Origin of the sequence: Martinezella miluonensis (assembly GCF_900094545.1) — a bacterium.
In the GTDB taxonomy this organism is placed as follows: Bacteria; Pseudomonadota; Alphaproteobacteria; order Rhizobiales; family Rhizobiaceae; genus Rhizobium; species Rhizobium miluonense.
The window spans coordinates 168,126-279,376 of record NZ_FMAH01000001.1; the positions used below are offsets into that span (position 1 = coordinate 168,126).

The 111,251-nt window shown below is 61.0% G+C and carries 112 protein-coding genes and 1 pseudogene (1 of these 113 only partly in view); 56 read left to right on the forward strand and 57 right to left on the reverse strand.

Annotation, left to right across the window (positions count from 1 at the left end):
• Nucleotides 1-596 carry the 3' portion of a ribokinase gene (locus GA0061102_RS00840; RefSeq protein WP_092843130.1) on the forward strand. 304 nt of this gene lie to the left of the window's left edge, so 596 of the gene's 900 nt are visible here — the last part of the coding sequence; its start codon lies off the left edge, out of view; it ends in the stop codon at nt 594-596.
• Nucleotides 597-789: 193 nt separating this feature from the next.
• A complete protein-coding gene (locus GA0061102_RS00845; RefSeq protein ID WP_092843660.1) occupies nt 790-3,135 on the forward strand; it encodes a methyl-accepting chemotaxis protein in 2,346 nt (781 codons plus the stop codon).
• A 69-nt stretch (nt 3,136-3,204) separates the two neighbouring features.
• Here GA0061102_RS00845 and GA0061102_RS00850 read toward each other — a convergent pair whose 3' ends face one another.
• Entirely contained in the window at nt 3,205-4,149 is a 945-nt protein-coding gene (locus GA0061102_RS00850) for a nucleoside hydrolase (protein ID WP_092843132.1), read from the reverse strand.
• A gap of 230 nt (nt 4,150-4,379) precedes the next feature.
• Here GA0061102_RS00850 and GA0061102_RS00855 point away from each other — a divergent pair, with 230 nt between their 5' ends.
• Together GA0061102_RS00855 and GA0061102_RS00860 are read left to right on the forward strand one after the other, a co-directional pair.
• Nucleotides 4,380-4,811 (forward strand): Hsp20 family protein, encoded by a 432-nt coding sequence (locus tag GA0061102_RS00855; RefSeq protein ID WP_092843134.1) that lies wholly within the window; start codon nt 4,380-4,382, stop codon nt 4,809-4,811.
• Between the two features lie 157 nt (nt 4,812-4,968).
• Nucleotides 4,969-5,226 carry a BQ00720 family protein gene (locus GA0061102_RS00860; RefSeq protein WP_092843136.1) on the forward strand — a complete coding sequence of 86 codons (258 nt, stop codon included), beginning with the start codon at nt 4,969-4,971 and terminating at the stop codon, nt 5,224-5,226.
• 159 nt (nt 5,227-5,385) lie between these two features.
• Here the strand turns inward: GA0061102_RS00860 and trmB are convergent, their stop codons facing one another.
• The 20 genes from trmB to mutS all read right to left on the reverse strand — a co-directional run bounded on the left by trmB (nt 5,386) and on the right by mutS (nt 27,380).
• The gene (gene trmB / locus GA0061102_RS00865; protein ID WP_092843138.1) at nt 5,386-6,087 is read right to left on the reverse strand and encodes a tRNA (guanine(46)-N(7))-methyltransferase TrmB; all 702 of its coding nucleotides are present in this window, start codon (nt 6,085-6,087) and stop codon (nt 5,386-5,388) included.
• Nucleotides 6,084-7,337 carry a methionine adenosyltransferase gene (gene metK, locus GA0061102_RS00870; protein WP_092843140.1) on the reverse strand — a complete coding sequence of 418 codons (1,254 nt, stop codon included), beginning with the start codon at nt 7,335-7,337 and terminating at the stop codon, nt 6,084-6,086. The genes trmB and metK overlap by 4 nt, the downstream gene beginning before the upstream one ends.
• Before the next feature lie 187 nt (nt 7,338-7,524).
• On the reverse strand, nt 7,525-7,944 hold the full coding sequence (locus GA0061102_RS00875; protein WP_004120823.1) for a helix-turn-helix domain-containing protein: 420 nt from the start codon (nt 7,942-7,944) through the stop codon (nt 7,525-7,527).
• 151 nt (nt 7,945-8,095) lie between these two features.
• Nucleotides 8,096-9,697, reverse strand: coding sequence for an apolipoprotein N-acyltransferase (gene lnt / locus GA0061102_RS00880; RefSeq protein ID WP_092843142.1), 1,602 nt, complete (start codon nt 9,695-9,697; stop codon nt 8,096-8,098).
• A gap of 78 nt (nt 9,698-9,775) precedes the next feature.
• Complete coding sequence (locus GA0061102_RS00885) at nt 9,776-10,945, reverse strand: hemolysin family protein (RefSeq protein ID WP_092843143.1); 1,170 nt, start codon at nt 10,943-10,945, stop codon at nt 9,776-9,778.
• Between the two features lie 25 nt (nt 10,946-10,970).
• Nucleotides 10,971-11,477, reverse strand: coding sequence for an rRNA maturation RNase YbeY (ybeY, locus tag GA0061102_RS00890; RefSeq protein WP_092843145.1), 507 nt, complete (start codon nt 11,475-11,477; stop codon nt 10,971-10,973).
• 18 nt (nt 11,478-11,495) lie between these two features.
• Entirely contained in the window at nt 11,496-12,548 is a 1,053-nt protein-coding gene (locus tag GA0061102_RS00895) for a PhoH family protein (RefSeq protein WP_092843147.1), read from the reverse strand.
• A gap of 30 nt (nt 12,549-12,578) precedes the next feature.
• Nucleotides 12,579-13,991, reverse strand: coding sequence for a tRNA (N6-isopentenyl adenosine(37)-C2)-methylthiotransferase MiaB (miaB, locus tag GA0061102_RS00900; protein WP_092843148.1), 1,413 nt, complete (start codon nt 13,989-13,991; stop codon nt 12,579-12,581).
• Between the two features lie 61 nt (nt 13,992-14,052).
• On the reverse strand, nt 14,053-14,850 hold the full coding sequence (gene olsA / locus GA0061102_RS00905) for a lyso-ornithine lipid O-acyltransferase (RefSeq protein ID WP_092843150.1): 798 nt from the start codon (nt 14,848-14,850) through the stop codon (nt 14,053-14,055).
• Between the two features lie 30 nt (nt 14,851-14,880).
• A complete protein-coding gene (locus GA0061102_RS00910; RefSeq protein ID WP_034488903.1) occupies nt 14,881-15,309 on the reverse strand; it encodes a Fur family transcriptional regulator in 429 nt (142 codons plus the stop codon).
• A gap of 39 nt (nt 15,310-15,348) precedes the next feature.
• Nucleotides 15,349-15,843 carry a GNAT family N-acetyltransferase gene (locus GA0061102_RS00915; protein WP_092843152.1) on the reverse strand — a complete coding sequence of 165 codons (495 nt, stop codon included), beginning with the start codon at nt 15,841-15,843 and terminating at the stop codon, nt 15,349-15,351.
• Between the two features lie 2 nt (nt 15,844-15,845).
• Nucleotides 15,846-16,502 carry a tRNA (adenosine(37)-N6)-threonylcarbamoyltransferase complex dimerization subunit type 1 TsaB gene (tsaB, locus tag GA0061102_RS00920; RefSeq protein WP_092843153.1) on the reverse strand — a complete coding sequence of 219 codons (657 nt, stop codon included), beginning with the start codon at nt 16,500-16,502 and terminating at the stop codon, nt 15,846-15,848.
• 123 nt (nt 16,503-16,625) lie between these two features.
• Nucleotides 16,626-17,192, reverse strand: a complete 567-nt coding sequence (locus tag GA0061102_RS00925; protein ID WP_092843155.1) for a NifU family protein — start codon at nt 17,190-17,192, stop codon at nt 16,626-16,628.
• Between the two features lie 116 nt (nt 17,193-17,308).
• A complete protein-coding gene (locus GA0061102_RS00930; protein WP_092843157.1) occupies nt 17,309-17,800 on the reverse strand; it encodes a universal stress protein in 492 nt (163 codons plus the stop codon).
• A 75-nt stretch (nt 17,801-17,875) separates the two neighbouring features.
• Nucleotides 17,876-18,940 (reverse strand): tryptophan--tRNA ligase, encoded by a 1,065-nt coding sequence (gene trpS, locus GA0061102_RS00935; protein WP_092843159.1) that lies wholly within the window; start codon nt 18,938-18,940, stop codon nt 17,876-17,878.
• Between the two features lie 163 nt (nt 18,941-19,103).
• Nucleotides 19,104-19,496 carry a VOC family protein gene (locus GA0061102_RS00940; protein WP_092843161.1) on the reverse strand — a complete coding sequence of 131 codons (393 nt, stop codon included), beginning with the start codon at nt 19,494-19,496 and terminating at the stop codon, nt 19,104-19,106.
• Nucleotides 19,497-19,741: 245 nt separating this feature from the next.
• Nucleotides 19,742-21,346 (reverse strand): murein biosynthesis integral membrane protein MurJ, encoded by a 1,605-nt coding sequence (murJ, locus tag GA0061102_RS00945; RefSeq protein WP_092843163.1) that lies wholly within the window; start codon nt 21,344-21,346, stop codon nt 19,742-19,744.
• Complete coding sequence (locus GA0061102_RS00950) at nt 21,343-24,258, reverse strand: [protein-PII] uridylyltransferase (RefSeq protein ID WP_092843165.1); 2,916 nt, start codon at nt 24,256-24,258, stop codon at nt 21,343-21,345. The genes murJ and GA0061102_RS00950 overlap by 4 nt, the downstream gene beginning before the upstream one ends.
• Before the next feature lie 59 nt (nt 24,259-24,317).
• On the reverse strand, nt 24,318-24,611 hold the full coding sequence (locus GA0061102_RS00955; protein ID WP_092843167.1) for a hypothetical protein: 294 nt from the start codon (nt 24,609-24,611) through the stop codon (nt 24,318-24,320).
• Nucleotides 24,612-24,638: 27 nt separating this feature from the next.
• Nucleotides 24,639-27,380: a DNA mismatch repair protein MutS gene (gene mutS / locus GA0061102_RS00960; RefSeq protein WP_092843169.1), complete on the reverse strand. Its 2,742-nt coding sequence runs from the start codon at nt 27,378-27,380 to the stop codon at nt 24,639-24,641.
• A 112-nt stretch (nt 27,381-27,492) separates the two neighbouring features.
• On the opposite strand from mutS, the gene GA0061102_RS00965 reads away from it, so the two are divergent.
• Together GA0061102_RS00965 and GA0061102_RS00970 are read left to right on the forward strand one after the other, a co-directional pair.
• Nucleotides 27,493-29,781 (forward strand): NADP-dependent malic enzyme, encoded by a 2,289-nt coding sequence (locus GA0061102_RS00965; RefSeq protein ID WP_092843171.1) that lies wholly within the window; start codon nt 27,493-27,495, stop codon nt 29,779-29,781.
• A 70-nt stretch (nt 29,782-29,851) separates the two neighbouring features.
• Nucleotides 29,852-31,261: an adenylate/guanylate cyclase domain-containing protein gene (locus GA0061102_RS00970; protein WP_092843172.1), complete on the forward strand. Its 1,410-nt coding sequence runs from the start codon at nt 29,852-29,854 to the stop codon at nt 31,259-31,261.
• Between the two features lie 6 nt (nt 31,262-31,267).
• On the opposite strand, the gene olsB is transcribed toward GA0061102_RS00970, so the two are convergent.
• The 5 genes from olsB to GA0061102_RS00995 form a co-directional block, all read right to left on the reverse strand.
• Nucleotides 31,268-32,146: a l-ornithine N(alpha)-acyltransferase gene (olsB, locus tag GA0061102_RS00975; RefSeq protein WP_092843174.1), complete on the reverse strand. Its 879-nt coding sequence runs from the start codon at nt 32,144-32,146 to the stop codon at nt 31,268-31,270.
• A gap of 232 nt (nt 32,147-32,378) precedes the next feature.
• Complete coding sequence (locus tag GA0061102_RS00980) at nt 32,379-34,664, reverse strand: hybrid sensor histidine kinase/response regulator (protein ID WP_092843176.1); 2,286 nt, start codon at nt 34,662-34,664, stop codon at nt 32,379-32,381.
• 55 nt (nt 34,665-34,719) lie between these two features.
• Nucleotides 34,720-35,238 (reverse strand): signal peptidase II, encoded by a 519-nt coding sequence (gene lspA, locus GA0061102_RS00985; RefSeq protein WP_092843178.1) that lies wholly within the window; start codon nt 35,236-35,238, stop codon nt 34,720-34,722.
• Nucleotides 35,235-36,095: a TrmH family RNA methyltransferase gene (locus GA0061102_RS00990; RefSeq protein ID WP_092843180.1), complete on the reverse strand. Its 861-nt coding sequence runs from the start codon at nt 36,093-36,095 to the stop codon at nt 35,235-35,237. Before GA0061102_RS00990 ends, lspA begins: the two co-directional genes overlap by 4 nt.
• Entirely contained in the window at nt 36,092-37,219 is a 1,128-nt protein-coding gene (locus tag GA0061102_RS00995; RefSeq protein ID WP_167667864.1) for a class I SAM-dependent methyltransferase, read from the reverse strand. The genes GA0061102_RS00990 and GA0061102_RS00995 overlap by 4 nt, the downstream gene beginning before the upstream one ends.
• 115 nt (nt 37,220-37,334) lie before the next feature.
• On the opposite strand from GA0061102_RS00995, the gene GA0061102_RS01000 reads away from it, so the two are divergent.
• Together GA0061102_RS01000 and GA0061102_RS01005 are read left to right on the forward strand one after the other, a co-directional pair.
• Nucleotides 37,335-37,787, forward strand: a complete 453-nt coding sequence (locus GA0061102_RS01000; RefSeq protein WP_092843184.1) for an SRPBCC family protein — start codon at nt 37,335-37,337, stop codon at nt 37,785-37,787.
• A gap of 35 nt (nt 37,788-37,822) precedes the next feature.
• Complete coding sequence (locus GA0061102_RS01005) at nt 37,823-38,293, forward strand: GNAT family N-acetyltransferase (protein WP_092843662.1); 471 nt, start codon at nt 37,823-37,825, stop codon at nt 38,291-38,293.
• On the opposite strand, the gene GA0061102_RS01010 is transcribed toward GA0061102_RS01005, so the two are convergent.
• The 3 genes from GA0061102_RS01010 to sppA all read right to left on the reverse strand — a co-directional run bounded on the left by GA0061102_RS01010 (nt 38,285) and on the right by sppA (nt 40,052).
• Complete coding sequence (locus GA0061102_RS01010) at nt 38,285-38,617, reverse strand: LapA family protein (RefSeq protein ID WP_092843186.1); 333 nt, start codon at nt 38,615-38,617, stop codon at nt 38,285-38,287. The two genes, GA0061102_RS01005 and GA0061102_RS01010, sit on opposite strands and share 9 nt — an antisense overlap.
• Nucleotides 38,618-38,759: 142 nt before the next feature.
• The gene (locus GA0061102_RS01015) at nt 38,760-39,068 is read right to left on the reverse strand and encodes an integration host factor subunit beta (protein ID WP_092843188.1); all 309 of its coding nucleotides are present in this window, start codon (nt 39,066-39,068) and stop codon (nt 38,760-38,762) included.
• Between the two features lie 24 nt (nt 39,069-39,092).
• A complete protein-coding gene (sppA, locus tag GA0061102_RS01020; RefSeq protein WP_092843190.1) occupies nt 39,093-40,052 on the reverse strand; it encodes a signal peptide peptidase SppA in 960 nt (319 codons plus the stop codon).
• A 315-nt stretch (nt 40,053-40,367) separates the two neighbouring features.
• On the opposite strand from sppA, the gene lptC reads away from it, so the two are divergent.
• The 6 genes from lptC (at nt 40,368) to ptsN (ending at nt 45,656) form a co-directional block, all read left to right on the forward strand.
• Nucleotides 40,368-41,054 carry an LPS export ABC transporter periplasmic protein LptC gene (lptC, locus tag GA0061102_RS01025; RefSeq protein ID WP_092843192.1) on the forward strand — a complete coding sequence of 229 codons (687 nt, stop codon included), beginning with the start codon at nt 40,368-40,370 and terminating at the stop codon, nt 41,052-41,054.
• Nucleotides 41,051-41,704, forward strand: coding sequence for an LptA/OstA family protein (locus GA0061102_RS01030; RefSeq protein WP_092843193.1), 654 nt, complete (start codon nt 41,051-41,053; stop codon nt 41,702-41,704). Before lptC ends, GA0061102_RS01030 begins: the two co-directional genes overlap by 4 nt.
• Nucleotides 41,705-41,735: 31 nt before the next feature.
• The gene (gene lptB / locus GA0061102_RS01035) at nt 41,736-42,527 is read left to right on the forward strand and encodes an LPS export ABC transporter ATP-binding protein (protein ID WP_092843664.1); all 792 of its coding nucleotides are present in this window, start codon (nt 41,736-41,738) and stop codon (nt 42,525-42,527) included.
• 195 nt (nt 42,528-42,722) lie between these two features.
• On the forward strand, nt 42,723-44,279 hold the full coding sequence (gene rpoN, locus GA0061102_RS01040) for an RNA polymerase factor sigma-54 (protein WP_092843195.1): 1,557 nt from the start codon (nt 42,723-42,725) through the stop codon (nt 44,277-44,279).
• A 250-nt stretch (nt 44,280-44,529) separates the two neighbouring features.
• Nucleotides 44,530-45,105 (forward strand): ribosome hibernation-promoting factor, HPF/YfiA family, encoded by a 576-nt coding sequence (hpf, locus tag GA0061102_RS01045; RefSeq protein ID WP_004120733.1) that lies wholly within the window; start codon nt 44,530-44,532, stop codon nt 45,103-45,105.
• Between the two features lie 86 nt (nt 45,106-45,191).
• Nucleotides 45,192-45,656, forward strand: a complete 465-nt coding sequence (ptsN, locus tag GA0061102_RS01050; RefSeq protein ID WP_004120731.1) for a PTS IIA-like nitrogen regulatory protein PtsN — start codon at nt 45,192-45,194, stop codon at nt 45,654-45,656.
• Between the two features lie 258 nt (nt 45,657-45,914).
• Here ptsN and grpE read toward each other — a convergent pair whose 3' ends face one another.
• Nucleotides 45,915-46,556 carry a nucleotide exchange factor GrpE gene (grpE, locus tag GA0061102_RS01055; protein WP_092843197.1) on the reverse strand — a complete coding sequence of 214 codons (642 nt, stop codon included), beginning with the start codon at nt 46,554-46,556 and terminating at the stop codon, nt 45,915-45,917.
• Between the two features lie 214 nt (nt 46,557-46,770).
• Between grpE and GA0061102_RS01060 the strand changes: the two genes are divergently transcribed.
• On the forward strand, nt 46,771-47,205 hold the full coding sequence (locus tag GA0061102_RS01060) for a GFA family protein (RefSeq protein ID WP_092843199.1): 435 nt from the start codon (nt 46,771-46,773) through the stop codon (nt 47,203-47,205).
• Between the two features lie 24 nt (nt 47,206-47,229).
• Here GA0061102_RS01060 and hrcA read toward each other — a convergent pair whose 3' ends face one another.
• Nucleotides 47,230-48,318 carry a heat-inducible transcriptional repressor HrcA gene (hrcA, locus tag GA0061102_RS01065; RefSeq protein WP_092843201.1) on the reverse strand — a complete coding sequence of 363 codons (1,089 nt, stop codon included), beginning with the start codon at nt 48,316-48,318 and terminating at the stop codon, nt 47,230-47,232.
• 172 nt (nt 48,319-48,490) lie between these two features.
• Between hrcA and rph the strand changes: the two genes are divergently transcribed.
• From rph to hemW, 4 genes are all read left to right on the forward strand, one after another.
• Nucleotides 48,491-49,207: a ribonuclease PH gene (gene rph / locus GA0061102_RS01070; protein ID WP_092843203.1), complete on the forward strand. Its 717-nt coding sequence runs from the start codon at nt 48,491-48,493 to the stop codon at nt 49,205-49,207.
• Nucleotides 49,208-49,403: 196 nt separating this feature from the next.
• Nucleotides 49,404-49,820 carry a VOC family protein gene (locus GA0061102_RS01075; RefSeq protein ID WP_092843205.1) on the forward strand — a complete coding sequence of 139 codons (417 nt, stop codon included), beginning with the start codon at nt 49,404-49,406 and terminating at the stop codon, nt 49,818-49,820.
• A gap of 11 nt (nt 49,821-49,831) precedes the next feature.
• The gene (rdgB, locus tag GA0061102_RS01080; RefSeq protein WP_092843666.1) at nt 49,832-50,476 is read left to right on the forward strand and encodes an RdgB/HAM1 family non-canonical purine NTP pyrophosphatase; all 645 of its coding nucleotides are present in this window, start codon (nt 49,832-49,834) and stop codon (nt 50,474-50,476) included.
• Between the two features lie 36 nt (nt 50,477-50,512).
• Nucleotides 50,513-51,688, forward strand: a complete 1,176-nt coding sequence (hemW, locus tag GA0061102_RS01085; RefSeq protein ID WP_092843668.1) for a radical SAM family heme chaperone HemW — start codon at nt 50,513-50,515, stop codon at nt 51,686-51,688.
• A 14-nt stretch (nt 51,689-51,702) separates the two neighbouring features.
• Here hemW and GA0061102_RS01090 read toward each other — a convergent pair whose 3' ends face one another.
• Entirely contained in the window at nt 51,703-52,626 is a 924-nt protein-coding gene (locus GA0061102_RS01090) for a DMT family transporter (RefSeq protein ID WP_092843207.1), read from the reverse strand.
• A gap of 156 nt (nt 52,627-52,782) precedes the next feature.
• On the opposite strand from GA0061102_RS01090, the gene gcvA reads away from it, so the two are divergent.
• Complete coding sequence (gene gcvA, locus GA0061102_RS01095; RefSeq protein WP_208858594.1) at nt 52,783-53,679, forward strand: transcriptional regulator GcvA; 897 nt, start codon at nt 52,783-52,785, stop codon at nt 53,677-53,679.
• A gap of 140 nt (nt 53,680-53,819) precedes the next feature.
• Here the strand turns inward: gcvA and dnaA are convergent, their stop codons facing one another.
• The 4 genes from dnaA to mutM form a co-directional block, all read right to left on the reverse strand.
• Nucleotides 53,820-55,370, reverse strand: coding sequence for a chromosomal replication initiator protein DnaA (gene dnaA, locus GA0061102_RS01100; RefSeq protein WP_092843212.1), 1,551 nt, complete (start codon nt 55,368-55,370; stop codon nt 53,820-53,822).
• An 874-nt stretch (nt 55,371-56,244) separates the two neighbouring features.
• On the reverse strand, nt 56,245-56,520 hold the full coding sequence (gene rpsT / locus GA0061102_RS01105) for a 30S ribosomal protein S20 (protein WP_004108374.1): 276 nt from the start codon (nt 56,518-56,520) through the stop codon (nt 56,245-56,247).
• A gap of 192 nt (nt 56,521-56,712) precedes the next feature.
• Nucleotides 56,713-57,486, reverse strand: coding sequence for an enoyl-CoA hydratase (locus GA0061102_RS01110; protein WP_092843214.1), 774 nt, complete (start codon nt 57,484-57,486; stop codon nt 56,713-56,715).
• 34 nt (nt 57,487-57,520) lie between these two features.
• Entirely contained in the window at nt 57,521-58,411 is an 891-nt protein-coding gene (mutM, locus tag GA0061102_RS01115) for a bifunctional DNA-formamidopyrimidine glycosylase/DNA-(apurinic or apyrimidinic site) lyase (protein ID WP_092843215.1), read from the reverse strand.
• A 246-nt stretch (nt 58,412-58,657) separates the two neighbouring features.
• Here mutM and ubiE point away from each other — a divergent pair, with 246 nt between their 5' ends.
• The 9 genes from ubiE to GA0061102_RS01160 all read left to right on the forward strand — a co-directional run bounded on the left by ubiE (nt 58,658) and on the right by GA0061102_RS01160 (nt 69,647).
• Nucleotides 58,658-59,434: a bifunctional demethylmenaquinone methyltransferase/2-methoxy-6-polyprenyl-1,4-benzoquinol methylase UbiE gene (gene ubiE, locus GA0061102_RS01120; RefSeq protein ID WP_092843217.1), complete on the forward strand. Its 777-nt coding sequence runs from the start codon at nt 58,658-58,660 to the stop codon at nt 59,432-59,434.
• 62 nt (nt 59,435-59,496) lie between these two features.
• Nucleotides 59,497-61,071 (forward strand): 2-polyprenylphenol 6-hydroxylase, encoded by a 1,575-nt coding sequence (gene ubiB / locus GA0061102_RS01125; RefSeq protein WP_092843218.1) that lies wholly within the window; start codon nt 59,497-59,499, stop codon nt 61,069-61,071.
• 197 nt (nt 61,072-61,268) lie between these two features.
• On the forward strand, nt 61,269-62,852 hold the full coding sequence (locus GA0061102_RS01130) for an aromatic amino acid lyase (protein WP_092843220.1): 1,584 nt from the start codon (nt 61,269-61,271) through the stop codon (nt 62,850-62,852).
• Between the two features lie 27 nt (nt 62,853-62,879).
• The gene (locus tag GA0061102_RS01135) at nt 62,880-64,262 is read left to right on the forward strand and encodes a dihydroorotase (RefSeq protein WP_092843221.1); all 1,383 of its coding nucleotides are present in this window, start codon (nt 62,880-62,882) and stop codon (nt 64,260-64,262) included.
• Nucleotides 64,262-65,536, forward strand: coding sequence for a Zn-dependent hydrolase (locus GA0061102_RS01140; protein WP_092843223.1), 1,275 nt, complete (start codon nt 64,262-64,264; stop codon nt 65,534-65,536). The genes GA0061102_RS01135 and GA0061102_RS01140 overlap by 1 nt, the downstream gene beginning before the upstream one ends.
• A 3-nt stretch (nt 65,537-65,539) precedes the next feature.
• Nucleotides 65,540-66,640, forward strand: a complete 1,101-nt coding sequence (locus GA0061102_RS01145) for a thiohydantoin desulfurase (protein WP_092843225.1) — start codon at nt 65,540-65,542, stop codon at nt 66,638-66,640.
• Nucleotides 66,641-66,658: 18 nt separating this feature from the next.
• Nucleotides 66,659-66,988 (forward strand): TfoX/Sxy family protein, encoded by a 330-nt coding sequence (locus GA0061102_RS01150; RefSeq protein ID WP_092843226.1) that lies wholly within the window; start codon nt 66,659-66,661, stop codon nt 66,986-66,988.
• A gap of 202 nt (nt 66,989-67,190) precedes the next feature.
• Complete coding sequence (locus tag GA0061102_RS01155; protein ID WP_092843228.1) at nt 67,191-68,852, forward strand: thiourocanate hydratase; 1,662 nt, start codon at nt 67,191-67,193, stop codon at nt 68,850-68,852.
• Nucleotides 68,853-68,978: 126 nt separating this feature from the next.
• On the forward strand, nt 68,979-69,647 hold the full coding sequence (locus GA0061102_RS01160; RefSeq protein ID WP_092843230.1) for a spermidine synthase: 669 nt from the start codon (nt 68,979-68,981) through the stop codon (nt 69,645-69,647).
• A 113-nt stretch (nt 69,648-69,760) separates the two neighbouring features.
• On the opposite strand, the gene GA0061102_RS01165 is transcribed toward GA0061102_RS01160, so the two are convergent.
• Nucleotides 69,761-70,147, reverse strand: coding sequence for a VOC family protein (locus GA0061102_RS01165; protein ID WP_092843232.1), 387 nt, complete (start codon nt 70,145-70,147; stop codon nt 69,761-69,763).
• 14 nt (nt 70,148-70,161) lie between these two features.
• The gene (locus GA0061102_RS01170; protein ID WP_092843234.1) at nt 70,162-71,445 is read right to left on the reverse strand and encodes an MFS transporter; all 1,284 of its coding nucleotides are present in this window, start codon (nt 71,443-71,445) and stop codon (nt 70,162-70,164) included.
• Nucleotides 71,446-71,542: 97 nt separating this feature from the next.
• Between GA0061102_RS01170 and GA0061102_RS01175 the strand changes: the two genes are divergently transcribed.
• Complete coding sequence (locus GA0061102_RS01175; protein ID WP_092843236.1) at nt 71,543-72,418, forward strand: LysR family transcriptional regulator; 876 nt, start codon at nt 71,543-71,545, stop codon at nt 72,416-72,418.
• A 105-nt stretch (nt 72,419-72,523) separates the two neighbouring features.
• Here the strand turns inward: GA0061102_RS01175 and GA0061102_RS01180 are convergent, their stop codons facing one another.
• Nucleotides 72,524-73,426, reverse strand: coding sequence for a LysR family transcriptional regulator (locus tag GA0061102_RS01180; protein WP_092843238.1), 903 nt, complete (start codon nt 73,424-73,426; stop codon nt 72,524-72,526).
• A gap of 119 nt (nt 73,427-73,545) precedes the next feature.
• Between GA0061102_RS01180 and GA0061102_RS01185 the strand changes: the two genes are divergently transcribed.
• The gene (locus GA0061102_RS01185) at nt 73,546-74,310 is read left to right on the forward strand and encodes an SDR family oxidoreductase (RefSeq protein WP_092843240.1); all 765 of its coding nucleotides are present in this window, start codon (nt 73,546-73,548) and stop codon (nt 74,308-74,310) included.
• A gap of 159 nt (nt 74,311-74,469) precedes the next feature.
• Here the strand turns inward: GA0061102_RS01185 and GA0061102_RS01190 are convergent, their stop codons facing one another.
• On the reverse strand, nt 74,470-74,916 hold the full coding sequence (locus GA0061102_RS01190) for a nuclear transport factor 2 family protein (protein WP_208858598.1): 447 nt from the start codon (nt 74,914-74,916) through the stop codon (nt 74,470-74,472).
• Between the two features lie 192 nt (nt 74,917-75,108).
• Here GA0061102_RS01190 and coaBC point away from each other — a divergent pair, with 192 nt between their 5' ends.
• Complete coding sequence (coaBC, locus tag GA0061102_RS01195) at nt 75,109-76,320, forward strand: bifunctional phosphopantothenoylcysteine decarboxylase/phosphopantothenate--cysteine ligase CoaBC (protein WP_092843244.1); 1,212 nt, start codon at nt 75,109-75,111, stop codon at nt 76,318-76,320.
• Here the strand turns inward: coaBC and GA0061102_RS01200 are convergent.
• A complete protein-coding gene (locus GA0061102_RS01200) occupies nt 76,307-77,122 on the reverse strand; it encodes a class II glutamine amidotransferase (RefSeq protein WP_092843246.1) in 816 nt (271 codons plus the stop codon). The two genes, coaBC and GA0061102_RS01200, sit on opposite strands and share 14 nt — an antisense overlap.
• A 550-nt stretch (nt 77,123-77,672) precedes the next feature.
• Between GA0061102_RS01200 and otsB the strand changes: the two genes are divergently transcribed.
• Together otsB and otsA are read left to right on the forward strand one after the other, a co-directional pair.
• Complete coding sequence (gene otsB / locus GA0061102_RS01205; protein WP_092843248.1) at nt 77,673-78,467, forward strand: trehalose-phosphatase; 795 nt, start codon at nt 77,673-77,675, stop codon at nt 78,465-78,467.
• 113 nt (nt 78,468-78,580) lie between these two features.
• On the forward strand, nt 78,581-79,957 hold the full coding sequence (gene otsA, locus GA0061102_RS01210; RefSeq protein ID WP_092843250.1) for an alpha,alpha-trehalose-phosphate synthase (UDP-forming): 1,377 nt from the start codon (nt 78,581-78,583) through the stop codon (nt 79,955-79,957).
• On the opposite strand, the gene GA0061102_RS01215 is transcribed toward otsA, so the two are convergent.
• Nucleotides 79,944-80,870: a choline sulfate utilization transcriptional regulator gene (locus tag GA0061102_RS01215; RefSeq protein WP_092843252.1), complete on the reverse strand. Its 927-nt coding sequence runs from the start codon at nt 80,868-80,870 to the stop codon at nt 79,944-79,946. The two genes, otsA and GA0061102_RS01215, sit on opposite strands and share 14 nt — an antisense overlap.
• 99 nt (nt 80,871-80,969) lie before the next feature.
• On the opposite strand from GA0061102_RS01215, the gene GA0061102_RS01220 reads away from it, so the two are divergent.
• The 3 genes from GA0061102_RS01220 to GA0061102_RS01230 all read left to right on the forward strand — a co-directional run bounded on the left by GA0061102_RS01220 (nt 80,970) and on the right by GA0061102_RS01230 (nt 83,725).
• The gene (locus tag GA0061102_RS01220) at nt 80,970-81,917 is read left to right on the forward strand and encodes a choline ABC transporter substrate-binding protein (protein ID WP_167667861.1); all 948 of its coding nucleotides are present in this window, start codon (nt 80,970-80,972) and stop codon (nt 81,915-81,917) included.
• Between the two features lie 20 nt (nt 81,918-81,937).
• On the forward strand, nt 81,938-83,452 hold the full coding sequence (gene betC, locus GA0061102_RS01225; RefSeq protein WP_092843254.1) for a choline-sulfatase: 1,515 nt from the start codon (nt 81,938-81,940) through the stop codon (nt 83,450-83,452).
• A 63-nt stretch (nt 83,453-83,515) separates the two neighbouring features.
• On the forward strand, nt 83,516-83,725 hold the full coding sequence (locus tag GA0061102_RS01230) for a TOBE domain-containing protein (protein WP_092843256.1): 210 nt from the start codon (nt 83,516-83,518) through the stop codon (nt 83,723-83,725).
• 57 nt (nt 83,726-83,782) lie between these two features.
• On the opposite strand, the gene tsaA is transcribed toward GA0061102_RS01230, so the two are convergent.
• Entirely contained in the window at nt 83,783-84,307 is a 525-nt protein-coding gene (tsaA, locus tag GA0061102_RS01235; protein ID WP_092843258.1) for a tRNA (N6-threonylcarbamoyladenosine(37)-N6)-methyltransferase TrmO, read from the reverse strand.
• Between the two features lie 22 nt (nt 84,308-84,329).
• Nucleotides 84,330-85,355, reverse strand: coding sequence for an iron ABC transporter substrate-binding protein (locus GA0061102_RS01240; RefSeq protein ID WP_092843260.1), 1,026 nt, complete (start codon nt 85,353-85,355; stop codon nt 84,330-84,332).
• 308 nt (nt 85,356-85,663) lie between these two features.
• On the opposite strand from GA0061102_RS01240, the gene GA0061102_RS01245 reads away from it, so the two are divergent.
• Nucleotides 85,664-86,056 (forward strand): nuclear transport factor 2 family protein, encoded by a 393-nt coding sequence (locus GA0061102_RS01245; protein WP_092843263.1) that lies wholly within the window; start codon nt 85,664-85,666, stop codon nt 86,054-86,056.
• A gap of 71 nt (nt 86,057-86,127) precedes the next feature.
• On the forward strand, nt 86,128-86,949 hold the full coding sequence (locus tag GA0061102_RS01250) for a helix-turn-helix domain-containing protein (protein WP_092843264.1): 822 nt from the start codon (nt 86,128-86,130) through the stop codon (nt 86,947-86,949).
• A gap of 85 nt (nt 86,950-87,034) precedes the next feature.
• Here the strand turns inward: GA0061102_RS01250 and GA0061102_RS01255 are convergent, their stop codons facing one another.
• Entirely contained in the window at nt 87,035-88,618 is a 1,584-nt protein-coding gene (locus GA0061102_RS01255; RefSeq protein ID WP_092843266.1) for a peptide chain release factor 3, read from the reverse strand.
• 91 nt (nt 88,619-88,709) lie between these two features.
• Here GA0061102_RS01255 and dut point away from each other — a divergent pair, with 91 nt between their 5' ends.
• On the forward strand, nt 88,710-89,180 hold the full coding sequence (dut, locus tag GA0061102_RS01260) for a dUTP diphosphatase (RefSeq protein ID WP_092843267.1): 471 nt from the start codon (nt 88,710-88,712) through the stop codon (nt 89,178-89,180).
• Between the two features lie 52 nt (nt 89,181-89,232).
• On the opposite strand, the pseudogene GA0061102_RS01265 reads toward dut, so the two are convergent.
• Nucleotides 89,233-89,421, reverse strand: a pseudogene (locus GA0061102_RS01265) (IS481 family transposase); the annotation flags it as partial.
• Nucleotides 89,422-89,483: 62 nt separating this feature from the next.
• The gene (locus GA0061102_RS01270) at nt 89,484-89,948 is read right to left on the reverse strand and encodes an Lrp/AsnC family transcriptional regulator (protein ID WP_092843271.1); all 465 of its coding nucleotides are present in this window, start codon (nt 89,946-89,948) and stop codon (nt 89,484-89,486) included.
• 108 nt (nt 89,949-90,056) lie between these two features.
• Here GA0061102_RS01270 and GA0061102_RS01275 point away from each other — a divergent pair, with 108 nt between their 5' ends.
• A complete protein-coding gene (locus GA0061102_RS01275; protein ID WP_092843672.1) occupies nt 90,057-90,971 on the forward strand; it encodes a DMT family transporter in 915 nt (304 codons plus the stop codon).
• Entirely contained in the window at nt 90,968-91,270 is a 303-nt protein-coding gene (locus GA0061102_RS01280) for an NIPSNAP family protein (RefSeq protein WP_092843273.1), read from the forward strand. The genes GA0061102_RS01275 and GA0061102_RS01280 overlap by 4 nt, the downstream gene beginning before the upstream one ends.
• A gap of 3 nt (nt 91,271-91,273) precedes the next feature.
• On the opposite strand, the gene GA0061102_RS01285 is transcribed toward GA0061102_RS01280, so the two are convergent.
• From GA0061102_RS01285 to GA0061102_RS01295, 3 genes are read right to left on the reverse strand one after another with little or no spacing between them, the layout of a single operon-like run.
• On the reverse strand, nt 91,274-91,909 hold the full coding sequence (locus tag GA0061102_RS01285; RefSeq protein WP_092843275.1) for a hypothetical protein: 636 nt from the start codon (nt 91,907-91,909) through the stop codon (nt 91,274-91,276).
• Complete coding sequence (locus GA0061102_RS01290) at nt 91,909-92,541, reverse strand: LysE family translocator (protein ID WP_092843277.1); 633 nt, start codon at nt 92,539-92,541, stop codon at nt 91,909-91,911. Before GA0061102_RS01290 ends, GA0061102_RS01285 begins: the two co-directional genes overlap by 1 nt.
• Nucleotides 92,542-92,567: 26 nt before the next feature.
• Nucleotides 92,568-93,125, reverse strand: coding sequence for a cysteine hydrolase family protein (locus GA0061102_RS01295; RefSeq protein WP_092843674.1), 558 nt, complete (start codon nt 93,123-93,125; stop codon nt 92,568-92,570).
• Nucleotides 93,126-93,253: 128 nt separating this feature from the next.
• Between GA0061102_RS01295 and GA0061102_RS01300 the strand changes: the two genes are divergently transcribed.
• A complete protein-coding gene (locus GA0061102_RS01300; RefSeq protein WP_092843279.1) occupies nt 93,254-93,871 on the forward strand; it encodes a LysE family translocator in 618 nt (205 codons plus the stop codon).
• 134 nt (nt 93,872-94,005) lie between these two features.
• Nucleotides 94,006-94,974 carry a cysteine synthase A gene (cysK, locus tag GA0061102_RS01305; protein WP_092843281.1) on the forward strand — a complete coding sequence of 323 codons (969 nt, stop codon included), beginning with the start codon at nt 94,006-94,008 and terminating at the stop codon, nt 94,972-94,974.
• Between the two features lie 72 nt (nt 94,975-95,046).
• On the opposite strand, the gene GA0061102_RS01310 is transcribed toward cysK, so the two are convergent.
• The gene (locus GA0061102_RS01310) at nt 95,047-96,579 is read right to left on the reverse strand and encodes a YifB family Mg chelatase-like AAA ATPase (protein WP_092843283.1); all 1,533 of its coding nucleotides are present in this window, start codon (nt 96,577-96,579) and stop codon (nt 95,047-95,049) included.
• 136 nt (nt 96,580-96,715) lie between these two features.
• Between GA0061102_RS01310 and GA0061102_RS01315 the strand changes: the two genes are divergently transcribed.
• A complete protein-coding gene (locus GA0061102_RS01315) occupies nt 96,716-97,117 on the forward strand; it encodes a hypothetical protein (protein ID WP_139115011.1) in 402 nt (133 codons plus the stop codon).
• Between the two features lie 21 nt (nt 97,118-97,138).
• On the opposite strand, the gene gshB is transcribed toward GA0061102_RS01315, so the two are convergent.
• The 5 genes from gshB to rsmI form a co-directional block, all read right to left on the reverse strand.
• Nucleotides 97,139-98,086, reverse strand: a complete 948-nt coding sequence (gshB, locus tag GA0061102_RS01320) for a glutathione synthase (RefSeq protein WP_092843286.1) — start codon at nt 98,084-98,086, stop codon at nt 97,139-97,141.
• Nucleotides 98,087-98,179: 93 nt separating this feature from the next.
• A complete protein-coding gene (locus GA0061102_RS01325; RefSeq protein ID WP_092843288.1) occupies nt 98,180-98,683 on the reverse strand; it encodes a cupin domain-containing protein in 504 nt (167 codons plus the stop codon).
• A 97-nt stretch (nt 98,684-98,780) separates the two neighbouring features.
• On the reverse strand, nt 98,781-99,776 hold the full coding sequence (locus tag GA0061102_RS01330; protein WP_092843290.1) for an exonuclease/endonuclease/phosphatase family protein: 996 nt from the start codon (nt 99,774-99,776) through the stop codon (nt 98,781-98,783).
• Nucleotides 99,777-99,878: 102 nt separating this feature from the next.
• Nucleotides 99,879-100,259 carry a YraN family protein gene (locus GA0061102_RS01335; RefSeq protein WP_092843291.1) on the reverse strand — a complete coding sequence of 127 codons (381 nt, stop codon included), beginning with the start codon at nt 100,257-100,259 and terminating at the stop codon, nt 99,879-99,881.
• Nucleotides 100,252-101,160, reverse strand: a complete 909-nt coding sequence (gene rsmI / locus GA0061102_RS01340) for a 16S rRNA (cytidine(1402)-2'-O)-methyltransferase (protein WP_092843293.1) — start codon at nt 101,158-101,160, stop codon at nt 100,252-100,254. Before rsmI ends, GA0061102_RS01335 begins: the two co-directional genes overlap by 8 nt.
• 252 nt (nt 101,161-101,412) lie before the next feature.
• Here rsmI and dnaN point away from each other — a divergent pair, with 252 nt between their 5' ends.
• From dnaN to GA0061102_RS33090, 7 genes are all read left to right on the forward strand, one after another.
• Nucleotides 101,413-102,531 carry a DNA polymerase III subunit beta gene (gene dnaN / locus GA0061102_RS01345; protein WP_092843676.1) on the forward strand — a complete coding sequence of 373 codons (1,119 nt, stop codon included), beginning with the start codon at nt 101,413-101,415 and terminating at the stop codon, nt 102,529-102,531.
• 270 nt (nt 102,532-102,801) lie between these two features.
• Nucleotides 102,802-103,395, forward strand: a complete 594-nt coding sequence (gene pmtA / locus GA0061102_RS01350; RefSeq protein ID WP_092843295.1) for a phospholipid N-methyltransferase PmtA — start codon at nt 102,802-102,804, stop codon at nt 103,393-103,395.
• A 9-nt stretch (nt 103,396-103,404) separates the two neighbouring features.
• Nucleotides 103,405-103,992, forward strand: coding sequence for a histidine phosphatase family protein (locus GA0061102_RS01355; RefSeq protein WP_092843297.1), 588 nt, complete (start codon nt 103,405-103,407; stop codon nt 103,990-103,992).
• 1 nt (nt 103,993) lies between these two features.
• Entirely contained in the window at nt 103,994-104,686 is a 693-nt protein-coding gene (pyrF, locus tag GA0061102_RS01360) for an orotidine-5'-phosphate decarboxylase (protein ID WP_092843299.1), read from the forward strand.
• Nucleotides 104,687-104,713: 27 nt separating this feature from the next.
• Complete coding sequence (locus GA0061102_RS01365) at nt 104,714-105,001, forward strand: DUF1330 domain-containing protein (RefSeq protein WP_092843301.1); 288 nt, start codon at nt 104,714-104,716, stop codon at nt 104,999-105,001.
• Between the two features lie 112 nt (nt 105,002-105,113).
• A complete protein-coding gene (locus GA0061102_RS01370) occupies nt 105,114-106,094 on the forward strand; it encodes a complex I NDUFA9 subunit family protein (protein WP_092843303.1) in 981 nt (326 codons plus the stop codon).
• A gap of 285 nt (nt 106,095-106,379) precedes the next feature.
• A complete protein-coding gene (locus GA0061102_RS33090) occupies nt 106,380-106,544 on the forward strand; it encodes a hypothetical protein (protein ID WP_092843305.1) in 165 nt (54 codons plus the stop codon).
• A 69-nt stretch (nt 106,545-106,613) separates the two neighbouring features.
• Here GA0061102_RS33090 and GA0061102_RS01380 read toward each other — a convergent pair whose 3' ends face one another.
• Complete coding sequence (locus GA0061102_RS01380; protein ID WP_004108247.1) at nt 106,614-107,411, reverse strand: undecaprenyl-diphosphate phosphatase; 798 nt, start codon at nt 107,409-107,411, stop codon at nt 106,614-106,616.
• 150 nt (nt 107,412-107,561) lie between these two features.
• Here GA0061102_RS01380 and GA0061102_RS01385 point away from each other — a divergent pair, with 150 nt between their 5' ends.
• The 4 genes from GA0061102_RS01385 to GA0061102_RS01400 all read left to right on the forward strand — a co-directional run bounded on the left by GA0061102_RS01385 (nt 107,562) and on the right by GA0061102_RS01400 (nt 111,061).
• Nucleotides 107,562-108,254, forward strand: a complete 693-nt coding sequence (locus GA0061102_RS01385) for a glutathione S-transferase family protein (RefSeq protein WP_092843307.1) — start codon at nt 107,562-107,564, stop codon at nt 108,252-108,254.
• Between the two features lie 12 nt (nt 108,255-108,266).
• Nucleotides 108,267-109,424, forward strand: a complete 1,158-nt coding sequence (gene queG / locus GA0061102_RS01390; protein ID WP_092843309.1) for a tRNA epoxyqueuosine(34) reductase QueG — start codon at nt 108,267-108,269, stop codon at nt 109,422-109,424.
• Nucleotides 109,424-110,296 carry an SDR family oxidoreductase gene (locus GA0061102_RS01395; RefSeq protein ID WP_092843311.1) on the forward strand — a complete coding sequence of 291 codons (873 nt, stop codon included), beginning with the start codon at nt 109,424-109,426 and terminating at the stop codon, nt 110,294-110,296. Before queG ends, GA0061102_RS01395 begins: the two co-directional genes overlap by 1 nt.
• A gap of 396 nt (nt 110,297-110,692) precedes the next feature.
• The gene (locus GA0061102_RS01400) at nt 110,693-111,061 is read left to right on the forward strand and encodes a septal ring lytic transglycosylase RlpA family protein (RefSeq protein WP_092843313.1); all 369 of its coding nucleotides are present in this window, start codon (nt 110,693-110,695) and stop codon (nt 111,059-111,061) included.
• Nucleotides 111,062-111,251 lie beyond the last annotated feature (190 nt).

The following is a 111,251-nucleotide window of genomic DNA, read 5'->3' on the forward strand; positions in this document are numbered from 1 at the left end:
ACATGATCGCCGTCGTTCCCGGCGCCAACGGCACGAATACGGCCGAGCACGCAACGGCCGCCGTCGCGGCGCTGAACCCCGGCGACACGCTGATGCTTCAGCTCGAAATTCCGGTTGCCGCCGTCGAGACGGCCCTGAGTGCCGCCAAGGCCAAGGGTGTGCGGACCGTGCTCAATCTCGCTCCCCTGATCCCCGAAGCCGCGCGCCTTGGGAGGCTCGCTGATATCGTCATTGCCAACGAGACGGAATTTGAGAGGCTGGCCGGCCAGGACAACATGTCGGCGGCCGAGCGTGAGGCAGCCCTCGTGCGCCTTCACGGCGAAACCGGCCAGACGCTGATCGTGACGCTTGGCGGTGATGGCGTGATCGCGATCCGCGACGGCGAGGTTTCCCGCGCCAAGGGTCTGGTCATCGAGCCGGTTGATACCGTCGGCGCGGGTGATACGTTCTGTGGCTATTTCGCAGCCAGCCTCGACCAGGGCCTTGATTTCCACGCCAGCCTGCGCCGCGCCGCCGTCGCCGGTTCGCTCGCCTGCCTCAAGCCTGGCGCTCAGCCATCCATTCCGGTTGCCAGCGAAGTTGCCGAGAATCTTTAAGTATAAAATTTCATGAATACAGCGAAGCGCAATTAATTAAATTTTTGCGCTTCCGTATCATATTCCTCTGGCCTGGCGCGTATACCTTCCGGCCGCGGCGGCAATTCTCACGGCGGCTCCATGACAGGGCCATCCTGCGCCGACTTTGCATCCGGATAATGTGTATCCGACGCATCGCTTTTTTGAGGAAATGATGTTCATCTTTCGTATGAAGTCGCTTGCGGCCAAGCTGATCTTGGTCACCGGGCTGGCGATTGCGCTTGTCCTGCTGGTCTCCAACTTTTTGCTGATTTCGCAGACGCGCGACCGCGTCGAGACACTGACGATGGATCAGGCCAACACCGAGGCCAAATCCATTTCCAACGAGATCGCCGCCAATGTCGGCGAAATGGCCAGTGCCGCCCGCTCCATGGCCGCCGTCATCGGCCGCGCCCACGAGGGCCACAATCTCGATCGCAAGGGTATCATCAACATCCTCAAGGCCAATGTCGAGCAGAACGCCTTTGCCTTCGGCAGCTGGTTCTGCGAGCAGCTCGGCGCCATAGACGGCAAGACGACCGAACTCGCCAACAACAAGGATCAGGGCGTCAATGAGAAGGGCGCCTTCGCACCTTACTGGTCGAAGACGAAGGATGGCGGCATCCAGTTCTCCACCTTCGACAACGATTATACCGCCGCCTGGTGGAAGCTCGCAGCTGACAGCGGCAAGGGCGCGATCACGCCGCCCTACCTTGCACAGGGCACCGACGTTCCGACGACCATGAGCTCCATCGCCTATCCGGTCATGTCCGGCGGCAAGATGATCGGCGTCGCGGGCGTCGACCTCTCTCTCTCCTCGCTCTACACGAAGCTGCAGAAGCTGCATCCGTTCGGGTCTGGCCGCGTCCTGCTGCTTTCGCAGGATAACAAGTGGCTGGTAGCACCGACCGCTGACCTGCTGATGAAGGACTATAATGGTTCAGGCGTCGACGTCGTTAAGGCGGCACTGACCTCGTCTTCCGCAAGCATCCTCAAGAATCTTTCCGAAAACGGCGGCGAAGAATTCGACCGCGTCGTCTATCCTTTCGCGGTTCCGGGCCTCAACGCCACGTGGGTCGTTCTCATCGACGTGCCGCACAGCGCGATCGCAGCACCGGTGCGCGATCAGACCTACACGATGGTCATCTCCGGCATCCTCGTGCTTGCCGCCGTCATGTTCGCTCTCTACGCGGCTGTGCGCAGCTTCGTGCAGAAGCCGCTTGCCGGCCTCGTTGCCAGCGTCAATGGTCTCAGCGCCGGCAACTATGCCAAGCCGATCGACGGTCAGGAACGGGCAGACGAAGTGGGCTCGGTCGCAAAGGCGTTGGAAGGCTTCCGCTTTGCGCTTGCCGATACCAAGCGCCTGGAAGGCGAAGCCAACGATCAGCGTCAGGCCGCCGAAGGCGAGCGTCGCCGCTCGGAAACGGAGCGCAATGAGAGCGTCGCCCTGCAGCGCCATATCGTCGGCATTCTCGGCCATAACCTGGCCGAGCTGTCGAAGGGCAATCTCAGCCACCGCATCACCGACGACTTCCCCGGCGAATATGCTCAGCTGAAGCAGGATTTCAACGCCGCTCTCGCCAGCATCGAAGAGACGGTACACACCGTCAATGTCAGCGTCGGCAACATCGGCAGCGGCACGGGCGAAATCAGCAACAGCGCCTCCGACCTTGCCCGCCGCACCGAGCAGCAGGCAGCAAGTCTCGAGGAAACGGCAGCAGCCCTCAACGAGCTTACCGCGCAGGTCAACTCCAGCGCCGAAAACGCCCGCACAGCCGCAAGCAGCGTCAATGCGGCCTCCCAGGATGCCGAGCATTCCGGCGAGATCGTGCAGAAGGCTATCGCTTCCATGCACGGCATCGAGCAATCGTCTCTGGAAGTCTCGCGCATCATCGGTGTCATTGACGAAATCGCTTTCCAGACGAACCTGCTCGCCCTGAACGCCGGCGTCGAAGCCGCCCGTGCAGGCGAAGCGGGCAAGGGCTTTGCCGTCGTCGCCCAGGAAGTTCGCGAACTGGCCCAGCGCTCGGCCAATGCCGCCAAGGAGATCAAGACGCTGATCAACACCTCGGCGGGTCAGGTCAAGGAAGGCGTCGATCTGGTCGGTCGCACCGGCAACGCCCTGCACAAGATCGCCCAGCAGGTCATGGAGATCAACGGCCTAATCCGCCAGATCTCCGCCTCCGCGAGCGAGCAGGCGATCGGGCTGAAGGAAATCAATTCGGCTATGAACCAGATGGATCAGGTGACGCAGCAGAATGCCGCGATGGTCGAGGAGACCACGGCCTCCAGCGTGACCCTTGCCGAAGAAGCCCAGACCCTGAGAGGCCTTGTCGCGCGTTTCCGCACCTCGCACAGTGTACAGGACAATGCCGGCGCCCTGAGAGCAGCGGCTCAGCAGATGCGGGCACCCGTAGCCCCGCGCAGAGCGGCAGCGCCTGCGGCGGCCCCGATGCGCAAGGCTCAGCCGCAGACGCACGGTGCCAACGCTCTGGCACAGGACGACTGGGAAGAATTCTGAGCCGGCTTAGTTTAAGCTACGAAAAGGCCGCCGGAGCGATCCGGCGGCCTTTTCATTTGTATCAGACGATCAGATGCGAGCGAAGCGTTCCGTCAGCAGCGCGAAGAAGCCATCGGCATCGACATCACGCATGACCTTGGCATTGTGCTTGCGGTCGGTGACATGCCACCAGTCGACGACGGTCATGCCGACCGTCAACTCGGATGTCACCTCGATCTCGACATTGCACTCGCGGCCCTTGAAGAGCTCGGGCTTCAGCAGATAGGCGATGACGGTCGGGTCGTGCAGCGGGCCGCCATCCGAGCCGTACTTCTCGATATCGAAGCGCTCGAAGAATTCCAGCATCTCGACCATGGCCTTGGCGGCCGGCGTGCCGACGGCAGCGATGCGGGCGACGCGATCCTTGCGCGTCAGCAGCTTGTGCGTGACATCGAGCGGCATCATGACGATCGGTACGCCCGAGCGGAACACGACATCCGCCGCCTCCGGATCGACATAGATGTTGAATTCGGCGGCCGGCGTGATGTTGCCGCCCTCAAAGAAACCGCCGCCCATCATCACTAGCTCGCGCACGCGGCCGATGATGTCAGGCGCCTTCTGGAAGGCCGTCGCGATATTGGTCAGCGGACCAAGCGTGCAAAGCGTGACAGCGCCTTCCGGTTCCTTACGCAGCGTGTCGATGATGAAATCGACGGCGTGGCCGGGCTGCAGTTCCATGGTCGGTTCGGACAGTTCCGGACCGTCCAGGCCGGTCTTGCCATGCACATGCTCGGCGGTGACCAGCTTGCGCTTGAGCGGTGCGTCGGCGCCGGCAAAAACCTTCACGTCGCGACGATTGCAGAGCTCGCAAACGATACGGGCGTTGCGGCTCGTCAGCCGCAACGGCACGTTGCCGGCAACGGTCGTGATACCGAGCACATCGACTTCCTCGCGACTGCCGAAGGCGAGAAAGATCGCTGCAGCGTCGTCCTGACCAGGGTCTGTATCGATGATGATTTTTCTGGGTTCGGTCATGTCTGTAACTTTCCTCCGGTGCAGATTGAGAGGCTTTGTCGCGAGTCCGGTCCGGCTTTGTCAAGCGCTCGGGCAGCATGTCACCAAACGATTCTTCGCTGCGCGATTCGATCTCGCAAATGCGAAGACGCCATGCCTTGCACTCAAAGGCGCGTACTCCCATATTAGTGGCAACCGGGTGCTGAAAATCAGGTCCGGAACGGTCGCTTGTTACCCAAGGACTTGAGACGATGAGCCGGACGACTCCCTTTGCCAGCCCGCTGCTTCTGGGCTTCGACACTATGGAAAAGACGCTGGAGCGGATTTCCAAGGCCAGTGACGGTTATCCTCCCTACAATATCGAGCGCATGCAGGCAGACCGCCTTTCGGGCGAGCCGGAGCGCCTGCGCATCACGCTTGCTGTGGCCGGTTTCTCGGAAGATGAGCTCGATGTCAGCACGGAAGAAAACCAGCTTCTGATCCGCGGGCGCCAGGTCGAACAGAGCGAGCGCGACTATCTTTATCGCGGCATCGCGGCCCGGCAGTTCCAGCGCATCTTCGTGCTTGCTGATGGGATGCAAGTCCTTGGCGCCATTCTGAAGAATGGCCTGCTCTCAGTCGATCTCATTCGGCCGGAACCGAACCGCATGGTAAAGAAAATTAACATTTCGGTCTCACAGTAGGACAACGGACTAGAGCCGGATGATTTCAGGTCGAATCGACCTAAAATCTGAATCCGCTCTAGAATCAAATAACTAGAGCATGATGTCGCCCGAAAACCGCTTACACTTTTCGGCATCATGCTCTAGGCCGTTGGTCCCTCACACTGGAGGTACGAAGGTGTTGTTGAAAGAAGCCACCGCCCGCCTGACCCAATCCGAGCTTGCCGACATTGGTGCCGGCGAGGTAGCCTATATCAGGAAAATGGACTGGAACGAGGTCTCCCGCTGCTTTCCGGAAGCGCCTGAAATCGATCCGGATGTCGACCTCTGGGCGCTTTTCGGCGCGGATGGCACACCAATTCTGCTGACGGACAATCGGTCCAGCACGTTCTATCGTGCTGCCGAAGACGAACTGAAGACGGTTAGCCTGCACTGACCGGAAGTGCCGCTCAACGGTGAGGTTCACCGTTCGCAAGGACCGCCGAACGGCCCCGTATTGCGACGCGCGTGCATGATCCAGACCGCCCCTTGCGCGGCGGTCCTGACGGGGTGATGCGACAGGAGCAGTCACCTGCTCCAGCCATAAATCAAGCGATCAGATTTTCCTGAAGGTCAGATAAGCCGACGAGCGCCCTTCGCGCCGGGCCTTTGCCTCGTAGCGCGTGCTCGGCCAACCCTCGTAGGGCGTCAGCCAATCGGCAGCATTCCGCGCAGTCCATTCGAAGCCACCATGAGCATGGCAATGCTGCAGTGTCCAATTGACATAGGTATCGATGTCGGATGCGAAGCAGAAGCGCGCGCCCGGCTTCAGCACGCGATGGAAGCGCGTGAGATTGACCTGCGAAACGAAACGGCGCTTCCAGTGCTTCTTCTTCGGCCAGGGATCGGGATAGAGCAGATCGATCTGATCCAGGCAGCCATCCGGCAGCCAGTCCAGCAGTTGGGTGGCGTCGTCGTTGTAAACGCGGATATTGCGGGCGCCGGTCTCACCGATGCGCGCAAGCAGTTTCTGCATCGAATTGACGAAGGGCTCGACGCCGATGAAGCCGGTCGCCTGCTGTTCCAATGCCCTATGAATCAGATGCTCGCCGCCACCGAAACCGATCTCCAAGCGCAGACGCTCGGTCTGCTCGGGGAAGAGATCATTCAGCGGCTGCGGCGCCGGAGCGGAAAGATCGACGATATATTGCGGCAGCATTGCTTCCAGCGTTTCCGCCTGCTGGCCGCGCAAGGCTTTACCCTTGCGCCGCCCGAAGAATGCTTCCGTCGCCCGCGACCGGCGCTCGACGTCGATCATGCAGCTTCCTTGACCTTCACAGCTTCCTTGAGGGCCTTCACCAGATCGGTACGCTCCCAGGAGAAGGAACCGTCACGGCCGGCCTTGCGGCCGAAATGGCCATAGGCCGAGGTCTTGGCATAAATCGGCTTGTTGAGGTCGAGGTGACGGCGGATGCCCGTCGGCGAGAGGTCCATGTTCTTGCGGATAGCCGCTTCGACCTGGTCCTCGGTTACGCCCTTGCCCGTGCCGTGCAGGTCGACATAGATCGACAGCGGCTGAGCGACGCCGATGGCGTAGGAGAGCTGGATCGTGCAGCGATCGGACAGGCCGGCGGCAACGACGTTCTTTGCGAGGTAGCGGGCGGCATAGGCTGCAGAACGGTCAACCTTGGTCGTGTCCTTGCCCGAGAAAGCGCCGCCGCCATGCGGAGCTGCGCCGCCGTAGGTGTCAACGATGATCTTGCGGCCGGTCAGGCCGGCGTCGCCGTCCGGGCCGCCGATGACGAACTTACCAGTGGGGTTGATGTACCACTTGCAATCGGAGGCGATCTTCAGGTCGCCGAGTGCTTCGATGATATAGGGTTCGACAACGGCGCGAACCTTGTTTGAATCCCAGCTATCGTCGAGATGCTGCGTGGACAGCACGATCGAGGTCACTTCGGACGGCTGGCCGTCGACGTAGCGGACCGTTACCTGGCTCTTGGCGTCCGGGCCGAGCTTGGCAACGTCTCCATCGCCCTTTTTGCGGGCGGTTGCGAGCAGCTGCAGGATCTTGTGCGAATAGTAGATCGGCGCCGGCATGAGATCCGGGGTTTCGCGGCAGGCGTAGCCGAACATGATGCCCTGGTCGCCGGCACCTTCGTCGCCCTGCTGGTCGGCAGCATTGTCGACGCCCTGGGCGATATCGGCAGACTGCGAGTGCAGGAGCACGTCGATGCGCGCCTTCTTCCAGTGGAAGCCGTCCTGTTCGTAGCCGATATCCTTGATGGCGCGGCGGGCAGCAGCCTTGAACTTCGAAGGATTGATGACGTCGTTGCCATCCTTGTCCTTCTTCATCAGGCTCGGCGGAAGACGAACTTCGCCGGCGATGACGACACGGTTGGTGGTGGCAAGGGTCTCGCAGGCAATGCGCACGCCCCAAGGATTCACGCCGGTCTTTGCGGCCTCGCGGTAGACCAGATCGACGATTTCATCAGAAATGCGGTCACAAACTTTATCCGGGTGACCTTCGGCAACGGACTCACTCGTGAACAGATAATTCGCGCGCATGTGGGATTCCCCTCAAAGAACAAATCTTCGCTCTTGATATTCGTCTCTGCCTCGAAAAACAAGACGAACAAGGACATAAATATATCTTTATATCCCGGCCGAAGTGATAAAATTTTGCCGTAAATGCAGAAAAGGCGGCCAAAATGACCGCCTCCCGGCTTCTTCGGTTTGTATCGTCACGGAAGGCCTATTCGGCATCCGCCTCGGCGGCAAGCGCCTTGACCAGCTCGACCACCTTGCGCCGGACCTTGCCGTCGGAAATCTTCACGAAGGCGCGATTGAGCTGCAGCCCTTCCGAAGAGGACAGGAAATCGACGACATAATTAGAACTGGATGCTTCGGCCATGCCCCCCGCAGTAGCCGTATGCTCGCCCGGAGCGTCTTCGAAGAAGAAAGAGACCGGGACATTGAGAATGCTGGAGATATTCTGGAGGCGGCTGGCGCCAACGCGGTTGGTGCCCTTTTCGTATTTCTGGATTTGCTGAAACGTGATTCCAAGGCTTTCGCCGAGTTTCTCCTGGCTCATGCCAAGCATCGTGCGGCGGAGGCGTATGCGGCTACCGACATGAATGTCGATGGGGTTCGGCTTCTTTTTGTTTTCAATCATCATTTTACCCTAACATAGGTTGAATTCAGGACCTGCCACCCGGTACCCTTCTCCACCCCTATAACGCCACGTTGCAGCCGACGCCCCCAAGGCCTCCAGTCTACGTTCAAAAGGCGGATAGCCAGCACTATGCAATTTTAGGGTTTTTTGGTCAATTCACCCTTGGAATAAAACCCATGCGTGAAATGGCGGCGACCATGCCGACCAGACCGACAATCAACCAAAAGTATGTTTTCCGGGCTTTATCATCGACGCTCGACACAGTTGCACCACTTAAAGTCGTGTCGATAAATCCCTCCTGATTATAGCCGATTCCGGAGATCACCCGGCCATGCGGATCGACGAAGGCTGAGATGCCCGTATTGGCGCTGCGAATCAGAGGAAGCCCTTGTTCGACTGCCCTCACCCTTGCCTGCAGGAAGTGCTGATAAGGGCCTGGCGTATCTCCAAACCAGCCGTCGTTCGTCACGTTCAGGATCGCGTCGGCTTGCCGGATTTCCGGCGTCATCTCGTTCGGAAAGATGATCTCGTAGCAGATCAGCGGGTAGAGTTTGATACCGTCAGGCATGGCCAACAGCTGCCGCTTGGTGGCCGCGGAAAACCCTCCCGGCAGTTCCACGACATTCTCGATGCCGAGATAACTCAGTATATGCTCGAAGGGCACATATTCGCCGAAGGGCACGAGATGGGTCTTGTCCGAGGCGTCGAGGATCTGGCCGCGACCATCGACGACGTAGATCGAATTGTAGTAGCGCGGCGCGGCGCCAGGGCCCATATCCTCGACACGAACGGCGCCTGTGATCAGGACCTGATCGTCCTCCAGCTGATCGGCGATGCGAGCGAGCGCATCCCTGTTGTCTGTGAGGATGAACGGGACGGCCGTCTCGGGCCAGACGATGATATCGGGGCGCTTGCCGCCATTTGCAGACGGCTGCACGGAGAGCGCCAGATGCTTGTCGAAGATGGCGGTGCGATCCGCATCCGTGTCCATCTTCGCTTCCTGGTCGATGGACGGCTGGACGATGCGCACGACGGGGGTCACCTTGCCGCTCGCCGCCGGCGTATCCGGCAGGTTCAGCGCATAATAGCCATAGCCGAAATGGGCGGCGGCGATCATGACAGCAAGCCCGATCCCGGGCACCCGCCCCTGGCGCGTGCCGAGCAAGGCCGGCGCGGCGAAGACGAAGACGGCAAGCACCGTCACCCCGAGCACGCCGATCAGATGCGCCGACTGCATCATCAGCGGAACGGGCATGGCGCCGTAGCCGATGGCATTCCAGGGAAAGCCGGTGAAGAGAAAGCTGCGCAGCCATTCGAGGATGCCGAAGCTGAAAGCGAGCGCCGCGATACGGCCCATCCCGTCGGACCACAGGATGCGGGCGAGCACTGTCGCCACGCCGTAGAAAATCGCCAGGAAGGCCGGCAGGCCGAAGATTGCCAGCGGCAAGGCCCAGGCAAACTCTTCGGCATCGATCAGCAGCGCATGACCGAGCCACCATAGGCCGGCGACGAAATAGCCGAAGCCGAACAGCCAGCCCGTGAAGAAGGCCGGCCACAGCCGGCCGAGAAGCCCGCTATCGGGACTGGCAGCGACGCCATCGAGCAGCCAGACGAGCAGCGTGAAGGAGATGAACATCGCCGCAAAAAAGCCGAAGGGCGGCAGCGCCAGCACGCCGACGGCACCGGCCAAAATCGCAAGCAACGCACGTTTTAAACCCCAGACGAGGATCACCCTGCCCGAAAGCCATTCCATGCGCCAGCTCCGTCCAACTGCGAATCAACTGGCGGCAGTCTTTCAAAGAATTGCCGGTTTGTCCCGCCGAAGCGGAACTTATTGGCCGGCGGCGTTGCGCTCGATTGGAGTTTCCTCAGCAATTGCATCCGGTGACGACAAGCCGCGCTCCGGCGTGCCGCTCTCGCCTTCAGCCTTTGCCGGCCTTCGACGCACAGCATGCCGCTTGCGGGTGATGCGCACCCGCTTGATGCGGCGCGGATCGGCATCGAGGATATGGAACTCGAAGCCCGGCAGCGCCTGCACGAGCTCGCCGCGCACGGGAATGCGGCCAAGCGCCGAGAAGATCAGGCCGCCAAGCGTGTCCACCTCGTCCACCTGCTCGCTGATGTCGAAATCCGGGCCGATCGCCGCGGCGATCTCTTCCAGCTCGACACGGGCATCGGCAACGAAGACATCTTCGGAGACGCGCTTGAACATCACCTCGTCGTCATCGTGCTCGTCGTCGATGTCACCGACGACCATTTCGACGATATCCTCATGCGAGGCCAGGCCGTCCGTGCCGCCATACTCGTCGATAACAAGCGCCATCTGCGTGCGGTTGACCTGCATACGGCGTAGGAGGTCGGAGGCGAGCATCGAGGGCGGAACGAACAGGATCTTGCGGATGATGCCGGCCTCGGCCAGCGTCTTCTGCAGATCGACGCGCGAAAGATCGAAATTCGGCTTGGCGGAGCGTGGCGCCTTCTCGGTGGTGGCACCCGTCGTCGCAGCGGCGGCCGTCTTGGCACTGCCGGCGCGCCGCTTGTTGCGGGCCTGCTTGGCGACAAAGGACAGGAGGTCGCGGATATGGACCATGCCGCGCGGATCATCCAGTGTGTCGGCGTAAACAGGCATGCGCGAGCGGCCGCTTTCCTCGAACAGGATCATCAGCTCGCCGATAGTGATGTTCTGGTCCACGGCCTCGATGTCGGCGCGCGGCACCATGACATCCTCGACGCGCACCTCGCGGAAGCGCAGGATGTTGTGCAGCATTGCCCGCTCATCCGGGGAGAAGGCATCGTCATCGGCGGCGTTGGTCATCAACGCGTCGGCGAGATCCTCACGCAACCGCGCGGCGCCCTGCGCCGGGCGAAGAATACGCGCTGCACGCGCCCAAAATGAAGATTGAGATCGCTTGCCGGTGCTACTACTGCCAGCCTCATCGGAGGAGGCCACATCGGCTCCATCTTTGGCCTCAGGGGCCGGTCTTGTCGTAAAGTCGCTCATTGTTCCTGGTCAGACAGGGTTCAAATCAAATGGGGTCCTGTCCCGCATAGGGATCAGATAGGCCAAGCTCCGCCAAAATGCGAGTCTCCAGCCCCTCCATTCTTTCAGCTTCGCTATTATTCATATGATCGTAGCCGAAGAGATGCAAGAAACCATGCACCATCAAATGGGTCAGATGGTCGTCAAAACTCTTTTCGAGATCGGCGGCTTCACGCTCCACCGTCTCTCTGGCGATGATGATATCGCCGAGCATAGGGCCGGGCTTGCCGCCGGGCTCCAGCGGAAAGGCGGGGAACGAAAGTACATTCGTCGCCTTGTCCTGCGAGCGCCATTCCGCATTGATCTCGCGGATCGAAGCGTCGTCGGTAAACACCAGCGACAATTCCGGCGCCATTTTCGGAAAAGGCTGCTTCTCGTGCTTCTTCAGATAGGCTGCAGCCTTGCCCAGCACGCGCTCGGCGAGCGACTGCAATTCCTCTTCGGAGGGCCAATCGCCCTCCTCTAAGCTAATCTGTATGTCGAGTTCGGTCATAGGTTTCCGCACCGCAGATCAGATCTGCGGTGCGCTTTCCTCTGCCTGGGCGGCATAGGTGGAATCGTAGGCCCGGACGATGCGCGCCACCAGAGGATGACGGACGACATCGGTATCCTTGAAGCGGACGATGGTGACGCCCTCGACGCCGTTCAGCAGCTGCAGCGCCTCGACCAGCCCCGACTTGACGCCGCGCGGCAAGTCGATCTGGCTCGGATCGCCGGTGATGATCATCCGCGAATTCTCGCCGAGACGGGTCAGGAACATCTTCATCTGCATGGATGTCGTGTTCTGCGCCTCGTCGAGGATGACGGCGGCGTTGGCGAGCGTGCGGCCACGCATGAAAGCGAGCGGCGCGATCTCGATGACGCCGGCGGTGATGGCACGTTCGACCTTGTCGCCCGGCATCATGTCGTAGAGCGCGTCATAGAGCGGACGCAGATAGGGATCGACCTTTTCCTTCATGTCGCCGGGCAGGAAGCCGAGGCGCTCTCCGGCTTCGACGGCCGGGCGCGACAGGATGATCTTCTCGACCGCACCGCGTTCCAGAAGCTGGGCGGCGTGCGCGACGGCGAGATAGGTCTTGCCGGTACCGGCCGGGCCGACACCGAAGACCATTTCGGACCGCTCAAGCGCCCGCATATAGGCATCCTGCGTCGGCGTGCGCGCAATGATCGTCTTCTTGCGCGTCGAAATCTGCGCCATCGTCAACTTGGCTTTTCTCTCCATGGTCGGCAGCGTCAACTGGTCATCGGCGGCAACCGCCATGCGGATCGCGCCTTCTACATCGGAACGCTCTACATTGCCGCCTTTTTGCAGCTTGTCATAGAGATAATCGAGCGTCCGGCGCGCCTGATTGGTGGCTGGCACATCGCCTGTTATGACGACCGAGTTGCCGCGAGCTCTGGCATCGATGCCGAGGCGCTCCTCAAGCAGCTTCAAGTTCTGATCGAACTGACCGAACAGCTCGCTGGCGAACCGATTATTTTCGAACGTCAAGATGAAGTGATTTGCGTCGCTCGCGGTGCGGGGCTGGCGCGATGAAGAAGAAACCAATTCCTGTCCGTTCAAGCGGTGTGGCTCCTTGTGCCGGTCCGGAACCTAGAGCAAATCAGCAAACAGGCTGTTGGTGCTAGTTCCGGTGATTCGTACGTTAATAATGTCACCGATTTGCGATGCTTTTGCATCAACATTCACAGATTGCAGCCAGGGAGAGCGTCCAATCAACTGGCCAGGCATGCGGCCCGGCTTTTCCAGAAGGATATCCACTGTTTTGCCCACGCAGGCCTCGGCAAACGCATGCTGCTGCCTTAGCAACAGCGCCTGCAACCGTTCCAACCGCTTGGTTTTGACCTCTTCGGGCACCTGGTCCTTCAATTCCGCGCCGGGCGTACCCGGCCGCGTGGAATATTTGAACGAGAAGGCCTGTGCATAATTCACCTCCTCGATCAGCTTGAGTGTATCCTCAAAATCCTGATCTGTCTCCCCCGGGAAGCCGACGATGAAATCGCCCGAAAGGGCGATATCCGGCCGTGCGGTGCGGATTTTCTCGATGAGCGTGAGGTATTCCGCGGCTGTGTGCCGCCTGTTCATCGCCTTCAGAATCCGGTCCGAACCGGCCTGAACGGGCAGATGCAGATAGGGCATCAGCGTGCGCAGATCACGGTGCGCACCGATCAGGCGATCATCCATGTCGCGCGGGTGGCTGGTCGTGTAACGCAAACGAGCAAGACCGGGGATCTCGGCCAGGCGGTAGAGAAGATCGCCCAAGCTCCAGGCTTCGCCAGCAGGACCAGCGCCATGCCAGGCGTTGACATTCTGGCCGAGCAGCGTGATTTCGCGCACACCGCCATCCACAAGTTTTTCGGCCTCCTCGACGATCTGGGAGACCGGACGGGAGACTTCGGAGCCGCGCGTATAAGGAACCACGCAGAAAGTACAGAACTTGTCACACCCTTCCTGCACCGTCAGAAAGGCGGTGACGCCGCGCGCGCGGATCTTCGTCTTCTCGGCAATGGGCAGATGTTCGAACTTGTCCTCGATCGCATATTCCGTATCGACGACGCGCTGGCCCTGCTTGGCGCGACGAAGCGCGTCCGGCAGGCGATGATAGGTCTGCGGGCCGATGACGACATCGACAGCGGGCGCGCGGCGAAGAATCTCCTCGCCTTCGGCCTGGGCGACACAGCCGGTGACGCCGATCATCATCTCGCGACCGTCGGCAGCCTTGCGCTTCTTCATCTCGCGCAGGCGACCAAGCGCGGAATAGACCTTTTCCGCCGCCTTCTCGCGGATGTGACAGGTGTTCAGCAGGACGAGATCTGCCTCCTCCATATCCTCGGTTGGCTCATAGCCATCGCGGGAGAGCGCATCGCTCATCCGCGTGGAATCATAGACGTTCATCTGGCAGCCGTAGGTCTTGATGAAGACCTTGCGGCTGTTGGAGCCGTCGCGGGAGCCGAGCTGCAAAGCGTCGGTCGCCGGGGCGTCGAGGGTCAGGCTGTCCTTGGTCATGGGCCGCTATGTAGTGGCTTTTGCTTTCGGAGAAAATGAAAAAGTTGAAATCACCTGGAAATCAAGCGATCTCGCGGCCGAGCAGGCGGCTGGCGAGCATCGCGCGGATACGCCGCGCAATGGTGACACTGACTTCCTTGCGGTTGGTGCCGGCGCGATAATCCACGGCCTCACCGAAGCAGACATCGACATCGATGGCACCGCATTGGGCGATGCCCTTCAGGTGCGGCGCGAGCTCGATATCGCCGGGCCATGCCGTGAGCGGGCGATAATAGCGGCCCATGGGCGTGCCATGAACGCGGGTATAGACGACCGCAACCGGCTGGACATGCACGACGGCATCCGGCGCCTTCGGAAGGGCTGCCGCAGCGGCGCCAAAGAGCGAGGACTTGACCTCCAGAAGCCGATTGCCGTCCGAGGTGGTTCCCTCCGGAAACAGCACCATGATTTCGCCATCAGCCATGCGATCGGCGATCTCGTTCACCTGCTCGCCCGTCTTGCGCTTCTGCTCGCGCTCGACGAACACGCTCTTCTGCCACTGCGCGAACTGACCGAAGATCGGCCAATCCCGCACTTCCGACTTGGCGATGAAGGAGACGTCGGCCACCGCCGAGAGGACGAGAATATCGAGCCAGGACGAATGGTTGGAAGCCAGCATCAATGGTCGGCTCGTCTCCATCTTGCCGACCACATGAATGCGCACGCCAAGCCAATAGCAGACGATACGATGCCAGTAGCGCGGCAGGTAGCGCCTCAGCCTCCAATCGAAGCGCAGGCAGAGGATCTGCAGCGGCAGCATCACGGCGCTGACGACACAGATGACCGCGGCAGCACAGCCGATGCGCAGCCAGGTCATCAAATCATTTGCTCCTGCATGACAGCCTTCACGTCAAGCTTCGTCCTTCTTCAGCGGGATGCCGTAAAGCTCCAGCCGGTGGTCGACGAGTTTGAAGCCGTGTTCGCGGGCAATACGCTCCTGCAAAGCCTCGATTTCCGGCGAGTGAAATTCGATCACTTCGCCGCTTTTCAGGTCGATCAGGTGATCGTGATGCTCTTCGGGGACCGTTTCATAGCGGGAGCGTCCATCGCGGAAATCATGGCGGGCGAGCAGCCCGGCATCCTCGAACAGCTTCACGGTGCGGTACACAGTCGAGATCGAGATTTTCGCGTCCACCAGCACGGAGCGGCGATAGAGCTCCTCGACATCCGGGTGATCCTCTGATGTCTCGATAATGCGCGCGATGACCCGGCGCTGCTCTGTCATGCGCATGCCGCGCTCGGCGCAAAGTTCCTCGAGGGATTTTACGGCGTCATCCATCAATTGCTGTCTTCGGTCTATTTGGACTTTGACAACGGACTAACGAAGAACGCGCCGCATGACAAGCGCCGTCGACTTCGCGCCATTATCGCTGACGTAATAGGCCTTGCGCTCGCCGACCGTCTCGAAACCCAGCTTTCGATAGAGGCCAAGCGCCGGCTGATTGCCGCCATCGACCTCCAGGAACATGGTTTCACCGCCGCGATCGCGAGTCTCGCGGAGGGCCGCCTGCATCAGTCGCCATCCGAGACCGGAGCGGCCGAGCTTGGCATTGACGGCAATCGTCAGGATCTCACCCTCGCCTGCCACTTGCCGTGCCAGCACGAAGCCGGGAAGCGCTTTTTTCAGGATGGCATTGGTCTGGCGGGCGACGAAGCCGAAGGTCGTCTCCTGCGAGAGGAGATCCTGAAATTCGGTCTCATCCCAAACGCGCGGAAATCGTTCGCCGTGCAGGAGCGCCACTTCGACGCAATCCTTCAGCTCCATTGGGATGATTTCGTATTCGGCTTTCAGAGTCAGATAGGATTCGAGCATTTCTATTGCCTGGCAACTGCGTATCCGGCCTGCGGTCTGGCGTCGGGTCCGCGAAGATAAAGCGGCTTCGGCTTTTCGCTGACAGGCTTGCCAGCGCCCAGCCGGGCGACGATGGCAATCGGAAATGCGTCGGGCCGCTCCGCCGGCGGCGCGTCGCTCAACCGGGCGACAGCCGTTCCTGTGACGATGCCGTCGAAGGCGCTAGCAATTGTCCGCGCTTCGTCGATCGTCACGGCCCGAGCCTCGTCCAGCGGGTTGCCATCGGCATCGAAGCTCTGGAGATAAATCTCCTCGCGCTTGGCATCGATGGCAGCCAGAACCGACTTGCCCGGATTCTGCGCTCGCGCTGTTGCCGCCATGACCTCGAGGGTCGTGACGCCAACCGCAGGAACATTGAGGGAGAGAGCAAAACCGCGCGCGGCTGCGACGCCGATGCGGATGCCGGTGAAGGAACCGGGACCGACGGTCACGACGACACGTTCGATCGCCGAAAGCGTCGTCCTGGCTTTCGCCAGCGCTTCGTCGACAACGTGCATCAAATGCTCGGCATGCCCCCGTCCGATCGTTTCCGTGACCTCCCCCATCACAGAATCACTGCCGCTATCATACACAGCGGCAGCGCAATCCACACCTGCCGTGTCGAGCGCCAGTACGATCATGTTAACAATTCCGAAAAGCCGCGCCTGCAACGCGGATATTTTTATCTTCGAACGCCCCTGGGCTCCAGCGGGTGTCTCGGCATGATCCCATCCAAAACCGCTGGGCGCCCCTTGAGATCATGCTCAGACGGCTTCGACTTCCTGCACTTCCGGAACGAAGTGGCGCAGGAGGTTCTGCACTCCATGCTTCAGCGTTGCCGTCGAAGACGGGCAGCCGGCGCAGGATCCCTTCATATTGAGATAGACCTTGCCATCGCGGAAGCCGCGGAAGGTGATGTCGCCGCCATCCTGGGCAACGGCAGGACGCACGCGGGTATCGAGCAGTTCCTTGATGGTCAGCACGATGGCCTCATCGCCTTCATCGAAGAATTCGCCGCCGGCATCCCGCACTTCGGACAAAACCGAGGTCGAGCCCATAACGGGCTTGCCGGACATGAAATGCTCCATGATCGAACCGAGGATGGCGGGCTTCAAATGCTGCCACTCCTGATTTTCCTTGGAAACGGAGATGAAATCATAGCCGAAATAGACGCCGATCACGCCCGGAATCTCGAAGAGACGGGCAGCGAGCGGCGAAGCCTCGGCTTCCTCGGCGCTGCGGAACTCGGCCGTGCCGCTTTCCATCACCACCTTGCCCGGCAGGAACTTCAAGGTCGCGGGGTTCGGTGTCGCTTCGGTCTGAATGAACATCTTGATCTCCATGCGGCGGGCACAAACCCGGTCCCAACTTTAGAATATTTCAAAAGAGATAGGCCTTTTGACCACTCAATTCAAGAGAATGATTCTCAAGAAATGGTCGCCTGGCATCAGCTGAGCGCGTCGATTTCCTCGTTCGTCAGCGTATCCGGCAGCACCGTTACCGGGATCGGAAAGGCGGCCGCGCGGCCGGCGATCGACGAAACCAGCGGACCCGGCCCTTCCTTGGCAGACCCTGCGGCGAGAACGAGCAGTGCGATGTCCCGATCCTCTTCGATCACCGCATTGATCTGCTCGGCTGATGATCCCTCGCGGATGACGATTTCCGCATCGATGCCGACATTCTCGCGGACGCTCTGGGCGGCCTTGGCGGTTGCCGCTTCGGCCTCCTCGCGCGCTTCCGCCCGCATGATCTCCTCGACGCCGAGCCATTGCTGGAAATCGCCCTCGGGAATCACATAGAGCAGCACGAGGCCGCCATTGGAATTCTTGGCGCGCCGGCCGGCATAGTGGACGGCGCGCTGGCATTCGGGTGTGCCATCGATGACCGCCATGAACTTGCGGCGATGGCCTTCGAGCCGTGAAAGTCGTGTGGATACCATGGAGCGACTCTGACACCCGAAAACGGCGTTTTGCAAGCCCCCGTTTTCACGCGGGAGCCCTGCATTACGACATCATCAATAGAGAAAGCCGATAATGTCGCGAACCTGCTTCATCGTCACGTCGGCACGAGCGCGGGCGCGGGCGCTGCCATCGCGCAGCACGGCGTCGATATGGCCGGGATCGGCCATGAGGCGGCGCATTTCCGCCGTGATCGGCGATAGCGCGTGCACGGCAAGATCGACCAGCGCCGGCTTGAAGACCGAGAACTGCTGGCCGCCAAATTCGGACAGAACTTCCGACCGCGACTTGTCGGCAAGTGCTGCATAGATGCCGACCAGATTTTCGGCTTCGGGGCGACCGGCGAGACCGGCGATTTCGCTCGGCAAGCCATCCGGATCGGTCTTGGCCTTGCGGATCTTCTTCGAGATGTTTTCCTCGTCGTCTAGCAGGTTGATGCGCGATAGGTCGGAAGCGTCGGATTTCGACATCTTCTTCGTGCCGTCACGCAGCGACATGACGCGCGGCGCCGGGCCATCGATCAGCGGCTCGACCATCGGGAAATAGGCATGCACCGGCTCGTCGCCGACGGTGATGTCGATGCCGTAACCCGTGCGGCGAATATGCTCCATGTAGTCCAGATTGAACTTCATGGCGATGTCGCGGGTCAGCTCGAGATGCTGCTTCTGGTCGTCTCCAACAGGAACATGCGTGGCGCGATAGAGCAGAATATCGGCGGCCATCAGGCTCGGATAGGCGTAAAGGCCGAGGGAAGCCTGCTCGCGGTCCTTGCCGGCCTTGTCCTTGAACTGCGTCATGCGGTTCATCCAGCCAATGCGGGCGACGCAGTTGAAGATCCAGGCAAGCTCGGCGTGCCCCGGCACGGCCGACTGGTTGAAGACGATATGCTTTTCCGGGTCGATGCCGGCGGCAAGGAAGGCCGCGGTGATCGAGCGCGTCTGGTTCGGCATGTCGTCATGGACGAGCTGAGCCGTCAGCGCATGCATGTCGACGACGCAGTAGATGCAGTCGTTGTTGGCCTGCAGGGCCACGAACTTGCGGATCGCGCCGAGATAATTGCCGAGGTGAAGATTGCCTGTGGGCTGAACGCCGGAGAATACGAGCGGCTTGAATTCGGTCATGTCGTCCTCGAAAGGCTTGTGGAGGGCCCGGGCGAGCGACGCTCGACCCTTGGTTTCGAGCGGCTTATGCACGGCGGACAGGCTGGGATCAAGAGGCTATGTCGCGGATTCGATCTTGTGTGATCCTGCTCGAAAACCGCTGCACAGTTTTCAGGATCATGCCTCACGAAGAATGCTGGATCAGATCCCAGGTGTTGCCGTAGGGATCGGCGAAGACCGCCACGGTGCCATAGACCATGTGGCGGGGCTCTTCCCGGAACTCGACGCCCTTGGCAAGCAACGCGGCATGATCGCGGCCGAAATCGTCGGTCTTGAGGAAGAAGCCGACGCGGCCGCCGGTCTGATTGCCGATCGCAGCGCGCTGGCTGTCGCTTGCGGCTTGGGCAAGCAGTAGCGCAGCGCCCTCTGTGCTTTTCGGCTTAATGACGACCCAGCGCTTGCCCTCCGGTTGCACTTCGTCCTGCAAGCAGTCGAAGCCGAGGATATCGCAGTAGAAGGCTTTTGCGCGGTCGTAATCATCGACGACAAGGGCGACGAGGAAGAGAGATTGAGACATGGAAGGACTCCGCATCTGGCAAAATCGTCCCCTCGCCCCGCTTGCGGGGAGAGGGCTAGGGTGAGGGCCACGCACAAACGTCGGCCTATGCAGACTATCTTGGCCAGTCATTAAAATGGCGGCGCCTGCATACTTTAATTCTGCGGAGGCATCAGTGAAGGCCCTTCATCCGACTTGTCGCAATTTCACTCCGCTCGATCGCGCCAAGCCACCTTCTCCCCGCATTGCGGGGCGAAGGAGCCTTGTTATTCCCCATTCACCGCCTTCGCATCCGTTGCAGCTGCAGTCGGACGCTTGCGGTTGATATTGCGGCGGATCATGCCGAGATCGGCGCCGCCGATCAGGAAGGAGACCGCAAAATAGACCAGCATGGAAATCGCGATCAGCAAGCCGAGCGTGCTTACCTTGGTCAAAAGCGACGTGCCCGAAGCCAGATATGCGCCCCAGCGGTGCTGGAGATAGATGATCACTCCGGTCATGACGCCGGCTGAAACGAGCAGGAGGGCGGCGCGGCGGGCAAGGGCCCATTCCCAGGCCAGATGACCCCGGCGCAGCAACGTGGTGAAGAGCAGCACGGTGCTGATCCAGCCGGCCGTCGCTTCGGCAACGGCGATGCCCGGAGCACCCAAATAAGGAAAGAGGCTGAGCGCGATCGCGCAATTGACGGCAACGGCAACGCCGGAGAACCGCATCGGGGTCTTGGTGTCCTCGCGGGCATAGAAGCCCGGCTGCAGCGCCTTGATCAGTACGAAGGCCGGCAAGCCCAGGCCATAAATCGCCAGGATCGAGCCGACAATGACGGTGTTTTCCTGATGAAAGGCGCGGCGTTCGTAGAGCACGCGAATGATATCGTCGGAGAGAACCCAGAGCGCCATGGCGGCCGGCAAGGTCAGGAACAGCACGAACTCGATCGAGCGGTTCTGCAGATTGCCGGCTTCTTTCAGATGACCTGATTTCAAGGCGCGCGCCAGCTCCGGTAGCAGGACGACGCCGACGGCGACACCGACGACGCCGAGCGGCAGCTGATAGATGCGGTCGGCATATTGCAGGGCGGCGATCGCGCCTTCGCGGCTGGAGGCGATCGCCTGGCCGATCATCTGGTTGATCTGGGTGATGCCGCCGGTGACAGCGGCCGGAATGGCGAGGATCAAGAGCCGCTTGACGTTCGGCGTGAAACGCGGCCAGCGGAAGCCGATACTGATGCCGGCAAAACGCACGCCGATATAGACGACGAGCAATTGCAGGATACCGGCGACAAGCACGCCCCAGGAGAGATACCAGGCGGTCTGCAGCGGCACCGCGCCGAAATAGAGCGAATAGAACAGCGCGCCGATCATCACGACGTTAAGGAAGACGGGCGCCACCGCTGCCGCGAAGAAATGATGCAGCGAGTTCAGCATGCCGCTCATCATCGCCGTCAGCGACATACACATGAGATAGGGGAACATCACGGCGGCCATGCGCACCGTGATCGCGAATTTGTCGGGATCGTCGGCAAAGCCGGGCGCGATGATCCAGCGCACGATCAGCGGCATACCCAGTTCCATGACGACGGTGATCAGGAACAGGACCGAGAAGAGAACGCCGAACACTTCCTCGGAGAAGCGTTTCGCGCCCTCGCTACCGTTCGCCTCGATCTCCTTGGCAAAGAGCGGCACGAAGGCGGCGTTGAAAGCGCCCTCGGCAAACAGGCGGCGGAAGAGATTCGGAAAGCGGAAGGCAGCGTAGAACACGTCGGCCATCGGGCCGGTGCCGAGGGCCGCGGCCATCAGCGTCTCGCGGGCAAAGCCGAAGATGCGGCTGCCAAGCGTCGCGCCACCGACCGTGATGAATTTCTTGACTAGGCTCATACGGCTGAACCGGCTTTCTTTTCAGTATCTGGATTTTCGACGGCAACAGCGCGCGTGGCTGCAGGCGCGATGATGCCGGACGGCATGCGTTCGCGCATCTCGTCCTCCTCACCCGCCATGACGGCCTTCAGGCGTGCGGTAATGTTGGCTCGCTTGTTCTCGTTGGAGATCTTCTGTCCGACCAGATCGGTGACGTAGAAGGTGTCGATGACCTTCTCGCCGAACGTGGTGATGCGGGCCGACTGGATATCGAGCGACAGATCCGAGAGGACAGCCGTTATCTCCGACAGCAGGCCGGTGCGGTCGAGGCATTCGACCTCGATGACCGTGAACTTGTTGGACAGGCTGTTGGAGATGATGACCGACGGCGGGATGACGAAGGCCTTGTTCTTGCGGCGATTCTTCGTCCGCGTCGCAATGACTTCCGGCAACCGCTTGCGGCCGGCAAGCACGTCTTCGATCATCTTGCCGATGGTGCCGGCACGGCGCAGCTCATCGGCATCGTCGGGAAATTCGCGGCTGACATGGATGGTGTCGAGGGCGCGGCCGTCGGCGGTCGTGAAGATCTGCGCATCGGCGATATTGGCGCCGGCGGCCGCACAAGCGCCGGCAATTACGGTCAACAGACGCGGATGGTCGGGCGAGAGCACGGTGATCTCGGTGATGGCGTGGAAGCTGTCGGTGCGCACCATGGTGGCGAGCACCTTGCCTGCCTTGTCCGACTGGCGCATGAACTGCGTATGGCGGATCTGATCCTCCAGCGGCACGGACAGCAGATAAGGCTGGTAGTGCAGCTTGACGTAAGCCTTGCGCTCCTTCGCGCTCCAGTCCGCAAGCGCCTGTTCGAGCGCTGCGGCTGCGGCTTCCGCCCGCTCCTTGCGCGACACTTCCGAGAAGCCGCCGGCCAGCAGAAGCTCGGTCTCGTAATAGAGGGTGCGCAGCAGCTGGCCTTTCCAGCCGTTCCAGACGCCCGGGCCGACGGCGCGGATGTCGCAGACAGTCAGGATCAGCAACATCTTCAAACGGTCGAGCGACTGAACCCGGTCGGCGAAATCGATGATCGTCTTACGATCGGTCAGGTCACGCGTCTGGGCGACCATCGACATGGTCAGATGCTCGGCGATCAGCCATACCACAAGCTCGGTCTGTTTCGGCGAAAGGCCGAAGCGCGGGCAGAGCTTGCGCGCCACCTTGGCGCCGGCTTCCGAGTGATCCTCCTCGCGGCCCTTGGCGATATCGTGCAGGAGCACGGCGACATAGAGGGCGTCACGATCTTCGATGCTGGGCATCAGCTTGTTGGTCAGCGGATGGATATCCTCGGCCTTGCCCTTGTCGATCTCGGACAGCACCTCGACGGCGCGGATCAGATGCTCGTCCACAGTATAGTGATGATACATGTTGAACTGCATCATCGAGACGATCTTGCCGAATTCCGGAATGAAGCGGCCGAGCACGCCGGCCTCGTTCATGCGGCGCAGGATCAGCGCCGGATCGCGTTTGGAGGTAAGGATGGAGAGGAAGAGCCGGTTTGCCTCCTCGTTCTCGCGCAGATCGTTATCAATCAGGTTCAGCGAGCGCGTGACGCGCTTCAGCGCATCCGGATGGAATTCCAGGCCGTTGATGTCGGCGACGAAGAACAGCCTGATGAGGCTCACAGGATCGCGCTTGAATACATCGGGATTGGCAAGCGCGATGCGGCCGCGATCCTCGACGAATTCGACGGTGCCGGGGATCTTGCGCGAGCGATTGGCAAAGCGGCTGATGACGCCGGTAAGCCCCGGCGTCGCCTTTGCCTGCTGATCCTCGAGCGCTGCGCAGAGGATGCGGGTGAGATCGCCGACATCTTTGGCGACAAGGAAATAGTGCTTCATGAAGCGCTCGACCGCCGAAAGGCCAGGGCGAGCGTGATAATCGAGTGCCGCCGCGATATCGCGCTGAATATCGAAGGAAAGCCGTTCTTCCGCCTTGCCGGTCAGGAAATGCATGTGGCAGCGCACGGCCCAGAGGAAATCCTCCGCCTTCTCGAAGAGGCGGTATTCCTGCTTCGAGAGCACGCCGAGCTTCACCAATTCGACCGGATCGCGGACGTGATAGTAATATTTGGAGATCCAGAACAGCGTGTGCAGGTCGCGCAGGCCGCCCTTGCCTTCCTTGACGTTCGGCTCGACCAGATAGCGGGTATCGCCCGCCTTTCTGTGGCGCTCGTCGCGCTCGGCGAGCTTGGCGGCAATGAATTCCGGGCCGGTATTGGTGACGATTTCCTTGTCGAAACGCGCCTGCAGCTCCCGCGTCAACGGCTCGTTACCGCAGATATAGCGGGTTTCGAGAACCGCGGTGCGCACCGTCATATCGGACTTGGCCTCGCGGATGCATTCCTCGACCGTGCGCGTGGCGTGGCCGACTTTGAAGCCCATGTCCCAGAGCATATAGAGAATGAACTCGACCGCCTTGTGCGTCTCGCTGTCCGGCTTCGGCTGGAACAGGAAAAGAAGGTCGATATCCGAGCCGGGCGCCAGCGTATCGCGGCCATAACCGCCGACGGCCGTGACGGAGAAGCTACCGGCTCGCTTCGGAAAAACGTGATGGACGGTGAAATCGTAGATAACCGTGATGATCTGGTCCTGCAGCCAGGAAATGCGGTGGGCGCAATCTAGCCCGCTGCCCTGGAAGGCCAGCAGGCGGCGCGCCTCTTCGCGTCCCTCCTGGCTTGCCTTCTTCAATAGAGCAAGCAGAGCGGACCGCTCTTCGTTCTTATCCAGATTACGCTTGGCAAGAGCCTCGCATTCCGCTCTCAGCGAGGGAACGTCGAGAATAGCCGGAAAATCGATGTCATGCATTTCCATGCTCTGCCGACCGGATTCCTGTTCTTTGGCGGCGGGCCACCGCCGGCGCGCCTGTCTTTTCGTCTGCATGCGCTATAGCCTCTTTGCCCGGCGATTGACACAGGCAATCGACGCAGAAATCGGCAGTTTTAGGGCCTCGGCATCTCAAGCGTCCGCCTGAGCTCATTCAAGCTATATAGTATGTTTCGCGATTGAGCACCGATCTGCGTCACCATTTCGCGCTCACATTCCCAATAGCCGGCCTTGGCGATGCTCGAACAGATGTCGGAAATGCGGCTGCACGACAAGGTGATGCTGAGAAGACCGCGGTCAGACTCGCAATCCGGCGCCTCGCCTTCACCGCAGATCTTGCCGCGCGCGGCGATCGGGGAAAAGCGCTCTGCCAGGATACGGACTTCGGCGAGAAGATTTTCGAGATGCATGCTTTTGTCCTTGGAAGTCGCCTTCGGTCAGCCGGCCTTGGTCAGATTTTTCTTCAATTCATAGAGCACGTCGAGAGCGGCTCGTGGCGTCAGATCGTCGAGATCGAGCGTTTTCAGCCGCTCCTCGACCTTGGAGGGTTCGCGCCGCCCGCTCGCCTCCTCCCGGCGGACCGCCACCTGGAAGAGCGGCAGATCATCGATGAGCTGGCTTGCCGGATTCTTGCGGTCCGCATCTTCAAGCCGCGTCAGAACGTCGCGGGCGCGCGCTACCACCGAGGCAGGCAGGCCGGCGAGGCGCGCCACCTGGATACCGTAGGAGCGGTCGGCAGCCCCCGGCCCGACCTCGTGCAGGAAGATAACGTCGCCATCCCATTCCTTGACGCGCATGGTGGCATTGGACAGCCGGCCGAGCTTCTCCGACAGGACGGTCAGCTCATGGAAATGCGTGGCGAAGAGGCCGCGGCATCGATTGGCTTCATGCAGATGCTCGACAGCGGCCCAGGCGATCGAAAGACCGTCGAAGGTGGCGGTGCCGCGACCGATCTCGTCGAGGATGACGAGCGAATTTTCACTCGCCTGATTAAGGATCGCCGCCGTCTCGACCATCTCGACCATGAAGGTCGAACGACCGCGCGCCAGATCGTCGGAGGCGCCGACACGCGAGAACAGCCGGTCGACGACGCCGATATGGGCCGAGGCAGCCGGCACGAAGCAGCCCATCTGCGCGAGAATGGCGATCAGGGCATTCTGGCGCAGGAAGGTCGATTTACCGCCCATGTTCGGGCCGGTCAGCAGCCAGATGGCGCCATCCTTGCCGCCGGCTTTCGGCGAGAGATCGCAGTTATTGGCAACGAAAGGCCCACCCGCCTGGCGGCGCAACGCCTGCTCCACCACCGGATGACGGCCGCCTTCGATGGCAAACATGCGGCTCGCATCGACCACGGGCCGGCAATAGGCCTGCTCCTCGGCGAGCAGCGCAAGCCCCGCCGCGACATCGATCACCGACAGCGCACGGGCGCCGGCCTTGATCGCCTCGGCATTGGCCACCACCGCCGCAACCATGCGATCGAAGGCCTCCAGCTCGATGGCCAGCGCTTTGTCGGCGGCGTTGGCGATGCGGCTTTCGAGATCGGCAAGCTCGGTCGTGGTGAAGCGCATGGCGTTCGCCATGGTCTGGCGATGGATGAAGCGCGCCTTGGCCTCGCTGGTGTCGGTCATCGGCCCGGCATTGCCGGCCGTAACCTCGATGAAATAGCCCAGCACATTGTTATGCTTGATCTTCAGCGACTTGATGCCGGTTTCCTCGGCATATTGCAGTTGCAAGCCGGCGATGACGCGGCGAGACTGATCGCGCAATGCCCGCACTTCGTCCAGCTCGGCATTCGCCCCTTCCCGCAGGAAGCCGCCATCGCGCTTCAGCAAGGGCAGTTCATCTGCAAGCGTAGCGGCGAGTAGCGCTTCCAGATCGGCGGGCAAGGCGCTGAGCCCGGCCAGCGCAGCCTTCAGCTCTTCCGGCAGAAGTGCTGTTCCAAGCATGCGGCCGACATCGGCCGCCGCGGCCAACCCCTGCCGGATCGCCCAAAGGTCACGTGGGCCGCCGCGATCGAGCGCGAGGCGCGATAAGGCGCGCGGCATGTCAGGCACATGCCTCAGCGCCGCACGCAGATCGCTTGAAAGCGACGGCTCCTCCGTCAGGAAGCCAATCGAATCCAGGCGCTCGTTGATACGCTGGGGATCGGTGAGCGGCGACATCAGCCGTTCGGCGAGAAGTCGGGCGCCGCCGCCGGTCACGGTGCGGTCGATCGCCTTCAAGAGCGCGCCGTTGCGGTCGCCGGAGAGCGTACGCACCAGTTCGAGGTTGGCGCGGGTGGCGGGATCGATGAAAAGGGTCGAGGCGCCACTTTCGCGTTCCGGCAGTCCGAGCGGCGGCCGTTCGGCAAGCTGGGTCTTTTCGACATAGGCAATCGCGGCTGCAGCTGCGGCCAATTCAGCGCGGCTAAAGGTGCCAAAGCCATCGAGCGTGGACACGCCGAAATAGCGGGTAATGCGCCCCTCGGCGCTGGCGCTGTCGAATAGAACGGCCGGCTGCGGAACAGCGGTGCGGCCGAGTATGTCGAAGACCGGCTTCAGTTCCGGATCATGGAACATCGTATCCGGCAGGATCAGCTCGCGCGGATCGATGCGCAGGATATCGGCTAGCAGCCGCGAAGCTTCCGTTTCCGCCAGCCGAAAGACACCCGTGGAAATATCGATCCAGGCGAGCGCAAGCTGCGGTTCTGCGCCGCCGCGAATGCGCGTCAACGTCATGAGATAGTTGGATTCCGAGGGCGAGAGCAGCTTTTCCTCGGTAATGGTGCCGGGCGTTACGAGGCGCACAACATCGCGCCGCACCACAGACTTGCCGCCGCGCTTCTTGGCCTCCGCCGGATCTTCCACCTGCTCGCACACGGCGACGCGGAAACCCAGCGAAATCAGCTTCTGCAGATAATCGTCGGCGGCATGAACCGGAACGCCGCACATCGGGATATCCTGCCCCATGTGCTGGCCGCGCTTCGTCAGCGTGATGCCGAGCGCGCGCGACGCATCGATGGCGTCCTCGAAGAACAATTCATAGAAATCGCCCATGCGATAGAAGAGAAGCGAACCGGGATTGTTCGCCTTGATCTCAATATATTGCTCCATCATCGGAGTCGCAGAAGCGCGACTTTCCTCCGAGGCAAGCTCGGCGGCCGAGAAAGCATCGATGCCGGTGGTTATACGTTCGTTCACGGAGGTGCAGTTTTTCCAAAAAATGAGGTGTCACCCTATCCGCGCGCCGCTATAGAAGACAACAGCTATCGGGCAAGAGGGACCGGTCGCCCACAGGAGGTTTGGAGAAACAATGGCTGACAGCAAGAGCAAGTCGCGTCCGGGGACGGGGATCACGGATCAGGAAGCATTGGACTTCCACAAGCTAGGCCGGCCCGGCAAGCTTGAGATCAATCCGACCAAGCCGATGGCGACACAACGCGATCTTTCCCTTGCCTATTCGCCCGGTGTCGCCGTTCCCGTGAAAGCGATCGCCGCCGATCCGGCCACGGCTTATGACTATACGACACGCGGCAACATGGTCGCCGTCATCTCAAACGGCACAGCCATTCTCGGCCTCGGCAATCTGGGCGCACTGGCTTCGAAGCCGGTCATGGAAGGCAAATCCGTTCTCTTCAAGCGCTTCGCCGACGTCGATTCGATCGACCTTGAGATCGACACGGAAAATGTCGACGAATTCATCAATTGCGTGCGCTATCTCGGCCCCTCCTTCGGCGGCATCAATCTCGAGGATATCAAGGCGCCCGACTGTTTCATCATCGAACAGCGGCTGCGCGAGCTCATGGATATCCCCGTCTTCCATGACGACCAGCACGGTACCGCCATCATCGCCGCCGCCGGCCTGATCAACGCGCTGGAGCTGACCGGCCGCGACCTGAAGACCACCAAGCTCGTCTGCAACGGCGCGGGAGCCGCCGCGATCGCCTGCATCGAGCTGATCAAGGCCATGGGCTTCAACCCGGAGAACGTCACCCTTTGCGATACAAAAGGCGTGATCTACCAGGGCCGCAGCGAAGGCATGAACCAGTGGAAGTCGGCGCATGCGGTCAAGACCGACAAGCGCACGCTGGCCGAAGCGATGAAGGGAGCCGACGTCGTGTTCGGCCTTTCGCAGAAGGATGCCTTCTCCGAAGACATGATCCGCTCCATGGCGGACCGGCCGATCATCTTCGCCATGGCCAATCCCGACCCGGAAATCACGCCGGAGGAAGTGGCGCGCATCCGCGATGACGCCATCATGGCGACCGGGCGCTCGGACTATCCGAACCAGGTCAACAACGTCCTCGGCTTCCCCTATATCTTCCGCGGCGCGCTCGACGTGCGCGCCACCACCATCAACGACGAGATGAAGATCGCCGCCGTCAACGCGCTGGCGAGCCTGGCGCGAGAGGACGTGCCTGATGACGTGGTGGCCGCCTATCAGGGCGCAAGGCCCCGCTTCGGGGCGCAATACATCATCCCCGTGCCGTTTGACCCGCGCCTGATCTCGGCCATTCCGGTAGCCGTCGCCAAGGCGGCGATCGAAAGCGGCGTCGCCCGGCGCGAAATGCCTGACATGGACGCCTATGCCCGCGAACTCTCGGCCCGGCGCGATCCGATCGCCTCGACGCTGTCGCAACTCTATGAGCGTGTGCGCCGCCACCAGAAGCGCATCGTCTTCGCCGAAGCGGAAGAAGAGCAGGTCATGCGCGCCGCCCTCTCCTACGCGAACCAGGGACTGGGCACCGCCATCTTGCTCGGCCGCGAGGATCTGATCCATTCCACCGCAGAACGCGCCGGTATCGACCTCAACCGCCCCGGCCTCGAAATCGTCAATGCCCGCATTTCCAAGCGGGTCGACGCCTATATCGACTATCTCTACGCCCGGTTGCAGCGCGACGGCTATCTGCACCGCGACGTGACGCGCCTGATCCATAACGACCGCAATCACTTCGCCGCCTGCATGGTCGCGCTGGGAGATGCCGACGGCATGGTGACCGGCGTGACGCGCAACTATTCGACCGCGCTCGGAGACGTGCGCCGCTGCATCGACGCCAAGCCGGGGCACCGGGTCATCGGCGTATCGATCGTGCTTGCCCGCGGCCGCACCGTCTTCGTTGCCGACACAGCAGTGCATGACATGCCGGCCGCCGAGGAGCTGGCCGAGATCGCCGAAGAGGCAGCCGGTTTCGCTCGCCGCATGGGTTACGAACCGCGCGTCGCCATGCTTGCCTATTCCACCTTCGGCCATCCGTCGGGCGAGCGGTCCGAGCGGGTGCGCGAGGCGGTGAACATCCTCGACAAGCGCCATTTGAATTTCGAATTCGATGGCGAAATGGCGGCCGACGTCGCGCTGAACCGCAAGATCATGGAGAGCCTCTATCCCTTCTCGCGGCTCTCCGGGCCTGCGAACGTGCTCGTCATGCCGGCATTCCACTCGGCTGCAATCTCCACCAAGATGCTGCAGGAACTCGGCGGTTCCACGGTGATCGGGCCGCTCCTCGTCGGGCTCGACAAGTCGGTGCAGATCACCTCCATGGGCGCCAAGGATTCCGACATCGTCAACATGGCCGCCATCGCCGCCTATGGCGCCGGCGCCTAATTCTTGCGGGACCGCCCGGCAGCCAAACAAAGATGCTGGCTGCCCTGTGAAATAGGTGTAGGATAGGGGTATGAGTGAAGCTCAGCCCCTATTCGAAGTGCTGCGCCATTCAGCGCGGCCGGATATCGTCGACGTCATCGAGCGGCTGGTCCTTGAGGCACCCGACCGCAAGCTCAATCGCATGAATGCGCTTGCCTTCGCCGCAGACTATGGCTTCGATGAGGAACAAACCATCAGCGCGTTCCTGCACGCTGCGCGTCTGGGCCTGTTCGAGATGTCCTGGAATGTGCTGTGCCCAGGATGCGGCGGCGTGCTGGATGCCAATACCTCGCTGAAAACCGTCCAGAGCGATACTTATAGCTGTACTTTGTGCGCTGCCGGCTACGAGCCGACGCTCGACGAAATGGTCGAAGTCACCTTCACCGTCAGTCCGCGCATACGCCACATCAGCGCCCACAATCCACATAATTTGTCGCCTCTGGAGTATTTTCGCCAGATCTACTGGAGTTCGGGCGTCGATCTTCCGGACGAGGGTTATGAGGAAAGAGTAGACCAATTCATGCTGGAAACGCTGGAATTGCCCGCGGGTGAAAAGGCCGTGGTATCGCTGCAGTTGCCGGCCGAATTCGTCATTATCTTTGAACCGGTTACCCATAGCGCACAATTCATCGACGTAAAAGGCGAACCGTCCAAGGAGCGGCAGAACATATTGCTCGTCTTCGATCGCATGCATCGGCAGAGCGACACCATTGAACTCAGGCCAGGCCCATTGCGCATCGTCATAGAAAATCACACGGAGGTCCGCACGCTGCCCTCTGTGTGCATTGCCAACGACGCGCTCCACGCCTTGCTCGGCCACCGCCGGCCATTCCTGACCGCCAAGCGGCTGCTCTCCAACCAGACCTTCCGCGACATATACCGAACGGAGACTATCGACATCAACCAAAGGCTGAAGATCGCCAGTCTCACCTTTCTCTTCACCGACCTGCGCGGCTCGACGGAACTCTATGAGAGGGTGGGCGATCTTGCGGCTTTCGATCTCGTCAAAACGCACTTCAGCATCCTGCATGAAATCGTGGGGGCGGAGGCGGGCGCGGTCGTCAAAACCATCGGCGACGCCGTCATGGCCACTTTCCCGACGCCGGACCGGGCGGTGGCGGCGGCAATGCGGATGCGAGAGGCCATGTCGAGCCTCAACAAGGAACGAGGCAACGACGATCTTCTGCTGAAAATCGGCATTCACGAGGGACCGTGCATCGCGGTCAGCCTGAACGAACGGCAGGATTATTTCGGACAAACCGTCAATATTGCTTCACGCGTGCAACATCTGGCGACGTCGAGCGAGATATTCGCGACAAGTGCGGTGCTGGAAAATGTCCGCGCCGCCGAACTGTTGACGACGCGAGGCTTGAAGCCGCAATCGCATCACGTCGCGCTGCGCGGCATCACGGACGCGATCGATATTTTTTCGATCCCTTAGTAAGGTTCAGCTCGCAAAGCGACCGGCATCAGCGCCGTAATAGTTGACGTAGCGATCCGAGATGCTGGCGATCGGCAGGACGATCAGGACATCGGTCGTGTTGAAGGCCTGATCAACGACGGCGGTCGAGCCAACCATTGCACCGAGGCGCAAATAGCCCTTGATCAACGGCGGCAGCGCCATCAACGCCTTCTTCGGGTTGACGGCCTCGACCGGCATCAGGTCCATGGTGCGGGCGAGCGACGGCAGAGCGTCGACGGCCCACTCATCCTTGGCGACAACATTGTGATAGAGGAAGGACAAGGCCAGCGCATGCTGTTCCGGCAGAACGCCGGGGAAGGAAGCGCAACCGAACATCGCGCTCATGCCATGCTTCAGCGCATAGGCCCAATTGCCCTGCCACAGCAGCTCGACGGTACGCTTGTTACGGTAGTCCGGCAGGACGCAGGAGCGACCGAGTTCCATGAAGCGCTTGTCGGGATGGCGGACGAGCAGCGCGTCGATGTCGAATTCCGAAGAGGAATAGAAGCCGCCATTGGCCATCGCCACTTCCTGGCGCAGCAGGCGATAGGTGCCGACGATCTGGTCTTCCGAATCGCCTTCGAGCGAACGGTCCAAGACCAGAAGATGATCGCAGATTGCGTCCCAGCTATCGATATCACGCTGCCGACGCATGGCGTCGGCCGGCAGCTGCGCGTTCATCTCCTCGACGAAAACGCGATAGCGGACAGCCTGAGCTGCATCGATTTCGCGCGCTGTGCGAGCAAGGCGCGTTTCTAGATTTCCGATGCGTCCAAGCACATCGCTGGCAACCGGCTCGACCGTTGCCTTTGAAGACTGAACCATTTCGCCCTGAGCTTCGCGATTCAAAATTTCGATGGACATGGCGACTCTCCCCCTGCGGGCCGATATAGCGCCATAAACCAAATTCGTGCGACAGGAAAGTGACACGCAGCCTGGCTAAAAGCAAGAAGCGTGCCCATTGCAAATTTTCGAATGAACGCGCCGTCCCCAACTTAGGGAGAGCGATAGCCTGCGGTTGAGGATCGCCCCGGCTCACCATCGGGCATTGGTGAGCCGGCGTCGGGACTTTCATGCGAAAGTGGGATCGCCTCTGCTAGGCGCGTTCGAGCGTCCGCCGCGACAGGTTCTGCACGGTGGTCATCAGGCGATCGGGATCGACGGGCTTGACGATGACGGCATCAGCTCCCGCAAGCAATGCCTGACGGCGGATTGCATCGCGGCTGTCGGCGGTCAGCACGATGATCGGCAGCGCCGGCAGGGATTGCCGGCGTTCCTGCGCGCGCAATTGTGCGAGCACGGCAGCGCCGGAGCCTCCAGGCATGTTGAAATCGGTGACGATCACGTCCGGCCGTGCTTCGGCATTCTCAGCACGGGCGCGCAGGCCATCGAAATCCTCGACCAGGCGAACTCTATGACCCGCCTTGGCGAGCATGGCGCGAACAAGCATGCCGTTGACCGGATCATCCTCGCCGAGCAGGATCTCAAGTGCGGGATCTTCCGACTCGGGCGTGGTGATGCCGATCTCGGACACGCCATCGATTACGGTGTCGCGCTTTTCCATGCCGCGCATGCGGCCGCTCAGCACGTCGATCAGCGATTGCTCGCGCAGCGGGCGGATGAGCCAGGCGTCAAAAAGATCGAGCGGATGCGTATTGCGCTCCTCGGGATTGACGAGGAAAATCTTGCGTAGCGCCGGCATCACCAACTCGTTACCCTCGCGGAAATAAAGCGGCGCCATACGGTGATCGACAATCAGGTCCGTCCAAGGGCCATCCTCGCTGGCGAACGATCGCGTCAGGACATTCATATCCTCGGCGCCGATTACGCGGCAATTGCCACCCAAGGTGCGAATGGTCTGGGCGATCGCTGTGCTTGCTGCCCCTTCGGGCGCCAGCAGCAGGACGCGCGCGCCCTTGAGCACGGTATCGTGCCGGCCGTTTCCGGTCTCCTCGGCGACCAGGCCTACGGGGAAGCTGATGGTGAACTCGGTGCCCTTGCCGCGTTCGCTGGCAACCTTGAGCCTGCCACCGAACTCCCGCAGGATGCGTGCGGAGATGGCGAGCCCGAGCCCGGTGCCGGCGCTTCTTTCGACGACGCTGCCGGCCTGCTCGAATTCGCCGAAAACGCGGGCCTGCTCTTCTTCGGTCATGCCCGGACCGCTATCCTGCACCGATATCGTCAGGTCCTGCCCTTGCAGGCTGGCGCGAACGAGGACGCCGCCCGTCTGCGTGAACTTCACCGCATTGCCGAGGACATTGAACAAGACCTGACGCAGTCGGGCAGGATCGAATTCCATCATCTCGGGAACGTCGGCTGCAACGCTCGCCGCAATTTCGATGCCCTTTTCATGGGCGCGATGGGCAAGCATTTCGACGACACCTTCGAGCAGCGGTCGCAATGCTTCCTTGCGCGGATGCAGTTGGAAGCGGCCCACTTCGATCGTCGAGAAATCAAGCAGGTCTTCGACCAGCTGCACCAGCGCATGGCCCGACTGACGGATGCCGGTCAGGTAATTAGCCTGTTCCAACGTCAACGGCGTCTGGGCGAGCAGATGATTCATGCCGAGAATGCCGGAGAGAGGCGTGCGAATTTCATGGCTGACGGTGGCGAGCAACCGCGATTTGGCGGCACTGTTATATTCGGCCTTCAACCTCGCATCTTCGCGAAGACGGGCCGTCTGTCGCTCTTCCGTCACGTCGCGGGCAACGCTTTGTATGCACAGCTGCCCGCTCGACGGATCGCGAAATATGACATCGTGCCAGGCAAAGATGCGGTTGCCTTCGGGCGTGGCGATCTCCGCATCCTGATGCTTGGCATCGGTGACGGCGCGGAAGACCAGGCCGGTCTCTTCCAGCGTCAAGCCCTCGAGATTGGATTTGCCCGTCAGCTTGCGGAAAGTGGCATTGGCATCCAGGATCCGCCGGTCGATGCTGCGGATGACCGTGATGTCGCCAAGCGCATCATGGATGGTGGCAAGCAGGCTATTGCTTTCCTTGCGCTCCCAAAGACGATCGTGGTCGCTCTCGCTGAGATCGGCGGCGGCGGCAGCAGGCTTTCCGGCGGATTTCCAACTGTTGAAGACGCCAAGGACTGCGAGGGTAAGCGCCACAAGGGCGAGAACGCCGGCCAGCGTCAGCGGGCCTCCGGCAAAGCCGATTGCGAGAAAGACGATACCGGCAACCAGGCCGCCGCCGTTCAGCCAATGGCGTTGCAGCCATCGTGGCCGTGCTGGCGGCGCCGGGCGCCGTTCCGCCTCCCGCAAGGTCTCGGTCGCTTCCGCGAGGGGCAGTCCGTTCCCAGTCAGCCCTTCGATCGATCGCGTTTCATCGCGAGTGATATCAGCGGCAGGCTTTTCCTGCAGTTTTGCCAGAGTGCTCATGCAATCTGGCTAGCATAGGCACCGTTCCCGATGCCTTCAGGGATTCGCTAGAATTTTAAGCTTTGGCCTTTTTCGGCATTAGAAGTTCATCGAGAATGACGCAGGCCGCCCCGACGGTGATGAAACTATCGGCCAGATTGAATACCGCGAAGGACCAAGTCTCCGTGTGAAAGAGAATGTAGTCGATCACATGGCCATAGAGAAAGCGGTCGATCAGATTGCCGAGCGCACCGGCGATAATCAGGGCAAAGCCCAGATGCGCGAGCCAGCGGTAATTAGGGGTGTGCCGCCAGAGCCAGAGCACGAAGGCCACGATGACGAGCCGCATGCCGACGATGAACCAGCCATCCATGCCCGACAGCATCGAGAAGGCGACGCCGAGATTGTAGGTGCGATAGAGTGCCAGCATCGGAATGACCGGCACCGTCTCCTGCAGCGGCAGCCAGTGATCGACCATGATCTTGACAGCCTGATCGAGGATAACAGCAATCACGATGAAGATCAGGATCGGCAGGGGCCGTGAAAACAGGGCCGGCTTTGCCGTCGGCTGTTCGTGGGTCTCGCTTTCGGTCATCGGGTCTCGCTCAGTGTCAGGATATGGCGGCGGGCCTCGAACAGCATGACCGCCGTGGCAACCGCCAGATTGAGGCTGTCGGCGCGGCCGGTTTGCGGGATGCGGGCAAGCGCATCAGCCTCTTTCGCAAGGACATCCGGCAAGCCGGATTGCTCGTTGCCCATTAGAATGACGACAGGCTTCCTCTTGTAATCGATGGTCCGATAGTCGACCGCACCGGCCAGATGGGTGGCGACGACGGAGACATCGGCCTTCTTCTTCCAGGCGAGAAACTCTTCCGGCGTCGCCTTGACGACCGGAACGGCGAAGACCGAGCCCATGGTGGCGCGCACGGTTTCCAACGAAAACGGATCGGTCGTCTCGCCGACGAGGATGACGCCGGAAGCGCCGGCCGCATCGGCGGTGCGAATGATCGTGCCGAGATTGCCGGGATCGCGGACGCGGTCGAGCGCCACCCAGGTTTCGCCCGCCTTCGGCTTGACGTCCTTAAGCTGCCGCCAGCGCTGTTCGAAGACACCGACCACCATCTGCGGATTGTCGCGGCGGGTGATCGAACCAATGACCTTTTCGCTGACTTCCAGCACCAGCCCGCCGGCAGCCACCGTCTTGGCGGCCACCTGCTCGACCAAAGGCTTACCCTTGGCGGCCTTGGCATAGACCAGCGTGCGGATCGTCCAGCCGAGTTCGAGCGCGTCGATCACGAGCTTCAACCCTTCGGCCAGGAACGCGCCGCTTTCCTCGCGGGACTTCTTGACCGTCAGCGCCTTGATATCCTTGACGATCGGATTGGCAAGCGAGGTGACCTCCTTGACCTGTCCGACCTTGCGCGGGCCGTCACTACGGAAATCCTGTGTCATTTCGGTACCCAGCGGCTGAAGAGAGAGGTGGAAAGCGCCCTGCCCGGCGTGCGGCCATCAAGGCCGGCCTCGCGGATGACGAGCTCGCCGGATTCGACGACGCCGCCGGCGCCGCGCATGGTTTCGCGCATCAATTCATGGATCGAGTAGAAGCTGGCGCGGATCGAATAGGCCGTCAGCACGAGGCCGAGCGCCTTCGGCGACAGGATCTCGCGGCAGATATCCAGCATGAGCGGCAGATGCTCGAAAAGATGCCAGACCTCGCCATTCGGGCCGCGGCCGAACTTCGGCGGGTCCGTGAGGATAATGTCATATTTGTTGCCGCGCCGCTCTTCGCGCAGGATGAACTTCATCGCATCCTCGCAGATCCACCGGATCGGCAGCTTTTCCATGCGGCCCAGAGCCTGGTTTTCGCGCGCCCAGCCGATCGCCTTCTTCGAGGCATCGACATGGGTCACTTCCGCGCCGGCGGCAGCCGCGACCAGCGACGCCACGCCGGTATAGCCGAAGAGGTTCAGGACCTTGAGCGGCCGCTTGGCAGCCTCGACCTGTTCCTTCATCCAGGCCCAATGCACGATCTGTTCGGGAAAAACGCCGACATGACGAAACGCGGTGAAGCGGCCGAGAAAATCGACGCCGAGCAATTGCAGCGGCCAGGTTTCGCCGAGCGCCTCGCGCGGGAAGCGCCAGCGGCCCATGCCGTCCTCGTCCGTATCGCCGGTGAAAATAGCCTCGGCATTGTCCCACACATGCGAGGCAAGCGTCGGCGGCCACAACGCCTGCGCCTCGGGGCGAACGATGCGATAGGGGCCGTACTGCTCGAGCTTCAGGCCGTTGCCGCTGTCAATGAGATGAAAATCCCCGGCACCCAGTGATTCCAGGATGACCGGCACGCGCTCGGCCGGCCGCTCGCCGCTTCGCACGATCAGCGGACGTTCGGGCGCGGCAGAAGCGGTCGCCGCATCGCGCGGCTCGTTCACCCGCTCGCCATGATCGCGCGCAGGCTTGGCTGGCCTTGAAGCATGCGCGGGCTTTGCCGGTGGCTTGCCGGGCATGTCACGCCGGGGTTTTGCCCCGAGACCGCCCGCGGCTTTCTGGCCGGGCCGGCTTTCCCTATGTTTCACCATGCTTGTCTCAAAATTGATATGTGCGTGCAAATAGCATCTGACTGCCACTTGGCAAAGCGCTTTCCGATCTGCGATGATCCATGCACAAGATGTCACATAGGGAGGATTGCGCATGGACATGACCGGCGAGGAGCGGATCGCAGCACCCCGGGACGCAGTGTGGACGGCACTCAACGATCCCGAGATCCTCAAGCGATGCATTCCCGGCTGCCAAAGCCTGGAGCGGGTTTCTCCCACGGAACTGACCGCAACCGTGAAATTGAAGATCGGCCCGGTGTCGGCGTCCTTCAACGGCGAAGTCAAGCTTTCCAACATCAATGCCCCGGAAAGCTATACGATATCGGGCGAAGGTAAGGGCGGCATCGCCGGTTTTGCCAAGGGCGGCGCCGACGTCGTGCTGAAAGAAGACGGCAACGAGACGATCCTGCAATATGAAGCCAAGGCCCAAGTCGGCGGCAAGATCGCGCAACTCGGTTCGCGACTGGTGGATTCCAGCGCCAAGAAGCTGGCGCAGCAGTTTTTTGCCGATTTCACTTCGGCGATCAACAATCAAGCCAACGCCTGATTGCCGTGGGCGCGTTTCGCGCCCATATAGAAATCATGCCATCGACATCCGATATCTGGACCATCCGACCAGCACACGAACAGGATATGCCGCATCTTGCGGAGATCTATCTGCGTGTTCGCCGCGAAACATTCCTCTGGGTCGATCCCGACCATTTTACGCTCGAAGAATTCGCCACGCATTCGAATGGCGAGCGCTTGTTCGTCTGTGAGGATCAGCACGGCGTGATCGCCGGATTTGCCGCGATCTGGGAGCCGGACGACTTCATCCACATGCTCTATATCCTGTCGGCCTTTCAAGGGCGCGGCGCCGGCAAAGCTCTGCTTGCCGCCCTGCCGGATTGGCCGAGGCGGCGATACCGGCTGAAATGCCTGGTCAATAATAAGCGCGCCATATCCTTCTATCAGAGGCTCGGCTTCGAGATCATTGGCGACGGCGCCTCGCCGGAGGGCAATTACAAGGAAATGCGGCTGAGAGAGATGGCTGGCGACGCCGGATCATTTTGACGGCAGCTGACCGGCGATCTGTTCGGCGCGCGTGCGGTGCTTATCGGCCTCTGCCTGCCAGCGCACGGCTTCCTGCGCCTGATTGCGGGCGCGCTTGCGATGCTTTCCCTGGTTGAACCAGGTCACGCCGGCGCCGACGAGCATGCCGAGGATCAACGTCACGAACAGCAGTACGAATAGTGGCGCATTCAGCGACAGCACCTGATCATCGGGCCTGAAAGGATTGAGCGCCAGCGTCACGGATTGCCGGTTGGCAACGCAAAATACGATCAAGATAATGCCGAGCGGCAGCAATATCAGCAGATTGACGATCTTCTTGGCCATTGCGCAGCTCCTTATATTCGCGGCACGCGTGCCGCTTCCAGCCGCAGAATAGAAAAGAGGCTGACGAATTCAAGTGCCACCGCGTCGCGGCACAATCATATCCGAGAGGACTTCGATGGAAGGTTCGGCCCGAACCGATCGATCAATTATCGTCTTCTTCTTCGTCGCCAGCGCCCGGATTCAGCCGCTCGCGCAGTTCCTTGCCGGTCTTGAAGAAAGGAACCCATTTTTCTTCGACGAACACCGTATCGCCCGTGCGCGGGTTGCGGCCGGAGCGCGAAGGACGGTTCTTGACGGAGAATGCGCCAAAGCCGCGAAGTTCGACCCGGTTTCCGGCGGCGAGCGCATCGGTGATCTCATCGAGGACAGCGTTGACGATATTTTCGACGTCGCGGTGATAGAGATGCGGGTTGCGGGCGGCAACAATCTGCACCAATTCCGATTTGATCACGGCTACCCCCTTTAAATCATTGATTTATTGTTCGGCTGCACCCTGCCAAACAGAAAGCAAGCCGTCAAGAAACAACTTATCGGTCATGATCTTCTGGAGACCCTCTCCTTTTAAAAAGGGATCATAACCGAGCAGGTTTAGCAATCGGGAAGCTGCAACCGGCCAAAAGAACGACGAGCTCTTGTCTTCCGGCTTCCAATCGACGATCTGCAGATCCTTCTGGACCTTGCGCGTTTCGAGGTAGGCGCGGATTTCGTCCTCGCCGCCAAGCGTGTCGATCAGCTTGTTCTGCAGCGCCTGACGGCCGGTGAATATGCTGCCGTCTGCAAGCTTCAGCACCTGCTCGCGCGGCAGTTTGCGGCGATCCGCAACTAGATCGACAAACCAGCCGTAACTATCCATGACCATGTTGCGGATCATGTTCTTGGCGTCTTCGGTAGGGGGGTGGAAAGGCGACGGCTCAGCTTTCAGCGGTGCCGATTTGATCTCGTCGAGGGAAACGCCGACCTTGTCGAGCAGATCCTTCACCTGCGGATACTGGAAGATGACGCCGATCGACCCGGTGATCGAGGTATCGCCGGCAACGATATTGTCGCCAGCTGCTGCAATCATGTAACCAGCCGAAGCGGCAACGGTGCGAATATCGGACACGACGGGCTTCTTGGCAGCGATGGCGCGGATGGCTTTGAAGATGCGTTCGCCGCCATAGGTCGTTCCACCGGTCGACGAGATGGAAACGATCAACGCCTTGACCTGATCGTTGTCACGGATCTTTTTCAGCCGCTCGAGGAGCTCGGGATCGTCCTGGATGAGTCCGGAAACCTTGACACGGGCGATTTGCGGCCCCCGCACATCGGGCAGGTCGCCCGCAACGAAGCGATAAAGTGCGAAACCAAGCGCAACGAGAAGCAAAACGGCAATAATGCGCCAGAAACCAAGCTTGCGGCGTAATTGTCGCCGATCCGCGATTGCAGAACTGTCCATCACGCCTTATTTCTCCCTGCAACAAACTGAAACCGGATATATGACACCTTGAAACTGGCACAATCCTTAGAGAAAAGCGGCTCCCGTCTTCGATGTCGTCGGCGGAATGTCGCTCTGCCGGTTCATCAGATAGGGTATCGTCCCGTCAGATGAAACCGATTTATGGCATATTTTCCTGCCAAATTTCGTTGGCTCCGGAAAAAAATCCATATTGGCAAGCCAGCGCAATAATGCGAAACGATCCGATAGGCTTTTTGACACAGCGTCGCATGGCGTGAATGCGGTCTCCGGAATCAGAAAAGACGGACCTGTTGCATGCTCAATACGATCGAGACCCCCGGCGAGACAATCCGCTCATTGCCGGAGCGGAGTGCGTATAAGGACGCGACCTTCCACTCCGCCCGCGTGCGGAGACTGAGGGTGCTGTTGCCGCTGGCCGCATTGATCGTCTCGCTGATCTTCATCACCGTCTCGGTCATCCGCGCCTATCTGCCCGCAGAGATCCAGATCGAAGGCGCCAAGATCGAGAACGGCAAGGTGGTCATGGAACGCCCCGCCATCTCCGGCCGCAACAAGGACGGCATCAGCTACTCCATGCTCGCGGAAAAGGCGCTGCAGGATATCAAGAATCCGAACATGATCACGCTCAAGGCCATCAAGGCATCCATGCCCGTCAATACCAACGTGATGGCACATGTGAACGCCCAAAGCGCGGACTTCGACCGCCAGGCCGACACGCTGAAGCTGACCGAGCCCTTCATCATCCAGATGGACAATGGCTTGCGCGCCGAGTTCAAGACCGCGTTCCTGGACGTCAAGAAGGGTGACCTGTCGAGCCAGGATCAGGTTGCCATCTATCGAGGCGGCATGTCGGTTGTTGCGCGTTCGCTCAAGATGACGGATAAGGGAAGCGTAATCCTATTCGACGGGCAGGTTCAAATGAATATCGAACCGTCCGCTCTTCACAATTCAGCTAGCGAACAGAAGCCGGGCGGTTCATGATAAATTATTGGCAAAATTCAATTTTTCACTCCGGCTTACGCAAGGTCGGCCTTTTCTGTGCCTTCAGCGCGCTTGCTGTCTTCGCAGCGGCCGAAGCAGGCGCACAGTCGACGACCAGCTCGATGCCTGGTCTTGCCCTTTCCAAGGATCAGCCGATCCAGATCGAAAGCGACAAGCTGGAAATCCATGATCAGGAAAGCCAGGCTGTCTTTACCGGCAACGTCAAGGTCGTTCAGGGCACCACCACGATGCAGGCCGGCAAGATGACCGTCTTCTACAAGAAGAAGCAGGCTGCCGATGCCGCCAAGCAGGCAGACAATCCGGTCGCCAAGGTTGCCAAGGAGCAGAACGAGTCGCTGGTGTCGGGCAATACGAACATCGACCACATTCTGGTGACTGACAAAGTCTACCTCGTTTCCGGCACTCAGACGGCAACCGCCGACGACGGCGCCTTCGACATGACCAACCAGCTCGCCACCCTCAAAGGCAAGAAGGTTGTCCTGACGGACGGTCCGAACGTTTTCACCGGTTGTCAGCTCACCGTGCACATGTCGACGGGCGAAGCGCAGCTGGACTCGTGCGGGGGCCGTGTCCAGATCCAGCTCGATCCGAAGTCGCAGCAAGTGCAGCAGCAACAAAAGAAAAACTGATACTGGCCCCCTCGTGACAACATCAACCACCATCCTACCCGGCGTGCCCGGACCGTCTTCTGCGACATCGGGCACACCGGCCGCGGATAAAGCGCGTTATCAGGGCACCCTGATCGCGCGTGGCCTCACCAAGACCTACCGCACCCGGCGCGTCGTCAACGGCGTTTCGCTGGTGGTACGGCGCGGTGAAGCGGTTGGTCTGCTCGGGCCGAATGGCGCCGGCAAGACCACCTGTTTCTACATGATTACCGGGCTGGTGCCGGTGGATGAAGGTACGATCGAGATCGACGGCAACAATGTCACGTCGATGCCGATGTATCGGCGTGCAAGGCTTGGCGTCGGCTACCTGCCGCAGGAAGCCTCGATCTTCCGTGGCCTGACGGTGGAACAAAACATCCGCGCCGTGCTCGAAGTTCACGAGAAGGACAAGGCGAAGCGCGAGCACAAGATCGACGAGTTGCTGGAAGAATTCCACATCCGCAATCTGCGCACGGTGCCGGCCATCGCACTCTCGGGCGGCGAGCGGCGGCGCCTGGAAATCGCCCGCGCGCTGGCGACCGACCCGACCTTCATGCTGCTCGACGAACCTTTTGCCGGCGTCGACCCGATTTCGGTCGCCGACATTCAGAACCTCGTCCATCACCTGACGGCGCGCGGCATCGGCGTGTTGATCACCGACCACAATGTTCGCGAAACGCTCGGCCTGATCGATCGCGCCTACATCATCCATGCCGGCGAAGTGCTGACCCATGGCAGAGCCAACGATATCGTCAGCAACCCCGAAGTCCGCAAACTCTATCTCGGTGATAATTTCAGCCTTTGATAGGCTGAAATTCGACCAGCTTACCCTTTAATATTATAGAAGCCCGGCGCGTTGCCGAAATCTATCTTCGCTTCACAGTTCCGCTTGACCAAAACCTATAAAAACGCAATTTTTGGGCCAATTGGAATTTCGCGAAGATCTTGGTGATGAAAAACGCGAATTCCCGAAAAGTTCAAGGGGAGTTCCGCGTCCGCCATGGCACTATCGGCCAATCTTTTCCTGCGCCAAAGCCAAAGCCTGGTGATGACACCGCAACTGATGCAATCCATCCAGTTGCTGCAGATGACGCATTTTGAGCTGACCCAGTTCATCGCCCAGGAAGTCGAGAAGAACCCGCTGCTGGAATTTGCGTCAAATGACGAGGATTTGGGCGGTGATGGCGATCGCGAGGCAAAGAGCGATCCTTTCGAAGCGCCGGGCGATAGCCGCAACGACAGCGCCGAAGGCGGCGCGGATGATCTTGCGAGCGACTGGTATGAAAGCGACAACACCGGCAACGCCGACAGGCTGAGCAACGAGCTGGACGCCAATTTCGGCAATGTCTTTTCCGACGACGCAAGTCCGCAGCGCGCGGACGCGCCCGAACTGCTGAGCCAATGGAAATCCATGCCCGGCGGTGAAGCCGGTGAAAGCTACGATCTGGACGATTTCGTCGCCGGTCAGGTGTCGCTGCGCGACCATCTGAACGAACAGATCCCATTCACACTTCCTGCCTTTGGCGACCGGCTGATTGCGCAGCATCTCGTCGACCAGCTCGACGATACCGGCTATCTGCTTGCCGATCTTAACGAAACGGCAGAGCGCCTCGGCTCGACCCTCGGTGATGTGGAGCGTGTCCTCGATGCCTTGCAGCTCCTCGAGCCTCCGGGCGTTTTCGCCCGCTCCCTCAGCGAATGTCTGACCATCCAGCTTCGCCAGAAGGATCGCTTCGATCCGGCCATGGAACGACTGGTCCAGAACCTGGAACTTCTGGCACGGCGCGATTTCGCGACGCTGAAACGGCTCTGCGGCGTCGACGAGGAAGACCTGCTCGACATGATGGCGGAAATCCGCCAGCTGAACCCGAAACCCGGCAGCGGATTCGAGACCGGCATCTCCGAGGCTATCATGCCCGATATCGTCGTGCGCCCGTCCGCCGACGGCAGCTGGCTGGTGGAGCTCAATCCCGATGCCCTGCCGCGCGTGCTGGTGAGCCAATCCTATTTCGCATCCGTGTCCAAGACCAGCCAGGACCACGCCTTCCTTTCCGAATGCCTGCAGAGCGCCAATTGGCTGACCCGCAGCCTGGACCAGCGCGCCAAGACGATCATGAAAGTCGCGAGCGAAATCGTGCGGCAGCAGGACGCTTTCCTGATCCATGGCGTCGATCATCTGCGGCCGCTCAATCTGAAAACCGTGGCCGATGCCATCAAGATGCACGAATCGACCGTCAGCCGCGTAACCTCGAACAAGTACATGCTGACGCCGCGCGGGCTGTTCGAACTCAAATATTTCTTCACGGTTTCGATCAATGCCGTCGAGGGCGGCGATGGCCATTCCGCCGAAGCCGTGCGCCACAGGATCCGCCTGCTGATATCGAACGAAACCCCGGATGCGGTTCTGTCGGACGACGATATCGTCGATACGCTGAAAAAGGGCGGCATCGAGCTTGCTCGCCGCACGGTTGCGAAATACCGCGAAGCCATGAACATCCCCTCGTCCGTACAGCGACGCCGAGAGAAGCGCGCTCTGGCAAAAGTCGCCGGTTTCTGACGATTGATGAAACGCAACCCTGGGATGCGGATCCCCTAACAGTCCGTTAAGATGCAGTTGACTTTCGGATGTGGCAGAGCTAGAAGCCCGCCGCAATCGCTGCAGGACAGCACGACCATGACACTTATCCCCATCATCGCGAAGGCGGCCGATATACGCAATTTGTCTTTGACCGCGTGAAGTGCTTGGATGAGCTTGAGGCTTGGCGTAAACTGGTACGCGCAATAACCACTACAAGAAGGGAAACTCCATGAGTGTGCGTGTCTCCGGTAAACATATGGAAATTGGTGACTCCTTCCGTCAGCGGATTGAGGACCAGATCGGTATGGCCGTGACGAAATACTTCGACGGGGGGTATTCGGGTCAGGTAACTGTACATAAGTCCAGCTCGCGCTTTGCGGCCGATTGCAAGCTTCATCTCGACAGTGGCGTGGTATTGCATGCTGCCGGCGAAGCCATGGACCCGCAGCTTGCCTTCGACGCGGCGTCCGAGCGTATCGAAAAGCGTCTGCGACGCTACAAACGCAAACTCAAGGACCATCAGGCCAGCAATCACGCAAACGGTCATATCGAAGTCGCCTACACCGTCATGGACGGCGTACCGGATGACGACGAAGAGGTCCCAGCCGATTTTGCGCCGGCGATCGTTGCCGAAAGCACGAAACAACTGAAGACCATGTCGGTCGCGACCGCCGTGATGGCGCTCGATATGACCGACGAGCCGTTGCTGCTCTTCCGCAGCCCGGGCAAGGAACACTTGAACATCGTCTACCGTCGACAGGACGGTAACATTGGCTGGATAGACGCGGCCAATATCAAAGGCTGAGAATAGAAGAAGAGCGGCGACTGTGCGTAAGTCAGCCGGCCGCCGCTCCCCGTTATCGGTTCTCGGCGACACGAAGGATAAAGAGAATGGCATTGGCAGATTTGCTACACCAAGATGCGATCATCCCCGCCTTGAAGGCAAATTCCAAAAAACAACTGCTTCAGGAGCTGGCAGCCAAGGCCTCCAAACTGACCGGACTACCGGAACGCGAGATCTTCGATGTCGTGCTGCAGCGTGAGCGTCTGGGCTCCACCGGCGTCGGCAACGGCATCGCCATCCCGCACGGCAAGCTTGCCAGCATCAAGTCCATCGCAGGGATTTTCGCGCGCCTCGAGGCGCCGGTCGATTTCGAGGCACTGGACGACCAGCCCGTCGATCTCGTCTTCCTGCTGCTCGCGCCCGAAGGCGCAGGCGCCGACCACCTCAAGGCACTCTCCCGCATCGCCCGCGTTTTGCGAGACCAGGATCTGGTCGCGAAGCTACGCGCCACGGAATCGGCCTCGGCAATCTACGCATTCCTCAATGAAGAACAGGCCTCCAACGCCGCCTAAAGCGCGTCGCGATCTTTCAGATTCGCTTCTCGCGCTTTAGGTCTTTTGATTTTGCGCATGTCGTTGTCGCAAAACCGCTGCACACTTTTGCGCGACATGCTTTAACGGCCTGGATCGCATCGGACCAAGGCAAAAATAAGAGCCGGATGATCTGAAATCATCCGGCTCTTATTTTTTGTTGGAGCAATTCCAGGAAAAATGCGCAGCGGCTTTCCGTCCGGAATTGCGTAAAAACTGAACCGCTCTGGGGTGCGACGATCAGGCGTCTTTTTCGTCGAGCGGGCTGTTGCTGCCGCCGTCGGCATTCTCGACGACTTTCGGGCCGCCCTTGGCAACGCCGACCATAGCCGGGCGCAGAACGCGGTCGCCGATGACGAAGCCGGCCTGGACCACCTGTACGACCGTATTGTTCGGCACCTCGGGGTTCGGCACTTCGAACATGGCCTGATGGAAATTGGGATCGAACTTCTGCCCGATCGGCTCGAGCTGGCGCACGCCATGGCGCTCCAGAGCCGAAAGCATGGAACGCTCGGTCATCTCCACGCCTTCGATCAGCGTGCTCAGGCCGGCATCGGCACCAGCACGCGCCTCTGCCGGAATGGCGTCCAGCGTGCGGCGCAGGTTGTCTGCCACTGCGAGCATGTCACGGGCGAAGCTTGCCACGGAATAGGATTTGGCATCCTTCACATCGCGCTCGGTGCGGCGGCGAAGATTGTCCATCTCGGCGGCAAGGCGAAGATAGCGATCACGCAGTTCGCCGTTCTCGGCCTTCAGCAGCTCAACCGGATCGGGCTGAGACGGTTCCGCCATATCAACGGCTTCCGCTGCATCCTGCGCGAAATTCGCTGAAGTGTCGGCCGCCGTAGCGTCAGGTCCGGTTTTCGTTGTTTCGTCGGTCATGACGGTCTCCGAATTGCTTTGTCTTTTGGATGTGCCCGATATCGAGGTTTAGCCGGAAAAAATCAAGGCTTTGTCGAGAAGAACAGCCAATTCGCAGCATTGCGGTCACAGCAAGATACCCGTTCGGCCAAGATGCCACTGAGGATGTCGGCTGTTCAGTGCCATTCCATGATGATATGCTAAAATACATCTCAGCCAGCGTGGGGTGTGATCGATGTCTAATGGCAAATCCCTTTCAGGCAAGTGTTTCTGCGGCGCAGTCGAGATTGCAGTCGATGGCGAGCCAATGGCGATGGGTTACTGTCATTGCGACTCCTGCCGGGAATGGTCGGCGGGGCCGGTCAACGCCTTCTCGCTCTGGCCGCCGCAAGCGGTTCACATTACCAAGGGCGCGGACAAGATCGGCAGCTACCAGAAAACCGAGAAGAGCGTGCGCAAGTGGTGCACGGTCTGCGGCGGCCATCTCTTGACCGAGCATCCGCCGTGGGGCGTAACCGACGTCTACGCCGCCGTCCTTCCCGACCTCGATTTTCAGCCGGCGCTGCACGTCAACTACGAGACGACGGTGCTGCATCTAAAAGACGGGCTACCGAAGCAGAAGGATTTTCCGGCTGAGATGGGCGGATCCGGAACGCTGCTTCCCGATTGATCGCTGCCGTCAGATCCCCTCTCGTCACATCCCGGGCCGCGATAGCCTCGAGATCAGCTGCGCCGTGTAATCCACCATGGGCACGATGCGGGCATAGTTCAACCGCGTCGGGCCGATGACGCCGACCGCACCGACAATGCGATCATCCTCGTCGCGATAGGGTGCAACGATGAGCGAGGAGCCGGACAGCGAGAAGAGCTTGTTTTCCGAGCCGATGAAGATGCGCACGCCCGGGCCGCTTTCGGCAAGGTTGAGGATCTCGATGAGACTGTCCTTCTTTTCGAGGTCGTCGAAGAGCAGGCGAAGGCGATCCAAATCCTCGGCGCCGCCAACCTCTGCCAGCAGATTGGCGTGGCCGCGCACGATGAGTTGCGTCGGCTTGCCGTCGTCTTCATCGCCCGACAGCACGGCGATGCCGCGCTCGACCAGCTCATGCGAAAGACTATCCAGCTCGCTGCGAACACTATCCTTCAGGTTCTGCAGTTGCCGGCGCAATTCCGGCAAGGTCTGACCCGTCATATGGGCGTTGAGGAAATTGGCGGCTTCCGTCAGCTGCGACGAGGTGACGCCGGCGGGCAATTCGATGATGCGATTTTCGACCTGGTCGTGATCGCCGACCAGCACTGCAAGCGCCTTGGTCGCCTCCAGGCGGATGAATTCCACATGCTTCAGGATGGGATCGCTCTTGGAGGTAATGACGAGACCGGCGCCGCGCGAAATGCCCGAGAGCATGCGGCTTGCCTCCGTCATGACCGACTCCATCGGCTGGTCGCGATGGCTGCCGCGTACCTGACGGTCGATGCTGGCGCGGTCCTCGGCCGAGAGATCGCCGACCTGCATGAAAGCATCGACGAAGAAGCGCAATCCGACCTGGGTCGGCAGCCGGCCGGCACTGATATGCGGTGAATAGATCAGCCCGAGCTCTTCGAGATCGCTCATGACATTGCGCACGGAAGCCGGCGAAAGCGACATCGGCAGCAGGCGCGAGAGGTTGCGCGAACCGAGCGGCTCGCCATTCTCCAGATAGCCTTCGACGATGCGGCGGAATATTTCCTTGGAGCGTTCGTCGAGCGCAGCAATGACATCCGAAACCGACGATGTCGTGAATACCATTTCGCTGCCAAATCCATTCCGTTGAGCCTTAGCGAAAATATAATCATTCGGTTAGCAATCGCAAAAGGGAAAAATGCGCTCCTCGCCGCACCAGGGCTTTTCAACCTGCTTTTCCTTTGCAAAAGCGGCTTATGGGTCGTAGAAGCGGTCAACGAACTTTCAGGAGAGTGGGATGCGGCCTTCAGGCAGAAAAACCGATCAGATGCGCAAGGTGTCGTTCGAGCGCAATTTTTCCAAGCATGCGGAAGGCTCGTGCCTGGTGAAGTTCGGCGATACGCATGTGCTCTGCACGGCAAGCCTGGAAGACAAGACGCCGCCATGGCTGCGCAATAGCGGCAAGGGCTGGGTCACGGCCGAATACGGCATGCTGCCGCGCGCAACCGGCGAACGCATGAAGCGCGAGGCTGCAGCCGGCAAGCAAGGCGGCCGCACGCAGGAAATCCAGCGTCTCATCGGCCGCTCACTGCGCGCCGTTGTCGACCTCAAGGAATTGGGCGAGCGGCAGATCACCGTCGACTGCGACGTCATCCAGGCTGATGGCGGCACCCGCACCGCGTCGATCACCGGCGGCTGGATCGCGCTTTACGACTGCCTGAAGTGGATGGAAAGCCGCAACATGCTCAAGGTCGAGCGCGTGCTCAAGGACCACATCGCCGCCATCTCCTGCGGTATCTTCGCCAGCCAGCCGGTGATCGACCTCGACTACCTCGAGGACTCCTCGGCGGAAACAGACGCCAACTTCGTCATGACGGGCAAGGGCGGCATCGTCGAAATCCAGGGAACGGCTGAGGGTACACCGTTCAGCGAAGAGGAATTCGCCACGCTGATGGGCCTTGCCAAGAACGGCATCGCCGAGCTGGTGGCATTGCAGAAGCAGGCAATCGCCTGAGGACATCGGCAAATGCGAAACCTGTGGCTTGCCCCTCATCCGGCCTATCGGCCACCTTCTCCCCGTCCGCACGGAGAGAAGGGGCAAGACGCACCTTCCAGCATCTCTCCGCTGCACTGGGATTGGAGGGCGATTGGGATGAGATCGTCCCCTCTCCCCGCCTGCGGGGAGAGGGCTAGGGTGAGGGGCTAGCCCGATGAGCAATGCGACACTCGGAGGTATCCTTGAAACCGCGCTCTACGCGGACGATCTCGATGCTGCCGAAGCCTTCTATGGCGGTATTCTCGGGCTGGAGAAAATCTCGCGCGGCGGCAAGCGTCACGTCTTTTATCGTTGCGGACCAGGCGTGCTTTTGATCTTCAACAGCGAGGAAACAGTGAAGCCGCATGAACCGGGCGCCCTGCCCGTGCCACCGCATGGCACCAAGGGTGCCGGCCATGTCTGCTTCCGCGTCGATGGCGACGAGATCGAGGCAACGGCGCAGAAGCTGAAAGCTGCCGGCATCGCCATCGAAGCCGATTTTCACTGGCCGAACGGCGGCCGTTCGATCTATTTCCGCGATCCGGCCGGCAACAGCCTGGAATGCGCCGAACCCCGCATCTGGGGCCTATGACGGGACAAGACATGCGCAAGCTCGACACCAAGACCATCGTCGTCGCCAGCCACAATGCCGGCAAGATCCGCGAGATACAGGACCTGATCGGCCCCTTCGGCTTTACCGCCAAGTCGGCCGCCGACCTCAATTTTATCGAGCCGGATGAAACGGGCACGACATTCGAGGAAAACGCCACGATCAAGGCGCTCGCCTCGGCACATGCCTCCGGCCTGCCGGCGCTGTCCGACGATTCCGGCCTGGTGATCGATGCGCTCGGCGGCGATCCGGGCGTCTATACCGCCAATTGGGCTGAGACGCCTGACGGGACCCGCGATTTCGCGATGGCGATGCAGAAGGTCGAAACGGCTCTCGAAAAGGCCGGCGCCACCTCTGCGGAAAGCCGGAGGGCGCGCTTCGTCAGCGTACTTTGCCTCGCCTGGCCGGACGGGCATACCGAGCTTTTCCGCGGTGAGGTCGAAGGCACCGTTGTCTGGCCGCCGCGCGGCGGCCAAGGCTTCGGCTATGATCCGGTTTTCAAGCCTGAGGGATACGAGACCACCTTCGGCGAGATGAGCGCCGACCAGAAGCATGGCTGGAAGCATGGCGATTCGCACGCGCTGTCGCATCGTGCCCGAGCCTTCAAGGTCTTTGTCGAAACCTGTCTGGAGGCGTAAGCTTACTTCGTGGAGATCGTGGATACGCAGGACCTGATGCGCGGAGCGCAATTGCTACCTGATACCGGCGAACCCGGTTTCGGCGTTTATGTGCATTGGCCTTTTTGCGCGGCCAAATGTCCCTATTGCGATTTCAACAGCCATGTCCGTCACCAGCCGGTCGACCAGGAACGTTTCGCTGCCGCCTTTCTAAAGGAAATGGCGACGATGCGGATGATCAGCGGCCCGAAGACGGTAACCAGCGTCTTCCTTGGCGGCGGCACGCCGTCGCTGATGAAGCCGGAAACTGTGGGCGCGATCCTCGATGGCATTGCCAAGACCTGGCATATGCCCGATGGCATCGAGATCACCATGGAAGCCAATCCCTCGAGCGTCGAGGCGGAGCGCTTTCGCGGCTATCGTGCGGCCGGCGTCAACCGCGTGTCGATGGGCGTACAGGCGCTGAACGACCGCGACCTGAAATTTCTGGGGCGCCTGCACGATGTCGCCGATGCACTGAAGGCGATCAAGCTGGCGCGCGAGATCTTCCCGCGCATGTCCTTCGACCTCATCTATGCCCGTCCGAACCAGACCGTCGAGGAATGGGAACGCGAGCTGAAGGAGGCAATCTCCTATGCGGTCGATCACCTCTCGCTCTATCAGCTGACGATCGAGGAAGGCACGCCCTTCTACGGCCTTCACAAGGCCGGCAAGCTGATCGTGCCAGACGGCGATCAATCGGCACTGCTCTATGAGGCGACACAGGAGATTACCGAGCGCGAGGGCATGCCGGCTTATGAGGTCTCCAACCACGCGCGTCCCGGCGCCGAGAGCCGGCATAATCTCACCTATTGGCGCTATGGCGACTATGCCGGCATCGGCCCCGGCGCTCATGGCCGGCTGACGCAAGGCCCACAGAAACTCGCGACCGCTACGGAGCGAAAGCCAGAGAGCTGGCTTGAAATGGTCGAGCGCGACGGTCACGGCATGATCGACCAGGAAATGCTCGGCTTCGACGAACAGGCCGACGAATTGCTGCTGATGGGCCTGCGGCTCCGGGAAGGCGTCGATCTCGCCCGCTGGCAGCAGCTTTCCGGCCGCGATCCCGATCCTCAGCGCGAGGCGTTTTTACTGGAACACGGCTTCATAGAGCGGATCGGCAATTCCCGCCTGCGCTGCACGCCGACGGGAATGCTGGTTCTCGACTCGGTGGTCGCCGACCTCGCCTGCTGAACTGACGCGGCGCGCTATTGCGCTGTCACCCGCCGTCTCCCAAGGGCAAGCAACCTTCCATCGATCGCCGCAAGGCCGAGCGCAATCAGCGCCATGCCGATGAAATGCTTCGGCTGGAGGCTCTCGCCGAGAACGAGCGCCCCAAGCAGGATCGCGCTGACGGGGATGAGGAAGGTCACCAGCATCAGGTTTGTGGCGCCGGCCGTGGCCAGAATGCGGAAGAACAGCACATAGGCGACGGCGGTCGACAGAATGGCGAGACCGGCGAGCGCCAACCAGGTTTCCCCCGACGGCACTGCAAGCGTCCATGGGTGATCGATGAAGAGCGCAATCGGCAGAAGCATTATGGCCGAGCCCGTCACCTGACCGGCGGCGGGAATGATGGGCGCCAGCCCCATGCGGCGGAAGCGACGACCGAATATGCCGGCCAACGAATAGCTGAAAGCGGCACCCAGCACGGCGAGCTGCGCCAGCACGTTGGAGCCGAGGCTCGCCAACACGGACGGGCCGATCATCAAAGCCACGCCGGCGAAGCCGACGATGACGCCGATCAGGCGATTTCCTGTCATCTTCTCATCCGCCGTCAGGAAATGCGCAACGACAACGGCAAACAGCGGCGTCGTGGCGTTGAGGATCGAGGCGAGGCCACTGGCAATATGCGTCTGGCCCCAGACTATGAGCAGGAAGGGAATGACGTTGTTGAGAAAACCCATTCCGAAGAAGGCGAACCACGCCTGACGATCTCTTGGCATCGAATGCCCGGTCGCTCGCACGATGATGTTCAAGGCGATTGCAGCCAGCCCAACGCGGGCTGTGACGATGGTGAAGGGCGGAAGCTCATGCACCAGAATGCCGTTGAACAGGAAGGAGCCACCCCAAAGAATGGATAGGCCCACCAACAAGCTCCACTCGACTGCGCCCATGGATTTCTGCAGCATGAGATCATCTCCAGCATTTTTTCAATTGAGTTTTACTTACTGATGGCATGGCTTGACATCATTGCCAACCATTCGAATTACTGGAATAATCTCGCGATACAGGGGCTCTGACAAACGAGTCTTTTTCGAAGAATGATTTAGCTGAACTCAATCATCATGGATCAATTGCCGTCCCTTTCGGCGCTGCGCGCCTTCGAAGCTTCAGCTCGGCATCTCAGCATGACGCTGGCCGCAAACGAGCTGCATGTGACACCGGGCGCCATCAGCCTGCAGATCCGCGATCTCGAAAGCTCGCTCGGCGTGCGGCTCTTCGAACGGCGGGCGCGCAGCCTTGCCCTGACGACGGACGGTGCAGAATATTTCGCAACGATGCGGACGGCTTTTCGTCTCATCCGCGAGGCGACCGCGGCGCTCGCCATGCGCTCGAAGGACACCGTATTGACCCTCACCTGCACCGCCGGCTTTGCAACGCATTGGCTGGTGCCGCGGCTGCGACGCTTCGAGGAGGCGCACTCCGACATCGATCTCCGGATCAGCGCCTCGCATCGAATGATGGATTTCCAGCGGGATGGAATAGACATCGCCATTCGCCATGGCCTTGGCGGCTATGAGGGATTGGCGAGCGAAAGGCTGCTCGATGACGAATATGTGCCGATCTGCACGCCCGAGATGGCAGCAGCGCTTGGCACCTCCCCTGCGGTCGATACTCTCGCCAATCTGACCCTGATCCACGACGTCTATCGACGGGATTGGGAACTCTGGCTGCAGGCTGCCGGCGCAACATGCGTGGACGCCATGCACGGACCGGTCTTTACCGATGGCATGGGCGCCTATCACGCCATGAAGGCGGGGCTCGGCGTGGCGCTGATGCGCCGCTCCTTCGTGGAGCAGGAATTGGCTGATGGTACGCTCGTTGCGCCCTTCCCGATCGGGTTGGCGAGCGCGCTCGCCTATCACCTCGTCTATCCCCCCGGCGCACTGGAGCGGCCAGCGATTGCGGCCCTGCGCGCCTGGCTGTTCTCCGAGGTTTCGCACACCACGCCACCGGCGTAGATCGGCGTGTGCTTTCAGAGGCGACAACGATGCCGGATGGGCCGCTGCGCCTTCGCCTATGACCCACGAGCAAAGCGCACAAAAGAAACGGCCGGCGGTTAGGCCGGCCGTAAACATCGAGGGAATGCCGATCGCGAGGCTTACTCGTTGATCAGGCGCTTTAGCAGCTCGATCTCGTGCGACAGCTTGCTGTCACCGGAGATCAATTCCTCGATCTTGCGCACTGCGTGCAGAACCGTGGTGTGATCACGACCACCGAAGCGGCGGCCGATCTCCGGGAAGGAGCGCGGCGTCAGTGTCTTTGACAGATACATGGCGATCTGGCGCGGCTTGACGATGACGCGCGTGCGGCGGTTGGAAACCAGCTCCTGACGCGAGACATTATAGTGGCGCGCAACGATGCGCTGGATGTCTTCGATGCGGACGCGACGCGGCTCGCCGGAGCCGACCAGGTGCGCAAGCAACTCGTCAACACGCTCGACCGTCAGATTCGGTTCGAAGGAACGGCGGAAGATGAGCTGGTTGAAGGCGCCTTCCAGTTCGCGACCGCTTGCCGTGACATTGCGAGCGACGTGAGAAAGGAGTTCCGCCGGGATTTCCAGCGACGGATCGTCCTGACGGGCGGCATCCAGGCGGCGCTTGAGGATTTCAAGGCGCATTTCATAGTCCGGTGCCTCAACTTCGATCGCAACACCGCCCTGAAGACGCGAACGAACGCGCGGATCGAGCGATTCCAGCTCCCAGGGAGCACGGTCGGCGGCAACGACGACCTGCTTGGCGCTGTCGAGCAGCATGTTCAGCAGATGGCAGAACTCGTGCTGGATCATCTTGCCCTGCAGGAACTGCATGTCGTCGATGATAAGCAGGTCGATATTGCGCAGCGAGTCCTTCAGCGTCAGCGCGTCATTGTCGCGGATCGCTGTTGCAAAGCGCCACATGAAGTATTCCGCGGTCAGATAGACCACACGCAGGCCGCGCGGGTTCTGAACGGCTGCATTGGCGATCGCCTGCAGAAGGTGCGTCTTGCCAAGGCCGACCGTCGCGTGAACGAAGAGCGGATTGAAGCGCACGGCGCCGGAACCCGCTTCTGCGATGGTCTTGGCAGCGGCAAGGCTGACGCGGTTCGAGCTGCCTTCGACAAAAGTATCGAAGGTGAAGCGGGAATCGAGCGGCGAGCCGAACAATGGCGAGCCTGCAGTCGCAGGCCGAGCAGCTGCAGCCGCACTCACCGCCTGAGCGGCGGCCTGGCCGGCCGGTTGTGCAACCGCGCGTCGGATCGGCGCAACAGCAGCCTGATCCGGCACGGCGGCCTGTTCTTCGGCGGACGGCTTCGTACCATGACGGGCCGCGGTGCGCACCAGAATCTCGACCTTCAGAACTTCTGCGTCCTCAGCCTGAAAAAGGCTGGTGATCAGATCAAGATAACGATTGTTGATCCACGACTTCAGAAAAGTCGTCGGAACGGTAAGGCGAACGACGCTCTTGGATACCGAGTGAAGCTTGAGCCGCGCAAACCAGCTGGCATAGACATCCGGGCCAACCTGAGCCTTCAAGCGCGCGCTGACGCGCTCGAACAATACACCTTGCGCCACGTCTCCCTTTTTCCCCGCCGCTTCTAGGCAAACCGCACCGAACGCCTGTGCATTGTCCCCATTTTCCAACGCACCTGCCGCTCTCGTATGAATCTGCATATAATGCCGCCTTCCACAGTCTCTTGCGGGGCAAGGCAGCCATAGCGCCATCGCCCCTGGGTCTTCGCCAAGGTATGGTGGTCGCGCTCGTTGTCCAAGCTGCGCCGCATACCGGTTCATCAGCCGAGCCCAACCAGTGGGCTTTACAGGAACACTATGGCGAAAACCGTTCTTCAAAACGGTCTTCGTCCCGGTCTCTGTAGCAGGAGCATCAGTCGGCCCTCGTATTCCGACCGGCTGCCCCACGGCTGTCAACTTTATCTCCCCTCCCCACAGCCACGTCATAGACCTGGGCCGTAAAGAACAGACAAGCTACCTCGTTCCGCAAGCGTTGCCGCTCCCGGCTTTAACTCGTCAACTGTTTGAAAAAACGAAACTGAACCGCTCCGTCACAAGAGACAAAACCACCCGCGCCGCCGTTAATGACGGTGTTCGCCAAAAGCCGTTTAAGGTGAAATCCGCGCCCCTTGTTGAAATGCATTTAGGCAGGATCGAGGGGAGATATCAACGATGAATTTTACACAAAATTAAGAGGCAGCCATTGACTCGGGAGGCCATATTTGACTGTCACAAGGCCTTCAAAAAAGAATCGCTGTTGAATCAAAGAGATTCCCGTTCGGCGCGATTCTCACAGCTTTCGAAACAAAAAAAATAAAAATTCCCTTGACTCACTTGTGAGCCGGCAATGCGTCACGCAGATCACGCAGCGCTGAGATATCCTGCCATAACCCTTTGTTTTCAAAAGTATATTTCTGTCACGCCAATGACATGATCAGGCAGTCGATTTCGGCAATGCGGCAATTTTTTGGCTGAATCCAAAAAGCCCGGCACAAGGGCCGGGCTTAAATGTAACGATCAAACCGTTAATGGAAAGTTAGGCGGTCGGAGCCGAAAGGGCTTTCACACGCTTGGCAAGGCGCGAAACCTTGCGGGAAGCAGTGTTGGCGTGAAGCACGCCCTTGGTGGCTGCGCGAGCCAGTTCCGGCTGAGCAGCGACGAAAGCTGCCTTTGCGCGATCTGCATCACCCGATGCAATGGCTTCTTCGACCTGGCGGACGAACGTGCGAACGCGCGAGCGACGAGCCTTGTTGACATCGGTGCGGCGGGCGATCTTGCGGGTCGCTTTTTTCGCCGAGGTAGTATTGGCCATGTATGCCTCTCTTAGAATTCGAACAAAACTCCATCGTTGCAGCGCGGGCCCTGCGGCCACTTCATCCAGCAATGCGGGAGCAATTGCGGAAAACCAGAGCGGCTTTCCAAACTGTGGCGGGCATATAGCCGGAATGAGCCCCGGCGTCAACGCGGATTCTTGCCGAAGGCTCGTAATTCCGGATTCTGGTCCTCATCGGTTCTTGAAGGCCGGCTTGCGCTTTTCGACAAAGGCAGCCATGCCCTCCTTCTGGTCTTCCGTTGCAAACAGGCTGTGGAACAGGCGGCGCTCGAAGCGCAGTCCTTCTTCCAGCGTGGTTTCCTGGGCGCGGTTGACCGCTTCCTTGGCCATCAGCACCGAGGGGCGCGACAGCGACGCGATCTTGGCGGCAGCGGCCAGCGCCTCGTCCAGCAGCTTGTCGGCCGGTACGACGCGCGCCACAAGGCCCGAACGCTCCGCTTCAGCGGCATCCATCATTCGGCCAGTCAAGACTAGATCCATTGCCTTGGCCTTGCCGACGGCGCGCGTCAGACGCTGCGAACCGCCCATGCCGGGGATGACGCCAAGCGTAATTTCCGGCTGGCCGAACTTCGCGGTCTCGGAGGCAATGACGAAATCGCACATCATGGCGAGCTCGCAGCCACCACCGAGCGCAAAGCCGCTGACCGCGGCGATGACCGGCTTGCGTGACTTGGCGATCTCGTCCCAACCGCTGAACAAGTCACTCTTATAGGCGTCCATGAAATCGAGAGACTGCATTTCCTTGATATCGGCACCGGCGGCAAACGCCTTTTCCGAGCCCGTAAGCACGATCGCGCCGATGGCGTCATCGGCGTGCAAAGCCGCATAGGCCTGCTTCAGCTCCGCGAGCACGGTGGAATTCAGCGCGTTCAACGCCTGCGGACGATTGAGCCGGATGAGGCCGACGGCCCCGTGTGTTTCGACGATGAGGGTTTCGTAAGCCACTTGTCTCTCCCTTTGATCAGCTTTGGCCCTTCAATCAGCCTTGGCAGGCGGCGCAATAGAAAGAGGAGCGCCCTGCCTGGACGATGCGACCGACCGTACCGCTGCAACCCGGCGTGCTGCAAGGCTGCGCTTCACGATCGTAGACGGAAAACGAATGCTGGAAATAGCCGAGCGAGCCGTCGGTCTGGATATGATCACGCAGCGACGAGCCGCCTGCGGCGATCGCATCGGCAATGACCTCACGGATAGCGACGACCAGCCTCTGCAGCGCCTCGCTCGGCTTGCCGCTATCGGTGACCAGCGTGCCGGCAGCGCGCAGCGGCGACAGATGCGAGCGCCATAGCGCCTCGCAGACATATATATTGCCGAGACCGGCGATATTCTTCTGATCGAGCAGCGCGCTCTTTAACGGCTGCGCCTTGCCAGCGAAACGCTTAGCCAAGTAATCGGCTCCGAGTTCGTTGCCCGTGGGTTCCGGTCCAAGATCGCGGAAGAAGGGATGGCTGACCATGTCGGTCCGTTTGACGATGTCCATGAAGCCGAAGCGGCGCGGGTCGTTATAGATGACGCGTGCATCATCGCCGGCGCCCGTCAGATGAAAGACGACATGATCGTGCTTCTCATCCTTCGAGCGTGGATGATGGAAGGTTCCGAGCGCGTCGGCGGATGCGCCAGCTTCCACCCGGAACGAGCCGGACATACCGAGATGCGAGACGATGGTCATGCCGTCGTCGAGGTCGATCAGTAGATATTTGGCGCGGCGAGACAGCGACGTGATGCCGCGCCCGGACACCGTACGGGCGAAATCGGCCGGGAACGGAAAGCGCAGATCGCTGCGGCGCAGCTCCAACTCCTTCAGAACGGCGCCTTCCATGGAAGGCGCGAGCCCTCGTCGGACGGTTTCGACCTCTGGTAATTCCGGCATGGCTATCCATCTTTATGTTTCAACCGCTTATGATCTGAGCTATAGCCCAGGGCATTGCGGCTGGTGATCAGGCTGATGAGATAGCGTGGCAAACGCGATTTCGCTATGGTCCGCCGCGGAATACTGCATAATTCCTGAGATCGGAATCGATTTAAGTACAAAATTATGCAGCAGATTTAATGTGCTACAGCGACCTTTGCGCGTCACATATGACGCGCGGCGCTGTCGTGTAACGGAGTTGAGCCGATGGCAGAAAGCCGCACCTCCGCCGATGGCGGCATGGAAACATCCTATGGTTTCCGCGAAGTAGCCGATGGCGAAAAGCAGGGCCTCGTCAACGAGGTGTTCCACAAGGTTGCCAAGCGCTACGACGTCATGAATGACGTCATGTCCATGGGCATGCACCGCGCCTGGAAGGACGCGATGATTGCGGCGCTCAACCCGCGCAAGGAAGAAAATTACAAGGTGCTCGACGTAGCAGGCGGCACGGGCGATATCGCCTTCCGTATCGTCGAAGCCTCCAACCGGCTGGCGCATGCAACCGTGCTCGATATCAACGGCTCGATGCTTGCTGTCGGCGCCGAGCGTGCCGCGAAGAAGAAACTCTCGGACAACCTCACCTTCGTCGAGGCGAATGCAGAGGAACTGCCTTTCGAGCCGAATTCGTTCGACGCCTATACGATCGCCTTCGGCATCCGCAATGTGCCGCGTATTGATGTCGCGCTGAAGGAAGCCTATCGCGTGCTGAAGCGCGGCGGCCGGCTCCTTGTCCTCGAATTCTCCGAGGTCGACCTGCCGCTGCTCGACCGCGTCTATGACACATGGTCCTTCAATGCCATCCCGCGCTTCGGCAAGGCGATAACAGGCGACGCCGAACCCTATCAGTATCTGGTCGAATCGATCCGCAAATTCCCGAACCAGCAGAATTTTGCGACGATGATCCGCGAGGCCGGCTTCTCGCGCGTGAGCTTCACCAATTATACCGGCGGCATTGCTGCCCTGCACTCCGGCTGGAAGCTCTGAAGTATGATGTCGAGCCATGTGACGCGGCTGACGGCCTCCACTCTCCGAGACCTTGAGGTGCTATGAGTGCTTTCAGCGCATATTTCGGCCTGATCCGGGTCGGCTGGGTGCTCGTGCGCGAAGGCGTGGTGATTGCGCTCCCCTCCGAGGGGCTGCCGCCTTCCGTCAGCTTCGCAAAGTCCTTCGTCAGCATCTTCGCCCGCAGGAAGGCCAAGAGCCAGGCCCGCAGCGACCGGCTTGCAAAGGCGGTCGAGCGGCTCGGCCCGTCCTATGTGAAGATCGGCCAGTTCCTGGCAACGCGACCGGATGTCGTCGGCGTCGATATGGCCGACGACCTGTCACAGCTCCAGGACCGCATGGCCTTCTTTCCGCATGATATGGCAACGGCTGCGATCGAAGCATCGCTCGGCCGGCGGATCGACGATCTCTATGCCAGCTTTGGCGAGCCGATTGCCGCCGCTTCCATAGCGCAGGTGCACACCGCCGAAGTCGAGACACCTCAGGGCCGCAAGCGGGTCGCCGTCAAGGTGGTCAGGCCGGGCGTGCGCCAGCGCTTCGTCAACGATATCAAGGCGATGTACCTCGTCGCGGGGCTGCAGGAGCGCTTCATGCCCTCCAGCCGGCGCCTTCGGCCGGTGGAAGTGACGAAGACGCTCGAGCAGACGACGAAGGTCGAGATGGATCTGCGGCTGGAGGCGGCCGCACTTTCGGAAATCGCCGAGAACACCGAGAAGGATCCCGGCTTCCGCGTTCCGAAGGTGGATTGGGAGCGCACCGGTCGCGACGTCATCACCATGGAGTGGATCGACGGCGTGAAAATGTCCGACGTCGAGGGGCTGAAGGCTGCCGGACACGACCTCAATGTGCTCGCCGATGCGCTGATCCAGTCCTTCCTTCGCCACACGCTGCGCGACGGCTTCTTTCACGCCGACATGCATCCCGGCAATCTCTTCGTCGATGCCGCCGGCATGATCGTCGCCGTCGACATGGGCATCGTCGGCCGCTTGGGGCGCAAGGAACGCCGCTTCCTCGCCGAAATCCTCTACGGCTTCATCACCCGCGATTACATCCGGGTCGCCGAGGTGCATTTCGAGGCCGGCTACGTGCCTGCCCACCACAACACGGAGAGTTTTGCGCAGGCCATCCGCGCGATCGGCGAGCCGATCCATGGCCAGCCGGCCGAAACCATCTCCATGGGCAAGCTTTTGACCCTGCTCTTCGAAGTGACCGAACTCTTCGATATGGAAACGCGGCCCGAGCTGGTCATGCTGCAGAAGACCATGGTCGTCGTCGAAGGCGTGTCGCGCATGCTCAATCCGCGCTTCAATATGTGGAAGGCTTCCGAACCGGTCGTCGGTGACTGGATCCGCACCAATCTGGGTCCCAAGCGCATCATGACCGATCTGAAGGATGGCTTGAAGGCAGCTGTGAAGCTCGCCGAAGCGGCACCCGAGATCGCTGCCAAGACCGAGAAATTCCATCATGAACTGCTGCATATGAGCGAGAACGGCCTGCGTTTCGACCCGCAGACGGCGGAAGCGATCGGCAAGGCCGAGGCCAAGCACAGCCGCTCCGGCCGCTTTGCGCTGTGGGTGATTGCGCTGACGCTGCTCTACATCGCCTGGCATTCGAGCTGATCCCCGAAGTTCTTCTTCGCGCCCCCTGCCCGCGTTTCGCCTCTCCAAGCCTATATATCCGTGCAAACACAGAGTTGCGCGTCGGACGAACTCGTCCGAAAATTCACCGGCACGCCACAGATCGAGGTGTTCGTCATTTGGGATATCCCATTGACGATGAGGCTCGCATAGCCTTGCGAAAAAGGAGACCAAAAGACATGGAGCGTCAGAGAGCCGGCATCGAGCTCAGCGGGCAACCCCTGGGGTTCAGCGACCTGGTGCGGATCGGGGCGGGCGTCGCCCTGCCCTCGGCATCGGAAAACGGCATGGCCCGGGTGCGCCTGGCACGAAGCATTCTGGAAAACACGATTCAGTCAGGCATGCCGGTCTACGGCTCCACGACCGGCGTCGGCGCCATGAAGGATGTCGAATGGTCTCCTGAAGATCTCGATGCGTTCAATCTCGGCCTCGTGCGCGCTCATCATTTCGGCACGGGCGCCCCCTTCTCCATGTCCGTCGTGCGCAATGCCATGGCAATCCGTGTCAACACGGCGCTGACGGGGCAAGTCGGCTGCTCGCAGGAGCTGATCGAAGCCTATCTGCAGCTGCTTGGCGCCGACGTCATTCCTGTGGTCCGCCGTACGGGCTCGATCGGCTGCGCCGATATCGGCCTGATGGGCCAGATCGGCGCGGTTCTGACCGGGGTCGGCGAAGCCGTCTATCGCGGCCGCCGCATGCAGGCCGGCGATGCCTTCGATGCTGCCGGCATCGCCCCCGTCAGGATGCTGCCGCGCGACAGCCTGGCCTCGCTCAGCGTCAATGCCGTCAGCTTCGCCGCGGCCGCGGAAACCACCCGCAATGCCGCCTCCTCGATCCGCGTGCTGCTTGCGACCGGCATGATGGCAGCCGGCGCACTCGGCACTTCGCGCGATCCCTGGATTTCGGTGCGCCATGTCGGCACGCCGCGCGAAGCGTTGATCGGCGCGTGGCTCTGCAACGCCTCGGACGAGTGGCCCTGGCCGGTGGCGACCCATGTGCAGGACCCGCTGAGCCTGCGCATGATCGCCCAGGTCTTCGGCGCCGTCATCGAAAACCTGCTGACCGCCGGCCACAAGATCCTTGCCGCGACTGGCCGCTCGGACGACAATCCGGTCATCGTCGACGGACGCGTCATGACATCAGGCGGTTCTCTTCCACTCGATGTCACCATTCTGCTTGAAGGTGCGCTGATCTGCATGGCGCATGCCGCCCGCAACGCCTTCAATCGCTGCGTCCTGCTCGGCAACGGCCAGCGGCGCGGCCTGCCGGTCAATCTCGTGCCGGATGGCCGGATCGCCACCGGCTTTGGCCCGATCATCAAGCTTGCCGGCGAAATCTTTTCGCGCGTGCTCTCCATGTCCAATCCGGTCTCGGCGCAGTCGCTGGTGGTTGCAGCTGGAATGGAGGACGAGGCGGCCTTCCTGCCGTTGGTTATCGAGCGCTTCGAGCGGCAGATGCGGGCGCTGAAGCGCCTGGCGGCGCTGGAAGCCCTGCTTTCGGCGCAGGCAATGGACATCCTCGGTGACAAACCGGAAGGTGTTGCGCGCATGCTCTACGACGTCGTGCGCAAGCATGCCGACTTCTATGTGGTCGACCGACCTCTTTCGGCCGAAGTCGAGGCGATCGAGGAGGAACTTGCTTCCGAGGCCTTCGTTTCGGAAATGATCGCCCATAAGCCGATCCTCGCCTATGATGACTTCTTCGCGCTCGGCTCGCTGGAGCGGGTCGAAGAGCGGCTTTATCACGACACCGTTGCTATCTGAACCAACCGACCAGCGGAGAGAATGCACATGGCGGATTTCGATCTTGTTCTGCAGGGCACCGTCGTCTTGCCGGAACGCATCGTGGAAGCGGGCTATGTCGCGGTGCGCGACGGCAAGATCGCCGAGATCGGCATCGGCGTGCCGCCGGCCGCACGCGAGCGGCATCTGCTCGGCAAGGCGCTGATCCTGCCCGGCGCGATCGACGCGCAGGTGCATTCGCTCTCGCAGAAGGACCAGGAAGATTTCATCTGGTCGACACGCTCGGCGGCCGCAGGCGGCGTCACCACCATCGTTGATATGCCCTATGACGAAGGCAATCTCGTCTGCTCGGCAGCGGCGGTGAAGAAGAAGATCGACCATGCCGCGCCGCAATCCCGCGTCGATTTCGCCCTTTACGGCACGATCGACCCGGAAGAAGGCCCGGCGCGCATCGCGGAGATGGTCGAGGCGGGCGTTGCCGCCTTCAAATTCTCGACCTTCGGCACCGATCCGAAGCGCTTTCCGCGTATCCCACCTGCCCTGCTTGACGCCTGCTTTGCCGCGATCGCCCCGACGGGCCTGACCGCGGGCGTCCATAATGAGGATGACGAAGCCGTCCGCACCTACATGGAGCAGGTGAAGGCGAGCGGCGTGACCGACTATCGCGCCCACGGCCTTTCCCGCCCGCCGATCACCGAGCTGCTCGCCATGCACACGATCTTCGAGACGGGTGCGGATACGGGTTGCTCGGCCCATGTCGTGCATTGCTCGCTGGGGCGCGGCTACGACATCGCCCGCGCCTATCGCCGCGACGGCTTCGAAGCGACGGTCGAATGCTGTATCCACTATCTGACGCTCGACGAGGAAAACGATGTGCGGCGTCTTGGCGGCAAGGCGAAAATTAATCCGCCGATCCGCCCGCGCGCCGAAGTGGAAACCTTGTGGCGTAAGGTAGCGGAAGGCAATGTCTGGCTGGTCTCGACCGACCATGTCAGCTGGTCGGAAAACCGCAAAACCAATCCGGACATGCTGGCAAACGCTTCCGGCGTGCCGGGACTGGAGGTCATGGTGCCGCTCTTCGTCAAGGGTGCCCTGGAACGCGGCGTGCCGTTGACCTGGGCGGCGAAACTGATGGCGGAAAACCCGGCCAAGCACTTCCGCCTCGACCATATCAAGGGCGCGCTGACGCCAGGCAAAGACGCCGATATCGTCGTGCTGGAACCGCGCGAAACGGTCTATGACGCCGCTGCAAGCGGCAACAACGTCGTCGGCTGGAGCCCCTATAATGGCATCCGTCTGCCCTGGACGGTGTCCGCCGCCTACCTTAGAGGCAAACAGATCACCGAGGGACAGAAGGTGCTGGCCGAACCCGGCTCCGGCAGCTTCGTCCGTCCCTTGCCTCGCCAAATTCTTGCCGGAGATGCTGCCTAATGACCGAACCCAAGCGCCACAACCTGCCCGTCAACGCCGACCGCATCGCCGAGGACATCGATGCACTGGCTGGTATCACCGAGCCGGGCCACCCCTGGACGCGCCGCGCCTTCTCGCCGCTTTTCCTCGAAGGACGCGCCTATATCGAGGCGCGCATGAAGGCAGCCGGGCTCACGACGCGGATGGATGCCGCTGGCAATCTGATCGGCCGGCGCGCGGGCACAAAACCCGGCCTCGGCACGATCCTTGTCGGCTCGCATTCCGACACCGTTCCCGATGGCGGCCGCTTCGACGGCATTGCCGGCACGATTGCTGCTCTCGAAGTCGCGCGTTCCCTTGGGGATCGCGGCATCGAGCTCGACCATGATCTGGAGATCGTCGATTTCCTCGCCGAAGAAGTCAGCATCTTCGGCGTATCCTGTATTGGCAGCCGCGGCATGACTGGGCAGATCCCCGAGGCGTGGCTCACGCGCACCAGCGGCAACCGTACGCTTTCGCAAGGCATTGCAGAAGTCGGCGGCGACCCTTCGGTGCTACTTGCCCAGAAACGCCCGGATCTTGCCGGCTTCCTGGAACTGCATATCGAGCAGGGTCCCGTGCTGGAGGCCGAGAACAAGGACATCGGCATCGTCACCGCGATCGCCGGCATCACCCGCATCGAAATCACCGTCGAAGGCCGCGCCGACCATGCCGGCACGACACCGATGGATCGCCGAGCCGACGCGCTGGTGGCCGCTTCGCAGCTCGTGCTCGACATCCGGAGCCGTGCCGCTGAACAGGCGAAGACGCCTGGCCATTTTGCCGCCACGGTGGGCGAATTCCGCATCGAGCCGAATGCCGCCAATGTCGTGCCGTCCAAGGTCGTGCTGCTGATCGACGGCCGCGCCGAAATCCGCAGCGACATGGAAGATTTCCTGGCCTGGATCGACGGCGAGGTGAAGACCATTGCAGCCGATTTTGGCGTGACGATCAATGCGCCGGTGCGCGTCTCCGACAACATGCCGACGCCGGGCGCCCCTGTGCTGCTGGAAACGCTCGAGCGCGCCTGCGAGACTGTCGGCGCCAAGCATTGCCGCATGGCCTCCGGCGCCGGCCACGACACGGCCTGGATCGCCAAGGTCGCGCCTGCCGCCATGATCTTCGTGCCCTGCAAGGAAGGCCGCAGCCATTGCGCCGAGGAATGGGCCGAGAATGACGACATCGCCATGGGCGCCGCCGTGCTCTTCGAAGCGGTGCGCGACATGGACAAGAACCTCAAACAGAACCGGGAGTAGTCAATGGGACGGGTACTCGTTGCCAAGGATGTGGAAGCGGCCGTCAAGGGCGGCTCCGTTTATGCGGCAGGCGGTGGCGGCTGGGCCGATCACGGCCGCATGCTCGGCTATGCGGCCGTCAATGTCGGCAAGCCGGAGCTGGTGTCGATCGACGAACTCAACGACAATGACTGGATCGCCACGGCAGCCGCCATCGGCGCGCCGGCCTCCACGACCCCCTGGGAAATGCAGGGCATCGACTACGTGAAAGCCGCACAGCTGCTGCAGGACGAGCTTGGCGAGAAGCTTTCCGGCCTCATCATCGGCCAGAACGGTAAGTCCTCGACGCTGAACGGCTGGCTGCCATCGGCCATCCTCGGAACGAAGGTGGTGGATGCCGTCGGCGATATCCGCGCGCATCCGACGGGCGACATGGGCTCGATCGGCATGGCGGGTTCGCCCGAGCAGATGATCCAGACCGCCGTCGGCGGCAATCGCGCCGAGAATCGCTATATCGAGCTTGTCGTGAAGGGTGCGACGGCGAAGATCTCGCCGATCCTGCGCGCGGCATCCGATCAGTCCGGCGGCTTCATTGCCTCCTGCCGCAACCCGCTGCGCGCCTCCTATGTCCGCACGCATGCGGCACTTGGCGGCATCTCCATGGCGCTCTCGCTCGGCGAGGCGATCATCGAGGCGGAAAAGAAGGGCGGCGGCGCCGTCATCGACGCCATCTGCAAGACCACCGGCGGCCATATCCTGGCCGAAGGCACGATCACCAAGAAGGATGTCGTCTACACGAAGGAAGCCTTCGACATCGGCACTGTCACGGTCGGCAGCGGTGACAAGGCCGTGGTCATGCATGTCATGAACGAATACATGGCCGTCGAGGATACCGGCGGCAAGCGCCTCGCGACCTTCCCCTCCGTCATCACCACGCTGTCGCCGGAAGGCGAGCCCTTGAGCGTCGGCCAGTTGCATGAGGGCATGAAGGTTTTCATTCTACATGTGCCGATGGACATCATTCCTCTGTCCGCCAGCGTGCTTGATCCGACCGTCTATCCCTCCGTCGAAAAGGCCATGGGGATCGAGATCGCGAAATACGCGCTGGCCGGCAAGAAGGGCTGAGAAGCGCAGGAGGCTTGAATGGCCCGCGACGCCGGTCTTGAAGAATTGCTGAGAGAAGAGCTCGGGCAAAGGCCCGGGCTCAACGAGAAAGCGATGTTCGGCGGCTGGGCCTTTCTGCTCAACGGCCACCTGCTTTGCGGTGCCCGGGAAGACGGGATGCTGATCCGCCTCGGCAAGGGTAACGATGCCTGGGCGCTCGAGCAGCATGGTGTCAAACCAATGATGTCGGGCAACCGTGAAATGCAGGGATGGGTGCGCGCCGGGTCGGAGGCCTTTGGCAACGATATGCTGCGCAAGCGGCTGCTTCTGGCCGCGCTGAATTTCGTCGAAGGCCTGCCGCCGAAATGAATGAGTATTGAAGAACACTCCTCTTCTCCCCAGCTGGGAGAAGATGTCCGTGAGGACAGATGAGTGGGTGAGCGACGATGGAGCGAATGTCTGAGCGGTAAGCGAAGAGGGCACATGCCGCGCCACCCCCTCATCCGACCCTTCGGGCCACCTTCTCCCCAGGGGGAGAAGGGGAGATTATCAAACAAGAGGGAAAGCAATCATGCCGAAAGCCAATCCACGTCACCCGAAATTCCCCATTCCGGGCGGCCCGGAGCTGCGTGCCAAGGGCTGGCGGCAGGAGGCCCTGCTGCGCCTGCTCGAAAACGTGCTCTCGGTCGGCGAAGATCCGGATAATCTCGTCGTCTATGCCGCTCTCGGCAAGGCAGCGCGCAACTGGGCGGCGCATAAGGGCATCGTAAAGGCGCTCACCGAAATGGATGAGGATCAGACCCTGCTCATTCAATCCGGCAAGCCGATCGGCCTCATCCGCACGCATGACAAGGCGCCGCTCGTCATCATGGCGAACTGCAACATCGTCGGGCAATGGGCGAAGGCCGAGGTGTTCTACGAACTGCAGCGCAAGGGCCTGATCTGCTGGGGTGGGCTCACCGCCGGCGCCTGGCAGTATATCGGCAGCCAGGGTGTCATCCAAGGCACCTACGAAATCTTCATGCGCATCGCCGAGCGCCGCTTCGGCGGCGATCTCTTCGGCCGTTTCGTGCTGACGGCCGGCCTCGGCGGCATGGGCGGCGCGCAGCCGCTCGCCGGCCGCATGGCAGGTGCTGCGATCCTCTGCGTCGATATCGATGCGGAGCGCGCCAGGAAGCGCCAGGAAATCGGCTATCTACAGGAAATCGCGCCTGATCTTGATTCCGCGCTGGCGATGATCGATGCGGCGGTCAAGGAAAAGCGGGCGCTTTCCGTCGGCCTCGTCGGCAATGCGGCCGAGATCTATCCCGAGATTGCACGGCGCGGCATCGTGCCCGATATCGTCACCGACCAGACCTCGGCGCATGATCTCGTCTATGGCTACGTGCCGAAGGGCATGAGCCTCAGCCAAGTCAGGGATCTCCGTGACGACGGCCAGGGCCAGCTCATGGCGGCGAGTCGCGCCTCGATCGTCGAGCATGTGAAGGCCATGCTGGACTTCCAGAAAAAGGGCTCCGAAGTCTTCGACAACGGCAACCTGATCCGCACCCAGGCGAAGGAAGGCGGCGTCACTAACGCCTTCGATATCCCGATCTTCACCGAAGCCTATCTCCGGCCGCTCTTCTGCCGCGCCATCGGCCCCTTCCGCTGGATGGCGCTCTCGGGCGAGGAAAGCGACATCGCCCGCATCGACGATCTGCTGCTGGAAATGTTCCCGGACAACAAGATCGTCACCAACTGGATCCGCCTTGCCCGCGAGCATGTGCCTTTCGAAGGCCTGCCGGCGCGCATCGCATGGCTCGGCCATGGCGAGCGCACGGCGCTTGCCCGCCGCGTCAACGAGCTTGTCGCCAGCGGCGAACTCAAAGGCCCGATCGCCTTTTCGCGCGATCATCTGGATGCCGGCGCCATGGCGCATCCGAACATCATGACGGAAGGTATGAAGGACGGCTCAGACGCCATCGCCGACTGGCCGCTGATCGACGCCATGATGCTCTGCTCGTCGATGGCCGATCTCGTCGTCGTTCATTCCGGCGGCGGCGGCTATGCCGGCTACATGACGAGCTGCGGCGTCACCGTGGTTGCCGACGGCACGCAAGCCGCCGACGAACGGCTCGACCATGCGCTCACCAACGACACGGCGCTCGGCGTCATGCGCTATGCCGATGCCGGCTATGAGGAGGCGCTGGACGAAGTTGCGAAAAAGGATGTGCCCTATATCCGTTTGGGATAAGCGCGTCTGTTCTTAGCGACATTGAAAGACTATGGTCCCGGGCAATTCAAGACGACCTGTTTTAGACGCAATTCCGGACGGAAAACCGCTGCGCATTTTTCCCGGAATTGCTTTGGAGAGTTGCCCGTGATCCCCTGGACCTTGCTCGACACTGCAAAAATCCCCGGTGGCGGTGAGCTGCGCTTGAAGCAGCGTGGCCAGGAGTTCTCCATCATGCTCGGCACCAACGAGTTGATGAACAGCCGCCTCAGCGGCTCTGAGCGCGCGCTTGCCACACTTTCCTGCGAGAAGATCAAGGGCCGGAAGGCTCCGCATATCCTGATCGGCGGCCTCGGCATGGGATTTACCTTGCGCGCGGCGCTCGGCGAACTTGGTACAGACGCCAAGGTCACGGTTGCTGAACTCGTTCCGGCAGTCGTCGCATGGGCACGCGGGCCGATGGCAACGGTTTTTGACGGCTGCCTCGACGACCCGCGCGTCGCCATGCATGAAGGCGATGTGCGCCCGCTCATCCGCGCCAGTAAAGCGACTTACGACGCCATCCTGCTCGACGTCGACAACGGCCCCGATGGCATCACGTCAGAGGCCAATGACGGCCTGTATGACTATCAGGGTCTGAAGGCGGCGCGCGATGCGTTGCGCGCTGGAGGTGTACTGGCGGTCTGGTCTTCGGGGTCTGACGAGCGCTTCACAAAACGCCTGCGCGACAGCGGCTTCGTTGCCGAGGTGGTCAATACGCGCGCCAATGGCAAGAGTGGGGCGCGTCACGTCATCTGGCTGGCGATCAGGACCTGATCTCGCGCTTTAATGACGATGCGTTTCCTCCGGCGCAGGATTTTCATCTCAGTTCAGGAACCAGACAGCCGCACGCTGGACAAAGAACGACTCTTCGACTGGATCCTACAATCTCAAGAGAGGGTATTGGACACCTCGATCAGGTTGCTGTCCGGATCGCGGAAATAGACCGAGAGAATGGGGCCGGTCGCGCCAGTTCGGCGAACTGGGCCTTCCTCGATCGCGACGCCCTCGGCCCTGAGGTGAGCGATGACGTCGTCCAGCGGCGTCTTGCTGATGAAACAAAGGTCAGCCGAGCCCGGCGTCGGCCGATCGGCCTTCGGCTCGAACTCATGCCCGGCACGGTGCAGATTGATCTTGTGGTTGCCGAAGGTGAGAGCTTTGCGGCCCTCTCCGAAGGTTTCGACGCCCATGCCGAGAACGCGGGCATAGAAATCGCAGCTCTGTTCGATGCTCGCAACAGTGAGCACCAGATGATCGAGATGGTCGATGCGGATCATGGCGGCCCCCGGCCCTAGCGACGCGCCAGCCTGGCAACGGCAAGAGCGCTGACGAGACATAGCGCCAGCATGACGAGGATGAAGGCGATCACGGCATTCCAACCGTCGGCGAGCCAGAAATAGCCACCGACCGAGCCGGCAATGCTGGAGCCGAGATAATAGGCGAGCAGATAGAGCGAGGAGGCATGACCCTTGAAGCCGTGGGCAAGCCGCCCCACAAGCGCGCTGGCGACGGAATGGGTCATGAAGAAGCCGATCGTCACCAGAACGATGCCGAGAATGATTGATGGCAAGGAGCTGGAAAGCGTCACCGCTGCGCCGAGCGCCGCAATCAGCACGCCAATCGGCAGCACGACGAAATGGCCGATGCGATCACCGAGCAGACCCGCAGCCCACGAGGAGACGATGCCGAAGAGATAAGCGGTGAAGATCAGACCGAGTTCGGTCTGGCTGAGATCATAGGGCGCGGCGACGAGGCGGAAGCCGGCATAGTTATAGACCGTGACGAAGGAGCCCATGGCGAGAAAGCCGATGGCGAACAGAAGAGACAACGCCGCATTGCCGAAGTGTCCACCCCAGGCCTTCATGTGGAAGGCAATATCGAAACCCTTGCGCAGAGTAAAATTGCGCGACGGCGGCAGAAGATAGAGAAAGCCGATGGCGGCGATCAGGCCGAGAATACCGACGGCGGCCAGTGCCGGTCGCCAACTCAGGAATTCGGCGATCGTACCCGTCACCACGCGGCCGGCCATGCCACCGAAGGCATTGCCGGCAATATAGAGGCCCATAGCGCCGCCAAGGCCACGCGGCTCGATCTCTTCTGCCAGATAGGTCATGGCAACGGCCGGCACGCCACCCAGCAGGAAACCTTCGAGCGCGCGAATAGCAAGCAGCATATGCCAGCTCGGCGATACCGCGCAAACGATCGTACAGATTGCTGCGCCAAGCAGCGATATGAACATCAGGCTGCGGCGGCCGAGGCTTTCGGAAACGGCAGCCGCGCCGAAAATCGCAAAGGCCAGGAAACCAGTCGAAAGCGACAGCGACAGCGAGCTTGCGGCGGGCGTGACGCCGAAATCCTCGGAGAAGATCGGCATCAGCGGCTGCACGCAATAGAGCAGCGAGAAGGTGGCGAAACCGGAGAGAAACAGCGCGATAGTCGCGCGGCGGAAGGCTGGCGTGCCGCGCGTGAGGAATTGGCGGGACTCGGTCGACGGCTCGCTCTTGACGAGCGTCAGTTCGGGAAGGGAGGGGACTTCGGAAGCAGTGGTTTCCTGCTTGCTAGCGGCGCGGAACATGAGGGCACCTGACCTTTCTTGCCCTAAAACCTAGTCAGGTCAGCTTCATTAGTCCAATATATGGCACAGGCGATTTCAATAGCTTTTGGAGATAGCGATGGAGCTGCGTCATATCCGCTATTTTCTGGCACTCGCGGAAGCGGGAAATTTCACCCGCGCCGCCGCTACCCTCGGCATCGGCCAACCACCTCTCAGCCAGCAAATCCGGGATCTGGAAAACGAGGTGGGAGCGCAACTGTTCCACCGTGTACCGCATGGCGCGGAGCTGACAGCGGCCGGCGAGGCCTTTCTCGCGGAAGCAAAAATGGCGGTCGATGCCGCGGAAAAAGCAAAGCTTGCCGCCCAGCGCGCCAATCGCGGCGAGATCGGCCGCCTATCGCTCGGCTTCACCGCCTCCTCCGCCTTCAACACCATCGTCACAGCAACTATTCGCGAGTTTCGAGGTCACTGGCCGGACGTGCGGCTGTCACTGACCGAGATGAATACCAATGCGCTGATGGAGCGGCTGATGCGCGGCGAGATCGACGCAGCCTTCATTCGTCCTGGCCTGGAAGACCCGCGGGATGTGCGTCTGAAGCGCTTTGCCGACGAGCCTATGCTGATCGCGCTGCCGGCGCATCACGCGCTGGCGAAGAAGGAGCGCTTGCCGATCGCGGCGCTGGCCGGCGAGCCCTTCATTCTCTTCCCGCGCATGGTGGGGCTCAGCCTCTATGACGATATCGTTGGGGCTTGCCGCGAGGCAGGCTTCGAGCTCGTCGTGATGCAAGAGGCGCCGCAGATCCCCTCCGTCGTCAATCTCGTCGCCGCCAATCTGGGCGTTTCCATCGTTCCGGCTTCGATCGCGCAGATCAAGCTCGATGGCGTCGCCTATCGGCCGATCGCTGGGCCACCGGTGGTGGCGCGGCTCGGCCTTGCCAGCCTCAAAGCACAGCGATCACCGATCGTCGCCAATCTCATGAGCCTGATTGGGTAGTTGCGCGCCTAGATCATTTCCGTTTTAAACGGAGTCACGGAAATGCTCTATCTCTTTGTTTTCTCGCAATTCCGGACGCAAAACCGCTTCGCACTTTTGCTGGAATTACTCCAGCTCCCAATAAGGCGGATCGCCGAACGCCTTCTTCAGATGATCGGCGATGGCCCGAAGCTTTGCCGAGGGGTTGCGTCCTTCCGGGTGAGCCATGAAGATGAACTCCGGCTCCGGCCGGTAGCCGACATCGATCTCGACGAGCCGCCCCTCTCTGACCGAAGGTCCCGCGATGAAGGCTGGCAACAAAGCAATTCCCAGCCCGGAAATGGCTGCATCATGGAGGACATCGCCATTGTTGACGCCCAATGCCAGCTTCCCGCGGATGACGACGGCACCATCCGGGCTTTGGAAGCGCCAGTCGGCCACGCCGCGATTGGTGTAGAAGATACCGCGATGATCCTCAAGATCGGACAAGGAGGCGGGCTTGCCGTGGCGACTGAGATAATCCGGCGACGCCACAAGAAGACGGCGGCTGCGGGCGAGCTTCCATGCGATGAGTCGCGAGTCGGCAATCAGCCCATGGCGTATGATCGCATCATAGCCATCCGAGGCGGCATCAACCCTTCGGTCGTCAAGATCAAGCGTGAGCTCGATCTCCGGATGGTCAGCGAGAAACGGATAGAGAGCCGGGCCGAGATGCATGCGGCCGAAGGTGACAGGGGCTGCAATGCGCAGCGGTCCCATCAACGTGCCGCGCCGCTCGGCGAGATCGGCTGCGGCTTCACGCACCTCCTGCGCGATGCGAGTTGCCCGCTCCAGAAAGGCCGTGCCGTCCTCCGTGAGGGTCAGCTTGCGGGTCGTGCGGTGAAGCAGGGTCGCCCCCAATGCCTTCTCCATTTCCGACAGCCGTTCGCTGACGACGGATTTCGACAAGCGCAGGCGCCGCGCCGCCTCGCTGATCGATCCCGCCTCGGCAACGGCCACAAAGGCGGTGATCCCGTCCATCTTCAGCATCGTTCGGCAATTCCGAATTCGAGTTCCATGATTTGAAGACTAACCCGAACGATCGGAAAAGACCATCTTCCGCGTATCGGACAGACTGAAAGAAACGCCCTCACATAGGAGTTGATACAATGAACCGCTTGAATGGAAAAATCGCGATCGTCACCGGCGCAAGCTCCGGCATCGGCCGCACCACCGCAAAGCTCTTCGCCGCCGAAGGCGCCAAGGTTATCGTCGGCGCTCGCCGCGGCGCGGAACTGGAAAGCCTTGTCGCTGACATCAAAGCCGCAGGCGGTGATGCAGTCGCCTTGGCCGGCGATGTGCGCTCGGAAGACTACCACAAGGCGCTGGTCGCCCTTGCGGTCGAGCGCTACGGCAGGCTCGATATTGCCTTCAACAATGCCGGCACGCTCGGCGAAGCCGGTCCCAGCACCGAGGTTTCAGAGGCAGGCTTTGCCGACGCGCTGGCGATCAACCTCACCGCGTCGTTCCTGGCCGCCAAGCACCAGATCGGCGAAATGGTCAAGCACGGCGGTGGCTCGGTGATCTTCACCTCGACCTTTGTCGGCCATACCGTCAGCTTCCCGGGGGTTGCCGCCTATGCCGCCAGCAAATCCGGCCTGATCGGCCTGACACAGACACTCGCCGCCGAATTTGGCCCGCAGAATGTACGCGTCAATGCCATACTGCCAGGCGCGGTCGACACAGATATGTATCGCGAGATGAACGATACAGCCGACAAGCAGGCTTTCATAACCAATCTGCATGCGCTGAAGCGCGTCGCCGGTCCGGAAGAGATTGCCCGCTCGGTCCTCTACCTCGCCTCCGATGACGCAAGCTTTGTCACCGGCACGGCGTCGCTGGTCGATGGCGGCGTATCGATCACGCGTACCTGACGGCCCTTTTCACGGCGCCACTATCGTCGGCCGCATCGGCAGTCTCCGGAACGCCGACATGATCCCGCAAAGCCTGAACTGGTTGCGGGATCATGTAGCTGGAATGCTCTGAATGAAAAGGGCAGGCCGTGGGTTCTACTCCCGCTGCGGCCTTTCCGTTCAGAACATCGTATTGTTGTTCATCGACTTTTCCGGGATCGGCTGCACCGAGTCCCAGTGCTCCTGGATCTTGTTGTCCTCGACGCGGAAAATATCGACGATGGCGCTGCCCCGGTCGCCTGGCTGACGAATGGCGTGGACGCGCAGAATCACAAAGTCGCCGTCGACCATGACGCGCTTGATCTCGCTCTTCGACTGCGGATAGTTCTTCTTCAGGTAGTCGAGAAAGCTGCGCAGACCTTCGGGACCATCGGCGGCCAGCGGATTGTGCTGGATATATTTGCCGAGATATTTGGAGGCGGCGTCGAAGTCCTTGTCGTTCAGCGCCTTCTGGTAAAAGTCCAGAACGATCTCCTCGTTCTTCTGCTCTTGCGGCGAATAGGCCCGCTCAGCGAACGCCGGCGCGGCAGCTGCCATGATTGGTAGGGCGATCATTGCGACTTTCATCAGTTTCAAGGCGTTACTCCTTCGATCGTTAACGTGTTCAATGTTGTCGAGCCGAATGACTGCCGCAAGTGACAAGAGCGTGATGCCGATGTGATCGACCGCCTGTTGATGCCCGGGGAGACACGCGGCGATTGCCTATTATCCGCCAAAGGCTTAGGCTTATGGGCAAAAGAACAGGCGACGGGTTCAGGCATGGTTCTCGCAGGAAAGCGCATCCTTCTCATCATCTCCGGCGGTATCGCGGCCTATAAGAGCCTCGACCTCATCCGCCGGCTGCACGAGCGCGGCGCGAGTGTACGGCCCGTCATGACCGCGGGCGCGCAACAGTTCATCACGCCGCTTGCCGTCGGTGCGCTCGCAACCGACCATGTCTTCACCGATTTGTTTTCGCGCCAGGATGAGCAGGATGTCGGCCATATCCGGCTCGCGCGCGACTGCGACCTCGTTTTGATCGCGCCCGCCACTGCCGATCTGCTCGCCAAGATGGCAAACGGGCTGGCGGACGATCTCGCCTCGACCATATTGCTTGCCACGGACCGACCCGTCCTCGCCGCGCCGGCCATGAACCCGAAAATGTGGGCGCATCCGGCGACCAAGCGCAACATCGAGATGCTGCGCGCCGACGGCATCGCCTTCGTCGGCCCTGTGATCGGCGAAATGGCCGAAAGCGGCGAGGTCGGCGCGGGTCGAATGGCGGAACCGCTCGATATCGTCGCTGCAGTCGAGCGCCGCCTGGATGACGGCGCCAAGCCGCTTGCCGGCAGGAAGGTGATCGTCACTTCGGGCCCGACGCATGAGCCGATCGATCCTGTGCGCTATATCGCCAACCGCTCATCAGGTCGGCAGGGCCATGCCATAGCCGCGGCACTCGCCGCGCTCGGGGCCGATGTCACCCTGGTTTCCGGCCCGGTCGCGATACCCGATCCGATCGGCCTCAATGTCATCCATGTCGAGCGGGCAGACGAGATGCGCGATGCCGTGCTCGCCGCTCTTCCAGCCGATATCGCCGTCATGGTCGCAGCAGTAGCGGACTGGAAAGTCGCTTCCGCATCCGATCAGAAGATCAAGAAGCATCCGGGCGAGTCGATCCCGACGCTGGCGCTCACGGAAAACCCCGACATATTGAAAACGGTCGGCCACCATACGCAACGGCCGAAGCTCGTGATCGGCTTTGCCGCCGAAACGCAGGATGTCGAGAGCAATGCCCGCGCGAAGCTTGAGCGCAAAGGCGCAGATTTCATCGTCGCCAACGACGTCTCGCCCTCAACCGGCATCATGGGCGGCCTGCGAAATCGCGTGAAGATCATCAGTCACGACGGCGTCGAGCAATGGCCCGATCTCGACAAGGATGAAGTGGCGACACGGCTCGCGGCCCTGATCGCCGAGAAGCTCATGCAGGGATAGCGGCTGGCGTCCGTGCGTCATCGGCGGCGCGCTCTTCCGGCTGGAAGGGCCGGACATGAACGCCGGTATCGTCGATCATGACGGCGCTGCCATTGGGGATTTCGCGCCACGCGTCGACATCGTCGTTCAACGGCTCCGACACGAGGCAATTGCCTGACCCGACCGGCGAGGCATAGAGGGTCGGCGCCTTGCGGTCGGTCGCATAGCGGATGGCATACAGCGACTTGCCGTCGGAAAAGGCAGCGGTGAAGCGCACCAGCACCGAGCCGGTCAGATGCAGCGACAGGCCTTCGACGAAGCCGATGGCTTCGGCCATCGCCGCGATCGGGTTGGCGGCCATGCCGAACTGCATCGCAAGCAGGAAGAGAAGCTCTGAGTCGGTCGTGCCGCTGCGGACATGAAACAGGCGGTCGTCGAGCATGGCTTCCATCGGCCGGCGCAGGCGGTCGAAATTGGAAATCTGGCCGTTATGCTGGAACGACCAGTTCTCGAAGACGAAGGGATGGCAATTGTCGCGCCGCGTGCCGCCGCCGGTGGCCGCGCGGACATGGGCGAGGAAGAGCGGCGAGCGGATCTGCCGGGCGAGGCTCTTCAAATTGCAATCGGACCAGGCCGGCAGAATATCGCGATAACGGCCGGGTTCCGCCCGATCGCCATACCAGGCGATGCCGAAACCATCACCATTGGTGGCGGTCTTGGCGCGCGTGGCACAATGGGATTGTTCGATCAGGGAGTGGGCAGGCGAAGACACCAGCTCCTCCAGATAGAGGGGTTCTCCACGATAGGCTGCCCAGCGACACATGCGTCTTTCACTCCGATTCCTGCTGTCTTCCTGTCCGGCGGGAGAATGGCAAATCTTGGACGATTGTTCATGCGGAACAGGTAATAAAGCCTTAATTTTCCATGCCGCGCGGCGCAAGATGACAGATATTTGACGCTTCGTCCGATCACATTCTGCGTCGCAACATTTTCTTCGTGAAGCCCGCTGCGACGGGGCTTTGGTCGGAGATGCTGCGAGGCAAGACATTTCATTGCGACAATAAGTGTGAATCTCTCTCAGGCCGAGCCCCTTGCATCGGCTCAGATTTAAGCTACCTTTAGCCTGTCTGAAACGTAACGAAAGGAAGGTGATCCAATGTCTAGTGAGATTTCGGTCTTTGTATACGGCATGGAAATGGTTGTGTGCGTTGCGAGGCAGCCCTCGCTCTGATCAACACCTTCCCGAAGCGTTCGCCGCTTCAGGCCAGTTACGGGCCAAAACTCATGGGGGGTCGCTCAACGCGGCCCCTTTTGATTTTCAGCCTTTCGTTTTTTGCCTTGCCAAATGAGAAGAGCGCCTTAGCTAATCCCCCATGTCTTCTCAGGAACAGCCCAAACAGGGCGAAGCCGAACCGCGGCCGCTGAAAGAGCCGGCCCTTAGCGCTCTCTCATTGTATCCGCAGGACTGGGCTCTGTTCCTCGATATCGACGGAACCTTGCTCGACCTCGCCGAAAGACCGGAGGCGATCGTCGTTCCGGACTATCTGCCCGGCACGCTCCATGCGCTATCCCGTCAGCTCGGCGGAGCGCTGGCATTGGTAACGGGCCGCGCCATCGAATTCGTCGATCCGCTCTTTGCTCCTTTCCGCTTTCCCGTTGCCGGTCTTCACGGCGCGGAACGGCGCGATGCCGGTGGAAGGCTGCGGCGTGCGCATATCCCGCCCGCCTTCCAGGAAATGAAGCTGATCATCCAGCGTGAAGCCATCGCCTGGCCCGGCGCCATCGTCGAGGACAAGGGAGCTGCGGTCGCGGTTCACTTCCGGCATGCGCCTGCAAGCGAGGCCGAGATCGGCGAAGCCATGCAGCGCCATATCGAGGAAGCCGGCCCAGACTGGAACCTTCAGCGCGGCAAGATGGTGATCGAAATCTGCCCCGCTCACGCCAGCAAAGGGCATGCCGTCGAGGCGTTTCTGGCCGAAGCCCCCTTCGAGGGGCGCCGCCCGATCACGATCGGCGACGACGTGACCGACGAGACGATGTTTGCCGCCGCCAACCGTCTCGGCGGTCAATCCGTACGCATCGGCGATGCCGACGGAAAAACGCTGGCCCGTGCATCTATTGGCTCGCCTGCGCGTTTAAGAGATGTGCTGGGAACGCTCCTCAAGTAGCCCGTCGATCACCTCGACACTCTCCTAGCTTCTTATTTTCCCGCAATTCCGAACGGAAAACCGCTGCGCACTTTTCCTGGAATTGCTTTAGCCTGCTCGAAAGGAAGAATTCGTTGAGTCGTCTCGTCATCGTTTCCAATCGTGTTTCCGTGCCCGATCACAAGGGTGCTGCAGCGGCGGGCGGCCTTGCCGTCGCGCTGCAGGCCGCCCTTGCCGAGCGCGGCGGCATCTGGATGGGCTGGTCCGGCAAATCGAGCGGCGACATCGAGCCAGAACCGCTGCAGATGACGCAGGATGGCAATATTACTTATGCCCTCTCCGACCTGACGCAAACGGACGTCGAGGAATATTATCAGGGCTTCGCCAACCGCGTGCTCTGGCCGATCTGCCACTACAGGCTCGATCTTGCCGAATATGCCCGCAAGGAAATGACCGGCTATTTCCGGGTCAACCGCTTCTTTGCCCATCGGCTTGCGCCCCTGATCGAACCTGACGACATCATCTGGGTGCATGACTACCATCTCATTCCGCTGGCGGCGGAGCTGCGGCAGATGGGATTGAAGAACCGCATCGGCTTCTTCCTGCATATTCCCTGGCCACCGGCGGACGTCGTGCTGGCCATGCCGGTGCATGAAGAGATCATGCGCGGCCTCTCCTCCTACGACCTGGTCGGCTTTCAAACGGACCACGACCTCGAGAACTTTGCGGGCTGCCTGAAGCGCGAAGGCATGGGCATCGAGAAGAGCCCCGGTCATTTCAGCGCGCACGGCCATGATTTTCGCGGTGGCGCCTATTCGATCGGCATCGAGACGGCAGCCTTCGCCGCCTTCGCGCGCAAGGCCGCATCCCACAGCATGGTGCAGAAGGTACGGAAAAGCATCGAGGGCCGCGACCTGATCCTCGGCGTCGACCGGCTCGACTACTCCAAGGGCATCACGCAGCGCATCGACGCCTTCGAGCGGTTCATCACCAACAATCCGGCTCACCAGCGCAGCGTCACCTACTTGCAGATCACCCCGAAATCACGCTCCGAAGTGCCGGAATACGAGGCGATGCAGCACGCCGTCGCCGAACAGGCCGGCAGGGTCAACGGCGCGATCGGCACGGTGGACTGGGTTCCCATTCGCTATATCAACCGCTCGATCAGCCGCCCGATCCTGGCAGGCCTCTACCGGCTCGCAAAAGTCGGGCTGGTGACGCCGTTGCGCGACGGCATGAATCTAGTCGCCAAGGAATATGTCGCAGCACAGGATCCAGAAAATCCCGGCGTGCTGGTGCTGTCACAGTTTGCCGGCGCGGCTCGCAAGCTGCACGGCGCTTTATTGGTCAACCCCTATGATGTCGATGGTACCGCCAACGCCTTGGCCCGCGCTGTCAATATGCCGCTGCAGGAGCGGCAGGAACGCTGGCGCGGCATGATGGACTACCTGCTGGAACACGACGTCTTGCACTGGTGCGAGACCTTCCTGGCCGATCTCACGGCGAAGTAAGCGATTGAGGCAGCACGGCGGCCGCTTCCGCCAGCAGCCATTGAGCCAGCCGCTCCGCCTGCGGGCTTGGCGCTGCCGGCGGCAGAAGCCAGTAGCCGCGTTCCGGCGCTTCCAACATCGGACCCGCCGTCACCAGCGTACCTGCGGCGAGAAGCGAATCGACAAGGCCCATCCAGCCAATCGCCACACCCTGCTCACCGAGTGCCGCCTGGACGACCAGCGAATAGGTATTGAAGCGCAGGTCGCCACGGTCGGCATAGCTGTCGCGTGCTATGCCGAAAGCCGCAAGATAGCTTTCCCAGTCGAACCACGGCGACGGGGTTTCGGAATCGAGATGCACCAGCGTCGCGCGCGCCAGCTGAGAGGGATCGGTGAAAGGTCCATGACGCTCGGCGAAGCCTTTGGTGCAGATCGGCACGACCTTTTCCGGCAGAAGCAGCGTCGCTCCTGACCCGAATTCATTTCTCGAACCGAAGAAAACGGCGATATCGCCATTTTCTGGCGCACCGCGATCCAACCGTTGCGTGGCGACGATCTGGATATCCAATTCGGGGTGAAGAAGCCGGAATACATGCATGCGAGGGATCAGCCAGAGAGCGGAGAAGGCGTAGTCCGTTCTGAGCCGGACCGACGGGCGCTCCGCCTCGGCGCGGAAGCTGCGCACCAGCGTATCGACGCCGCCGACCGCCTTCTCGACAATCTCAAGCAGGCGCTGCCCCTCAGGCGAGAGCTTGACGCCGCGATGCTGGCGCCGGAACAGGGAAACGCCCATCTGCTCTTCAATGCGGCGAATCTGATAGCTGACGGCCGGCTGCGTCAGGCCAAGCGCCGAGGCTGCGGCAGACAGGCTACCGGAGCGCCCGACCTCCACAAAGATCCGCAGCCAGCCAAGATCAACCAAACGTTCAGCCATAAAATTTCCTTTTGGCAGCTATCGAAAAATGCCCGCTTCACAGGGCGAACTCTAGTGGTGTTCAATAAAATAATCCAATAACAAGAGGGAGCTTTCGTCATGCGCATGTCTGCAATGGGTCGGCTGGCCGCCGGCGCTCTTCTTTCCGCCCTTTCCGTTGCCGGCATCGCCCGGGCCGATGGCGGCAGCTGCAAAACGATCCACCTGTCGGATCCCGGCTGGACCGATATCACCTCGACCAACGGCGTGACCGGCGTGCTGCTGACGGCACTCGGCTACGAGCCAGACATCAAGACCCTCTCCGTGCCGATCGGCTATCAGGCGATGAAAACCGGCGAGATCGATGTCTTTCTCGGCAACTGGATGCCGGCGCAGAAGGCCTTCGTCGACGATCTCAACAAGGCGAAGGCCATCGAGGTGCTGAACCGCAACCTCCAGGGCGCGAAGTTCACTTTGGCGGTCCCGATCTATGCCGCCGACAAGGGCATCCAGGATTTCTCCGACCTGCAGAAACATGCCGACGACTTCGGCCGTAAGATCTACGGCATCGAACCCGGTGCGCCCGCCAATGCCAATATCCAGAAGATGATCGACGCCAACGACTTCGGCCTCAAGGGCTGGGAGCTTGTCGAATCCAGCGAGCAGGCCATGCTGTCGCAGGTGGAGCGCGCCTCGAAGGACAAGCAGGCCATCGTCTTCCTCGCCTGGGCGCCGCATCCGATGAACGAACGGTTCCAGATCGCCTATCTCTCCGGTGGTGATGCCTATTTCGGCGCAAACTACGGCGGCGCCGAAGTCCATACGTTGGCGCGCACCGGCTGGGCCACCCAGTGCCCGAATGCCGCCAAGCTCTTCCACAACCTGACCTTCGACATCGGCATGGAGAATTCGCTGATGGGATCGATCCTCGGCGGTGAGAGCGCCAAGGACGCAGCGACCGCTTGGCTGAAGGCGCATCCCAATGCCTTGACGCCCTGGCTTGCCGGCGTCACCACTATCGACGGCAAACCCGGCCTCGATGCCGTCAAAGCCGCCATCGGCCTCTGATCTGCAAGAAAGACACCCGCATGTCCCGCCCGAATATCCTCATTCTCATGGTCGATCAGTTCAACGGGACATTGTTTCCCGACGGCCCGGCCGATTTCCTGCATGCCCCGGTTCTGAAGGCCCTAGCGAAGCGCTCCGTGCGCTTTGCCAACAGCTATACGGCAAGCCCGCTCTGTGCGCCGGCGCGAGCCTCCTTCATGTCCGGGCAGCTGCCGAGCCGCACCCGCGTCTACGACAATGCCGCCGAATTCTGCTCCGACATCCCGACCTTCGCCCATCACCTGCGCGCCGCCGGCTACCAGACGGCTTTGTCAGGCAAGATGCATTTCGTCGGCCCAGATCAGATGCACGGCTTCGAGGAGCGGCTGACGACCGACATCTATCCCGCCGATTTCGGCTGGACGCCTGATTATACCAAGCCCGGCGAGCGCATCGACTGGTGGTATCACAATCTCGGCTCTGTGACCGGGGCCGGCATCGCCGAGATCACCAACCAGATGGAATATGACGACGAGGTTGCCTACCATGCCACGCGCAAGCTCTACGACCTCTCGCGTGGGCACGACGAGCGGCCCTGGTGCCTGACGGTCAGCTTCACGCATCCGCACGATCCTTACGTCGCGCGCCGCCGCTTCTGGGATCTCTATGAGGATTGCCCGGTACTCGACCCAGAAATCGGCGAAATCCCCTTCGAGCAGCAGGACGCACATTCCCAACGGCTGATGAAGGCGTGCGATCACACCGCCTTCGACATCACACCGGAGCAGATCCGCCGGGCGCGGCGCGGCTATTTCGCCAATATCTCCTATGTCGACGAGAAGATCGGCGAGATCCTGGAAACGCTCGAGCGCGGCCGCATGGCCGACAACACCATCATCCTCTTCGTCTCGGACCATGGCGACATGCTCGGCGAGCGCGGCCTCTGGTTCAAGATGAACTTTTTCGAAGGCTCCGCCCGCGTGCCGCTGATGATATCAGCCCCCGGCTGGCAACCTAAGCGGATCGATCAGCCGGTGTCGACGCTCGACGTGACGCCGACGCTTGCGGCACTCGCCGGGATCGACATCGCATCGCTGCGCCGCTGGACCGATGGCGAGGACCTCACCCCCCTGGTTCTGAACACCGGGAGCCGCAATCCTGTGCCGATGGAATATGCGGCAGAAGGCTCCGAAGCGCCGCTCGTAGCCTTGCGCGACGGCCGCTACAAGCTGACCCTTTGCGAGAAGGATCCGCCCATGCTCTTCGACATCGAAGCGGACCCGAAGGAGCTGACCAATCTGGCTGATGACCCGGCCTATGCCGAAACGCTGAACCGCCTGACCGCGCAGGCCATGACGCGCTGGAACTTTGCAAGCTTCGACGCTGCCGTGCGCGAGAGCCAGGCGCGGCGCTGGGTCGTCTATGCGGCGCTGCGCAACGGTGCCTATTATCCCTGGGACTATCAGCCGCTGCAGAAGGCCTCGGAGCGATACATGCGCAACCACATGGATCTCAACGTGCTGGAGGAGAACCAGCGCTTTCCGCGCGGCGAATAGGATTTGGGTAGCCCAGCGCGGGTTGAGACGATATCGTCGCGCCGCCAACAGGGAGAAATATCCATGAAAATCAGTGCAAGAAACCGTCTCAAGGGCAAGATCGTCGAGATCACCAAAGGTGCGACGACGGCCCATGTCCGTATCGATATCGGCAACGGCTCCATCGTTACCTCCTCGATCACCAACGAGGCGGTCGACGAACTGGGCCTGACGGTGGGATCTGCCGCCTATGCCGTCGTCAAGGCATCCGACGTCATGGTCGCCGTCGACTGACAACCAAAGCGGGCATGATCTTATCCGAAAACCGCTTCGCACTTTTCGGGATCATGCCTAGGCCTTCTGGCAATAATGCGCTGTCTCGCCGTCGCCGGTCTGGAAATCTCCGGGCTGCGGCGGCGCGATCGGTTTGAACAGCGTGCGATCCGGCTTCAGATCGAGCAGCGGCGTGCCATCCAGACAATCGAGGCCGCGAACCAGTAGCACGGCACCTTCGACGGCTTCGAGCTTGACGATGGATGTGCCGATGGGGTTGGGCCGAACCGGGGACCGCAGCGAGAAAGTGCCATGCACCTTGCCGCTGCTGGCCGGGCTCTGCAGCACGAGATCCCGCCTGGAGCGATCCAGCCAATAAAGAACTTCCAGCCGCTCGAAAGCTTCCACGCCCTGCAGCGCCGCCACCCAGGGCTCGAAGATCTCGATCCGGCAGATCGGTCCGTCAGGCCGGCCCTGGCGCGGCGTTTCCATGCGCGATGTCCAGGGTGTGGAGATGCGGCCGATGAAGGTAAGACCGGCATCCGACGCTGCCGGCGGTTCGACGGCCACCTCGTTTTCGCGAATCTCGTTTTCACGAACCATGAACTGCCTCCTCCGATGCCTGTTACTTCACGCCCTTCAGCAGCGTCGCCACCTGATCGTCCGTCAGATCGACCTGATAGAACAGCTTGTAGAACTCCTTCACGTCGCCGGCAAAATCGCTGCGGAAGAGCTTTGGATAAAGCAACTTTTCCAGCCAGCGCACGCCGATGAGCCGGTTGACGCCGGGCGGTGAGTCGAACCAGCCGAAAGGCAGCGATGGCGGCAGGAAGACCTTGCCGTCCTTGACGGCCTTGATGCCTGCCCATTGAGGATCGCTCTTCGCCAATGCCGCGAAATTCGCGTCGTCGGCGATGATGATATCCGGATTCCAGCCGGCGACCTGCTGCGGCGTCACCTTGGTCAGGCCGCCTTTGCCGGCGGCAGCGGCAACGTTCATCGTGCCGACGGCATCGAGGATTTCGAGATTGATCGAGCCGGAGAGCCCCGTTTCCAGACCGTCGGCCCCGCGGCCGTAATAGACGCGCGGACGCGGATCGTTCGGCAGCGTCGCCAGCTTGTCGTTCAGATCCTTGATCTCGGAATCGGCATAATCGGCAAGCTTGTTGGCACGATCCCCGACGCCGATCAGCGCGCCGACGTCGCGAAGCGTATCGGCGGTGCGGGCAAAGCTGCCGTCGATGAGGACATAGGGAATACCCGTCTCGGACTGCACCTTGTCGGCCAACGCCTTGTAGGTGGGATCGACCGTGCCGGCATCCAGAATGATATCCGGCTTGGCATCCGTCACGGTCTGCGCGCTGATCGTGCCGCCCTTGCCGGTCAGTCGCCCAATGATGGGCAGAGCGCGCGCCGACGGCATCAGATAGGCTTTGGCGGCATCATCTGGCGCATGAACCCAGCCGGCCAGCTTTTCCGGCGCCAGCACGTAGACAAGCACTGCTGCCGGCGGCCCGGCGACGACGATGCGGCTGATTTTGTCCGGCACCGACACCGTGCGTCCGGCCGCATCGGTGATGATTCGCGCTTCGGCCGCGACCGGCAACAAGCCGACAAAAGCCAGAGCAAGAACCGCAAGAATTTTCATCATGAAAGCTGCCCGTTCCGATCGATAGGATCCTCCGGGCCGGCACTATGGCATAGCGCTATATGGGATGGAACATCGCCAAGGCACTATTCCAAAATGAAACATATCCGAAGCGATCAAGTCGGCTTGAAGCGTGATCGGCGGGCTTTCATTACATCGCATGTAATTGAGAGAAGCATTCGTCTCGAGGTATTTAGCGACCATCTTCTTGCAGGAAGAGCATTTAGAGCCCTTCAACATATCGAGCCTCAGCCCGCGACCAAGTCGGTGGCCACGACCCGTCGCGTTAGCGGCAGGCTCAGGAGAAACCCATGACGACGATGATGTTCACGAAAACAGAAGCCCCCCAATGGCTACTGGCCTTCTGGCGGGAAATTGACGACAAGACCTTCGGCGACGGCTTCGATTGCTTCGCGGAAGACGCAACATGCAATCTCGGCATTGCCGACTGGAAAGGGCGCGAAACTATTCGTGAAAACTTGCGCGCCTTCATCGACACCGGCTTCACTGCGTTGCATGACGTCACCGAATATTGGGACGGCGGATCGCTGAAAGTATTCCGCGGGACTGTTACCATGACGCCCGACGACCGAACGCAGACCATGGTCATACCGGTCATGACACATTTCTTCTACATGGATGGGGCCGATCCCACCAAGGTGCGTCACTGGTACGGATCAGTCGGGCCCATTGCGTTCGGATAGGAATCGACGTCGGCGGGGCTGCTGAATAAGGCCCCGCCACGATGACACAGGCGAAGCGAGGCCTTTGCAAGATGAGTTCTTCCCACGCCGATTTGAGACGACCAAACGAACTCGGCCCGCAGCTACGCGCATGGCGCGACACGCGCGGCAAGAGTCAGCTCGAGCTTTCGCTCGACACCGGCATTTCGCAGCGTCAGATCAGTTTTATCGAAAGTGGCAGGAGTACGCCTGGCCGCCAGAATGTCTTGCGTCTCGCCGACGCGTTGGACGTGCCGTTCCGCGAGCGCAATACCTTGCTGCTCGCGGCCGGTTACGCACCAATCTATTCGGAGGGAAGTTTCGATGATCGCGAGATGCGGGGCGTTACGAATGCACTCACGCGTATGCTTCGTCAGCACGAGCCTTTTCCGGCAGTGGTGATGGACCGCTATTGGAATGTCGTGATGACCAATGATGCGACCCTTCGCTTCTTCGGCCACTTCATCGATATGGAAGCCCGCCCGGCACCGCGCAATCTCCTGCATCTCATGTTCGATCCCGCAGGCATGCGGCCCTTTATTCCGGATTGGGATCAGACGGCGAAGAGTCTTTTGGGGCGAGTTTTCCGCGAATCTGTCGGTCGCGTCATCGATGCGCGGACGAAGGAACTCGTCGACAATCTGCTCGCCTACCCCGATGTAAACGCCGAATGGCAAACATCTCCAACGATCGAGAATGCGCCGGTCATTCCCCTATCCTTCGTAAAGGACGGACATGTTCTGAAATTTTTCTCGCTGGTCACGACGGTCGGTATCGCGCAAATGATCACGACGCAGGAATTGCGGATTGAGTGCATGTTTCCGCTGGATGAAGCCACGGAGGCTCAGTACGCGGAGCTCATGAGCAGGCCCTAGCAAGGCCGGAGTAAGCTTGAAGTCCGGGAACGCAATGGGTCACAAATTCGCTGCTTGTGACTCATTACATCAAAATCCGAAGTGATCACGCCGCCTTGACGGCGTGATATTCCTTGATGGCGACCATCTTGATAGCCGGGTAACGTTCGGCCTCGTAGCGCAGCGAGAAGCCATCCTGGGCGAGGAAAACCGGGTCACCATCGAGATCGCGGGCGATATCGCCACGACGCGAAGTGACGAACTTTTCGAGGTCGGCGGCCTGATCGGCAGAAACCCAGCGGCAGACGGAGAAGCGCGACATTTCGAAGGAAACCGGCAGGCCGTATTCCGCCATCAGCCGCTCCTTCAAGACGTCGAGCTGCAGCGCACCGACGACGCCGACGATGGCGGGCGAGCCGTCCTCGGGCGAGAAGAGCTGCACGACGCCTTCTTCAGCCATCTGCTGCAGCGCTTCCTTGAGCTTCTTTGCCTTCATGGCATCCTCGAGGCGCACGCGGCGGAGGATTTCCGGCGAGAAGTTCGGCACGCCCTGGAAGACGAGGGATTCGCCTTCGGTCAGCGTATCACCGATGCGCAGCGTTCCATGGTTCGGAATGCCGACGACATCGCCGGCAAAGGCCGTGTCGGCAAGCTGGCGCTGCGAAGCGAAGAAGAATTGCGGCGCGGTCAAGCCGAGCTGCTTGCCGGTGCGCGACAGGCGCGCCTTCATGCCGCGCTCGAGCTTGCCCGAGCAGATGCGCGCAAAGGCGATGCGGTCGCGATGGTTCGGGTCCATGTTGGCCTGGATCTTGAAGACGAAGGCCGTCATCTTGTCGTCGGTGGCGTGAACCGTCCTGATATCGGCGACCTGATCGCGCGGCGGCGGCGCGAAGTCGCCGAGCGCATTGATCAGATCGCGAACACCGAAATTGCGCAGTGCCGAACCGAAGAAAACCGGCGTCATGTGGCCTTCGAGGAAGGATTCGCGGTCGAAGGGCCGGCAGGCTTCGATGGCAAGCTCCGTCTCGTCGATGAAGGCCTGGCGCTCGTTTTCCGGCAGCCTGTCGGCGACCGCCTGCGGGCCGTTCACGCGCGTCGCCTCGACCTCGGTGTCGGAACCGCGCACGGTATTGGTGGCCAGATGATAGGAGCCGCAGAAGGTCTTGGAGCGGCCGATCGGCCAGGTGACCGGGGCCGTATCGAGCGCGAGCTTCTCTTCGACCTCGTCGAGAATCTCGAACGGATCGCGGCTTTCGCGGTCCATCTTGTTGATGAAGGTGATGATCGGGATGTCGCGCATGCGGCAAACTTCGAACAGCTTCAGCGTCCGCGGCTCGATACCCTTGGCGGCGTCGATGACCATGACCGCGGCGTCGACGGCCGTCAGCGTGCGATAGGTGTCGTCGGCGAAGTCTTCGTGGCCGGGCGTATCGAGAATGTTGAAGACGTTGCCTTCATATTCGAAGGTCATGACCGAGGTGACGACCGAGATGCCGCGCTCGCGCTCGATCTTCATCCAGTCGGAGCGCGTCTGCATGCGATCCTTCTTCGCCTTGACTTCGCCGGCAAGCTGAATGGCGCCGCCGAAAAGCAGCAGCTTTTCGGTGAGCGTTGTCTTGCCCGCGTCCGGGTGAGCGATAATAGCAAATGTGCGGCGGCGGGAGACCGCCTCGGCGAGACTTTCGGCCATGCTTGTGAATCCTGTGAATTGCGGCCGTATCTAGCGACTTAAAGCCCGAAATGCAATTGACCTGCGGCGTTCGAGCGCAAACTAATACGGCATGACCATTCACACCGACACCCGACCGACCCTGAACCTCATCCGCCTGCCGCATGGCGAAGGCCTTGAGCTGCCCGCCTATGAGACCAGGGGCGCTGCCGGTATGGACCTACGCGCCGCAGTCGACGATGGCGCGACGCTGACGATCCTTCCCGGCAAGCGGGATCTCGTTCCCACCGGGTTCATCTTCGAGGTTCCCGATGGCTACGAGGCGCAGATCCGTCCGCGCTCCGGCCTTGCCCTCAAGCACGGCATCACCTGCCTGAACTCGCCCGGCACGATCGACAGCGACTATCGCGGCGAAGTGAAGGTGCTGCTGATCAACCTCGGCGAGGAGCCGTTCGAGATCACCCGCGGCATGCGCATCGCGCAGATGGTCATTGCCCCCTCGATCCAGGCCCGCATCTTCGAGACCGCCGAAGCAAGCGAGACCAAGCGCGGCGCCGGCGGCTTCGGCTCGACCGGCATGTAATGTCCGAGCTTGCCCGAGCGCTTGGCCTGACCCTGCGTCAGGACACGTTCTCAATCGATGTCAGCGTTGAGGACGGATTTAGCGGCCCATCGGCTGTCGTGGTCCGCTCACGCCATTTGGCCACCGTCTTTGGGTTCAGGCCGTAGCGGGCGGCAAGGGACCGGGTGCTTTCTTGCGGCGCTTGGAGTTCCGCCCGAAGACGCGGCGTGGTGCGGGCGCTGCCGTGAAGAATACTTCCCATATGCATCCTCTTTCTGACGACTCAGGATCAACGATGCGCCATCTTATGCCGGGACCACACACCTAGCGCGAAAGCGGCGGCAACCGGCGCTTGACCGGCGTCGCCTTGATCATCGAGGTATTCGTTTCGGCCCGCTCGGTGATCTTGTCCAGGATGCCGTCGAGTTCGCCCATCGAGCGCACCACCAGCCGCCCGATGAAGCAATCGTCGCCGGTGACCTTGTCGCATTCGATGAACTCAGGCGTCTCTTGAATGATCCGCTCGACGACATGCAGCTGGCCGGGCAAGGGCCGGATGCGAACGATCGCCTGCAGGGGATAGCCGATCGTCTCGGGCGCGATATCGACAGTAAAAGCCGAGATAATACCGCGTTCCTCCAGCCGCCGCAGCCGCTCCGCCGCGCTGGGGGACGACAGGCCCGCTGCTTCCGCCAGCTCTTTCAGCGATATCCTGGCATTGCGCGCCAAAGCCTCAAGCATTCGCTGATCGATCTCATCGAGACCTAGAGGCCCGTTAGGTATACCCATGCTTCAGCCTCATTTAATTAGGCACTGAAATTCTCTTTCCTCATTAAATCTATATCATCGGCTCTCACGCCGCAATATGATTGACCTCCTTAGATGGGAGCCAAGGCCATGAACGAGATAAGACACGGCACGATAGAAATGACGGCAGCTATGCTGATTTCAGGCACGATCGGCTGGTTCGTGCTGATGTCCGGGCAAGCCGTGACCGACGTCGTGTTCTGGCGCTGTTCATTCGGCGCGCTGACGCTACTCGCCATCTGCGCGGCCATAGGCCTCCTGCGCCCCGGCATCCTCAATCTCAAGACGTTCTCCATAGCGGTCGGCGGCGGCATCGCCATCGTCCTCAACTGGCTGCTGCTTTTCGCCGCCTATTCCCACGCTTCCATTTCCATCGCCACCACCGTTTATAATACGCAACCCTTCATGCTGCTGGGGCTCGGCGCGCTGTTCCTGGGCGAGCGGATCACCTTCACCAAGCTCTTCTGGCTTGGCTTCGCCTTTGCCGGCATGGCTATTATCGTGGAGGGCAAGCCGGCCGAAGCTGCCGGTTCGGGAAGCTATGCGATCGGCATCCTGCTCTCGCTGGGTGCGGCCTTCTTCTACGCGCTGGCGGCCATTGCCGCGAAGTGGCTGAAAGGCACACCGCCGCACCTGATTGCGCTGATCCAGGTCTCGACAGGCATCCTAATGCTCGCACCCTTCACCAATTTTTCCGCCGCTCCGCACGATGCCGGCGGATGGTCGATCCTCATCACCATGGGTGTTGTCCATACGGGCGTGATGTATGTGCTGCTCTATGGCGCCATTCAGAAGCTGCCGACGCATCTCACCGGCGCGCTGTCCTTCGTCTATCCGATCGCCGCCATCGTGGTCGATCGCCTCGCCTTCGGCCATGTGCTCGGCGTCGCGCAGATCGTCGGTGCCATCATCATTCTAGGCGCTGCGGCCGGCATGAATCTCGGCTGGACGATCCCCCTGCCCTGGCATAGAAACGCTCATCTCTCCAAGGAGGCCGCCAAATGATCACCTGCTACCTGCGCTATGTCATCGACCCCTACAAGCTTGCCGAGTTTGAGCATTATGCCAAACTTTGGATCCCGCTGGTCAACCGGCTGGGCGGCAAGCATCACGGCTATTTCCTGCCGCATGAAGGCGCCAACAACATCGCGCTGGCGCTCTTCAGCTTTCCGAGCCTTGCGGCCTATGAAGACTATCGGAAGAAAATGGCCGAGGACGCGGAATGCCGCGCCGCATTTGCTTATGGCGAGGAAACACGCTGCATCGTCAGCTACGAGCGCAGCTTCATGCGGCCAGTGTTCTAAAGCCTATTTAGCCGGAGTCGGACAGGTTTCAGGGCGACCATCGAGACCTTCCGCCATCTTTTCGAACGTCGCACCTGGTCCGGCCTTGCTCCCACCGATGCGCAGGACATAGAGGCTGTCAAAATCCTCGCCGTTCCATTTCGGCACCGCTTTTTCATCGCCGCCATTATCGCTCATCAACTCGCGGGCAAGATCGACGATCTTCTTGTGCTCCCAGGCGACTAAGACCAGCTTGCCGGCATAGCCAGGCTTCTTGAGTTCGGCTTTCAGATCATCGATATCATCATAGCCGAAGCTGGTATCGACAGGCATGCCGAGCGCGATCGCGGTCGGCTCGATGGTCGCCAGCGGGCGGATGTAATCGTAGGAAACGCCGGAATCTTTCTTCCGCTTGGATGGATTCGGCGCAAAGATCGCCGCGGGCTTGCCGAAGAGCTTTGCCAGCACCGACGGCAGGGCCAGCGCCCGGTTGAGACCCTGGCAGCTGAGCTGGCCGAGGCCTGTTTCCGGCTTCTCGCCATGGCGCATAAAGACGATCGTCCGCGCGCCCGTCTCCGCAGCCGAAGCAATCGGAGAGGAACTCAATACCGATGCAAGTGCCAGCAGACCGGCAGCGAGTGGTAGCGAAAGTTTCGACATTAGCGCTGCGCCTCGAAAGCCATACGGAGGGCGAGCCCGGCCAGCACCGTGCCCATCAGCCAGCGCTGCACCAGTGCGAAGGACGGGCGGCGCACGAAGAACTGCGCAACGGAGCCCGCCGTCAGCGCGAAGATGGCATTAAAGGTCAGGCTGACGGCGATATGGATGAAGCCGAAAATGACGGATTGCGCGAAGACGCTGCCGGCGGCCGGATCGATGAACTGCGGCAGCAGCGAAAGATAGAGAACCGCGACCTTCGGATTGAGCAGGCTGGTGACCAGCCCCATGGAGAAGAGCCGGCGCTTGCTATCCTTCGGCAGCTCGCGCACCTGAAAGGCGGAACGGCCACCGGGCTTCAGTGCATTCCAGGCCAGCCAGGCAAGGTAGGCGGCACCCGCCAGCCGCAACGCGTCATAGGCGAAGGGCACCGCGAGGACAAAGGCGGTGATGCCGAGGGCGGCGGAGAGCATATAGAAGACGAAGCCGCAGGCGACGCCGCCGAGCGAGATCAACCCGGCCGCAGGACCCTGCGAGATCGATCGCGACACCAGATAGATCATGTTCGGCCCGGGTGTCAGCACCATGCCCAGAGCGATCAGGGCAAAGGCGATCATGCTGGTCAGATGCGGCATCGGGGCCTCCGGGGCGGAAGAAGACTTCAGAAGAGAATTTCGGTGGATGCAATCAGCTTGATTTCATGCGGCCCGGCATCGAAGCCGTCAAGCAGCATATTGTGATGGGTGACAATCTCTTCGAAGGTCAGCTTGCCCATGTCAGCCGTAGTGTGGCCATTGGAGATCAGCGAGACGTCGAAACCGAGCGAAACGGCACGACGGGCTGTCGTGTCGACACAGAATTGCGTCATGCAGCCGCCGATGAAAAGACGGGTGATGCCGCGGGCACGCAGCTTCGCCTCAAGATCGGTTTCGAAGAAGGAATCTGAGCTCGTCTTATGCACTACGACATCACCCGCCTCGGGCGCGATTTCCCGACGCAGCTGCCAGCCTTCGCTGCGCTTTGCCAGGCGGTGCCCCACCGTGCCGTCATGCTGGACGATGAAGGCTGGAATGCCGGCGGCGCGTGCGTTGCGCTTCAGCGTTGCGAGCTTGGTCACGACCGTCTCCAGCACGGTGTCAATGGCCGGCTGACGATCCGGGGCGCCGAGACCGGTCAGGATGGAATTCTGTAGATCGATCAGGAGCAATGCAGAAGACATGATATCCTTGGGCAAAGCGGTTTCGACGCACCTTACCCCCTTGGTAATATGTTCGCAGCGCCGGCGCAATCGCTTGAAAACGCAAAGGTGGTGCGATAGAGACACCACCATCTGTGGAGGAAACCCTCATGACGCTCGCGGCCCTGCTCGCTTATTGCGGCGCTCTCTTCATCGCAGCCGCCATCCCCGGTCCGGGCGTTACGGCGATCGTGGCGCGCGCGCTCGGCTCCGGCTTCCGCGAGACCTTCTTCATGGGCCTCGGCCTCGTGCTCGGCGACACGATCTACCTGACGGCGGTCATCCTCGGCCTTGCGGTCGTGGCGCAGGCCTTTACCGAGGTCTTTATCGTTATCAAGATCGCCGGCGCTCTTTATCTCGGCTATATCGCCTGGAAACTCTGGACCGCGGGCCTGCTGGCAGCCGATATCGCGGCGAAAAAATCCAACGGTGCCGGTATGTCCTTTCTCTCGGGCCTGCTGGTGACGCTCGGCAATCCGAAGGCCATGCTCTTCTATATCGCGCTGGTGCCGACGCTGATCGACATCAACCACATCGGCCCGCACGAGTATGCCATATTGCTTGCGGCAACCTTCGTCGTACTGCTGATCGTTCTCGTGCCCTATATGCTGCTTGCCTCGCGAGCCCGCATCTTTCTCAAGAAGCCGAGAGCCCTGCAGATATTGAACAGGGTCGCCGCCAGCATTCTCGCCGGCACGGCCGCCTTCATCGCCGCTCGCGCAGCCTGAAAAAACCTTCTATGAAGAAGCCTATCGAGAGATTCTTTTCTCACGGGCAGCGAGCCTGGGGCGCGTGCGCACTCTAGTTTCCGCCGGCGTTTGATCCTATTGTCACCCCATAATTCACATAGAGGGAGATACCCATGTCCGACACCCGCAAACCAGGCCGCGGCCGCGTTTATGCCTCGATCACCGAGACCATCGGCGATACCCCGATCATTCGTCTCGACAAGCTGGCAAAGGAAAAGGGCGTCAAGGCCAACCTCCTGGCAAAGCTTGAATTTTTCAATCCCATCGCTTCCGTGAAGGACCGCATCGGCGTCGCGATGATCGAAAGCCTGGAAGCCCAGGGCAAGATCGCGCCCGGCAGGACCGTGCTGATCGAGCCGACTTCGGGCAATACCGGTATCGCGCTTGCCTTCGCCGCTGCTGCCAAGGGTTACAAGCTGATCCTGACCATGCCGGAAACCATGTCGATCGAGCGCCGCAAGATGCTGGCGCTGCTCGGCGCCGAGCTGGTGCTGACCGAAGGCCCGAAGGGCATGAAGGGCGCGATCGCCAAGGCCGAAGAACTGGCCTCGACGCTGCCTGATGCCATCATCCCGCAGCAGTTCGAAAATCCGGCCAATCCGGAAATCCATCGCAAGACGACGGCCGAGGAAATCTGGAACGACACCGAGGGCAAGGTCGATATCTTCGTGTCCGGCATCGGCACCGGCGGCACGATCACCGGCGTCGGTCAGGTGCTGAAGGCGCGCAAGCCCGACGTCAAGGTCATTGCCGTCGAGCCGGCGGATTCGCCGGTTCTGTCGGGCGGCAATCCCGGCCCGCACAAGATCCAGGGCATAGGCGCCGGCTTTGCACCAAAGATCCTCGACACCCACGTCTATGACGAGGTGGTGACCGTCACCAATGACGAGGCCTTTCAGCTGGCGCGGCTGGTCGCAAAGCTCGAAGGCGTGCCGGTCGGCATTTCCTCGGGTGCTGCGCTGACGGCAGCCATCAAGGTCGGCCAGCGCCCCGAAAACGAAGACAAGACCATCGTGGTCATCATCCCGTCCTTCGCCGAGCGCTATCTCTCGACAGCGCTGTTCGAAGGACTTGGCGGCTGAGATATCGCCTTATCGGGTTGATCTGGAAAAGGGCGCTACGGCGCCCTTTCTTATATCCGTCTCTTCGGATTTTCACGCGTGCGCAGTCAACCGCTCGCCGGCAATGCGGTAGGAGATGGCTTCCGCCAGATGGATACGCCCGACTGTCGGCTTGTCGTCGAGATCGGCGAGGGTGCGTGCGACCTTGAGGATGCGATGATAGCCGCGTGCCGAGAATTTCATCTTCTCGGCCGCATCGCGCAGCAATTGCAGGCCGGCGGCATCCGGCTCGGCGATGGTTTCGATCATGGCGGTCGAGCAGCGGGCGTTCGTAGTAATCTCCTTCGAGCCTGCCCTTTCGAAACGCTCGCGCTGCCGTTCACGGGCGCGGGCGACGCGGAGCGCGACGTCGGCGCTCTTTTCGGCGGCCGCCGGTCGGATCAGGTCGGCAGCGGATACCGCCGGCACGTCGATACGGATGTCGATGCGATCCAACAGCGGACCGGAAATGCGGCCCTGATAATCGGACGCGCAACGTGGCCCGCGCGCACAGGTATGGCCCGGCTCGCCGGCCATGCCGCAGCGGCAGGGGTTCATCGCCGCCACGAGCTGGATGCCGGCAGGATAGGAGACGCGGTGGTTTGCCCTGGCGATGACGCACTCGCCGGTTTCCAGCGGCTGGCGAAGCGCATCGAGCGCCTGCGGCGAAAACTCCGGCAACTCATCGAGGAAAAGAATGCCGTGATGGGCGAGCGACGCCTCACCCGGTCTGGCGCGCAGACCGCCGCCGACAAGGGCTGCCATGGTGGCCGAGTGATGCGGCGCGCGATAGGGCCGCCGATCGGAGAGCTTGCCACCGGAAAGCTGGCCGGCGATCGAATGGATCATCGACACTTCCAGCAGCTCGTTCGTCGACAAGGGCGGCAGGATCGACGGCAGGCGCGAGGCCAGCATCGACTTGCCGGAGCCGGGAGGCCCGACGAAAAGCAGATTGTGCCCACCGGCCGCCGCCACTTCCAAAGCCCGCTTGGCGCTTTCCTGCCCTTTGATATCGGCCAGATCCGGCAGATTGGCAGCACCGGCGCGGACTGATGGTTCCGGCCGCGACAGGACCTGCGTGCCACGGAAATGGTTGGCAAGTGCGATCAGGCTGCGGGGCGCCAGAATATCGATCTCCTTGCCTGCCCATGCGGCTTCTGGCCCGCTTTCGGCAGGGCAGATCAGCCCCTTGCCCATGGCGTTGGCCGCGATCGCCGCCGGAAGAGCGCCGGCAACGGGTGCGATCGTGCCGTCGAGATTGAGTTCGCCGATGACAGTATAGGACGACAGGGCATCAGCCGGGATCGCGCCGAGTGCCGCCATCAGACCGAGCGCGATGGCAAGGTCGAAGTGGCTGCCCTCCTTGGGCAAGTCTGCCGGCGCGAGATTGACCGTGACCTTCTTCGGCGGCAAGGCGAGACCGGAGGCGTGGAGCGCTGCCTGGACCCGTTCGCGGCTTTCCGCCACTGCTTTGTCGGGCAGGCCGACGATATGCATCAGCACCTTGCCCGGCGCGATCATCACCTGCACTTCGACGGGTACGCCCTCAATGCCCTGAAACGCCACCGTGCTGACGCGCGCTACCATCCCCCGCCCTCATCCAACGCGTTTACCGCTATCAATCTTTCATAACAGACCATGGGTTGCAACGTGACAGAGAAAATGAAATGAAACAAGAACAATAAAAGAACAAAGGAGTGATTTCTACAATCGGGGGCAAATTATGAGACTTGCGATATCGCTATCCCTTCCGATGGGCACCGTTCTGGCCGGCTGCCAGTCAATAGATGGTGGGGACAATCTGGAAAAGGGCACTCCTTATCAATTGAGCACCAAGGAAACCGCTGCGGTGGAAAAGGGTTGGCGCGAACGGCTCCCCTATGAGAGCGTCCTGCTCTTCGGGCCGATGGCGGCTTCCAAGGACAGCAAGGGTTATGTCAGCGTTTGCGGCACGATCACCGCCATGGGTGGCTATGGCGGCATCGCGAACAAGCGGCCTTACGTCGGCATGATGGTCAACGTAAAGCCGCTTTTCGGCTTTGTACCCATCGTCATCGCCAACGACAGCACCACCGGGCAGTCAGCGGTGATCCTGACCTGCCGGCGGATGGGCATCGCGATATAGGTCGGGTTACAGCGAGAGGATTTAGACCCGCTTGGATTCGATCGCGTCCCAGAGCAGGCTGGCGATATCGGCGCCGCCGAAGCGCTTCACTTCGCGCAGCCCCGTTGGCGAGGTGACGTTGATCTCGGTCATGTAATCACCGATGACATCGATGCCGACGAGCAGGAAACCGCGCTCCTTCAGGGCCGGGCCGATGCGGGCGCAGATTTCCTTTTCGCGCGCCGTGAGCTCGGTCGCCTCGGCACGGCCGCCGACATGCATGTTGGAGCGGGCATCATGCTCGGCCGGCACGCGGTTGATCGCGCCGACGGCCTCGCCATCGACGAGCAGGATGCGCTTGTCACCCTTGCGCACGTCGGGCAGATATTGCTGGGCGATGAAAGGCTCGCGGAAGAGCTGGCCGAACATTTCCAGCAGAGAGGACAGATTGCGGTCGTCACGCGTCGAGTGGAAGACGCCGGCGCCGCCATTGCCGTAGAGCGGCTTCAGGATGATATCGCCCATCTCATCGCGGAAGCGGCGGATTTCGCCGGGATCGCGGGTGATCAGCGTCTTCGGCATGAGATCGGCAAATTCGGTGACAAAGATCTTTTCCGGCGAGTTGCGAACCCAAGCCGGATCGTTGACGACGAGCGTCTTCGGGTGGATGCGCTCGAGCAGATGCGTCGAGGTGATATAGGCCATGTCGAAGGGCGGGTCCTGACGCAACAGCACGACGTCCATGGTCGAAAGATCGACGCGCTCAGGCTCGCCGAGCTCGAAGTGATCGCCCTTGACGTCGCGCAGGATCATCGGCTCGACGGAGGCATAGACCTTGCCGTCGCGCATGCTCAGCCGCTCCGGCGTGTAGTGAAAGAGCTTGTAGCCGCGGTTCTGCGCCTCGAGGCTCATGGCGAAAGTCGAGTCGCCCGCAATGTTGATGCCCCGGACATGGTCCATCTGGACCGCAACATTCTTGATACCAGCCATAGTCAGCCCTCGCTCAGATTTGCGGACAGATGTAGGTCGGCCCGCCTCCAAACGCAACGGCTATTCAAGGACTTCCGTCAGGGTTGGCCGCTGTCAGGCGGCAAGGCCCTGCGCGCCGCCCTGCCGGACCAGATTGCGCAGGCGATAAGCCATGGTCAAAGGCTTCGGGAACGGCTTGCGGCAGAATGCGACCTTGCGCAGATAGCGATCGATGCGCCATGTCGCCCATGTGCCGCCAGCGAAATAGGCGACATCACCGGCACTCAGCGTGCGCTCGACGCCGTCTTCCGTGGTGATATGCACCTCGCCTTCGAGGATCATCACGGTTTCGTCCCAGCCGAAATACCAGCGAAATTCGCCGGCCGTGCAATCCCACAGCGCCGTTACCGCAGCATCGTCCTGCCCGCGCGAATGCTCGGCGATGCGGGCCACCGGATCACCCGACAGAATCCAGGATCGTTCGATCGGCGACGGTTTCATTTCCATTTCGCTGCTGGCGCCGGCTACGAAGCTTTTCGACTGCGGCAAAGCAACGACGACAGGAACGGCACGCGCGGCAAAGGCCGCCATGCCCGCCAACATCATTTTCAAGACCATGCAAACCCCCAATTTCCATGCGCGTCTGCCATCTCATCGCATGGGAGCGGTAACGGGGTGGTTCATGAAATCGAGAGCATTTTAATGATTGCAAAAATCAGGCAGAAAAACCTTCGATTGTACAAACGATCATGTCGTGATCGGAAAGCGGCTTGCCCTCTTCATTGAGCGAAGAGACAAGATGGCTTTCACCAATCTTCAGGCCGCGGCTCACGAACCAGTCGAGCTTCATGGTGCGATCGGGAAAGCGCGTGATCAGGCTCGGGCGCGTGCTCGTTTGATCCAGAGGCCCGCCATGGCATTCGAAGCCGCGACCTTCCGCCATGGCAAACAGGGTATCTGTCGAGAAATCGCCGCCGGTGTGGTTGCCGGTGTTGAGATCGCCGCCGATCAGGATCGGGAGACCGGGCGCGAAGGCTTCGACCGCATCGATCAGCGCCGCCATCTGCCGTTCGCGATAGGCAGCGGTCGCGACACTTTCGAGATGGACCGAAACGGCGACGAAGGGACCGGCCTCGGTCTCGACGACGGCACCGACGGCGCAGCGATCGCCGACGCGTGGCTGTTCGTTGCTGTCATTGAACCAGACGGCTTCGCCCGGCAGACGAAAAAGGAAAGCCTGCTTCAGGGTAACGGGCGCCATCAGCGCATTGCCGTGGAAGCCCTTCTCGTTGAAATCGTCGCGGCAGAAGGAGCGCTCGATTTCCGACCCAAGGCTGAGTTCGAGGAATTCGACGCCATAGGCATAGTTCATGCCGAGCGCGCCGGCGATAGCGGCAGTCGGGTCGCGCTGCTCGGTACGGGCCATGCCCTCATCCATCTCAGACAGCAGCACGAGCGGTGCCCCTGTTGTCCGCAGCTTGGCCGCGCTTTCCTCCGGAAACAGGCAGCGCTCCAGATTCCAGGCAGCGACCGTAAACGGGAAGGACAGGGCCTCGACCTTGGCTTCCGCACCACCAACACGCACCGTGTTCATGCAGGCAAGCGATGCCAGCGTCGCGGCGTGAATGGCCGGGGTCTTCTCCAGTGAAACGAGGCTTTTGCGCTCCTCCTGCGAGGGAACGGTGAAGGCGGAAACGGTATTGCGGATCATGGTGAGGCCTGTCGAAACGAGATTGTGAGCGTCGGCGAGAAAATCGCGAGTGCCGGTCGCCCGGCAATAGGCTGATTTTGTGACGGTCCTGTAACGCCCTGCTCAAAACGCATCGGGAAAATGCTGCGGCCAGCGCCCCGGCAGCATCGCGACGATGTCATAGCGTTGCGACAGACGGGCGAAATCCGGCTGCCGGGCAAGCCAAAGGTCGCTCGCGGCGCGGATGCGTCTCTGCGAAGAGAAGGAAACGGCGTCGATCGCCTCTTGCGCACCGCGCCTCGATTTGACTTCCACGAAGACGGCGAGATCGCCCTTGCGGGCGACGATATCGATTTCGCCGAGTTTCGTGCGATGGCGGATGGCGAGGATGCGATAGCCCTTGAGCATCAGAAAGGCGGCAGCGAGATATTCGGCGACATGGCCGCGCCGCCAGGCCTTTTGCCGCTTCAGCCTTTCGCCCGGCTCACCCCCTGTATCAGGCATGGCGCTCCTTCATGTCGAGCAGGCGCTGATAGAGTTCCTTGCGCGGCAGGCCAGTCAGGCGGGCGGCTTCGGCCGCCGCCTTTGCCGTCGGCATCGTCCCCGCGAGATCGGCCAGAATGGCGTCGACATCGGCCTCAGCCGTCACGCTTTCCGCCGGCGGACCGACGAGCAGAACGATCTCGCCTTTCACATTATCCACGGCATCGTAGAAAGCGGCGAGTTCAGCGAGCGATCCGCGCCGGAATTCCTCGAAGGTCTTGGTCAGCTCACGGCAAACGGCACCCACGCGCTCACCGCCAAGTACATCGGCGGCGGCAGCAAGCGTGGCGGCAATACGATGCGGCGACTCAAAAAAGATGAGGGTCGCGGGCACGCCCGCAAGCTCGGCCAGCCTGTCACGCCGGCCCTTGTCCTTGGCGGGCAAGAAGCCGGCAAAGAAGAAGGCATCGTTGGGCAAGCCGGAGCCGACGAGGGCTGCGAGCGGCGCCGAGGCGCCTGGAATAGGAACGACTTTGTATCCCGCCTCGATCGCCTGCGTCGCCAGCCGGTAGCCTGGATCGGAGACAAGCGGCGTGCCGGCATCCGACACCAGCGCCACCGATCGGCCGGCTTCCAGCGCCTGCAGCAGCCGCGGTCCTGCCTCATCGGCATTGTACTCATGATAGGCATAGGGCTTGTTCTGGATGCCATAGCGATCGAGCAGGACGCGTGTGACGCGCGTGTCCTCGCAGGCCAGAACGTCTGCGCCGGCCAGCGTCTCAAGCGCCCTCAGCGTGATATCGCCGAGATTGCCGATCGGCGTGGCGACAAGATAGAGAGCCGGTTCGAGGGGACGGGCCGGAATCTGATTGTTGTGCAGACGGAAACTGCGCGTCCCGCCGCTGGATTGGTCTTCGTTCATGCCGGTCCTGAATTCACTTGGGATAAGCAGCCTTTATGGGCGAGGCGCGCACGGACGGCAAGAGCGGTGCAATTCCTGTGGAGGATTGTCGACGAAATGTCGAATTGGCGCTTGGCAATTGATCCATGCCTCTTGCATTCGGATGGAGAAGTCTGCCAAGTTGCCTGTCCAATCTTTCGGGCCTCGTCCGAAAACATGTCGCTCGGGCGCCTCGGGCTGCCCGGCAAGTCACGGTCGAAAGCGGTAGCATCCATGCGTATAACAATTGAGCGGTCGAACCTCCTGAAGTCGCTGAACCACGTACATCGCGTGGTCGAGCGTCGCAACACGATCCCGATCCTGTCCAACGTGCTGCTGAAGGCCGAGGGCACGAGCCTCGACATGAAGGCAACCGACCTCGACCTCGAAATCACCGAGGCAACACCCGCCAATGTCGAGCAGGCCGGCGCCACCACTGTTCCTGCGCATTTGCTCTACGACATCGTGCGCAAGCTGTCCGACGGATCGGAAGTGCTTCTTGCCACCAATGCCGACGGCAGCTCGATGACGGTCGCATCCGGCCGCTCGAAATTCTCGCTGCAATGCCTGCCGGAATCCGATTTCCCGGACCTCACCGCCGGCAACTTCAGCCATTCCTTCAAGCTGAAGGCGGCCGATCTGAAGATGCTGATCGACCGGACGCAGTTTGCGATCTCCACTGAAGAGACCCGTTATTACCTCAACGGCATCTTCTTCCACACGATTGAAAGCGGCGGCGACCTGAAGCTCAGGGCTGTCGCCACGGACGGACATCGCCTGGCCCGTGCCGATGTCAGCGCCCCTTCGGGCTCCGAAGGCATGCCCGGCATCATCATCCCGCGCAAGACGGTCGGCGAACTGCAGAAGCTGGTGGACACGCCGGATACGATCGTGACCGTCGAAGTATCCGACGCCAAGATCCGCCTGACGATCGGCTCCATCGTCATGACCTCGAAGCTGATCGATGGCACCTTCCCGGACTATCAGCGCGTCATCCCAGCCAACAACGACAAGGAAATGCGGGTCGATTGCCAGACCTTCGCGCAGGCCGTCGACCGCGTATCGACAATTTCGTCGGAGCGCGGCCGCGCCGTGAAGCTGGCTCTGTCGGACGGCCAGCTGCTGCTGACGGTCAACAACCCGGATTCGGGAAGTGCGACGGAAGAAGTCGCCGTCGGCTATGAGATGGATCCGATGGAAATCGGCTTCAACGCGAAGTACCTGCTCGACATCACCGCTCAGCTTTCCGGCGATGCGGCCGTGTTCCTGCTTGCCGATGCAGGCTCGCCGACGCTCATTCGTGACACAGCCGGCGACGACGCGCTCTATGTTTTGATGCCGATGCGCGTCTAGAGCATGATGCCGAAAAGTGTGAGCGGTTTTCGGACGACATCATGCTCCACTTCTTTGATTCAAGAGCCGGATGATTTTAGGTCTGTTCGACCTAAAATCATCCGGCTCTGGCGAAACCAAAGCGCCCTTTCATGCGTTTCTACAACGTGAGGGCGCTTTTATTTGGTCCTTTTCGGATTGCGACATTTTCTCTTGTTATTGCGTCATCGCATTGCAAGATTTTAGATAAGCGGTATGTAAGTCGCGACCGTAACATCTAGGGGGGAATGCATGGCGCTGCGTCTCAAGGAACGGCTTGGCAAAAAATTCGATGAGGAGATCCGTTTCTTCAAGGGCATGATGCAGGGACCCAAGACTGTGGGATCGATCGCTCCCACCTCGTCGATCACTGCCCGCAAGATGGCGAGCATCATCAACACGCAATCCGGCCTGCCAGTGCTGGAACTCGGGCCGGGAACGGGAGCCATCACCAAGGCGATCCTGGCGCGCGGTGTCGAGCCGGAAAACCTCGTCGCCATCGAATACTCGACCGATTTCTACAATCACCTCGTCAAGCTCTATCCTGGCGTCCACTTCATCAATGGTGATGCCTTCGATCTCGACAAGACGCTCGGCGTGCTGCGCGGCCAGACCTTCGATTCTGTCGTCTCGGGTATTCCTCTGCTCAATTTCCCGATGAAGGCGCGTGTGGCGCTGCTGGAAAGCCTGCTGGATCGCATGCCGGCCGGCCGGCCGGTCGTACAGATTTCCTACGGGCCGGTTTCGCCGATCATCGCGCGGCCAGATCGCTACCACATCCGCCACTACGATTTCATCGTCCGCAACATTCCGCCGGCCCAGCTCTGGGTCTACACCCGCGGCTGAGGCAATCCGATGTACGCACTTTACATTACGCATCCGCAGGTGCGGATCGATGCCGATATTCCCGTGCCGGAATGGGGGCTTTCCGAGGTCGGTGCGGCGAGAGCGCGGGTGGCGGCAACCCGTCCCTGGGCGCATCAGCTTGGCCTGATCGTCTCGAGCGGCGAACGCAAGGCGATAGAAACGGCTGAAATCCTGGCGGCCACATGCGGCGACCCGATCGAAATCATCGAGGCCATGCACGAAAACGACCGCAGCGCCACGGGCTTCTTGCCGCCACCGGAATTCGAGAAGGCCGCCGACTGGTTCTTCGCCAATCCGCACGAAAGCTTCATGGGTTGGGAGCGTGCGATCGACGCGCAGACAAGGATCGTCTCCAATGTCGAGGCCGTTCTTTCGCGACATAACCCGCAGGTGCCGATAGCCTTCGTCGGGCATGGCGGCGTCGGGACATTGTTGAAATGCCATCTTGAGGGAAAGCCGATCGCACGGCAGGGCGACCAGCCGCCGGGTGGTGGCAATCTTTTCTGTTTCGATCTTGCGAAGCGCACGATCTCGTGCGACTGGACACCGATAGAAGACTGGATGGGATGGGCTTGAGATGACCGCACGCGACCGCTTGATCGTTGGACTGGATGTTCCAAACCTTCAGGAGGCCGAGAAAGTGGTCGGCGCCCTCGGCGACGATATCCTCTACTACAAGATCGGCTATCAGCTCGCCTTTGCCGGCGGCCTGGAATTCGCCCGCGATCTTGCCGCCGACGGCAAGAAGATCTTCCTCGACATGAAGCTGCTCGACATCGACAACACGGTAGCCTCCGGTGTGGAGAACATCGTCAAGATGGGTATGTCGATGCTGACGCTGCATGCCTATCCGAAGGCGATGAAGGCGGCTGTCGAAGCGGCCAAGGGGTCTAACCTCTGTCTGCTCGGCGTCACGGTGCTGACGTCGATGGACGAAGAGGACCTGATCGCCGCCGGCTACGAATACGATCCGCATACGCTGGTGCTGCGCCGCGCCGAGCAGGCGCATCTGGCCGGCATGGGCGGCATCGTCTGTTCGGCGGAGGAGTCCGCCGCGGTCCGCAAGATCATCGGGCCTGATATGGCGCTAGTCACGCCCGGCATTCGCCCGGCGGGCAGCGACAAGGGCGACCAGAAGCGGGTGATGACCCCGGCCGCAGCCATCAAGGCTGGCTCCAGCCATCTCGTCGTCGCCCGACCGATCGTCAAGGCGGCCGACCCGAAGGAGGCGGCCCGCGCCATTCTCGCCGAGATGGACGCCGCACTCTAAAACACCCAAACAAGCATGGAGGAACATATGGCAAAGGGATATTGGATCGCGCGCGTGGATGTCCGCGACCCCGAGCGCTACAAGGATTACGTTGCTGCCGCCAAGCCGGCTTTCGAGAAATACTGCGCGAACTTCCTCGCCCGCGGCGGTGCTTTCACGCCGCTCGAGGGACAGGCGCGCGGTCGCAACGTCGTCATCGAGTTTCCGTCGCTGCAGCATGCCGTCGATTGCTACAACTCGCCGGAATACCAGATCGCCGCCAAAATCCGCCAGCAGGTGGCAGACGCTGAAATGGTCGTCGTCGAAGGGGCTTAAATCCTTTGAAAACGCGACGCTGCAATGCAGCGCGATAGCACTTCACCTCGGCGCTCGGATCGGCTAAGACGAAACCAGACAAGCCCAATCAAAGCCTTTCGAGGAGCCTGCCATGACCCTGTCCAACCTCCCGCCGCTCGTTACCGTGTTCGGAGGATCAGGCTTCATCGGGCGGCACGTCGTGCGCGCGCTTGCAAAGCGCGGATACCGCATCCGTGTCGCCGTGCGCCGCCCCGACCTTGCCGGCTTTTTGCAGCCGCTCGGCAATTTCGGCCAGATTTCGATCGTTCAGGCTAATGTGCGCTACCGCAACTCCATCGACCGCGCGGTCGAAGGCGCGCAGCATGTCGTCAATTGCGTCGGCATCCTCGCCGCAAGCGGCCGCAACACCTTCGAAGCCGTGCAGGAGTTCGGCGCCAAGGCCATTGCGGAGGCCGCACGCGGCGCCGGCGCTTCGCTGACGCATATTTCAGCGCTCGGTGCCGACGCCAAATCGGCTTCGGTCTATGCCCGCACCAAGGCTCGCGCCGAAACCGCCATTCTGTCGATCAAGCCGGACGCGGTCATCCTGCGCCCCTCGATCGTCTTCGGACCGGAAGACGAGTTCTTCAACAAGTTCGCCGACATGTCCCGCACGGCGCCGTTCCTGCCGTTGATCGGCGGCGGCAAGACGAAATTCCAGCCCGTCTATGTCGAGGATATCGCCGAGGCCGTTGCCCGCAGCGTCGACGGCAAGCTGAAGGCCGGCACGACCTATGAGCTCGGCGGCCCGGAAGTGCTGTCCTTCCGCGACTGTCTCGAGACCACGCTTTCCGTCATCAGCCGCAAGAAGACGCTCGTCTCCATCCCCTTCGGCCTCGCTTCGCTGATCGGCTCGATCGCTTCCCTGGTGCCGCTCATCAAGCCGCCGATCACCGCCGATCAGGTCACGCTGCTGAAGAGCGACAACGTCGTTTCCAAGCAGGCGGAAGCAGAGGGACGCACGCTGACGGGCATAGGCCTGCTGCCGACGCTTCTCGTCTCCGTGCTGCCGTCCTATCTCGTGCGTTATCGCCCGCAAGGTCAGTTCACCGGTTCGGGCAAAGCGGCCTGACGATTCGGAGATTCGTGAAATTCAAGCGCCGCCGGCCTCGCCGAGCGGCGTTTTTTATTGTCTGGAAAGGCGGAAATCGGGCGCTTCAGGCCTGTCAGAGCCCCGTGATACACAGCTTAGCGTTGCCTAAAAGACGCAGTGCGGAAATAGTGCCATTAACGTCAAATTTAATATGAACATTTATTGCTATTGCTCACTTCACTGACTAACACAGCCGCGCGTCACGAGCTTGCACAACGAACCGATCGTGGCGCGCTTCACACTTCTGCGGAAAGGCATTTTTCGATGGGCAAGTCTATCGCGCTTTTGTTTGCGTGCGCGGCACTGGTGATTCTCGCAGGCTCTTTCGTCGCCCGCGGCAGCATCGCCTCGGTGAAGGGCGAATGTGCGCCGGCCTACGGCGTCGACCCCTGCACGACAGGCTCTATCAACGCCTCCTCCTCGAATTGATAGGCATGAAAAAGGCCGGCTCCCACCGGCCTTAGCTGTCTCTGGGATTGCGGTAGCGGACGGGCTGCGTCAGCCGAAGTAGAGTCCGATCAATCCGACCGTGCCGACGGCAATACGCCACCATGCAAAGGGAGCGTAGCCGCGGCGGGAGACGAAATCGAGCAATGCCCGGACGACGAACAGCGCCGATATGAAGGCGGTGACGAAACCGATAACGATCAGCAGGCCTTGGTCCGTGCTCAGATCGTGACGGCTCTTCCAGAGATCCAGCGCAAAGGCGCCCGCCATGGTCGGCATGGCGAGGAAGAAAGAGAATTCGGCGGCCGAACGCTTGTCGGCACCGAGCAGCAGCGCTCCGACGATGGTGGAGCCGGAACGGGACGTTCCCGGAATCATGGCCAGGCACTGGAAGAAACCGATCTTGATCGCCATCGGCCAGGAGAACTCGTAGGCGCTGTTGTATTTGGGCTTGAACTTGATCCTGTCGACAACGAGCAGAACGATGCCGCCGAGGATTAGTGAAATACAGACGACCTTCGGCGAGTCGAACAGCACGGTCTTGATGAAATCATGGGCAAGCGCGCCGATGACGGCTGCCGGCAGAAAGCTGAAAAGGACGGCCAGAACGAAATGGCGGGCCTTGACGCTGACAGGCAGCGCCTTGGCGATCTGAACGAGCCGATTGAAATAGACGAGCAGGATCGCGAGAATCGCACCGAGCTGGATGAGAACGTCGAAAGTAGCGGCTTCCTTGAAGCCGAGAAAATGTCCGAGCAATATCAAATGTCCGGTGGAGGAGACCGGAATGAACTCCGTAAGCCCCTCCACAAGGCCTAAAACCAGCGCGATAATAATTTGTTCAGCCATATCGTGTCCTTTGTCAAACGGCAGGGCGGCCCGATTCGCTTGTGCAAACTAGGCCAAGATCCTATAGCTTCAACCGATGACAAATGACTAGGGCCGCAGAATCGCGACCCGAAAGACTCCGTAGCACCAATTAGAAACACCCGAGTAGCAATGCCGACGCTTTATCATCACCCAATGTCATCTTCATCACGGTTCGTCCGGCTGATCCTGACCGAATATGGTTATCAGACGGAATTGATCGACGAACAGACATGGGAAAAGCGCCGCGACTTCCTGGCGCTGAACCCCGCCGGAACCTTGCCTGTCTATGTCGATGACAGCATGCGGGCGCTCTGTGGCGCAGCCGTCATTTCCGAATATCTCGACGAGACGCACGGCGTCCTGAAGCGGGATCGCCGGCTTCTGGCCGAAGATCCGTTCCAGCGCGCCGAAATTCGCCGGCTGACGGAATGGTTCATGCAGAAGATGGAGCAGGACGTCACGCGGCCGCTGGCGCGCGAGCGCGTCTTCAAGCTGCAGATGACCGCCGAACAGGGCGGCGGCGCGCCCGATTCCAAGGTCATGCGGATGGCGCGCGGCAATATCCGCCAGCATATGAAGTATCTGTCCTGGCTTGCCGGTTCCAGACAATGGCTCGCCGGCGACCGGCTGAGCTATGCCGATCTTGCCGCAGCGGCCTCGATTTCCGTGCTAGACTATCTCGGAGAGATCGACTGGACGGAATCCCCGATCGCCAAGGAATGGTATCAGCGGCTGAAGTCGCGCCCGTCCTTCCGGCCGATCCTGGCGGAACGCGTGCGCGGTGTCACTCCCGTTTCGCACTACGCCGATCTGGATTTCTAACGAGGGCTCGTCATGCCCGAGGATCGTGAAGCGGAAAAAGCCGGCAAGCGACGGAGCGCGCTGACCGCCTTTCTGCGCGAAGAGGCGCGCGCCCAAGGCTTCGATCTCTGCCGCATCACACGACCGGACGCTATCCCGCAGGCGGCCGTCAGGCTCGGCCAGTTTCTGGACAAGGGCCATCACGGCACCATGGGCTGGATGGCAGAAACGCGCGAACGGCGCGGCGATCCGCGCGTTCTCTGGAGCGAGACGCGTTCCATCGTCGTCTTCGGCCTCAACTACGGCCCCGACGAAGATCCGCGTGGCGTTCTGGAGAAGAAGGACAAGGCGGCAATCTCCGTCTATGCGCGAAACCGCGATTATCACGACATCATCAAGGGACGGTTGAAGGAGATCGCCACTCGCTTTGCCGCACGCTCGAAGGAAGACGTCAAGGTCTTCGTCGATACCGCACCGGTCATGGAGAAGCCGCTGGCCGGCGCGGCCGGCCTTGGCTGGCAGGGCAAGCATACCAATCTCGTCAGCCGCGCCTTCGGATCCTGGCTATTTCTCGGCTCGATGTTCACCACGGCCGATATCGAGCCGGACGAGCCCGAGATCGACCATTGCGGCTCCTGCCGGGCCTGTCTCGACGTCTGCCCGACCAACGCCTTCCCTGCCCCCTATCAGCTGGATGCCCGCCGCTGCATCTCCTATCTGACTATCGAGCACAAGGGACCGATCGATCCGGAGCTTCGTCCGATGATCGGCAATCGCATCTACGGCTGCGACGACTGTCTTGCCGCCTGCCCCTGGAACAAGTTCGCAAGCGCCGCCTCGGAAATGAAGCTGGTTGCGCGGGACGATCTCAAGGAGCCTTCGATCGCCTTTCTGCTGACTTTGGACGACGCGGCGTTTCGCGCTTTCTTCAGCGGCTCGCCGGTGAAGCGCGTTGGCCGGGATCGGTTCATCCGCAACGTGCTCATCGCGGCTGGTAATTCCGGCGAGCCGTCGCTTATAGGAAGATGTTGCGAATTGGCTGAAGATCCTTCGCCTGTCGTGCGCGGCATGGCGGTGTGGGCGTTGTCGCGACTGATGACGTCTGGCGAGTTCCGCGCATTTGCGGCACAAAGGCATGATGAAGCGGACGAAGAGGTTCGCGCCGAATGGACATTGGCGGGAGTTCTATGATGCATGTGATGATTTTCGGCTGCGGTTATTCGGGAACGGCCATCGCCAAGGCTTTCGCCGGCTCCGGCATTCGCATCACCGGCACGACCCGCTCCGCCGACAAGGCGGAATTATTGACCAAAGAAGGCATCGAAGCCTTCGTCTTCGACGGCGAGACGCTCGATCCCGATCTGGCCGAGGCAATGCAGTCCGCAACGCATCTGGTGCAATCGATCGCGCCGGGGAAAGCGGGGGATCCGCTGTTACGGCTGGCCCAGCTCAATCTGCAGGCGCTGATGCCGAAGCTGCAATGGATCTGCTACCTCTCGACCGTCGGCGTCTATGGTGACCACAAGGGCGCCTGGGTCAGCGAGCAGACCGTGCTGCACCCAGTCGCGGATCGCTCCGTCGAGCGCGTCGAGGCGGAAGACGGTTGGCTGCGCGCCGGCATCAGGCTCGATCTTCCCGTCGCCGTCCTCAGGCTCGCCGGCATCTACGGTCCGGGGCGAAACGCCTTCTGCAATCTGGAAAAGGGCACGGCGCGGCGCCTCATCAAGGCAAACCAGGTTTTCAATCGCATCCGCGTCGAAGATATCGGCGCCTGTGCTCGCTTCCTGTCCGACCGCGGTCTTGGCGGCATATATAATGTGACAGACGACGAGCCCGCGCCGCCGCAGGACGTGATCGTGGAAGCGGCCCGCCTCATGGGTGCCGAGCCGCCGCCCGAACAGTCCTTCGAAACGGCGGAACTGACGCCGATGGCGCGCTCCTTCTATGGTGAGAACAAGCGTGTTTCGAACGCGAAATTGCGCGCGCTCGGCTTTGCCTTCCACTACCCAGAATATCGCATGTCACTTGCGGAACTATGGTCTTCCGGGCGCTGGCGAGGCTGAAAAACGGGTTCCGCCAGCAAGCGAAATCGCATGAAAATTCCTACTTCGCGACCCGGCCTAGTTCAATTTTCCCCGCAATTATGGTTAACGACCTCTAAAATTGCACAAATGCGGCAGTAATTATGGCAAGGCCGCAAAATTATTTTTCCAAAATTCGTGATCCCAGGCATTACGGCATGCTCGCGAGAAAAATCGTTCCACTTTTAACTGATTTTATTAGGTTTTTTCCATAACCGAGCAAATCCACTGAATAGTCACAGTATTTGTTGCGATTCACAAATGTTACAGACCGTAACATTCCGTGATCAAGAGTGGCACTTTTTCGCCATTTTTGGCCGGATTTAAGCCCCACCGCCTGCGCAAGGCGCAAGTTCAATAGCTTGAGGGAAAAACGGTTTGAAGAAAATCGCACGTTCTTTGGCGATCGCCGCAACTATATCTGCCTCCTTTGCTGTCGTTTCGACACCGGCATTTGCATCCGCTGGCTGCGGAGGCGCTTCATGGTACGGAGGAAGCTCCCGAACTGCTTCCGGGGAACGTATGAGTTCCAGAAATCTTACTGCCGCCCATCGCTCGCTTGCTTTCGGCACGCGTCTGCGGGTCACCAACAAGCATAATGGCCGCAGCGTCGTCGTCCGCATCAACGACCGCGGACCTTTCATTCACGGCCGCGTTCTCGATCTCTCCCGCGCCGCCGCTCAGAATATCGGCATGGTCGCCTCCGGAACGGCCAAGATCTGCTACGAAGTCGTCGCCTCCAAGTAATCGCCGGCCTCTGCAACGACCCGGTAAATCGGCATGACGCTTGCTCTCTCGGTCAATCGCGGCTACCACGCGGTTGAGACGCCTCAACAATCCGCTGCCAGGTGCAATATTCGAGCGGATTGGTAGGGTGTCAGCAGTTTTGGCAGGGCGCAGATCTTCCGGCGGGCCGAATGGGCTCCGGATCATGCGC

What these genes read in the sequence shown, in the direction of transcription:
- GA0061102_RS01220 (WP_167667861.1), top strand. Translation starts at nt 80,970, where the DNA reads ATGCGCATGTCTGCAATGGGTCGGCTGGCCGCCGGCGCTCTTCTTTCC.
- GA0061102_RS01300 (WP_092843279.1), top strand. Translation starts at nt 93,254, where the DNA reads ATGACGCTCGCGGCCCTGCTCGCTTATTGCGGCGCTCTCTTCATCGCA.
- ubiB (WP_092843218.1), top strand. Translation starts at nt 59,497, where the DNA reads ATGAGTGCTTTCAGCGCATATTTCGGCCTGATCCGGGTCGGCTGGGTG.
- GA0061102_RS00845 (WP_092843660.1), top strand. Translation starts at nt 790, where the DNA reads ATGTTCATCTTTCGTATGAAGTCGCTTGCGGCCAAGCTGATCTTGGTC.
- trpS (WP_092843159.1), bottom strand. Translation starts at nt 18,940, where the DNA reads ATGACCGAATTCAAGCCGCTCGTATTCTCCGGCGTTCAGCCCACAGGC.
- hrcA (WP_092843201.1), bottom strand. Translation starts at nt 48,318, where the DNA reads ATGGTATTCACGACATCGTCGGTTTCGGATGTCATTGCTGCGCTCGAC.
- GA0061102_RS01170 (WP_092843234.1), bottom strand. Translation starts at nt 71,445, where the DNA reads ATGTTCCGCGCCGCTAGCAAGCAGGAAACCACTGCTTCCGAAGTCCCC.
- GA0061102_RS00915 (WP_092843152.1), bottom strand. Translation starts at nt 15,843, where the DNA reads ATGCTCGAATCCTATCTGACTCTGAAAGCCGAATACGAAATCATCCCA.
- GA0061102_RS01330 (WP_092843290.1), bottom strand. Translation starts at nt 99,776, where the DNA reads ATGATCCGCAATACCGTTTCCGCCTTCACCGTTCCCTCGCAGGAGGAG.
- betC (WP_092843254.1), top strand. Translation starts at nt 81,938, where the DNA reads ATGTCCCGCCCGAATATCCTCATTCTCATGGTCGATCAGTTCAACGGG.
- rdgB (WP_092843666.1), top strand. Translation starts at nt 49,832, where the DNA reads ATGCGCAAGCTCGACACCAAGACCATCGTCGTCGCCAGCCACAATGCC.
- GA0061102_RS01240 (WP_092843260.1), bottom strand. Translation starts at nt 85,355, where the DNA reads ATGATGAAAATTCTTGCGGTTCTTGCTCTGGCTTTTGTCGGCTTGTTG.
- pmtA (WP_092843295.1), top strand. Translation starts at nt 102,802, where the DNA reads ATGGCGCTGCGTCTCAAGGAACGGCTTGGCAAAAAATTCGATGAGGAG.
- GA0061102_RS00965 (WP_092843171.1), top strand. Translation starts at nt 27,493, where the DNA reads ATGGCTGACAGCAAGAGCAAGTCGCGTCCGGGGACGGGGATCACGGAT.
- GA0061102_RS00970 (WP_092843172.1), top strand. Translation starts at nt 29,852, where the DNA reads ATGAGTGAAGCTCAGCCCCTATTCGAAGTGCTGCGCCATTCAGCGCGG.
- GA0061102_RS01200 (WP_092843246.1), bottom strand. Translation starts at nt 77,122, where the DNA reads ATGTGTCGCTGGGCAGCCTATCGTGGAGAACCCCTCTATCTGGAGGAG.
- otsB (WP_092843248.1), top strand. Translation starts at nt 77,673, where the DNA reads ATGTCTTCTCAGGAACAGCCCAAACAGGGCGAAGCCGAACCGCGGCCG.
- GA0061102_RS01000 (WP_092843184.1), top strand. Translation starts at nt 37,335, where the DNA reads ATGGACATGACCGGCGAGGAGCGGATCGCAGCACCCCGGGACGCAGTG.
- lspA (WP_092843178.1), bottom strand. Translation starts at nt 35,238, where the DNA reads ATGACCGAAAGCGAGACCCACGAACAGCCGACGGCAAAGCCGGCCCTG.
- GA0061102_RS01090 (WP_092843207.1), bottom strand. Translation starts at nt 52,626, where the DNA reads ATGCTGCAGAAATCCATGGGCGCAGTCGAGTGGAGCTTGTTGGTGGGC.
- GA0061102_RS01395 (WP_092843311.1), top strand. Translation starts at nt 109,424, where the DNA reads ATGCATGTGATGATTTTCGGCTGCGGTTATTCGGGAACGGCCATCGCC.
- olsB (WP_092843174.1), bottom strand. Translation starts at nt 32,146, where the DNA reads ATGTCCATCGAAATTTTGAATCGCGAAGCTCAGGGCGAAATGGTTCAG.
- GA0061102_RS01295 (WP_092843674.1), bottom strand. Translation starts at nt 93,125, where the DNA reads ATGTCTTCTGCATTGCTCCTGATCGATCTACAGAATTCCATCCTGACC.
- GA0061102_RS01145 (WP_092843225.1), top strand. Translation starts at nt 65,540, where the DNA reads ATGGGACGGGTACTCGTTGCCAAGGATGTGGAAGCGGCCGTCAAGGGC.
- tsaB (WP_092843153.1), bottom strand. Translation starts at nt 16,502, where the DNA reads ATGATCGTACTGGCGCTCGACACGGCAGGTGTGGATTGCGCTGCCGCT.
- GA0061102_RS01275 (WP_092843672.1), top strand. Translation starts at nt 90,057, where the DNA reads ATGAACGAGATAAGACACGGCACGATAGAAATGACGGCAGCTATGCTG.
- GA0061102_RS00910 (WP_034488903.1), bottom strand. Translation starts at nt 15,309, where the DNA reads ATGGATGACGCCGTAAAATCCCTCGAGGAACTTTGCGCCGAGCGCGGC.
- hpf (WP_004120733.1), top strand. Translation starts at nt 44,530, where the DNA reads ATGAGTGTGCGTGTCTCCGGTAAACATATGGAAATTGGTGACTCCTTC.
- GA0061102_RS01175 (WP_092843236.1), top strand. Translation starts at nt 71,543, where the DNA reads ATGGAGCTGCGTCATATCCGCTATTTTCTGGCACTCGCGGAAGCGGGA.
- GA0061102_RS33090 (WP_092843305.1), top strand. Translation starts at nt 106,380, where the DNA reads ATGGGCAAGTCTATCGCGCTTTTGTTTGCGTGCGCGGCACTGGTGATT.
- GA0061102_RS01335 (WP_092843291.1), bottom strand. Translation starts at nt 100,259, where the DNA reads ATGCCTGATACAGGGGGTGAGCCGGGCGAAAGGCTGAAGCGGCAAAAG.
- dut (WP_092843267.1), top strand. Translation starts at nt 88,710, where the DNA reads ATGACCATTCACACCGACACCCGACCGACCCTGAACCTCATCCGCCTG.
- GA0061102_RS01385 (WP_092843307.1), top strand. Translation starts at nt 107,562, where the DNA reads ATGCCGACGCTTTATCATCACCCAATGTCATCTTCATCACGGTTCGTC.
- sppA (WP_092843190.1), bottom strand. Translation starts at nt 40,052, where the DNA reads ATGGACAGTTCTGCAATCGCGGATCGGCGACAATTACGCCGCAAGCTT.
- GA0061102_RS00940 (WP_092843161.1), bottom strand. Translation starts at nt 19,496, where the DNA reads ATGTCTCAATCTCTCTTCCTCGTCGCCCTTGTCGTCGATGATTACGAC.
- GA0061102_RS01150 (WP_092843226.1), top strand. Translation starts at nt 66,659, where the DNA reads ATGGCCCGCGACGCCGGTCTTGAAGAATTGCTGAGAGAAGAGCTCGGG.
- GA0061102_RS01190 (WP_208858598.1), bottom strand. Translation starts at nt 74,916, where the DNA reads ATGAAAGTCGCAATGATCGCCCTACCAATCATGGCAGCTGCCGCGCCG.
- murJ (WP_092843163.1), bottom strand. Translation starts at nt 21,346, where the DNA reads ATGAGCCTAGTCAAGAAATTCATCACGGTCGGTGGCGCGACGCTTGGC.
- GA0061102_RS00885 (WP_092843143.1), bottom strand. Translation starts at nt 10,945, where the DNA reads ATGAGCGACTTTACGACAAGACCGGCCCCTGAGGCCAAAGATGGAGCC.
- dnaN (WP_092843676.1), top strand. Translation starts at nt 101,413, where the DNA reads ATGCGTATAACAATTGAGCGGTCGAACCTCCTGAAGTCGCTGAACCAC.
- gshB (WP_092843286.1), bottom strand. Translation starts at nt 98,086, where the DNA reads ATGGCTGGTATCAAGAATGTTGCGGTCCAGATGGACCATGTCCGGGGC.
- ybeY (WP_092843145.1), bottom strand. Translation starts at nt 11,477, where the DNA reads ATGACCGAACTCGACATACAGATTAGCTTAGAGGAGGGCGATTGGCCC.
- grpE (WP_092843197.1), bottom strand. Translation starts at nt 46,556, where the DNA reads ATGACCGACGAAACAACGAAAACCGGACCTGACGCTACGGCGGCCGAC.
- cysK (WP_092843281.1), top strand. Translation starts at nt 94,006, where the DNA reads ATGTCCGACACCCGCAAACCAGGCCGCGGCCGCGTTTATGCCTCGATC.
- GA0061102_RS00990 (WP_092843180.1), bottom strand. Translation starts at nt 36,095, where the DNA reads ATGACACAGGATTTCCGTAGTGACGGCCCGCGCAAGGTCGGACAGGTC.
- GA0061102_RS01215 (WP_092843252.1), bottom strand. Translation starts at nt 80,870, where the DNA reads ATGGCTGAACGTTTGGTTGATCTTGGCTGGCTGCGGATCTTTGTGGAG.
- GA0061102_RS00980 (WP_092843176.1), bottom strand. Translation starts at nt 34,664, where the DNA reads ATGAGCACTCTGGCAAAACTGCAGGAAAAGCCTGCCGCTGATATCACT.
- coaBC (WP_092843244.1), top strand. Translation starts at nt 75,109, where the DNA reads ATGGTTCTCGCAGGAAAGCGCATCCTTCTCATCATCTCCGGCGGTATC.
- GA0061102_RS01245 (WP_092843263.1), top strand. Translation starts at nt 85,664, where the DNA reads ATGACGACGATGATGTTCACGAAAACAGAAGCCCCCCAATGGCTACTG.
- GA0061102_RS01230 (WP_092843256.1), top strand. Translation starts at nt 83,516, where the DNA reads ATGAAAATCAGTGCAAGAAACCGTCTCAAGGGCAAGATCGTCGAGATC.
- GA0061102_RS01010 (WP_092843186.1), bottom strand. Translation starts at nt 38,617, where the DNA reads ATGGCCAAGAAGATCGTCAATCTGCTGATATTGCTGCCGCTCGGCATT.
- GA0061102_RS01365 (WP_092843301.1), top strand. Translation starts at nt 104,714, where the DNA reads ATGGCAAAGGGATATTGGATCGCGCGCGTGGATGTCCGCGACCCCGAG.
- miaB (WP_092843148.1), bottom strand. Translation starts at nt 13,991, where the DNA reads ATGACCAAGGACAGCCTGACCCTCGACGCCCCGGCGACCGACGCTTTG.
- rsmI (WP_092843293.1), bottom strand. Translation starts at nt 101,160, where the DNA reads ATGAACGAAGACCAATCCAGCGGCGGGACGCGCAGTTTCCGTCTGCAC.
- GA0061102_RS01140 (WP_092843223.1), top strand. Translation starts at nt 64,262, where the DNA reads ATGACCGAACCCAAGCGCCACAACCTGCCCGTCAACGCCGACCGCATC.
- GA0061102_RS01285 (WP_092843275.1), bottom strand. Translation starts at nt 91,909, where the DNA reads ATGTCGAAACTTTCGCTACCACTCGCTGCCGGTCTGCTGGCACTTGCA.
- pyrF (WP_092843299.1), top strand. Translation starts at nt 103,994, where the DNA reads ATGACCGCACGCGACCGCTTGATCGTTGGACTGGATGTTCCAAACCTT.
- ubiE (WP_092843217.1), top strand. Translation starts at nt 58,658, where the DNA reads ATGGCAGAAAGCCGCACCTCCGCCGATGGCGGCATGGAAACATCCTAT.
- gcvA (WP_208858594.1), top strand. Translation starts at nt 52,783, where the DNA reads ATGGATCAATTGCCGTCCCTTTCGGCGCTGCGCGCCTTCGAAGCTTCA.
- GA0061102_RS00930 (WP_092843157.1), bottom strand. Translation starts at nt 17,800, where the DNA reads ATGGTATCCACACGACTTTCACGGCTCGAAGGCCATCGCCGCAAGTTC.
- GA0061102_RS01075 (WP_092843205.1), top strand. Translation starts at nt 49,404, where the DNA reads ATGAGCAATGCGACACTCGGAGGTATCCTTGAAACCGCGCTCTACGCG.
- hemW (WP_092843668.1), top strand. Translation starts at nt 50,513, where the DNA reads ATGCGCGGAGCGCAATTGCTACCTGATACCGGCGAACCCGGTTTCGGC.
- GA0061102_RS01130 (WP_092843220.1), top strand. Translation starts at nt 61,269, where the DNA reads ATGGAGCGTCAGAGAGCCGGCATCGAGCTCAGCGGGCAACCCCTGGGG.
- GA0061102_RS00855 (WP_092843134.1), top strand. Translation starts at nt 4,380, where the DNA reads ATGAGCCGGACGACTCCCTTTGCCAGCCCGCTGCTTCTGGGCTTCGAC.
- queG (WP_092843309.1), top strand. Translation starts at nt 108,267, where the DNA reads ATGCCCGAGGATCGTGAAGCGGAAAAAGCCGGCAAGCGACGGAGCGCG.
- GA0061102_RS01290 (WP_092843277.1), bottom strand. Translation starts at nt 92,541, where the DNA reads ATGCCGCATCTGACCAGCATGATCGCCTTTGCCCTGATCGCTCTGGGC.
- GA0061102_RS01380 (WP_004108247.1), bottom strand. Translation starts at nt 107,411, where the DNA reads ATGGCTGAACAAATTATTATCGCGCTGGTTTTAGGCCTTGTGGAGGGG.
- GA0061102_RS01060 (WP_092843199.1), top strand. Translation starts at nt 46,771, where the DNA reads ATGTCTAATGGCAAATCCCTTTCAGGCAAGTGTTTCTGCGGCGCAGTC.
- trmB (WP_092843138.1), bottom strand. Translation starts at nt 6,087, where the DNA reads ATGATCGACGTCGAGCGCCGGTCGCGGGCGACGGAAGCATTCTTCGGG.
- GA0061102_RS00950 (WP_092843165.1), bottom strand. Translation starts at nt 24,258, where the DNA reads ATGCAGACGAAAAGACAGGCGCGCCGGCGGTGGCCCGCCGCCAAAGAA.
- tsaA (WP_092843258.1), bottom strand. Translation starts at nt 84,307, where the DNA reads ATGGTTCGTGAAAACGAGATTCGCGAAAACGAGGTGGCCGTCGAACCG.
- ptsN (WP_004120731.1), top strand. Translation starts at nt 45,192, where the DNA reads ATGGCATTGGCAGATTTGCTACACCAAGATGCGATCATCCCCGCCTTG.
- GA0061102_RS01180 (WP_092843238.1), bottom strand. Translation starts at nt 73,426, where the DNA reads ATGCTGAAGATGGACGGGATCACCGCCTTTGTGGCCGTTGCCGAGGCG.
- rpoN (WP_092843195.1), top strand. Translation starts at nt 42,723, where the DNA reads ATGGCACTATCGGCCAATCTTTTCCTGCGCCAAAGCCAAAGCCTGGTG.
- rpsT (WP_004108374.1), bottom strand. Translation starts at nt 56,520, where the DNA reads ATGGCCAATACTACCTCGGCGAAAAAAGCGACCCGCAAGATCGCCCGC.
- GA0061102_RS01280 (WP_092843273.1), top strand. Translation starts at nt 90,968, where the DNA reads ATGATCACCTGCTACCTGCGCTATGTCATCGACCCCTACAAGCTTGCC.
- GA0061102_RS00925 (WP_092843155.1), bottom strand. Translation starts at nt 17,192, where the DNA reads ATGTTCATTCAGACCGAAGCGACACCGAACCCCGCGACCTTGAAGTTC.
- GA0061102_RS01155 (WP_092843228.1), top strand. Translation starts at nt 67,191, where the DNA reads ATGCCGAAAGCCAATCCACGTCACCCGAAATTCCCCATTCCGGGCGGC.
- GA0061102_RS01370 (WP_092843303.1), top strand. Translation starts at nt 105,114, where the DNA reads ATGACCCTGTCCAACCTCCCGCCGCTCGTTACCGTGTTCGGAGGATCA.
- GA0061102_RS01310 (WP_092843283.1), bottom strand. Translation starts at nt 96,579, where the DNA reads ATGGTAGCGCGCGTCAGCACGGTGGCGTTTCAGGGCATTGAGGGCGTA.
- GA0061102_RS01325 (WP_092843288.1), bottom strand. Translation starts at nt 98,683, where the DNA reads ATGGTCTTGAAAATGATGTTGGCGGGCATGGCGGCCTTTGCCGCGCGT.
- dnaA (WP_092843212.1), bottom strand. Translation starts at nt 55,370, where the DNA reads ATGCAGATTCATACGAGAGCGGCAGGTGCGTTGGAAAATGGGGACAAT.
- GA0061102_RS01270 (WP_092843271.1), bottom strand. Translation starts at nt 89,948, where the DNA reads ATGGGTATACCTAACGGGCCTCTAGGTCTCGATGAGATCGATCAGCGA.
- GA0061102_RS01250 (WP_092843264.1), top strand. Translation starts at nt 86,128, where the DNA reads ATGAGTTCTTCCCACGCCGATTTGAGACGACCAAACGAACTCGGCCCG.
- lptC (WP_092843192.1), top strand. Translation starts at nt 40,368, where the DNA reads ATGCTCAATACGATCGAGACCCCCGGCGAGACAATCCGCTCATTGCCG.
- GA0061102_RS01255 (WP_092843266.1), bottom strand. Translation starts at nt 88,618, where the DNA reads ATGGCCGAAAGTCTCGCCGAGGCGGTCTCCCGCCGCCGCACATTTGCT.
- GA0061102_RS01030 (WP_092843193.1), top strand. Translation starts at nt 41,051, where the DNA reads ATGATAAATTATTGGCAAAATTCAATTTTTCACTCCGGCTTACGCAAG.
- rph (WP_092843203.1), top strand. Translation starts at nt 48,491, where the DNA reads ATGCGGCCTTCAGGCAGAAAAACCGATCAGATGCGCAAGGTGTCGTTC.
- GA0061102_RS01355 (WP_092843297.1), top strand. Translation starts at nt 103,405, where the DNA reads ATGTACGCACTTTACATTACGCATCCGCAGGTGCGGATCGATGCCGAT.
- GA0061102_RS01315 (WP_139115011.1), top strand. Translation starts at nt 96,716, where the DNA reads ATGAGACTTGCGATATCGCTATCCCTTCCGATGGGCACCGTTCTGGCC.
- GA0061102_RS01165 (WP_092843232.1), bottom strand. Translation starts at nt 70,147, where the DNA reads ATGATCCGCATCGACCATCTCGATCATCTGGTGCTCACTGTTGCGAGC.
- GA0061102_RS01135 (WP_092843221.1), top strand. Translation starts at nt 62,880, where the DNA reads ATGGCGGATTTCGATCTTGTTCTGCAGGGCACCGTCGTCTTGCCGGAA.
- GA0061102_RS01005 (WP_092843662.1), top strand. Translation starts at nt 37,823, where the DNA reads ATGCCATCGACATCCGATATCTGGACCATCCGACCAGCACACGAACAG.
- GA0061102_RS01185 (WP_092843240.1), top strand. Translation starts at nt 73,546, where the DNA reads ATGAACCGCTTGAATGGAAAAATCGCGATCGTCACCGGCGCAAGCTCC.
- lnt (WP_092843142.1), bottom strand. Translation starts at nt 9,697, where the DNA reads ATGGAATGGCTTTCGGGCAGGGTGATCCTCGTCTGGGGTTTAAAACGT.
- GA0061102_RS00850 (WP_092843132.1), bottom strand. Translation starts at nt 4,149, where the DNA reads ATGACCGAACCCAGAAAAATCATCATCGATACAGACCCTGGTCAGGAC.
- GA0061102_RS00875 (WP_004120823.1), bottom strand. Translation starts at nt 7,944, where the DNA reads ATGATTGAAAACAAAAAGAAGCCGAACCCCATCGACATTCATGTCGGT.
- GA0061102_RS00955 (WP_092843167.1), bottom strand. Translation starts at nt 24,611, where the DNA reads ATGCATCTCGAAAATCTTCTCGCCGAAGTCCGTATCCTGGCAGAGCGC.
- metK (WP_092843140.1), bottom strand. Translation starts at nt 7,337, where the DNA reads ATGCGCGCGAATTATCTGTTCACGAGTGAGTCCGTTGCCGAAGGTCAC.
- mutM (WP_092843215.1), bottom strand. Translation starts at nt 58,411, where the DNA reads ATGCCGGAATTACCAGAGGTCGAAACCGTCCGACGAGGGCTCGCGCCT.